This is a genomic window from Priestia sp. P5 (assembly GCF_029522155.1).
In the GTDB taxonomy this organism is placed as follows: domain Bacteria; phylum Bacillota; class Bacilli; order Bacillales; family Bacillaceae_H; genus Priestia; species Priestia megaterium_E.
In genome coordinates this window covers 807401-922743 of sequence record NZ_JAKWFJ010000001.1, presented here as the reverse complement: position 1 = coordinate 922743, position 115343 = coordinate 807401, and the positions used below count along the sequence as shown (strand labels likewise).

Genomic DNA, 115343 nt, shown 5'->3' with positions numbered 1-115343 from the left:
AAGAAAGAGGTCTTTTCGTTTATTTCACTAGCTTTTGCTCAGTCCCAGCTGAACTCTGACTTCGTTTGTGGAATCCTTTTGCATAGTACGCGATAATAAGACCGATAAACCATAATGGTCCGATGACAACTGCAATTCTTGTATCTGGATTATATGCCATAAGAACAACAACAAGCGCTAGGAACGCAAGTGACACATAAGATGTTAACGGAAATAAAGGCATTTTATATTTCAGCTTTGCCTCTTCACCTGTTTTTAACGTTTTGCGATACTTAATTTGAGAAAGCAAAATAATTCCCCATGTCCAAATCGCACCGAATGTTGCAATGCTTGTTACCCACGTAAATACTTTGGCAGGCACAATGTAGTTTAACGCTACTCCCACTAATAAAGCACCCGCTGATGCTAAAACTGCTTTTCCCGGCACGCCGCCTTTTGTAAGCTGGCCGTATCCTTTTGGCGCTTCTCCGTGCTCTGCTAAGTTAAACAGCATACGGCCTGTACTAAAAATACCGCTGTTACAAGAAGAAAGAGCTGCTGTTAACACGACAAAGTTAATAATGCCAGCAGCCGCTGGAATGCCGATTTTTTCAAATGTTAATACAAACGGACTTCCCTGTGAACCAATTTCTTGCCAAGGATAAATCGACATAATAACAAATAATGCACCGACGTAGAAAATAAGAATACGCCAAAAGACAGAATCAATCGCTCTTGCTAAAGATTTTTCCGGATTTTTCACTTCTCCTGCGGTAACGCCGATCATTTCAATTCCTAAATACGCAAACATAACCATTTGCAGCGACAGCAAAATACCTTTGAATCCGTTCGGGAACAGTCCGCCGTTGTCCCACAAGTTTTTGATACCAGTCGCAACGCCGCCGTTGCCTATTCCAAACACAATCATTAATAATCCAACGGCAATCATTAACACAATCGCTAAAATTTTAATAAGTGCAAACCAAAATTCCAGTTCACCATATGCCTTAACAGCTAAGAAGTTAACCGTTGTCATGATGACAAGCGCGGATAACGCCCAAATCCAGTTTGGTACATCCGGATACCAATACCCCATATAAATACCAACGGCTGTAATTTCAGCCATACATGTTACAACCCATAAAAACCAGTAGTTCCAACCTGTTAAATAACCAGCAAGCGGCCCTAAATAGTCGCGTGCGTACTTGCTGAATGAACCTGCAACAGGTTTTTGAATAGCCATTTCTCCAAGTGCTCTCATAATAAAAAACATAATCATTCCGCTAAATCCGTACGCCAATAATATTCCTGGTCCTGCTAATTTAATAGCAGATGCAGATCCAAGAAACAGCCCTACCCCTATGGCTGCTCCTAAGGACATCAGCGTCACATGTCTTTCTTCTAACCCGCGTTTCAATTCTTTCCCCTGAGTTTTCCCCTGCATAAACGTCTCCCCTTTTTCCAATCTGTCAAAACGAGATGAATACAGCCTTTTGTTAGCGCTTTCATATAAGTTTGTGCTAAAAGTCAGCTAGGCTATATATTTGTATTCTATCACCTTTCTCTCACTTTTCTTTTGTCGAAAAACGAAAAAATTATCTTATCATTTTGTTTAAACGCACAATTAGATGCAGACACTGCTTTTTTACTATGTATTTATTATTGCACCTAAGTAATAGTATTTTTTAAAAATAGAAAAACGCCGACTCAACTCCGTCAGCGCATCGTTCATTTTATGCTTTTTTATAAAAACTAGCATTTATCTCGCGGGTTCAAAAGTTTTACAGCCAGGTTCTTCCGTTTCAGAAACATGGTGACTACTTTCAGGACTCACAACGTAAATGGACTCTGCACTGCATTTATTTCCGGATTTCCAATACATGCACTCATTCACTTCACATAATACACCTTGGGCCACTGTTATCCCTCCTTTGCTTGTCTTATCTATTTACTACCCGAAATATAACGATTCTAACATTTTCACGCAAAAAAACCGCTTGTTTATCAAGCGGATCTTTTTATTGCGTGTGTTCAACATACTGTTTTTTAGCTAAATATAACTCACGGCTCAGCGTGATCCGCCGTTCTCTCAAGTGCCTTAATTTAGTCTGAAATTGTTCGTTAGTTGGCTCTTTTTGAATCAAGCGATACGTAAAAGAAATATCTTCATTTAACTGTTTAAAATCTTCCCATATCTCTTGAACTAGGGCGGATTGTTTTTCTTCAAATGAACGATTTTGCTGCGTTTTTAGCGCGGCTAAAGTTTCCTGCTGCCACGTTTCGTCTTTTATTTCTTTGGCTAATAAGTATAGATCTAAATAATCATCAGTGCTTAACGCTGTTTGTCTACTGTTCAATGTCCTCACCTTTTCTATACGAAATGTTTCTTCCTAAGAAGAGGATTTCATCATAGAAAAAGATTCCTCTTCTTATCTGTCAGAGCTAGGCTATGCTGGAATTAGCACCATTCAATAATTGTGGTTGCTGAGGCTTCAAAGGGCCAGTCCCTCCACCTCTCTAGATAAGAATATTTCGTTTTTAAATTATTTCTGACTATTCTAATATGTTTTATAGGTTACGTCAATAGCTTTTCAATAAAAAGAAAAAATAAGTAAAATATGGTATGATTTCATAAAGGATGGTGAGCACATGAAACGATATATGTTATCTGCTTTTTTGGGAAGCTTGCTGCTGCTTCTTACTATTGCTTTTTCATCTACTTTCCATATTGCAATTGTCAAAACAACGGGAAGCATCGGAGGAATTATTTTAGCTGCGGCAGCTTTAGTTATGAACGCGCTTGAAGATCCCCCTTCCTCAGATAATACAGGTGGAGGAGCCGTTGAAGTACTAGATAAAGGAGCCGTTTGGGCTACTTATTTACTTTTACTTTCACTGCCAAACCTCATCGCGTGTATAACATCTTATGTTTTATGGACTCGCTGATATTCACCAACGTTACGGACGTTTTACCATCTGTAAGGTCATTGATATTTGTTTATCTACAAATCCAAGGTCACGATACACATGCTGTGCAAAATTCCCAGCATGAACGCTGAGTCTGATTTCAGGATATCCTTTGATAGACAATTCATTGATTGCTTTTTGCATTAACGGCTTGGCTAGACCTTGCCCGCGGTATTCCGGTACAACATATAATTCATAGATAAAGCCAATTTCTTCTTTTGAAAAGAAGTCGGCAGACGGGCCGATAAGAACCCAGCCTGCGAGTTTATTTTCTTGTCTCGAAACTAAATAATAACAGCCTTTTTTAAGGGCACTACCAACTAGTTCATTTACGCGTTCAGCTGACGGATGAAACTGCTTCATTGTTCCTTCAAACAGCGCATCAGCAGATTTTGTCCGAATTTCCTGTATTTATTCTTCAGTAGCTTTTGCAATCATTACGATCTCTCCTTTCGTGTTCGTTTTCCACATGCGAGGATAAATTCCTGCAAAAAAAGTCTTCGCCTAAGCGAAGACTTTTATTTAAATTCAAAATGTTCTTGATGATTGCCTTGTTCGTCCGTCCAGTTAATCATAATGTCTAAACCTGCCGCTTTTCCAGGAACAGCAAAATTCGCATAGCGAAAACGCTGACCGCTTTTGCTTAAGTTAGACCTTTCAATGGGAGAAAACAAGCTGTATTTTGCCTTGTTTTTTCCTTCATGCCGAAAAGCTTGGACCTGTACGCGCTCTACATCTTTTCCAATGTTTTCAACGGTTAATCCATATGTATGATAGACGTTATTTTTCCACTTTAACTGATTATCTCCGGTCATGCTCGCTTTTGTCAGCTCAACGGCCCATTGTTCAGACGATTTCTTCATTGGAAGCTTTTCAATGGAAAGAGCACTGACGTGAATAGTTGCACAAGCAAGCCAAACAAAACAAAAAGTGCTGACTGTATAAAATAGTCTTTTCATAGATTTTAATCTCCTTAGAAATTTTAGTAGTAGCATCTCCCGTTACGCTAAAAATTATGATAAACGCTTTAACAAAAAAAGCCTCTCCATTTAGGAGAAGCTTCTTATTAATGCATAAGCAAATCTTTTTGTTTGTCTAATGAGTGTTTTGTATATAAATCTCTTTCAACCGCATATTTGGGACGCTGTTTCACTTCGTTAAAAATTTTGCCGATATATTCTCCGACAAGACCCATTCCCATTAGCTGCAAGCCGCCTACAAGCCAAATCGATAAAATAAGAGACGTCCAGCCAATTTGCGTATGATCTAAATATTTTTGAATCAGCGCATAAATACCAAACGCAATACTAAAGAGAAAAGAAGCTCCTCCAAGCAGCGTTAATAAGCGTATTGGCGCTACGCTAAAAGATGTAATCCCGTCGAATGCAAAAGCGAGCATTTTCTTTAGCGGATATTTTGATTCGCCCGCTGTCCGTTCTTTGCGGTCATATGTGACTTCCGTGGAGCGAAATCCTACTAATGGTACAAGACCTCGCAAAAAGACGTTTCCTTCTTTATATTTCATAAGTTCACCAAGAGCACGTTTGCTCATGAGACGAAAATCAGCGTGATTTTGAACGAGCTGAATTCCTAGCTTATTCATAAAACGGTAAAACCCTACTGCCGTGGTTCGTTTAAAAAATGTATCGGTTTCTCTGCTGTCTCGAACACCATATACGACTTCATACCCGAGCCAATATTTCTCTACAAAAGTACGAATGACGCTGATATCATCTTGCAAATCTGCGTCAATCGAAATGACACAGTCAGATTGCTTATGGGCTGCTTCTAGTCCTGCGAGCAAAGCATTTTGATGTCCTACATTTCGCGCTAGCTTCAACCCTTTTACAAATAAATTACTGCAGCTTTCTTTTTCAATAAGCGACCACGTGCTGTCTTTGCTTCCATCGTCTACAAATAAAATGGTACTTTCACTTGATACAAGACGTTCATTTATCAGTTCTTTTACTACAGTAGTTAATTGAAAAGATGTCTCTGTGAATACTTCTTCTTCGTTGTAACATGGAACAACAATCGTTAAAATAGGTCTGTTCATGTTATTGCCCCCTTACTTTGCTTCATATACATACACTTTCCAAGCAGACTGTTTATCGTTAAATGCTTTTAAAAAGTGCAAACCATCACTTTCAGCATTTTCGATTGGAACGGCTGAAAAGATATAGCGACCGCCCATTTTCTTAAATTGGCTGATATTAAGCTGCAAATGACGGATTTTTTTCGTTGAGTCTTTTCGGTAATCATATTTTTTCCCTAGCTCGCTAACAAACACATAGCAGCGGTTCCCCCAGTGATCATAGTAGCTTTCTAACTTTTTATTTTTATCAAGCTCTTTGGCAATGATTTTGCGAAACTCACGTTTATATGTTAACGGATAGAAGTTATTATACGTATCTAGCGTATAAAAGCCGTTATACTGAGCAATAGATGGATGAAGCCCTATGCTTGCTACGCGATAAGATGATTTAGGTTTTCCAATATACCTGCTGATTTCATCAAATTGATGAACAGCATAAAATTCTTTGACTGACGGCTCATGATTGTAGCGATAGTAAAGTTCAGGATTCGCTATAAACAACACAAGCAGCTGTAAAATCAAACACACCCACACAAACTTTTTCCACGCCTTGCCCCTTTTCCACAAAACATAGCTGCCAACGGCAAACATCATATAAATAATGAGCGGGCGTAAAAAATGAAATCTAGCAAAGTTAAACGTATTTAAAAGCTGAAACTTTTCTTTTAGCGGCTCCCATCCTTTATAAAACCAAAACGCATACCAAATCGACAGTAGTAGATTAAGAATAAATAACTGCAAAAACGTTTTTTCAAGCTTTCCCTTCTGATTCCGAGCAACAATCCAAAGTACAATAAAAGAAAGCGGTAAAATGACAAAGGTATGAAGCGTCATTACATGTGTATGCCCAAGCGTATAGTTCTTAAAAGCAAGGCGAATGGAATGTGCAAAGCCTAGAGTAGAGCTTAAAAATTCATTTCGACTCGTCGGGGCCTCAGGAAATAAAAGCGAATCAACAAGCCGGTATTCAATGAGCAGAAAGACAGCGGTCATCGCTGCAATACTGCTTAAAAAAGGAATGTTCCACGCTCGTTTTTTAACTGCATCTCTTAGCCACAGCATTCCCATCGCCGTTAAAAAGAAGAAAAATCCTAACACAAAGCTCGCATACAACGGAAGCAATAAAAGAGTAAGCCATTCCTTCCACGTTCCTTCGCGGTTTCGAATGGTTAAAAACGCCCACAGCGCCAGCGGCTGTCCTAATGTACTCAGCATCCCCGAAGGCCAAAAAGGAGTAAGTGCAAAAGCAAGTGATACAAGCACTCGAATCGCATAAGCATCCTTGCTTTTAATAAAATGCTTTTTTAATAATAAATACATTCCAATTAAAGCAAATACACGCGTAATCGTTTGGCTGAGGCTGTACGCAAGCATGGTGGGAAACAAACCATACAGCCACTGAATACCGCTAAATTCTGTTCCAAACGTATTCCTCGGCAATCCGTTAATAATTTGAGGTAATACGGCATGACTGGAGCCAAACAGCTCTCCGCTTCGATGCAGAACTTTATACCACGTAATATTTGAGTCTAAATTATCATGCACGCGTATATGCGAATTTTCCCCGAGCAAAAACATAGGGGATACATACGCAAGCAGCAAAAGGAAAGCGATAATAAGCAATGTTTTTTCTTTATTCATAGCTGTTTCTTTCTTCATCTGTTAACACCTATTTCCATTTCATAATTGCTAAAAGCTAATCGTGTACGACGACTGCTTCTTTTTTTGCATTAAATACAAAGTATTTTTGACCCGTATAATTTAAAAGCGTATACAGACCTGTTCCAATTAATATACCGACGTCTTTTTTGAACGGATGCACAGCAGCAGGAAGTTGGTGCAATAACCAGCTGGAGAACTGCAGTCCAATATAGTAAGACAAGCCGTAGCAAACGCCAATAACCAAAATAAAACGCAGTATGCTTTTGGATAAATGAACTCCGCTTTTAAACGTAAATATTCGATTTAACACGTAGCTGACGACTGCTCCTGCTGCGTTTCCGATAAACGTTGCTGCCCAGTAGTGATGAAAAATATGAAGCAGCACATACATAATGGAAAGACCTACTGCCGTATTGACCAGCCCTACTACTAAAAAACGTACAAAAGATCCTTTCATACAAACTCCTTTTAATTTTGATACTTTCATAAAAATTACATATTATGACTTTAAATACAGTTTCAGTGTAGCAACTCCACTTAAAAATCTAATGAAAATAACATTAAAAACAGATGAAAAAAAGCTAAAAGAATCAATAAAATCAAGATTCTTTTAGCTATTTAGTAGAGCCTTCTATAATTAATTTTTGATCGCTTTGGTTATCAAACGCATCCACTGCCGCTACTTCTATTTGATACGCAGTATGAGGCTGCAAACCTGATAACGGAAGACTTAAAACATCCGGAACAGGATCGCTGTAATATTGAGAAAATGCATTATATGTTTTGACCACTTCTCCAGTTTCTTTATTTTTGACGGTAATGCGATAAGAGTGAACCATCAAATTATCCACAGCCTGCGTAAACTGAATATAAAGCTGATTTGCTGAAGCTTTTTCTTGTATAACAGAAATAGTAGAGCTTGGAAGAAAAATCGGTTTTACTAAATCTCGTTCATTCGTGTAGTGAAACTTTTTTGCATCTGCAGGTATGTCAATTTCCCACGCTTCTCCCGTCCACTTATTTGCGTGAAAATCCCGCCTTTTAACGACTACTTTTCGATTATAAACCTCTACGAGAAGACCTTGACTCACATCTCGGTAGCCAGGAGGAAGTTCACCTTGTAAATATCCCGCACCAGGCCATATATACCGAACAGAAGACGTTGCAAGAGATGTAAAATCTCTCTGAAAAATAGTACGAGGATCGTCCAACGGATGGTGGGTATGGCCAGAAAATGTAATGACTTGCGGATAAGGTTTTAACGTATTGTAAAGAAGCTGTTCATTCACTTCTATCCCCCATCTGTTTTTCCCGTACAGTGTATTGTTAATAGGCTGATGAATAAAGACAAAAATCGGTCTTTTAGGATCATCTCGCTTTGCTATTTTCAGCTGTTCAGCAAGCCAGTTAATTTGTTTGATTGAATAATCACCGGCGGTCAGACGGCTTTCTGTTCCAAGCATGATAAAATGATATCCTTTTATCACTTGGTGAAAATAAAGAGCTTTCATTTTAGCTTTAGATAAAAAACGCTGCTGCGCTTGCTGATTAGTTACGCTGTCCCGGTATTCATGATTACCAATCGTAAAAAGAGATACGGCCTGCGGCTGTTTATTTTGATTATAAATAGAAAAAAAGCGGTCGTATTCTTTTAACGCGCCGGTATCAGCCAAATCTCCTACCACTACAAAGGCATCTTGTTTCGGTGCCTGTTCATTTAATTGCGTTAATGCATGTTGAAAAGTACGCAAATCAAGCGTTCCTGCTTCCTTAATATGAACATCACTGATCACAGGAAAAACTAGCTTTGGTTCGATGTATCCGCTTCGTCCGCTCTTCTCTTCAGCTCGTACGTTTAAGGTAATACCGCATATAAGAACACTTATTAATACTAAAGCGAGCCAGTCTTTTTTCAGCGTTTCCATAAAACCGCCGAGCATGATGCTTCCTCCTTTCTTCACTGCTGCGTCTCAGTCATTTTCTCTACGTGTATGAGCTTTTATTTTATGTAATTTCAAAATATCTAATCGTATAGTTTCAATATTTCTTTTCGTGTTTGCACACACTATGTTCACAATCAATTCATTACACTTTTCCTAGTCATAGTGGTATGATTTTCGTATATTACAGACTAATTGTTGAAAATGTAGGAGTGAATATTTTGAAAACGGTCGCTGTTATTGGAGGAGGAATTACGGGCTTAACCACTCTGTACTATTTGCAGAAACTAAAACGAGAACGTAATCTCCCACTTAAATTATTATTACTAGAGAAACATGCCCATTTAGGAGGGAAAATCAATACGCGTGAAGCTGGGGAATTTATTATGGAAACAGGGGCAGATTCTATCGTAGCTCGAAAAGAAAACGTGATGCCCCTGCTAGAAGAGCTGTACTTAACAAACGATTTAGTCTATAACGAAACGGGCAAATCGTTTATTTACTCTGCTAATGAGCTGCTTCCAATTCCTGAAGATACCATGTTCGGTATTCCAACAAGCGTGGAATCTCTTTTTAAAAGCGAGCTGATTTCTTCAAAAGCTAAAATTACAGCTTTAAAAGACTTAATTACTAAAAATACAACGTTTACGAAAGACAGCTCAATTGGACTCTTTTTAAAACATTTTTTAGGAGAAGAGCTAGTAGAAAAGCAAATTGCACCTATTTTATCGGGCGTCTACTCTGGCGATTTAGATAAACTTACGATTTCTTCGACTCTCCCGTATCTGCTCGACTATAAAAACACGTACGGCAGCATCATCAAGGGAATGGGAGCCAATGAAAAAAAATTTAAAACGGCAGGAAATAAAAAATTCATTTCGTTTAAACAAGGTTTATCAACGATTATTCACCGCTTAGAAGAAGAGCTTTCTGATGTAACGATTTTAAAAGATACGCCAACCACCAGCATAAAACGGAACGGTGAACGTTACCAAATCAGTACGCCGGGGCAAGCCCTTTCAGCGGATTACGTGGTGTTAGCTACACCGCATACGGCTGCTCAGCACCTGTTGAACGATCCCGAATTAAACGAAGACTTTGAGCAGTTAAAAGATTCTTCTCTGATTAGCGTGTACATCGGCTATGACGTTCCAGACGAATACCTTCCCGCTGAAGGCACCGGGTTTATTGCTTCTCAATCAAGCAACTTAATCGCCAATGCCTGCACGTGGACGAGCAAAAAATGGGCTCACACCTCTAAGCGAGGGAATTTGTTAGTTCGCTTATTTTATAAAAGCACGAGTCACCACTTTGACAGCCTACGGACGATGTCAAAAGCAGAGCTGCTAGCAGTGGCACAAAAGGACATTGAAAACAGCTTAGGAATTAAAGAGCAGCCCATTGAAAGCGACGTAACCAATTGGGATAAATTGATGCCTACCTATCACCTTAAACACGGTGAACTTGTACACAGCTTGACCCAAAAATTGCATGACAAGCACCCCGCTATTACATTAGCCGGCTGTTCTTACTATGGAGTAGGCATTGCAGCGTGTATAACAAACGGCAAACAAACGGCTGAAGCTATCTCTCAACAGTTGACTTAACAAAGGTTTGAAAACAATAAAAGGCCTGAAAATAAATATATTTATTTTCAGGCCTTTTATTACCTTTTCGTTAGCATATAAAGCTACTTTCCTTACTATTAACAACTCTTTTATCGCTTTTCTTTTTGCAAAGCAGCAGTAGCAAACAATACAAGATAGCGCTCGTCTGAAGTTAATCTAAGCCAATGTTTCACTTTATATCTCACAGGTTTCCGCTCCCTTCCTTCAAGGTTTTATATGAAAAGACTTTATATAAAGATTCAATAACGATAAGAAATGATGCTTGATATGTATTTTATTCCCACGCCCGCTTATTTACAAACTTTTTTAAACGTAAGACTCTTCGTTTATTTCCCTGAAAATAACACCCTTTTCGCCATTATCATCTTACCATTTGAGAAAAAAGTGTACATTTCTTTCCTATTTTGACGAACATTGCGATAAATAAAAGCTGCCAATTGCGGCAGCTTTTATTTTAAAGGACTAATCTAATTATATTGCCTGATGGATCTTTTGTGATGAAATCTTGGTTTTCTTTGGACACAGCTGCTCCGATTTCACGAAGCTTATTTATTACCTGTTCCCTTGCTTCTTCAGCTGGAAAAACAAGTGTAAATGACTCTAAACCAACGCTGCTTTCAAGAGGACTAGGCGCTCCAATTCCATTCCAAACGTTTAGTCCGATGTGATGATGATAGCGCCCAGTTGAAATAAACAGTGCTTGATTATGGTAATTGCTCACAACCTCAAAACCTAATCCATTTCGATAAAAGTTTTCCGTTTGCCCTAATTCAGAAACGTGAAGATGAATATGTCCCATTAAGGTAGATGAAGGTAATCCTGTCCACGGTTTACCGTTTCCTTCAGCTAATATCGCTTCTGCATCTAAAGGTTTTGTAGCCATTACTACTTCACTGTCATTCCATTCCCATGTACTTGACGGACGATCTCGATAAATCTCTATGCCGTTTCCATCTGGATCTGCCAAGTACAGCGCTTCGCTCACTAGATGATCAGACGCCCCTTGAAGCGGATAACCGCTATTTAACAAATGCTGCAGAATACTTCCCAAATCAGAACGAGTCGGCAACAATAGAGCAAAATGATATAAGCCTGTTGTACGAGGTTGTTTTGCTGTAACGTTTTCCGGCTGTTCAATCGATAACAGCGCCGTGCGTCCATCAGCTGTTAACAAGGCTTTATTCTCTGTTCTACCTAAAAGTTGAAACCCGATTATTTGCTGGTAAAAAGCAAGTGAACGCTCTACATTTTCTACTTTTAAATTTACTTTCCCAACAAATACATGAGGGGCACGGTGAAAGTTCATGATTATTTCTCCTTTTGAATATATCATTTTTTAATTAACTTACTTTATGTAACTTATTATATTTTTATAACTTAATTTCGTCAAGTTATTTATTTTACTATCATAACTTAAAGCTTATATCACTGCACAACCAATTGAATAAGCCCGCCTGCTCATAACATAGTATGAACAAGGCGGGCTTATTTATCATTATGCATAAACTATCAAAACAGTTCTCTGCTTTTGCGTTTGACGTTTCCATTAACAAAATACTGTATTCTCTCTTTTTGCTCATTTGTTGGCTTCTTATACGTTTCACATTCAAACTGAAAACATGCTTTTTCTAAATCGACTTCATTTCCTACAATTTCTCCAATCGCACTCAATTGGTTTAAATCTCGCCAAAGTTCCTCAGAAGTTTCAGGGTCAAAATGAGATGAGAGATAATAATACGCATCATATTTTTTAAGTTCTCTTTGAATCCGCTCAAAGTCTTCTTTATCATAGCTCCAGTCACCGCTATAAAGATCTGGGCATAGACAATCACCTAAAAACAGGACTTTTTCTTGGGGTATGTAGACAACGGACGAGTCCTGCGCGTGTACTCCTCCAATATGCTGAATGCAACAAGTTATTCCACCTAGGTTAACTTCCATATGATGATGAAACGTTACGTCCGGCTCCTGTAAAATTAGCGTCTCTCGACTCGGCATTTCTTTCTTTATCATGTCCCGGCAAAATTCAATTTCTTCACCTTCCCGAACACGTTTATCCAAGGCATCATCATCCCAGCGCAGTGTCTTTAAATAAGCCAGCTTTTTCTTCGTTAGATGATGGCTGATTGTATACTTGTTCATGGCATGAATGCCAAATGTATGATCCCAGTGCCAATGCGTAATAGCTACTCCTTTGATTGGAGGGACGCCCATTTTTTCAACTTCTTCTAAAAATAATGATGCATGCGCAGGAGAATTCCCGGCATCTACGATGAAACTATACTTCTCCCCGCATATAAGCCCGAGCACCGGCCGATCCGTTTCTTCAGAATGAGGAAAGTAATAAACATGGTCCGTTAGTTTTTTCAGCATATTTACACCCGCTTTATGTAGTTTAATAAAAGCCTCTTTACCAAATGGTAAATAATGATAAATAAACTGTATCATACTCGGTGCTGCTTGCCTATCCGATTAGCTGATATTGGACTTTTCTTGAAGAGACATGACTTTTTCCGGCTCTGCTGCTTTGTACTTTAAGAAGATCATCACACTAATCATCACAATCATTCCTCCCACTAGCTGAGAAACAGTTGTCATTTCTCCAAGCAAGAAATAAGCGAGAATGATGGCACCAATCGGCTCTCCTAAAATAGCCATTGAAATCGTTGTAGCATCTACGTACTTTAACAGCCAGTTAAATAAGGCATGACCAAAAATATTAGGAATAAGTGCTAAAAGTAAAAAGATCCACCAGTCTTTTGAGTCATACTGAGTGAGCGATACATGTGTCCAAACATTGTAGAAAAATAGCACCAGTCCACCGATTAAAAAAACGGCGAAGCTATAGATGACAGGAGGCATTTTCCGGCACAGATCTTGCCCTGCCAGCATATGAACAGAAACGGCCACTGTACCTAAAACAGAAAGTAAGTCTCCGTAAAGAGCCGTTTTAGATACTCCGATATCTCCCGATGCGATAATTACCGAGCCGCTAACAGCAATTAGAATGCTGATGATTCCCACTTTGCTTGTTTTTTCTTTAAATAAAAAATAAGCTCCTATCACTACGAAAACCGGCTCAAGCGCAGTCAAAATCATAGCGCTAGCAACTGTTGTATGTGAAAAAGACTCCATCCAAAACAGAAAGTGAAGCCCTAAAAACACGCCTGATACAGCTAGCATTAGCCATTCTTTTACCGTGCTGTGTTTAAAAAGAATTTTCATTTTCCTCCATGGTAAAAACGGTAAAAATAAAAGGACCGTAAACAGCAGTCTATACATTCCTAAAATAGAAGCAGGTGCGTCCGACCATTTAATTAAAATAGAAGAAAAAGAAACGGCTAATACACCGATTAAAAGAAAGACAGAAGGCGGTAAAGGAAGAGTTGATTTATTCATGCCATTACTCCTTTTAGAATCTCTTTTTTCATATTTACTACAGGAATATCCACTCCGTCTCTATGTACGATTTCTTTTTCCTCTATGTAAAAGCCGATTGATTCATACAAAGCTATATTACGAGAAACGCTCATTCTCACCTTGCATGATAAACTTTCCTTACCACACTCTTTGGCGTACGTTTCTAACCATTGAATAAGCCGTTTAGCTAGTCCTTTTCCTTGAAAAGCAGGAATAACAGACAGACGGTAAAAATATAAGCTCGTTTCTTCTAGCGTAAAACGCGCCATCGCTACTGGCTTATTTTCGACGTATAAAATGACAGCTTCTTTTTCGTGCTTTAACGATTGCATAATAGATTCTATTGTTTCATCAAGAGCACTGGATGGTGGGACAGAATCGCGATAGACGGAGAAGGCTTGCTGCATAAGATCGTGAACTGTAACAGCGTCCTCCGGCTGTGCTAAACAGTACTTCATAAATTTTTACCCTCTTTCTATAAAAATTAAGTATATCGAATTATTATACAACACCACCTATTTTTTTCCTACACCTTTTATTGATTTTTATTAAGGAGAATAACCTCTTTTTACGCTTTTACACCTTCTTAACTTTACTCCATTAATCTATTAATTCATTAGCACACACTCTTGAGAACTTTTTGTCGAAATGGTTAAAATTCTGTTGGGAGGGAATCATCATGACATTTTCTTGGCTTATACCTTACATAGCCGTGTCACTTATCATTGTCTTAATACCAGGACAAGACATGATTTTCGTAATGACACAAAGTATTGCTTCAGGCGTCAAAGCAGGCATCAAAACCGTATTAGGATCTATTACGGGAACATTTGTACATACTCTTTTAGCCGCAGTGGGGCTATCTATTATCTTTCAAAAATCAATTATTGCCTTTACGATTCTAAAGGTTGTAGGTGTTCTGTACCTGCTGTTTTTAGCATACCAATCATTTCGCGAGAAAAGCGGTCCGTTGGAACTAACAGAAAACGTTCAGCAGCACCATCACTTTAGAAAAGGATTTGTTAGCAACTTAACCAATCCAAAAGTAGCTATTTTCTTCATTACGTTCTTACCGCAGTTTGTTAATTCGTCTCTTGGACATGTAAGTTTGCAGATGATTTTGTTTGGTATCATCTTTATCGCCGAAACGCTCATCATCTTTTCACTTATTGCGCTATTTGCTTCAGGCCTTGGGAAAAAAGTCAAAAAAAGCCGTATCTTTCAGCACACATTAAAATATGTAAAAGGAACGGTTTTTGGCGTACTTGGCCTAAAACTTTTATTTTCTAGCAACAATTAAGTAAGACAAAATGAAATTTCTTTCATCCCTGCTGTTATCGCCTTTTCATACCCACTTTATTTGTCATATCACCCTATTTTTCCATGTGAGGTTAGTTGACAAAAGACCAAAATTATTATTTTATATATATATAAGGTTCTGATTTAGCAACAAGATTTGACAAGGATAATGAAGAAAAACAGCGGGGAAATAGGGAGATCTATCTAAATAGAGGGAAAATTCTATAAATTCACGTTTTTTATTATTATTCTACTATAATTTATGAAGAGGTGAAACTATGCAAGAAGTAGTTCAAGGTTTTGTTAGTTCAATCAACGAATTTCTTTGGTCCTACTTACTGATTGCGATGCTGATTGCATTTGGTTTGTTTTTTACATTCAGGTCAAAGTTTTTACAAATTCGGTTATTAAGAGAAATGATTCGTGTATTAAAAGAAGGTGCGGATAGTTCTTCTAAAGACGGAATTTCGCCATTCCAAGCGTTTTGCATCAGTATGGCAGCCCGCGTTGGTACGGGGAACATTACAGGTATTGCGATTGCGATCGCTTTAGGGGGACCTGGTGCTGTATTTTGGATGTGGGTGCTTGCCGTTATCGGTTCAGCTTCAGCATTTATCGAAAGTACATTAGCACAAATATACAAAGTAAAAGACAAAGACGGCGGCTTCCGAGGCGGACCGGCTTACTATATGGAAAAAGGTTTAAAAAAGCGCTGGATGGGCGGACTGTTTGCTGTCTTAATCACTTTATCATTCGGCTTAATTTTTAATGCTGTACAATCGAACACGATTACCCTTGCGTTTGAAAATGCGTTCGGAACAAATCGTTTAGTGTTAGGAATTATTATGACAGTGGCTTTCGCTGCCATTATTTTTGGCGGAGTTAAGCGTATTGCAAAAATGTCAGAATATATTGTGGTAGTACTGGCTGTTGCCTACATTGGCGTAGCACTCTTTATTATTATTATGAACATTCAAGAGATGCCTTCTCTTATTGCGTTAATCGTAAAAAATGCATTTGGTTTCGAGCAAATTGCCGGCGGTTCTCTTGGAGCAGCTCTTATGCAAGGAATTAAACGCGGATTATTCTCAAACGAAGCTGGTATGGGTAGTGCTCCAAATGCAGCAGCCGCTGCAACAACAAGCCACCCGGTAAAACAAGGATTAATTCAAGCATTTGGTGTATTAACAGATACTCTTATCATTTGTAGTAGTACTGCCTTTATCATTTTACTTTCAGGTGCTTACACAAATAAAAATTTAAGCGGTATTGAATTAACACAAGCTGCTTTAAGCACTCATATTGGTTCTTGGGCAGCAGGCGCTCTTGCGATTATGATTTTCCTATTTGCGTTTAGTACATTAATTGGTAACTACTACTACGGAGAAACAAATATTGAGTTCTTGAACACAAATAAAGCTTGGCTGATGACTTATCGTATTGCTGTGCTTGCAATGATCGTGTTCGGTTCTATTTCTCAAATTCAGCTTGTATGGGACTTAGCAGACCTGTTTATGGGCTTTATGGTAGTAGTCAACTTAATCGCCATTCTCTTGCTCTCGAAAGTAGCCTTTGCCGCACTCAAAGATTATCTTGCCCAAAAGAAAGCTGGAAAAGACCCTGTCTTCTATCAAGACAGCATTTCTGGACTTGATAATATTGATGCATGGGATCATTCAAAAGATAAATCTAGCTCGAAAGAAGCGATCTAATAAAAAAAGCCGTGAATATTCACGGCTTTTTTTATTGTGCAAATTTACTTCTTTTTTTCTTCTAGTGAAGCAGTCTAAGGCTAACCAAATACCTATAGTATAAATAAATTACGCTGTACGGAATCCAGTAGGAAAAAAATGTCCAGCCGAGATTCCATCCGTTTCCGTATATAACTCTTTCCATATACATATACGTTCCTTCTAAAAATGTTGTAAACAGCGCAATAAGAAAAATAAAAAAATGAGGCTTTCCGATTCGCTGGATTAAAAAAATCATATAGCTGGCCAATACAGGATAAACACCTAAATTAAAAGGCAGCGCTTCTAATGCTTCATTTTCTAAAGAAGTCCGGAGTTTCCAAAAGCCATAATAGCTCCCTAATTCATTGATAACGATTGCTAAAATGCAAAAAGCAGTTCCTACTAAAGGCAGTAAACGACGATTTTTAGGATGTAAATAGAGGGTGCCGAAAACCCAAGGTAAAACAAACGCCAGCGCTATATTGATAAGCAAGAATATCCGACCTTTTTCTTTCTAGTATGCCACACCGTACCTATTTCTAATCATCTCGTTACCTTGAACACAGCAAGCGTACAAGCCCCTTATCTCTCCTTATTAAAACAGAGTGCTTACTTTATGATTACTATGGTTCGTCCCTTACTTTTTCCATTTATTTCAATGAAGCAAATTCAGCGTCTTTTTTCTGGTAATAGTTTTGAACTAAACGCCCTGATAAAGCAGCTAATACCTGTTGAAATAACATCCCCAGCACAACCGGTACAGCAACGGGAGCAGGAAAATAAGATACGGCTAACACGGCTCCGGCGCTAATATTTCTCATGCCTCCGCAAAACGTAAGCGTCACAACTTTTGCTCGGTCCCACCTTAGCCATTTGCCAATCATCCAGCTGAAGAAATAACCAGCTGAACTCATTAAAAAGACGATCACGATAATAAACAGCAGTTTTTTATCAATATGTTTTAAATAAGGTGCAATCACTCCCCCATTTACCATAACCATCACACTTAACCCTATTTTCGAAACAGGCGCCAGCTTTGGTCCTAACGTCTGCTTAATTGTTCCTTTTGTATATTGATTTAAGCACATGCCTAACAAAGATGGAAGGACAATCATAAAACATAAATCTTTGACTAACTTTAGCGCTTCCAAATGCACGGTGTCTCCAACCACCAATAAAAGCGTATAAGGAACGATAAGCGGCGCCAAAAGAGTATCAATTAAAATAATGGATAGCGCAAGAGGAATGCTTCCTTTGTAAATCGAGACCCATATAAAACTAGTCACTCCTGTTGGAATAATCGCTGCTAGCAAAAGACCCGTGCTTGTAAATACATCATGTGGAAAAATCACTTGGCCAACGCTCCAAGCCCACGCTGGCATAAAAATATGTAAAACAAACAGGGCCATAATGATTGGAAATGGACGATGTATCGTGGCATTTAACTGGTGAAAGTTTGAATTCAAACTTCCGGCAAACGTCATTAATGCAAAAAGCCATGGAATTAAGAAGGTATACTGACTTAATGACGAACCGATAAGAACTCCTATGAGCAAGCTGACAGGCGTAATAAACGGCATCAATTTTTCTAGCATTCTATTTAATTGACTTAACAAAGCTTCTCCCTCCAACGCACGTTTTAAATAAATAATAAGATAAATTAACGTTTATAATATCACCTATTTATTATACAACTTATTTTCAGACTATTGTCTGTCTCTTTTACTAAAAAGAGATATATTCATAATTATCACTTAAATAGATTTACAGGTATTTTTGTGCTATTTTAATAGGGAAGAAGCTTTTAAAAAGCATGAATTTAGGGTAAAGAACACTCTACATAGAAATGCTTTCAATTGACGGATATAAATGGACTGTAGCACAGTTTTGGTAACTAGGAGGATTGTATGGATTTTTTGAAGTCTCTGTCATCGTTAGATGATTGGAAAAAAATCGTGATTGCGATTGGGATCTTTTTGATCTTTTTAATTCTTCGCAAGCTTTTCACGACTTATTTGTTTAAGTTTATTATTGGTTTTGTCAAAAATAAAAAAATCAATTTAATTACGAGCGTTTTAGAAGCTTTTGAAAAGCCGCTGCGCTGGATTTTTGTGATTATTGGTTTCAAGCTTGCTCTTCCCTATCTTCCCTTTGATGTTTTAACAGCTGACACAGAAAGACATTTAGTTCGTTCAGCTTCTGTTGGCCTTGCAGGATGGGGCTTGTATAATTTAGCTGCTTCTACCAATTTATTTTTTGCAACGTTTGCCAAAAATTTTGATATCCAAGTGGATCGAATCATTATTCCTTTTATTGAAAAGTTCATCCGCATCGTTGTTGTTATGCTTTCTATCTCCATCATCGCAGAAGAATGGGGTTTTAACGTAAACGGCTTTGTAGCGGGTCTTGGCTTAGGCGGTCTTGCTTTTGCCCTAGCCGCAAAAGACACCGTTAGTAATTTATTCGGCGGAATTGTAATTATTACCGAAAAGCCTTTTACCATTGGAGATTGGATTAAAACACCTAGTGTTGAAGGCGTTGTAGAAGATATTACGTTTCGAAGCACCAAAGTTCGAACGTTCGCTCAAGCAGTCGTAACGGTTCCAAATGCTACTCTTTCTAATGAACCTATTATTAACTGGGCTAAAATGGGGAAACGTCAAATTGCCTTTCATTTAAACTTGAATTATAATACACCAAAAGAAAAGTTAGAAACCGTAGTGGCAAGAATTAAAAAGATGCTGACTGAGCACGAAGAAATTCACAATGAAACGATTCTTGTAAATTTTGACGGCTTCTATGAATCTAGTTTAAATATCTATCTGTATTTCTTTACAAATACAACCGTTTTTGCTGATTATTTAGATGTAAAAGAAAATATAAACTTCGAAATTATGGATATTCTTGAAGAAGAAGGCGTAGAATTTGCTTTCCCTACGCGCACACTCATCGTTGAGCAGGATGGAAAGCTTTCTGGCAATCCAAAAGAATTTCTAGAAAGTGCTCGAAGCTAAAAAAAAGCTGACTTAGTAGTCAGCTTTTTTTCCTTTCTTTTTTAGTTTGAAATGAACATTTGAGTCCAGTAATGGCCGTAGCTTCCGCCTTTAGCGTAACCTACTCCGATTTCGGTAAATTGACTCGATAGTATGTTTTTACGGTGACCTTCGCTATTCATCCATGCGTTAACCACTTCTTTTGGAGTTGCTTGTCCAGCAGCGATATTTTCACCTGCTGTACTGTATGTAATGCCAAAGTTTTTCATCATGTCGAACGGACTTCCATATGTAGGCGATGTATGACTGAAATAATTTTTATCAATCATATCCTGCGATTTATAGCGAGCAACGCGAGCTACTTCCCAATTAGACTTTAAAGGCTTAAGTCCTACTTTAGCACGTTCTTGATTCACTAGCTGAACCACTTGCTCTTCGTATGAACTTCCTGCTTTATCGGTTGGAATAGTAATTTTCTGTCCCGGATAGATCGAATTAGGATTTTTAATAGCAGAATTCGCTTCAATCAGCTCGGAAACGCCAACCTGATATTTTACTGCTATTTTCCACATCGTATCTCCCGATTGAACGGTATGTACGGTTGCTGCTTGCGCAGTGTTATTAAGACCAAAAGCTAGAGTGACAGACAACAATGTTACTAATAAAAGTTTTGATAGAGTTTTCATACCTTTATTAAAGCAAATTGATTTTAAGATTCATAGCGGTAATATTATCCCTTAGTTCCATCATATGACTTTGTCATCTTCCCCGCACACTTTTCTATAACAAAAAGACGCACTGCTCTTTCGCAATGCGCCTTCTTATTATGAAGATAAAGCCTGTGACTGGTTCATGTCCGACACATTAACCGCTTCATCTGTGCTTTGATGCACCTGACGTTTTTTGATCACATCAATATATTGAATGTGATGGCCTTCCATTTTCGTAACGGTAAAGTCATACTGTTCAAAGCTAAGGCTTTCTCCTTGCTTGACGTCATATTTCTCCGTCAAGACCCAGCCTCCAATTGTATCAACATCCGTATCATCAATTGTTGTGCCAAGCAGCTCATTAAGCTCACTTACCAATAATTTTCCATCTACAATATAATGATCGGGTTTGACTTTCTGAATTAATGGAAGTTCATCCGCATCAAATTCATCACGAATTTCACCAACAATTTCCTCTAAAATATCCTCTACTGTTACAATCCCTGCTGTTCCACCGTATTCATCAATTAAAATAGCCATATGGATGCGTTCACGCTGCATCTTAAGCAATAAATCATGAATAGGAATCGATTCAATTACTTCAATAACAGGACGGATATACTGTTTTAAATCTATTTTTTCCTTGCTGTTGTTCATGACAATCTCGGTTAAAATCTCTTTCATATTGACCATTCCAATAATATGGTCTTTATCTCCATCAATGACCGGATAGCGGGTAAACCGCTCTTCTTGGACCATCTCAAGGATGTATTCGACCGTATCTTCTTGGTCAATCGAAACGACTTCCGTACGCGGCACCATAATCTCCTTGGCAACGCGATCATCAAAGTCAAAAATTTTACTTACATATTTAAACTCCGATTGATTGATTTCACCGCTTTTATAGCTTTCTGATAACAAGATGCGAAGCTCTTCTTCACTGTGTGCAAGCTCATTTTCTGAAGCAGGCTTTAGACCAAATAACCCTGTTATTAAACGAGAAGAACTGTTTAATAGCCAAATGAAAGGATAGGTTACTTTATAAAAGAGTATAAGCGGACGAACAAATAATAAAGTGACTTTCTCTGCTTTTTGAATTGCAAATGTTTTCGGAGCAAGCTCTCCGACCACAACATTTATAAATGTAACAACCGCAAAAGAAATCGCAACAGATAGTACTTTTGTTAAAGCTCCGCTTATCCCTAGTTGATCAAGTAATGGTGAGAGGAGATGCGACAGTGTAGGCTCTCCTAACCAACCAATTCCCAGCGCAGTAATCGTAATACCAAGCTGACACGCAGATAAGTATTCATCTAAATTTGAAATAACTTGCTTCGCAGCTTTTGCATTGCTGCTCCCTTCTGCTATAAGCTGATCCACTTTGGAACTCCTCACGCGAATAATCGCAAACTCGGTAGCAACGAAAAAAGCAGTTAATGCAATCAGTACCGCTAGTAAAATCAAGTTAAATATGTCCAATCAAGTTCCTTAGCTCGTTTAAAAACGAGTAAGGACTCACCTCCTAAAAAATAAAAAATTTGGATAAAGAACTCTATCCCTGTACTGATCACTTGGAAAAGTGTATATAAGGAGGAATTATATGATAAATGTATAAACATTTTTATATGGAGCAAAACTGCCAGTCTTTCTTCCTTATCTCACGTTTCACTCGTTAATGTAGCAGGTCATTCTTTATTCAGCTGTTCTAGATGTGAAGCAATGGCTCACATCGCTTCATTTCATGATGTTGCTTCAGCGCTGATTCTCTCTTCCATTCATTTATAAAAAATTTAGTAGTTTCCAATCTTTATAAAGTTAAAGTCTGTTAACGTCTTAAAAGAGCGATTATGTGATAAAGAGCGATATGCGTGAAGCAAATGTTGGTTTGTATAATACTGTATTGTACGCTTTGACACTGGTGCATATAATGCTACTTTGCCAACGTGGTACACTGCCCCATCCAATCACCTCTATTTCCGTATATCTAAAAAGATTAAGGAATAATTATCCTATTTCTTTTTAAACTTATTGACTTTATTTTAAATGTTAAAAACTTTGCAGTCAAACGTTTTAGTTAGTCTCCTGCCCTTGCTATTTACTGGTGCGGCGATTTTTAGCAGGTAAATAAAAGCTTGCTGCTACACAAAAAAAACCAAGGACAAAACAGATAATGGGGAGTTTCATACCTATCGCTTCAGCATAATAAGTGAGACTCCTTCCGTGAATAGGGACAAGATTCATTTCAAAAATCAAAGTCAAAACAGCTGTCACTTTGAGTGCAATACCAACAATGAAGAGACAAACTCTCAAGCCTCCACTCATATGCGAAAACATCCCTTCTATCCATTAGCGAATGGATGATGTACTACACCATATGATACATCCCTATACTTTATCACTAAATGCTAAAAAAGCGCTATGTCCATACATAGACGCTTATAAATTTGCGACCACTTGTCCAATGGAATCATAGATAACCAAATCAAACAAGTAATCGTAATGCGTAGGTTCTTTATTAATCATCACCATATTTGTACGATTGTACCGGCTCACAAGCAGCGGAATCTGATTAATCGGTGCTACTTCAAGCGATGAACCAAGCACGATAAATAAATCAGATGACAGCGCTGCTGTAACTGCTTCATCGAACTGATGAATGGCATCTCCAAAGAGAACAACATTTGGCTTTAAAAGGCGCTCACACGCTGTACATTGTGGGAGAGCTGACTGATTTAAATACGCTAAGTCATACTCTTTTTTACAGCTCGGACAATGAGCTCTCTTAATGGACCCATGAATTTCAAAAACGTTCGTGCTTCCTGCATCTTGGTGCAAGCCATCAATATTTTGCGTAATCACATGCACGGTTTTGGCTTGTTCTAGTTCAGCAATAAAGCGATGGCCCGTATTTGCTTTATACTGATGCAGCATTTTAACATGAAAAATTTCTTTAAACAGCGGCCAAAATTCATGAGGATACTGTTCATAGAAGTCAGCAGCTACTACGTCCACAAAGCTTTTGTTTTGGCGATATAAGCCATTTTGAGAGCGAAAGTCAGGTATACCCGACTCTGTGCTCATTCCTGCTCCCGTAAAAAAACAAATGTGTTTAGCATCATCAATAAGCTGTTTTAACTCTTTGTACTGTTTTAACATTGCATTTCTCTCCTATTTAACAATTAGCACAGGAATCGTTACTTGCTGTGCAATCTTAGAACTAACGCTTCCAAGCAGCATGCCTTTTACAGGGTTTAACCCCCTGCTTCCTATTACTACAAGGTCAAATGAATTTTGATTAGCAAATTGAATCACTGTTTTAGCCGCGTCTCCGTGCATAAACGTAATCTCATACTCCACGTTTCCTTGCTTTAAAATTTCATCTGTTGTATGTATCCGACTTTCCCGTTCCTCGTCGCGGCTAAGTGATTTTAATCTTGAATCACCCTCTACTGCATAAATAACTTGAATAAAACTGTTTTCCGTCAGCTGAGCCAGCTGAACGGCTTTTTCTGTTGCTTTAGCTGCATGCTCTGAGCCATCTGAGGCAAGTAAAATTCGTTTAAACATCACGCTTCCTCTCCTCTTTTGTAAAATGGTCTTCTCTCTTTACTATATCACTCGCTGTTCAAATGTAATCATTTTTTTGATTATTACTATAATTTTTTAAATTATTTGTCTACTTTTATGATAAACTGAAAGAAAACTTGTACAGAGGGGATGGAACGATGTTTGGTTTTGAATTAATTTGCACTTTTTGCAAAGGACTCGGAAAGCTAGCCGTTATTCCTGGTATCGGTTACATGAAAACATGCAAACACTGCGAAGGAACAGGGATGCAATCAAAAAAAGACGAAACTCCTTCCATATAAGAAGTTTCGCCTCAGCAACACTGTGATTAGATTGAAAGTTCTTTGGATAAACGGTACATATCAGCATTGATATGGTGAGGTTCACCTAAAATTTCCATAATATCATAATCTACAATTTCATTTTTACGGATACCGATTGCACGGCCGCCTTTACCTTCTAGCAGAAGCTCGACTGCACGACCGCCGAAACGGCTTCCTAGCACGCGATCTTGAGCAGTTGGGGAACCACCGCGCTGAATGTGTCCTAATACTGTTACACGCGTTTCAATACCTGCAGCTTCATGAAGCTGCTTCGCTACTTCATTACCATTTGCTACACCTTCAGCTACTACGATAATGCTGTGCTTTTTACCGCGCTCTTGTCCTTTTCTCAAACGATCAACCATTTCTTGGAACTCATCTTTTGCTTCTGGGATAAGGATTGTTTCCGCACCGCCAGCAAGACCTGACCAAAGAGCAATGTCTCCCGCATTACGACCCATAACTTCAATAATAAACGTACGTTCATGAGAAGTCGCCGTGTCACGGATTTTATCAATTGCATCGATAACCGTATGAAGAGCCGTATCAAATCCTAATGTAAAATCTGTTCCTGGAATGTCGTTATCAATTGTTCCTGGGATACCGATACAAGGGAAACCAAGCTCTGTTAGTTTTACAGCTCCCATATATGATCCGTCTCCACCAATAACTACTAAGCCTTCAATACCGTGCTTCTTAAGGTTTTCAATACCTTTTAAACGCCCTTCTTCTGTTTTGAATTCTGGACATCTTGCAGAATAAAGCATAGTTCCACCGCGTTGAATGATGTCACCAACATCTCCAACTTCTAGCTTTTTAATATTTCCTTCTATTAACCCTTGATATCCTTGATAGATACCGTAAACTTCCATACCTTCATGAATTGCTTTACGCACAACAGCACGAACCGCAGGATTCATACCTGGAGAATCTCCGCCGCTTGTTAATACACCTATTCTTTTCATTACTTTCACCTCATCAAAGTCACATACATGACTACTATATTATAGTTCTACATTTTACCCGAGTTCGAACTTTTTGTGTAGTAATTCACAACATATTTCTTTGTTAAATTTTAAATGTACATACTTTTTCATATCTTTTAGTTATTTACCGTCAAATATTCAAAGTTTTTCTAGCGATATTGCACATCTAAAGAACCCTTTTAGTTACAGCTTTTATAAGACTATATTCACCTTTATATTTCATTTTTTTCATATATGTAATGAAATTGTAACGTAGAACACTGTCGAAAGATGATATGATGAATTTACTCAAATCAGGAAAAATTTTCAGGGGGTACTAGTTTTATGAAAAAAGTAATAGCAGCTCTTACGCTTGCTGGCGTTATTGTTTCTACTAGCCCGATTGTCAGCCAAGCGGCTCTAGGCGACCAAACGCTTCGCCAAGGCATGAATCACCAAGATGTTAAACAACTACAACAAACGTTGAAAAATAAAGGTTATTTTAAAGGGAATACGACTACATACTTTGGAACTGTCACAACTTCTGCTGTAAAATCATTTCAGCGCAAAAATGGACTAGCAGCGGATGGTATTGTCGGAAAAGGAACGTATGCTAAACTAGGCGTTTCAGCAAAGGGCAAATCGCCTTCTAGCTCAGCGCGCTATAACCCTAACGCAGTTATTAACAAAGGAAAACAGTATATGGGCGTTCGATATCGCTGGGGCGGAACAACGCCAAGCGGCTTTGACTGCAGCGGTTTTATTGGCTATGCATTCAAATATGGCGGCGGGGTTCAGCTTCCTCGAACAGTAGCTCAAATTTATCAAAAAGGAACGCGCGTCTCAAGTCCAAAAGCTGGAGATATTGTGTTCTTCCAAACCTATACAAAAGGGCCTTCTCATGCAGGAATTTATTTAGGAAATAACCAGTTTCTTCACTGCTCTTCATCTAAAGGCGTGAGCATCTCTTCTCTGAAAGAGAGCTATTGGAGCAAACGCTATTTAGGTGCTAAAAGAATGTAGTTTTGATAAAAAGGGCAAGCTGTGCGAGTTTGATGCGGCTTGCTCTTTTTCTGCATGCAAAAGATTTGGTATAGTAGAAGCAGCGCATTGCAAAACCAAGCGTGTAGATGAATACTGTAAAGGAAGTTGAATAAATGCACACCCTTTTAATTGACATGGATTCTGTCATTTGTGATCTTATGACGGATTGGCATAACCAATATAACAAAGATTATTGCGACAGCTTATCGGTTGAAAAGTTAAAATGCTGGGAATCAGAAAAGTATGTAAAGCCGGAATGCGGCACAAAAATTTATGACTACCTCGATCAGCCAGGGCTTTTTTTACATTTACAACCTCTGCCTCATGCTGTTGAGGTTCTTCAACGACTTTATGAAAGGTTTTCCATTTTAATTGTCACAAGCAGCCGTACCTATGCTTATACAGAAAAAGAGCAGTGGGTTGAGAAACACCTTCCGTTTATCGGAAAATACAATATCGTGTTTACACACCAAAAAGATAAAATATACGGAGACTTGCTATTCGATGATGCACCGCATAATTTGAAAGCTTTTCAAGCTACAGGTCGCCATGCTGTTGCCATGAGCTACCCGTATAACGAAGAAGTAAATGTCCCTCGCGTGGAGGGTTGGCTTCAGTTTGAACAGTACGTAAATACTTATTTTAACGAATGTTAAGCTAAAAAACACGTGGACTTTGTCATCAGAGAATGAATGCAGTGCGTTTGTGAGCACAGCTATAAGCATAAAAAAACCGCCTTTTGGGCGGTTTTTGACGAATAGCTCCCTAAGGGTTATCCGCTTTTTATTTAAAAAAGATATAGTTTTTAGTACTTATCAGCTGATGAGAAAAAGTCCATAATGGCATGGATAATTTCAACGGACTGAAAAGAAAACAATGATATGGCTGTTAATGAAAAGAAACCAATCATGGCCATACGTACAAGTAACATAGACTAATCGCCTCCCTGTTTTGAACTAAATGAACGCACCCAAAACAATTCGCTATCTGTCTTTGTTTGTACGACGTTTTCGCCAAGCAAAGGCAGCTCATTCACTGCGTGTAACAATGACAATGAATCTTCATCTTTCTCTTAAAGACTAAGCGTATAGTTAGTATATCAAATGAAACTTTTTCTTCAAGGCTATACTAGCGGTAAAAAAGGAAATAGTATGAAACGATGCGTTTTATCTTTATTTCATACAATTCAGTACCCTAATATTTATTATATTAAACCTTTTAGAAAAATTGCTACTATTATATCTTTTTTATAAAAAAAGATATTAAGACATAACTAAATCAATCCAACTTAAAGACGAACAAGTGAGATAAATGATCTCGACTGCTTGTTGCATCGCTGTTGATTCCCGTGTAAGACTTCGTTTTCTGCGGCCGGCCGATGAGCCTCCTCGTCTACATACATGAAACCTACGTCCACCCTACCAATAAAAAAATCCGAACGCGTTAAATTCTCAAGCAAGAATCAAACTCATTCGGATCTTCTTTCAATTAAAATAATTTTATCTCTTCACTTTATCGACACGTACTGTAATACTCGTTGACAATGTCTAAAATAGTTGGGTATTCTTCCACCCATGTAAAATTTGTTTTTTCGTTTTCTTTTTTTACTGTTTCTTGTTCTGCACCGATCTTTTCCATTGTTCAATCTCTCCCTTTAACTGTTATATAACATTTATATTAACTAAACTTTGTTTTATAACAACTTTAAAAAGAAAGTTGGACAATGAGTATGAAAAAAAGTTATTGCAGGGATAAAATTTTCACATAATACGTACGAGTCCTTGGTCCATCAAACTCGCAAAAATAAATTCCTTGCCACGTTCCTAGCAGCAGCTGCCCATCGTGAATGATTATATGCTGAGAGGAGCCGACCGTGCTCGCTTTGAGATGCGCCGCCGTATTTCCTTCCATATGAAGATCTAACTTATGTTCCCAAGGATATACTTCATCGAAGCGTCGGATCATATCCGTTTTTACATCAGGATCCGCATTTTCATTAATTGTTATACCAGCGGTTGTATGAGGACAGTAAACAACTACAGCCCCTTCTTTTAACCCTTCTGTTCTTAGTACTGCCTGCACCTGACTCGTAACGTCAATCATTTCGTCACGCTTATTCGTTTTTAACGTAAATGAATGTAGCATACCATCACCTCTTTTCTTTACCATAACATATCTTTTCTATTCTTCCACATTTTTCGCATAACTCGTTTTTACATCGTAAACACTAAGCTCATTAACACAACAGGCGGTGAGTTTATTTATGCTCGATTCAAAATTTCAGCCCAATGCAGACTACACCGTTCAAACGTTTCTAGATTTGGTGGGTCAAAATACAGATGTTGGTTCCAAAAAATTATGGCTGTCTCCCACAAAATATATATGCATTATTTATCTCCAAGGATTAGTCGACGGAGAAAAACTTGATAATCTTACTCAGCATGTTGTTGAGACAAAAGCAAAAAGTGAAACGCAAACACTTGATGACATCGATTCGTTTATTTCTGTCATTAAAGACAAAGAAGTTTATACATACAAGCAAGCGATCTCGTGTTTTTTTAAAGGTCAGCCCTTGCTGTTTATTAGCGAAAGCACCACGGCATACTCGCTGAATATGTCTATGACCAAACAGCGCTCTTTAAGTGAACCTACAACAGAAAAAGTAGTGCGTGGCCCTAAAATTGCCCTTATCGAAAACTTAGATGAAAACCTTGGTCTTTTAAGGCAGCGTTCTACCGAAGAAGAAATGGTTATTGAAGACATTTATATTGGAAATACAAAGGAACATCGAACAAGTATCGTTTTTCATAATAAACACTGTCAAACTCACATCGTGAATCAAGTCCGAGAGAAATTATTAGACATTCCTTTAGATAACATTCAAGACTCAGGAATGATTGAAGAATTTTTAGAAGAAGCACCTTACTCACCGTTCCCTCAAGTACAAAATACAGAAAGACCGGATCGTGTTCTCGCTGCGGTGAATGAAGGGCGAGTAGCCATTTTAGTAGATGGCTCTCCTTTTGCTCTTTTAGTGCCTACAACTTTCGATATGATTATGAAATCACCCGATGATTATTACGAAAGATGGATAGCTGGTTCATTGCTAAGATTACTAAGGTACTTGTCTATTTTTATTACCCTATTCTTTTCAGCTATTTATATTTCACTCGTTTCGTTTAACCAAGGTCTGCTTCCAACGGAGCTAGCTATTACGATTGCGGCCACACGAGAAAACGTGCCTTTTTCTCCTTTTATCGAAGCAGTGGTCATGGAAGTGACGCTTGAATTATTGCGCGAAGCCGGGCTGCGTCTCCCTACTCCTGTCGGACAAACAGTTGGACTTGTAGGCGGGGTTGTGATTGGTCAAGCAGCGGTGGAAGCCCATATCGTTAGCTCCGTTATGATTATTGTTGTATCCGTATCGGCAATTGCGTCCTTTACCGTTCCTCAGTACGGAATTGGCCTTTCGTTTCGAATTTTGCGTTTCGTATCTATGATGATTGCAGCAATCTTTGGATTATACGGAGTTACCATGTTTTTTCTTGTTCTCGTCATTCATCTAACCAAGCTCGAAAGTTTTGGTATGGCTTACTTCAAACCGTTTTTTGCGTTAAATAAAAAAGCGTGGAAAGACTCTTATATTCGTCTGCCAAACAAAAGTCTAAAACAGTCTAAAAATAAAGCCAAATAAAACTGACAAAAGGAGGACCATATGGAACAATCACAGTCACAATCAAGCAAGCTTCTTTCAGACTTTTATGCCATTTCAATTATCTCTTCAACCATGCTTGGTGTCGGTTTATTAACACTGCCAAGCAGCATTACAAATCAGACAAATAATGCAGACGGATGGATTGTACTGATTATGGACGGCCTTTTGTTTATTGGAATTGTTCTTTTTTTAGTCTGGATGGTTAAATATTTTACGATTAGCTGTATGTTTGACTTCACGCAAGAAGTAACCGGCAAGCTGATTGGGAATATCTTCAACTTCGCCATAGTCGTTTATTTCACATCTGTAGCAAGTTTCGAAGTAAGAGCTATGGCAGAAATGATTCATTTTTATTTACTGGAAACGATGCCCATTGAATTAATTATCCTTTCGTTTATTTTGACAGGCGTCTATTTAATCACTGGCGGTATTAATTCTATTGGAAAAGTAATGGCCCTATGTTTTCCTGTAACGGTCATCATTCTTCTTATTTTATATCTTCTTAGTATCGGAATGGTGGATTTAAAAAACTTACAGCCCGTTTTAGCCGATGGATTCAGCCCGCTTCTTTCTGCTTTTACAACCGTCTCTGTTTCTTTTTTAGGAATTGAAACGATTGTATTTCTTCCAAAGCATATGAAAAACAAAAATCATTTACGAAAAGTTTCTATCATCGGATTTTCCATCCCTTTGTTTTTATATATTATCACTTACGTATTAGTTGTCGGCGCGTTATCCGTTCCGGAGGTAAAAACGACCGTCTGGCCTACAATTGAATTTGTTCAGACGCATGAAGTAAAAGGAATTTTCTTTGAGAGGCTTGAATTATTTTTACTTATTGTCTGGCTTCTTCAGTTTTTTTTAACCTTTGTAATGTATTTCTTTTTAGCTGTTTCAGGATTTAAAAAAATTTTCAAAAACCGATCAACTACTAATATTATCTTTCTTGTGCCCGTTCTATTTATGAGCGCTTTAGCGCCCAAAACAGCAAGCGACGTGTCAAATTTTTCAACGGTACTAGGCTGGGCATTTTTAGTGACATTTTTAGTTATCCCTCTTTTTTTCAGCATGTTAATGAAAATAAAAAAGGTTGTGTTCAAATGACGAAAAAATGTCTTCCTGTCATGATGACCATTTTTTTATTATGCGGCTGTATGAGCCATCGAAATATTGAACAACTTGCTCTTGTTATAGGAGTGGCAATGGATATCACACCTAAAATCGAACCAAAAACAGGAAAAAATCAGCTTATGCTGACTCATCAAACGTTAACCGAGACGGAATCCGGAAATATGTCTTCTTCCATTCCATACAAGAACATTACAACAGCTGGTCCTACTATTCATGAAATCACGCGAAATATTTCGCTGAAATCTGATCCTATATACAGTCAGCACCAGCGAGCACTTTTAATAGGAGAAAAAGCGAGCAAGACCATCCCTTTGGATGCGCTTATCAATCAGTTTGTCCGTGATAATGAAATACGGCGCAGCAGCCTTGCGTTTGTTACAAAAGGCGATGCTAAAAACGTTTTAACGATTCAAGGAATGTCTGTACCCCCTGTAAACTTAATTTACGAGCTTGTTTACAATAAATTCAAAACGAATAAAATTTTAAATCCCCTAACAATGGGAGAGCTATCGGCCAAGTTAAAAACCGATCAAAGCTTTTTAATACAGCGGCTTTCTAAAATTAAAAATAGCGTTGAACTAGACGGTGCGGCAATCATAAAAAATAAAAAAGCAAAATTCACCTTAACTCAGCACCAAGTGGAGGCTTTAACGTGGTTAACGGGGAATATTAAAGGCGGAATTATTTACGGCAAACACGGGCCATACCCCTTTTCCTATGAAATTGGAGATGTTCAGCAAGATGTGAAGGCCCGGATTGATTCAAATCACTCCGTTCATTTTGACATCAACGTTCAAACGAGCGGCAGGCTATCAGAAGATTGGGAGACTTCAAAACAGGCTCTTGCCGCCTCTAATGTAAAGAACACCGAAAAAAAAATAGAAAAAATCATTCGAAAAGACGCAGAAAAAACACTTCGCTTATTACAAAATAATTACAAAGCTGATGTGATTGACCTGCATGATTACGTACGGATTCATTATCCTCATTTTTGGAAAAAACATCAGCATGAATGGGATGAAATATTTAGCCAGTCGACCATCGACTATCATGTTCATGTTCAAATTAAAGATTTTGGGACACAGGGCAGGGATTAGCTCTTATTACTCAACGCCAGCTTCAGTCAGCTCTTTTTTCTTTAGTTCCATAATCGTGAACTTATCGGTATAGTTTTTGCTCACAAACAGCTGGCGTTCATTGTCGTTATTAAAATAAAATTTTTTATCATCTTGATATTGAAAATTCACTTTTTTCTTTTTCATTTGTTTAATAAACGTTAAGTAGTCATCTGAATGAATGAGATACCTTTTAGGCTTATCCGATATTTGCACAACGTCTTCGCCTGAAGACTTTAATTTTACAATACTCCATGCAATGGGAAGAGGATTACCTTCTTGAAAGATCGTTTTGTGAAAAATGAGCACAAAGAAAGCAGCTGTAATAATTGAAATAAGAACAAGCTGTTTTTTCACCTTATATCATCCTTTCTTCACGTCGTTACTACGTTAAGTAATACGACAGGCGTATGAAAAAACCTGTTCATCCGCAAAGGTTGTGTAAAGAAATAATGCAAAATCAACAAAATATAACAGTTTGGTTACCTTTTGATTAAATAACATTACTTCTTTACAAATTTAGCTAATCACGTGATAGACTAAACTCAACATATTAAGTCAGGACTAAACTAAATGAGGTGTTGCGTATGACTACAATGCGGCTTCAATCATACTTAACAACAATGTTTCCAAATGTTCAAATGAAAAGACCTCTTTTTTATAACGCGCCCGCAGGTATCCGCTTTACGCTTACCAATCAAAAAGGCGTATGGGAACGAGAATACATGAAAAATGTGTACGCACGCGCTTATGAAATTTTTGAAACACTCCATGAAAAAAATGATGAGCTGTTACTTGTTTTCAAAGCGAATGCTGCACAGGATGATTTACTTTTAAAAAAGAAAAAAGAAACAGCTATTAAAAAATTCATTCGCTCTCGCCTGAAGAAACAAGAAGTTCAATCCGTAGCATTATTAAATAACGCTGAGTATATTATTGCCTGTAAAACAAATGATGTGAAAGAAAAGCTTCTTCTGCAATCAATTGCCAACCGTGATCTTCATATTCATCCGGCTATTGAAGAAGAGTGTTACATTGTGAATTTGAATAAAGAAACCATCTTCCACCTATACGACGAGCGCGGACTGGACATTGTATCGAACAATCAGTCTTCTCTTCAACTTCTTCAGCAAAAGTTTCACGACTGGATTCTAGATATTGATGCAGCTTGTTCAAAAAAAGTACAGTAAAAAAGCAATCATTCAGCAAAGGAATGATTGCTTTTTTATTAGGCTTGATGAGCAGGCGACGCTTTTTTTAAAAACAGCCAGTTGATAAGAAAGAGTAGAAAACTTACGATAACCATTGTTCCGAATGTAAGTAACAGCGACCCGTTCGAAAAGCTTTTTATAAAATGAATAACCGGTTCTTTTGTCACTGGAATGGTAAATAGTAAAATTAAAACAGCACCGGTGATCATCCCTCCTGTTTGCCCGAATTTGTAAACGATGCTGCCGAGCAAACATGCTGCTGCTGTAATAAAAAAGATAAATACAGCGTCCGTTAAAAAGTGAATAGCGACAGTAGGGTCATGAAAGATAAAATCACTTGCATAATAAAGCTGAACATTCATTAAATTCAAACTATTAATCACCTTTATTGAAATGCTCATGATGACAACATTGATAAGGGACATTACAATTGCAAATAAAGCAAAAACACAGGTCATCGTTAAAAGATATGCTTTACGAGTAGCTCCTAACTTTAAGCAAAAGGAGAAGCTTTTTCGAATGATAATAAAACTTACAATACCTGAAAAGATGTACTGCGGCATACTTGTTACTAATAGAAGATGCTCGTTCACCTGGCTGAACACTAAAATATCTACTACAACAAAAGCTAACAGTATGGTCCAAAAGCGAATCATTAAATACTTCAGTTCAACGTAAAGCGAATAACTAATGGCGGCAAACTGTCCGTTCATTACGCTACACCTCCACGATTTGATGTAAGATAAATCATAATATCCTGGATATGAACAGCTTCTACATGAAATGAACGGTCGACAAGTTCTTCAGCATAAATATCTTCATTAAAGAGCACTATTTTTTTCTCTCCTCCGAATACTTGTTCATGGATTACTTGCTTTCCTTTTTCATATTCTTCAATTTGACTTTTAGGTCCTTTTACACTTACACAGCGCTGCTGCAAATTTTCTGCCGTATCCTGAAGAATCAGCTTTCCTTTTTGCATGATCAGAACTTCTTCAAATAAATTACTCACTTCATCAATTAAGTGCGTTGAAATAATAATGGTGCGTGGATAATCTTCATATTCATCTAATAAAAGCTCATAAAAACGCGCTCGCGTCGCAGCATCAAGTCCAATATAAGGTTCATCAAAAATTGTGATGCTCGTGCGAGAAGATAGCCCCACAATAATCCCTAGTCCTGATTCCATTCCTTTAGATAATGCCTTAACTTTCGTATTGGAATCTAAATCGAACTCTCCCATAAGCCTTTCAGCCGTTTCTTGGCTCCAATGAGGATAAAAAAGTGACGCGATTTTTAGTACGTCTTTGACTTTTAATGTTTTTTTGAAATTTCCGCTTTCGTTAATTAAGCAGATGTTTTGCAAAACAGAGCGGTTTTCAAACGGAGATTGATGTCCCACCTTTACCTCTCCTGTCGTAGCTGGAGTATGTCCGGCTACAATTTGCATAAGAGTCGTTTTCCCCGCTCCGTTTCTCCCTAGCAATCCGTATATTTTATTTTTTTCTAGCGTAAGTGAAATGTCCTTTAGCACTTGTTTAGATCCGTAGCATTTATTTAATAGCTGCGCTTCTATATTCATTTTATTTCCCCCTTGTCTAACAGTTCTTTTAACTCGTTTACCGTAATCCCCAAATGTTGTGCTTCTTTTTTCAGGGGAACGATAAAACGGTTATAAAATTCTTCTTTTCTTTGTGTAAGCAATACTTCTTTGGCGCCCGCACATACAAACATCCCTATCCCTCTCTTTTTATACAATATTCCGTGGTCAACTAGCTGATTAATTCCTTTAGCTGCCGTTGCAGGGTTAATGCGATACATTTTGGCAAATTCATTCGTAGACGGTACTCTTTCTTCTTCTGGAAAAGCATCATTCAAAATATTCTCTTCAATGGTTTCTTTGATTTGTTGAAAAATTGGTCGCTGATGATCTAATGATTGTTTCATTTTGACTACCTCACTTAAGTGGTTCATTACTCATGTAACTAACTATATAACTAACTGGTTATTTTTTCAAGCGTTATTTCCAAAAAAAGAAAAAAAGTCCGTCAGTTAGTTACTGACGGACTTTTTCATTTGACTGTTTAACCACTTGACCGTTTTTTTTACTAGCTCATCCTGCTGCTCTTTAGGGGAAATACTGGCTTTGTTATCGCCTTTTTGTTTCCCATACATTCCAAACTGTGCGTGATTAGCTCCTTTTACTTGGACCAGCTCCGTATTTTTTGAAAGTAAATGCTTGGTTTCTTTAATTTTTTCAGGCGTCGACAAACCATCTTTCTCACCGCTTAAAGACAAAATAGGATAAGTGGAAGTTGAAAAATTATTTTTATTCATCGGATACGATGCTAAAAGAACTAAGCCCTTTATTAAATTTGGATGATCATACGCATAAGAGGCTGCACTCACTCCTCCAAGGGAATGCCCTCCGATAAACCATGCGGAAATCTTCGGATAGCTCTTCACAATATCCGTCGCTTTGTTTTGACTAAAAAAACTCATATTAAACGGGGAATCTACCACAGCAACAAGATATCCTTCATTTGCAATTTGCTGGGCATAATAGCCATATGCTAACGGCTCTACTTTAGCACCTTGATAAATAATATAGCCGGCTTTTATCTCTTTGTTCGTTTGAGGCTTGAATACGTAATAATCGTCTTTCTTCACTACCTTTTTCTCATCTACTAGTGAATGAAGCTGCTTTGAAGGTTCATAATCAAAACCTGACCATATGATAAAAAAAGCCACGGTTACTGCAACAAGAACTACTACACCGACTCCTAGTATTTTTAACGTTTTTTTCATGTCACTCCCTCTTTCTGTTTTTTTACTATGTACTCTTTTTATACCTTTTAGACATTTTACATGTTTGTTTTAAAGATATACAAGAAAAAAGAAGGGTTCGATATGCCCAAAGCAGCGCGCAGCAGAAGTGACATAAACTATTCCATATACTCGAAACAAAGAGAGAAAATTAAAAAGGCTGCTGCAAGTAATAACGGGACAGCCTCATTAGCAGACAACCTTCACTAATGAATATCTCGTTTCTTAAACCTCCCTCCTCTAACTTCAGCAATAGCTGCTACAGCAAAAAAAGCAGATGGATCTATCTCATCGATAATCGCTTTTAGCTTTGCTTCTTCAAGCCTGGTAATCACACAAAAAATGACTTTTTTATCATCTCCCGTATACGCCCCTTCCCCATTTAAATACGTGACGCCTCTCCCTAAACGAGCAAGAATTGCTTCGCCAATTTGTTCATATTGTTCGCTGATAATCCAAGCTGACTTAGACTCATCTAACCCTTGAATTACAATATCAATCGTTTTAAAAGCAATGAAGTAAGCCATTAAAGAATACATAGCGCGATCCCAGCCAAATACAAAACCGGCACTTCCCAAAATAAATAAATTAAAAAACATAATCGTCTCACCTACGGAGAAAGGCGTACGCTTATTAAATAAAATAGCTAATATCTCGGTGCCGTCTAGCGAACCTCCGTACCGAATAACAATTCCTACTCCCACACCGAGAACAATTCCGCCAAACACAGTGGCTAAAAGAGGGTCACCTGTTAAGACCGGCAAGTCGTGAAAAATAGAGGTAGCAATGGATAGAATGATAACACCTAAAAGCGTAGATAGCGCAAATGTTTTTCCAATTTGCTTGTAGCCAATAAAAAAGAATGGAAGATTTAATACGAAGATATAAAAGCCGATTTGAACATCCGTTAAGTGGGATAAAATAATAGATATACCTACAATTCCACCGTCAATAACCTCATTAGGGACAAGAAAAAATTCTAGCCCGACGGCCATTAAAAGGGCTCCCACTAAAATAAACAGCATGCGCTTTACAATCATTTTAGCTGATAGCGAACGATGAACAACCTTTTTTATTTCATGATTCGTTTGCAGCACATAACTTCCCCTCCTTTTGTAATAGAGACATCAACTACTAACCAAACCCTTATTTTAATATTATCACAAAATTCAAACTATTTACCTGAACTTTTACAAAAATTTCATTCAATGAAATAAATTATGCATATATTGGATAAAATTGTAGATGATAACAAGTGAATAAATGCCCGAGTACGTTCAAAAGTGAATGAATGCCCACCACTTTTCATACGGGACTAACAGGACAAACTTAGATTAAAAGGAGAGTAAAACGTTATGAACCGTGTAAAGATTATTGCTGCTTCTTTACTCGCAGTTTTATTGCTAGCTTTTTCAGATAATTTCACTTCTGCAGCTGTGCAGGAGGCGATGATACGAGTTGTGCATGCGTCACCTGATGCGCCTGAAGTAGATATATATGTGGACAATCAAAGCATCGTAGTCGGCGCATCATTTAAAGATGTGACAGATTACCTTAAAGTACCTGCGGGGTCTCATAAAGTAGAGGTATATGCCATAGGTACAAAAGGAAAAGAAAAACCTGTCATTTCCACTAATATAACCGTCGAAGCAAACAAGGCCTATACTCTTGCTGCTATTAACCAAGTTGCACACTTAGAATTAAAAGTAGCTCAAGATGATATGAACGTAGCTAAAGGAAAGAGTAAAATTCGAATTGCTCACTTTTCTCCAGATGCTCCCGCTGTTAATGTAGGTATTAATCACGGCCCTACTTTGTTTAAAGACACTGCTTTTAAACAAATGACAAATTATTCGGAAGTAGATGCCGGAACCTATGATTTAACCATCGCAACTAGTCAAGACAATAAAAAAGTACTGGATATTCCAAACCTTAATTTAGAAGCCAACACGGTCTACACAGTGCTCGCTATTAACAAAGCCGACAGCCTTGAAACGCTGTTATTAAAAGATAATACCGCTATGCCTTCCGAAATGCCAAAAACCGGTATGGGCGGTGCTTCAGAGGATAATTATAATTCAATTGTGCCGGTTCTTACTTTATTAGGAATTGGGGCGGTCGCTATATTTGTTGTTCGTCGTCACAGAGGATACGAAAGCGAATGAAGTGGATAGGAGGGGTTTTCACCTTTTCTTTTATACTATTCATGAGCAGCTGGTTTGCCCAATCAGCAATTGCAAACGGCTCGACGGATTTTGTTGTGAAGATGGCTGAAACAAAATCGGCTCAATCCTTGAAATCTTCAGGAACTGCTTCTACACCTCTTCCATCTCAGCTTATTATTCCGAAGCTTCATATTAAGGCTTTTATAAAAGGAATGGGCCTTACTAACCAAGGTGAAATGAGCGTTCCTGATAATGGTCATGATGTAGCTTGGTTTAAGCTTGGAGCAAGACCCGGAGAGGAAGGAAATGCGGTCATTGCAGGACATGTTGATGATCAAAAAGGACCCGCTATCTTCTATCATCTCGACAAGCTCACAAAAGGAGACGAAATTTTTGTAACCGATCAGCAAGGGGATCAGCTGACCTTCGTTGTTACCAATAAAGCTTCTTATCCCCGAGATTCTGCTCCTATCAGAGAGATTTTCGGTCCAACTTTTCAACACCAGCTTAATTTAATCACCTGTACAGGAACGTTTGATCATAAACAGAAAACTCATGAGCGCAGGCTCGTTATTTATACAAGCCTCCGCCCGGAAAAAACAGCCGATGTTTCTCACTAAACATCGGCGTTTATTACTTTTAATTACATACTGGGTCGTTTTATTTAAATATTTACACAGCCTTAATATGAACACAACATCTCACTAGTAAACTAATGCACGACCCCTCAATAAAAAGGAGTTTTGATATGAGACGAAAATGGTGGTTTGTAAGCTCACTCACTCTTTGTTTATGCGGCATTTTTATGTTTATACATACGCAGGCAGCTTCTACTCAAGCAGAAAACGTAGCCATTATTGCTCATCGAGGCGCATCAGGGTACGAGCCAGAGCATACGATGCAATCTTATCTCGCGGCCGTCCAGCAAAAAGCGGATTACATTGAACTTGATCTTCACATGTCTAAAGATCAGCAGCTTGTAGCAATTCATGACTACAAAGTTGACCGAACGACAAATGGAACAGGATATGTAAAACAGTATACAGTGAAGCAGCTTCAGCGTTTAAACGCAGGAAAAGGTAATAAAAAAGCCGTCATTCCAACTTTAGAAGAAATATTCCGTACGTTTGGCAATCGAACAAACTATTATATTGAAACCAAATCTCCTCATGAATATCCCGGTATGGAAAAGGAATTATTAACGTTGATGGCTAAGTACAACATTCATACCGATCACGTCATCGTACAATCATTTAGTCCTGAAAGCTTAAAAACCGTCCATCGATACCGACCTACTATGAAACTAATTCAACTGATTCGTTCTAAGCAAACCAATATGTTAACAGATCAGCAGTTCAGACAAATCAAAAAGTACGCAAACGGCATTGGTCCTAATGCAAACACGCTGACAAAGTCATATGTACAAAAAGCTCGCTCATATGATTTAGACGTTCATCCTTATACAGTAAATGATGAAAAACAAATGAGAACGCTTATCGAGTGGGGCGTAACCGGCATGTTTACTAATTACCCGGATCGTCTTTATAACGTGCTTCATAATAAATAAACACTTGCCGCGGCAAGTGTTTATTCTTTATACATCTCTTCTATTCGCTCTCCATAAGTACAGGCTAATTAATGCTATGGCATAAAGCAAAGCCCAGCCAAACACCAAAAATTTGTTTAATCCTTCGTTAATAAATTGAATGATTGCAGATACGGGCGGCAATACATACAGCAGCATTCCCCCTCCTTGATACGGAAATGAAACGCCTGCCGCTGCAAGCGTAACGATTAAAATAAATAGAGGTCCAAACCACGATAAGCTGCCTTCTCTTACAACATCTCTTGTGAAAACAAGGCCTATGCTCATACCAAGCAAACTAAACGTCCAGTGAATAATAAACCCAAACACCATTTGCTTAGTGGATATATCCACTTCAAACATATCAAGCAGCACGGGATAAGCAATGGAAACCGCTGATAAAAACGTAAACAGCAGCATACAGCTAATAAGCTTGCTTATAAAGTACTTGTTCTTTTTCCCTACATGAAGTTTTGTAATAACTTCTTGACTAGAATCTTCCGCGTGAAACAGCGACATCGTAAACCAAGTGGTTAGAAAAAAGAGGAAAAGTGCCGTATTAAAAAAGCTATCAAGCACCGGGTTCGGTCTATATGTATAGTTCATACACAGCGAAATAATATAAAGTGCAAGCGGCGGAATATATCGATACGATTTAATGTATGTAATAAAATGATAGCGAATCAATGCACCCATCTTAAATTTCTTCCCTTTCCATATGATATAGCTTTACAACTTCACCTTGAACAGCAAGTAATTCTGCAAGAAACTCGTTTACATATTTTTTATCTATATAAAAAATCCAGTAGTTTCCGTGCTGTTCAATTTTCGTGCACTTTTCTTTTAATAAACGAAGTGGCTTATTAAGAATGACATTTGCCTCAATAACCGTTAAATGCTCAATGAGTTGAACGCGCTCATTTTTTAAAATGCGCTGTGAGCCAATGGTGATAACACGATCCGCTACAGCATGTATGAGCCTTTCTTCATGACACGTAAATACAATGGTCATCCCTCGTTCTTTTAGCTTTGTAAAAATCCGTTCTACTTCTAGCTGAGCACGAGCATCTAATCCTGATAGAGGTTCATCAAGCAATAGCAGCTTAGAAGAACTCAGCAGCGCTTGCATCATGTTGACTTTTTGCTTCATTCCTTTTGAAAAAGAAATGATTTCTTCATGTCTAAACTCTACCATTTCGAAAGTTTCGAGCAGCTCTTCAATTCTAGAGGTGCGCTTTTTCTTAGACAATCCTTGAATTCGTCCCATGTGCTGCAAATAACCGGCTAGCGTAAAACGGAGCTCCTGAGGAAATTGTTCCACCACAAATCCAGGCGTACCCGTTTCTTTATGAAGGTGAATTGTCCCTTTAGTCGGTTTCGATAATCCGCCAATTAGCTTTAAAAACGTACTTTTTCCCGCACCGTTTTTTCCAACAATCGCGACAGTCTCTCCTTTATAAAGGGTCGTATGAATGTTTTCTAATACGGTGTGTTTTTTGTATAATTTTGCAACATTTTTTAATTCAATCAGTTTTTCCATCTGCTGCCTCGCCTCTCCATAATCCTATATGTTAAATCATAGCATATTTATGGGGAATGTGCTTCCATCTCTATACGTTTCAGCTAAATTTTTCCCGTACAAAAAAGCCTTTGATCTAATCAAAGGCTTTTTATAGACAATACCATATGCTCTTCATCGATAAATTCACCATCTACTTGAAGAGCTCTTTTTTCATACGCATAAGAAGTAAAACCGAGGCTTTTGTATAGGGCTTTTGCTCCTTTATTTTCAGCAGCAACGGCCAGGTAGATTTGCAATACCTCTGTTTGGAAAAAAGCTTGTTCAACAGCGGTTTTTAACAGCTTCTTTCCAAGACCTTTCCCCCTTGCTTCAGGGGCTACGTACATCCCCCAAATATCTCCTTTATGCTGAACTTTTAAAGGCTTTTGCTGCTGAAACCCCACGATCCCCACAAGCTGTTTTTCCATAAAAGCTCCTACTACAAATTCTGATTGGCTGCTTGGAAAATAATTTCGGATATCAGCAATTTCTTTTTCATATTCTTCTTCATAACTTAAAATAAAACTTTCGGGATGATCTTTTAAAGCACGAAGACGGAGTTCAAAGTACACGTCAGCGTCTTCTTTTACCAACAATCGTATATTCATTTTTTCACCTTAGTTTCTTATGTTTTAATTAGCTATTAAGGGCTGTACACGCTAAATACTTCATTCCACCGATACAGCTCATAATAATTTCCCGGCAGGTCTAAGCTTGAAATAAGTACTTTATCATTTTTCGTATCTTTTACGCGTGTTAAAAGATTTGCTTGTTTTCGATTTGTACGAATCCACATCGTTTGATTCGTTGCTTTATGATAAAAAGGCGCGTAATCGCCTAAGCCTTTTTGCGGAAATGTGAACTGACTTTGCTTATTGGTCTTTACGTTCATGCTATACAAAAAAGGCAGTGGCCTCTTTTTTTCATCATTCGACCATCCTGCTTCGGGCACACGTGAAATGATGATGTTATCTTTTTCTGCCCAAGTAAAATCCCAATCTGCGAAGCCTTTTGGCGTAAACACATGCTCTTTAAAAACCGGCATCTCTTTTAAAGTGAACTTTTTATTTTCAGTGGCAAACCTTCCTTCTCCATTAATGAATGCCAGCACTTGCTCTTCATTACTCCACTTAAACCAATTAGGTACATTAAGCATATCTCCCACTACTTGAAAAGCTTTCCCTTCTTTCGTAATGATGCACAGCTTGTTTGCATCTGCAGACATCGAAGCCGTTGGAATAGCGATAAAACTAATCCATTGACCGTTAGGAGACCATTTAAAGCTGCTTGTTGTATACGCAAAAAACGAATCATTTTCCGCTGGGAGCGTCGTAAAAGCCTCCACTTTTTTTACATCTAACCCTGCATATTTGCTCACTGTATATAGCTTTACCGGTCCCCATCCCGTGGGCGCTAGCGCAGCAGCTGACGTAATTAAAAATCGATCTCCTTTTGGAAACCATGAAAACTGATCAACTCCTACGGCTACACGCTTCTTTTCATGCGTTTTAACGTTGTAATATACTAAGATTCCATTCGAAATATACGCAAGTTCCTCAGCAACCGGTGACCATTGATAATGAGTCACATCATGTTCAACAAGTAGCGGTTTTCCTTTTAACGGTGCAATCATTAAAGAATCATTTTCTGCATAAGCAACTATATCTCCATGTGATGACCATTGAGGCATAGAGGCATGACGTGCATAGGATAACTGCCTTTCGGTACCGTTATCATATACCCATAGGTTTCCATGCCGTATAAAACTGACCTTCACTGTATTGGCAGCATTTATTTGCATAGGGAACAACATAAGAAAAAGCAGACATAACGCTATTTTTTTCACCATGTTCACTCCTGTCTTTTTTTATAGCGTTACACAAATCTCCTCATCTCATCACATTTTTGAAAAAATAAAAAAGCGCAGCGAATAGCTGCGCTTTTTGTATATTATGATTTTGACTTAGATTTTGGTGATGGCTTTGTTTTAGCTTGTGCTGTATTATTAGCCGCATCTTTTTCTTTTAATAAACTCATACGTTTTTTCAAGTAGTAACCTTGTCCAATTCCGAATAAGTTACCGATTACCCAGTATAATGCAAGAGCAGATGGAAGTGAAATCCCTGCTACTAAAATGAAGATTGGCATAATGTTCATCATCATTTTCATTGGAGGTTGAATTTCATCCGTCATACTTACACGAATTTGTAAGAATGTCGTAATCGCTGCAACTACCGGTAAAATGAAGTAAGGATCGGGTTTTCCTAAACTTACCCATAAGAATGAATGCTGAGCAATTTCATGCGTTCGTGCAATGGCATTATAAAATGCGATAATAATAGGCATTTGAATAAAGATTGGCAAACATCCACCAACCGGATTAATTTTATGCGTTTGGTAAAGCTGCATCATTTCTTTTTGCTGCTTTTGCTGTGTTTCTGGATCTTTTTTACCAGCATATTTCTTTTGAATCTTTTCCATTTCTGGACGAAGTGCTTGCATAGCCATCGTGCTCTTTTGCTGTTTTAAAATAAGCGGCAATAGAACTAAACGAATGATAACCGTCGCAATGATAATAGAAAGACCATAGCTTCCGCCTGCCCATTCAGCAATTTTCGTTAATGCCATAGATAAAGGGTAAACAAAATAATGATCCCAGAATCCGCCGCTTGTAGCCGTAACCGGTGTTTTTGTACTGCTACAGCCGGCTAGAGCTAAAAGAAGCGCTCCCATTAAACCAAGCAATAATAATTTTTTATTTCTTTTCATATTCTTTCCTCCTAATAATGACTAAATGTATGAAGTGTTTTTCAGAAGGAAAGGATCTTCTTCATCATTATTCTTCTCTTTAACTGGTGTTTTTCTATAAACGTGTATAAATACATTTCGTCTTTTCCATATTGTTAATACTGAAGGATCAATCCCTGCATTCACATGGTCGGTGACAGGTTCCGCATGAAAAGCCGTAAACCTAGCTTCACGAAGCATATAATAACAAAGGATGTATAAAACGAAAGCAGATAAATACGGCGCATATAGAAAAAGATCGTGATAAAATTCCATGTGCCAGCTCTCTTTCTGACTATAATAGTACAATCCAATATATGTAGTGTAGCATTTACGTTCCTGTTACACAACATCAACTTATCTCTTTGACTGTTCTACGTATTACTTTTTAAAAAGTTTCATATTTACGACACAAAATTTGCTCACCATAAAATATGATGAGCAAATCTAATACCATTCTCTATTCTCATATGCTTGCCGCTAGTTCTCAGTCTTCTTTTAGTTTCATGAACCACGTAACGCCGAATGCAACACCTACAGAAATAATCATACCGATGATATAGTGAATTAAATTGCTCATACCAAGCGGTGCAGCAATGGCCATCATTGGAATGCCTGTGAGTCCGTATGCGTTGGCTACTACGTGCATAAGTACCACGTAGCCGCCTCCGGCTGCTCCGCCTATAGCCGCAGCAATAAATGGCTTGCGAAGTCTTAAGTTGACGCCGAAAATAATCGGTTCTGTAATTCCCAAAAAGGAAGAAATAGCCGCTGGAATCGCAATTTTTTTCGTTTTGGCATTTTTCGTCTTAAAGTAAACAGCCAGCCCTGCTCCTCCTTGCGCCACGTTCGCGCAGGCCCAAATAGGAAGTAAGAAGTTAACGCCAATCTTCGGATTAGCAAGCAGTCCGGCTTCAATAGCATGAAAACTATGCTGCAAGCCTGTTAATACAATGGTCGAATATAAGCCACCAAACAAAATTCCTGCAAACACTCCGGCTACATCGTATAGAGACTGAAGGCTGATCGAAATTAAATCTCCAATATAGCGACCGAAAGGACCAATAAACACAAGTGACACAAAGCCTGTGATAATAACAGTTAAAAAAGGCGTAACAAGTAAATCAACCGAATTCGGCACAATTTTCCGGAGTCCCTTTTCAATTTTGCTCATAACGTAGATAGCCAATAAAATCGGAACGACCGTACCTTGATAGCCAATCAGCGGAATACTTAAGCCAAACAAATCCATATATTCTGGCTTAGCATCTGCTAATGTCCATGGATTTAATAACATCGGATGCGTTAAGATCCCTCCGATAACCGCTCCCAGATAAGGATTTGAACCAAATTCTTTTGCAGCTGAAAACCCGATTAAAATTGGTAAAATGATAAATGCTGCGCCTGAGAACATATCCAACAACACAAACAACGCGCTATCTTCTGAGACCCAGTGGAACGCTTTCATCATCCCGAGCAGCCCCATTAGTAAACCACTGGCTACAATGGCTGGAATAATCGGAACAAAAATGTTGGAAAGCATGCGGGCAAAACGCGCAAGTGGGTTCATTTTCTTTTTCATTTCTTCTTGATGATCCGCTGGGGCAGCAGCCTCTTCAGCGCCTAGTTCTTTCATAAAAGCAGCGTGGATTTTATTAACGAGACCGGTTCCAAAAATGATTTGAAACTGTCCTGAATTTGAAAAAGCCCCTTTTACATCTTCTATTTCATCTAAACCTTTTTGATCGATTTTGCTTTCATCTCGAATAACGAGGCGCAAACGCGTAGCACAGTGCTGCGCACTAGCAATATTTTCTTTTCCTCCTAAAAGCGGAACAAGCTTTTTAGCAATTTCTTTTACATCCATCTTACTTCCTCCTTATTGTATGTCATAAAAAAAGCAAGACCTAAAATACGCTTATAAAAGACATAGTTGTCCTTCATGCGCATTCTAGGTCTTGCCTGCTTTACCAGTCACAATCCCGATCATTCAATTAATACGCTTTCATTGTACTCAAAGCAACAATATTCGTCAATGTTTTTTTCTATATTCTTTGCTCTATTCGGCAAATGTGAAGCGTAATATACCCTAACTCCGCTTCTGGAAAATTAATTTCGTACTCATCTTTGACAAATTGCTTTATTGTTTCAGCACACTGATACGATTTTTTATATTTGACTTTTAATACGTCGAGCATCTCTTCATCCATCTCATGAAAGGGTTCATTTTGCGCTAAACGATTTAACGCAAAGCGCAAGTGAGTCAGCAGACGCTGATAGGACATGCTGTTTTCATCAATCTCCGTATTCAGCTCTTTTTTTATAATCGTAACCATTTCATTAATAATCGTTGTATGCATCATTAGCTGCTGCATGCCCGGTGAATTCAGTTTCGCCGTATGAATATGAAGCGCAATATATCCCGCTTCGTCAATCGGCATCGTGATATCTAGTCTCTTTTTGATATGCTGAAGAGCCCATACTCCTATTGCATACTCAGGCTGATAGAGAGATTTAATTTCGTTAAGTAATTTATTTTGGATGGAAATACCGCGAGCTATCCTTTCAACAGCAAAAGACAAATGATCGCTCAAAGCAATATGAACATGATGACTCAGCGTAGCAGAAAGCTGCTGCTCAGCATAAGAAATGATTTCTTCCGCCACTTGAATATGCTCTTCAGGAAGGTTTTTTAATAGTTCCTGAAACTTTTCCTGCTCTTCTTTCATGACAAAGACTTTCTCCACTTTCGCAGCATTAATAAGATCATTTTTACCTTTTTGAAAAGCGATACCGGGACCCATCGCAATTTTTTCAACTCCGCCTTCTTTAAAGACAACAGCATTGTTATTTAATACTTTTAAAATCTTCAAATGCGCTCTCCTTTCTTAAAGGAAAAGGCCTTGCTTATTACTTCATCGTTACTTTTGCACAAGCCGTTTCGCCTTTTTGAACCGTCCCTTGAGCCAAAATTTCGAAACTTTCACTTGCATCACTGTTTGTAATAACGATTGGTGTGATAATGCTTTTCGCTTTTTCTTGAATAAGCGCTAAATCAAATGTGATAAGAGGTGTTCCTACACTTACTTTGTCACCTTGTGCCACGTGAGCTTCGAACCCTTCGCCTTCCATTGCCACTGTTTCAAGGCCGATATGTATTAATACTTCCGTACCGGCTTCTGTTTTTAAGCCTACTGCGTGTTTTGTATGGAAAAGCTGAACGACTTCCCCAGCAACAGGTGAAACAACTTGTCCCTCTGAAGGTTCAATTGCAAAACCGTCTCCCATCATCTTCTGTGCAAACACCGGATCTGGCACTTCGCTGATTGGCAGAATATTCCCTGAAAGCGGAGCTAGAACGGTTGTTTCTTTTGATTTTGTCTTACTACCAAATAATTTTTTAAACATCTCAATCACCCTTTTTTAGATTGTACTTGTAGCATACCCCAATGATTCTGCAGAAAAACTTCCCCTATCCCGTGTTACGTTAACATGGTCATTATTTAACCATGCTTTTTTTGTCTTGTAAATAAAAATGTATGCGCGTTTTCATAAGAAGTGCGTTCTCTATGCCGCACTTCATGTAACCCTTTATACATCTTCTGAAGGGTGGATATTGAATTTCAACCCTAAAAAAGAGGTTGAGACATAAAAAAAATGAATCCAATCTAAAGACGAACAACTAGGATACATGAGCTGAAACGCTTTTGACACCGCAGTTGATTTCCGTGCAAGACTTCGCTTTCCGCGGGCGGCCGCTGAGCCTCCTCGTCGCATACGCTCCTGTGGGGTCTCACCTATTCCGCTTTTCCCGCAGGAGTCTTCGGCTTGTCCTCCAATCAACTGCTAGAAAGACTTACAAACATGAAACCTACGTTTACCGTAACAAAAAAAAAAAAAAAACGAACCACTAATCAAACATCTTGATCAGTGGTTCGTTTTTCACTTCGTCTAAAATCTTTTTGTCCAAGCCTCTTGAAATTAGAACGTTGACGCAACTTCTTTTGCTTTTTCAGATGCTTTTGCTAGAATATTGTCTGCTTCTGCTGGTGTGTAAGCCATGCCTTCTGCAACAACCAGTTGGAAATCTTGAACACCAATGAAGCCCATCACTGTACGTAAATAGCTTTGAGTAAATTCTAGCTCTGCTGCAGGGCCTTCTGAATACACGCCTCCACGAGCTTCTAGCAATACTACTTTTTTATCTGAAGCTAATCCTACTGGACCATTTTCAGTATATTTAAACGTTTTTCCTGCAATTAAAATGTTATCAATATATGCTTTCATTAGTGGAGGAAAGCTTAAGTTCCACATTGGAGCTGAGAAAATAACTTTGTCCGCTTGTAAAAACTGCTCTACTAATTCACCCATACGCGTTACTTTTTCTAATTCAACAGCTGATAATTCTTCACCAGCTCCAGCTTTTCCCCATGCTGCTAAAACATCTCCATCAATGAACGGAACTGTTTCTTTATACAGATCAAGCGTTGTCACTGTATCAGTCGGATTTGCTGTTTTATACTCATCTAAGAAAACCTGTGCTAAACGAGTTGAAAATGATGCTTCATCAACCTGCGGATTTACTTTTACATATAATACATTTGCCATAAATGTCATCTCCTAAAAAGTGTCTATTATCATCAATTCGAGATATTACTAAACAAATTATCTTTAATTCGAGATTTATTATATAACGTCATTTTTTATGCGTCAACCTTTTCGCACAAAAAAACTCCGTAAGCGGAGTTTTATACACATTGAAATTCTCGAATTTGATTTACATCTACCCCAGCGTACACCCAGAAAGATCCTGTCCAGCGATATCCTGCAACTGAGCGTCTGCCTACAAAGATTGGGTAAAACCAGTAAGGTCGACCATTTCTCGGCCATATATAGGTATATCGGTATAAGCATCCTGAAATAGCGCCTGGATCAACAGCATAAAGTGATGGACCTCCTGAACCTAGCTTTGGTGCAGGTGTAAAAGCTGGCGGTGGACTTGAAGGCGGCTGCGCTCCTCCCTGCGGGGGAAACCCTTGGCCCCCTCCTCCAGGTGGTGGCGGTGGAAACCCTTGCCCTCCTCCTCCAGGTGGCGGTGGCGGAAATCCTTGCCCTCCTCCAGGTGGAAACGATGGAAACCCTTGCCCTCCTCCAGGTGGAAACAAATTTTGAAAACGTGGATCGTATTGATATGGATACATACGCACTCCCCCTTTATAATGCTTGCTGCGTTACAATATGCATCATAATGAAGATAGGTGAATGTCTATTTTTACCTTCTATAGACTAATGGAACGATGTCAAACTTGGTGAGCTTAAAGGAGAGGCTTATTGGAGGAAATAATAAATCCAACACGGAAACTACTTGCGTGTTGGATCTGCTTGAGGAAAATATTTTTCAATAAAATTATACAGCCAAAATACGGTAATCAAAATAGGAGCTATTAGAAAAGGATGTTGAACCCACATTTTTACCAGTACCTTTTCAAATGACGGAATCGATTTTAACACTTGAAACAGCGAGCTTCCGCTAAAAATAACGCTCGTTCCTATCAATAAAAAAGATAGCCAGTTAAATTGATCCATCCACATGCTCATAGAGATATAAAAACTAACACCTGTTCCTATGCCCCCCATTATTCCGCTAAAAATACTTTTTATCGAAAAAGGAATTCCTACAAACCATCCGGCTCCTAGTCCTGCACATCCAGCTAAAATGCTAGAAAAAAGCAGCGGCTGCTCAAGCCAGAGACATGCATTCACTCCAACCACTAAGGTGACATGTATTCCTACGTGAAGGGAAATTCTTTTGCCAACAGGCTCTGAAACATAATGATAGTAGCGCCCGCTATAAAAAATTGTCCACCATAATAATAAAAATGCTGTCACACTTGCCCCTATAATCATAAACACACCTCTCTACGTTATGATTCTATTAATCTCTATCTATTATTTTCCTAATATCCTTTGTCTCTTATCCGGTAATCCATCCATATACCTTCCATACGTTCGTTCATCAGCAAGAAAGTAGAATATAACTATATTCTTGTCTCAACTGTTTACTTGGGAGAGTGCTAAGAAGTTGAATGTCTGCATGTAGAGAAAGATAGTGTAGAACACTTTCTCTTATCTTTACTATTATTCATATGTATAGCTTGCTAGATTTAGTCCTCGCAGTTTAGAATTTTTCAGTCGTTCATATGAAACTATTTGCCTTTTCTTTCGTTATATATATACACGTTTCTTTATCTTTTCACGTGCAAAAAAAGATAAATTCCTATAATATGTTTTCATATTAACCTTTAAGGAGATAAAGAAGATGAATTGAATAAATCCCTGCAAATAGAGTTTTTAGAAAAAAGAAATTGTTATCATTTCTCCTATTTATGTTATAGAATAATTCATGTATAATAAAAGGCTGTATGGTAACGCAGCTTGCGACATATCTTTTCTTACTTTTAGCAAGTCTATATTCAAAGCAAAAACTGCAAAGTGGGGTTAGTGCGACTCTTCATTAATCGACTTTGCATTAAAAACCAGCATTTTTCTTTTATCATAAAGAAAGAATGAGATTTAATAGTGACAGGTGAATAATATGGGTGAAAATCAAAGAAATGTTAGTAGATTTGACTGGAACTTGGCTTTCCTAATCTTCCTATTGTTTTGCGTAAGCGTTGTGGCAATCCATAGTGCTGAAAAAATTGGGCAGTATGATAAGAACTTCGTAGCGCAACAAGTTGTTTTTTATATAATCGGAATGGTGATTATAGGGTTTGTCATGCGTTTTGACTCCGATCAGCTTCAAAAGCTAACGTGGGTTTTTTATGGATTTGGGAACTTTTTATTACTTCTTTTACTAGTGGCTCCGTCAAGCATTGCCAGAGAAATTAACGGGGCAAAAAGTTGGTTCACACTTCCCGGCTTTTCGTTACAGCCATCAGAGTTTATGAAAGTGTTTTTGATTATCACACTGAGTACGGTCATTGTGAAGCACAATGAAAAATATCGTATCCGAACAGTAAGAGAAGACTTTTTACTGCTTGGTAAACTGGGTGCTGTACTTGCTTTACCTTTATTATTAATCATGCAGCAGCCTGACTTAGGTACCGCACTTGTATTCTTAGCAATCACGGTTGGACTTGTATTTGTTTCAGGCGTAAGCTGGAAAATCATCGCGCCTGCATTTTTAGGTATTACAGCGGTTGGTTCTGTCATTTTGGGACTTGTTGTTTATGCACCTAGCCTATTAGAAAAGTATCTAGGGGTTAAGCAATACCAATTTGGACGTATTTATTCTTGGCTTGATCCTGAGTCATATAGTTCGGGAGAGGGCTATCATTTAAAGAAATCGTTAGATGCAATTGGATCAGGAATGGTAAACGGTAAAGGAATCGGTAATGGAGTTGTCTATTTGCCAGAGGGACAGACCGACTTTATTTTTGCGGTTATTGGAGAAGAGTTTGGCTTTATAGGCGCCAGCATTGTTATTAGTCTTTTCTTCGTACTCGTTTATTACTTGATCAAGCTAGGCCTTGAAACAAAAAATGAATTCAATTCTTACTTATGTGTAGGCGTTATTTCAATGCTTACGTTCCACGTATTTCAAAATATCGGTATGACCATTCAAGTCTTGCCTATTACCGGAATTCCACTTCCTTTTATTTCATATGGAGGTAGTTCACTGATGGGGAACATGTTTGCAATGGGTCTGATGTTTGGAATCTCATGGCACCACAAACGCTATATGTTTGGAAATGATTAAAGAGAGACGATGGTCTCTCTTTTTTTCTTTTATCTCCCTATTAAGCATGCTACAATAAAGAAAACGCTTCCAAATACTGTTTTAAAAGGAGTAGATATGCATGCTTGATTACCAATATCGGCGTAAAGCCTATGCTATTTTGTTAAAACAGACATCCGTACCTTCATCTACAGCTTCTTTTTCCACCTGGCTCATACAGCTACTAAAACGAAACAAGTAAAAAAGGTGTGCTACTGCACACCTTTTATTTGTTCGACAGCGACGTTATACCAATTTGCCTTACGATTTTTTTACTGTCTTCATTTAATCCTTTTACAATAACCTTTTTATTCAATCGCTCATACTTATCGATAATTTTTGAGATGCCGATCACGGCCGATTGATCCCATATATGAGAAGAACTAAAATCAATAATGATGGTATCCGGGTCTTTTTCATACTGAAATTCATCCATGAAGAAGCTGATGGTGGCAAAAAATAATTGCCCTGAAACCCTATATTGCTTCATATTACCTTCTGTTTGTGAAGTTGTTTTGATTTTAGCCATCTTCCAGCCAAATACAATCGTACTTAAAACAATACCTATCATTACTCCTAGTGCTAAGTTATGTGTAAACAATACGATAACCACCGTAACAACCATTACAATGGCATCCGATAGTGGATATTTCGTTAAGTCTTTAAGGGACTGCCAATCAAATGTACCGGCAGCTACCATAAACATAACGCCTACAAGAGCAGCCATTGGAATTTGTTTAACAACATCGCCAAGCACCATAATTAAGAACAACAAAAAGACTCCGGCGACTAAGGTAGATAACCTTCCACGTCCCCCTGATTTTACATTAATCATAGATTGTCCAATCATGGCACAGCCAGCCATTCCTCCGAAGAAACCTGTTACAATATTAGCGATGCCTTGACCGCGCGCTTCTTTATTTTTATTCGAAGACGTATCTGTAATTTCGTCCAGCACCGTTGCCGTTAGCATAGATTCAAGTAGGCCTACAATCGCTAAAGGAAGCGAATAAGGTAAAATGATAAGCAGTGTCTCCACTGATAAATCAACCTTTGGAAAGTGAAGAACCGGCAGCGAACGCGTAATATTCCCCATATCTCCTACCGTTTTTAAATCTAAATGAAAGACAATCGCTACAATCGTCATCAAGACAATGGCAACAAGCGGAGATGGTATTGCTTTGGTCATGAGCGGAAACAAATAGACGATGAGCAGCGTTCCGGCTACCATTGCGTACATCATCCAATTTGCTCCTTGAAAATGGGGAAGCTGTGCTGTAAAAATTAAAATACCTAGCGCATTTACAAAGCCAATCATAACTGTTTGAGGAAGAAATGATAAAAACCTCCCTACTTTCAAAACACCAAGTAAAATTTGAATAATTCCGGTTAAAACAGTAGCTGCAAATAAATACTCAATGCCGTGATCTTTGACTAAGTTAATCATCAATAAAGACATTGCTCCTGTTGCAGCTGAAATCATAGCTGGTCTTCCGCCTGTAAAAGCAATCACAATTGCCATACAAAAAGAGGCATACAGGCCAACCATGGGATCAACACCGGCGATAATGGAAAAAGCAAGGGCTTCTGGAATAAGCGCAAGAGCAACTGTCATCCCAGACAAAATATCTGCTCGAACGTTTGAAAACCACTGCTGTTTAATACTTGCCATCATGATGGTTTATCACCTCTTATGAATTTTTTATACGATTTTCGACTTTCACGAAAATCAAAGCCGTTTTTAACGTATCAAATCGTACCATACAATTTCCCGTTTGGAAACAATTAATTTCACAAATAAAAAGACGAGAAGCTTGATTGCTTCTCGTCTTTTTATTTGTTACGCCGCAGCTTTTCGCTGCCATTCAGCAAATAAACGAAATGAAATTATGTTCATTCATTAATTGCTGCTTCAAGCGCAACAACAATCATATCGTTAAACGTCGTTTGACGCTCTTCTGACGTTGTTTCTTCACCAGTGAAAATGTGATCACTTACTGTTAAAACCGATAAAGCATTACGGCCGTATTTAGCGGCTAGCGTATACAAAGCCGTTGTTTCCATTTCAACTGCCAATACGCCGTGAGCTGCCAATTTTTCTAGCTGGCCGTCTTCATTGTAAAATTGATCAGATGTAAATACACTTCCTACTTTTAACTGAAGGCCTTTTTCAACACCTGCATCGTAAGCGCGCTTTAATAAATCAAAGTTAGCGGTCGGTGCATAGTCAATAGGACCAAATTTAACGCGGTTCATTTGTGAATCACTTGACGAAGACATGGCTAAAATAACGTCACGTACTTTTACATCTTTTTGAATTGCTCCGCATGTACCAACGCGAATTAGGTTTTGAACACCATATTCATTCATTAGTTCATTTACATAAATAGCAATTGATGGTACACCCATTCCTGTTCCTTGAACAGAAACGCGCTTTCCTTTATATGTTCCTGTGAATCCAAGCATACCGCGCACTTCGTTATAGCAAGTTACATCTTCTAAAAACGTTTCTGCAATGTATTTTGCACGAAGTGGATCACCTGGAAGTAAAATCGTTTCTGCAATATCACCTTGTTTTGCCCCAATATGTACGCTCATTTCGTACCTCCTATATGTAAAAAATCTTACGCTTTCACTATACCATATTGTATCCCTTGCTTGTCTATTTACTTCTAACATTATGCGTCAAAAATAAAAAGACATACGGCCCAAAAAATGGCGTAGTATGTCTTTTTATATAAGGGTACGCTAATAGCGCAAGGGATTTACTAACGTTAGCTGAGGTGATATGTATGGGGAAAAAACATCGCAATCGAATTAATTCGCCTAAAAAGAATAATCATATTCCAAAAGAAGCAATTATAGCAGAACATGAAGCCCATGGAGATGAATATTCAGCAACAAACCGAAAAAGTGGCCCTGGCCATCATACTCGTGATTACTAAGGGTCAACATATAAATAAAAAGCGGCCAGATAGGTCGCTTTTACCTTATGTTTAACGTACGTGCAGGCGGTTCACTTTTTGCCAGCCGTCTGTCCATAGCTTGTAGTAATACTTTCCTCGAGTACCTTCATCAATTAATAAAATATCGCCTGTGCTGATAAACCTCGCATCACAATCTTTTGGCAAATTATCAGCAATATTAAACATCTGAAATACTTGTGTTGCTGCGTCTTGATGATCGAATGCTGTAATCGTTAGACGATGGACAGGCTTATATCCGCGCTTTTCGCCTTTTTCTTCTGTTTGCATAATGGTTACATCATATTCTGTGCTAATATTAAATTGTTTTTTTATTGTGGTCCACACACTCAACATTCTTCCCTCCACCCAAAAGCAAGTATTTACTCTTTTACGTCATGTATTCTTATATAATTAGTGATAAAATCCGAAAATCCTTTATCGAATCAAAACGTTTTTTGTCGAAATTACTAGTTTTTCCTTATTAAACATGTACATAAAATATTTGTTTCCCATTTTATCATTAGTTGTTTTTGAATGGATGAATCAATAGGCCTACTTAAACAAAATGAAATATTAACGAAAAAAATGTAACCATTGCTCCTATTTTTGGTTATATAGGCGTTTAGAAAGGAGATAGACTCCTAAGGACCAAGCAAGTCCTAAACAATATCCTGCTAGTATATCCGTTAAAAAGTGTACGCCTAAATACAAACGGCTAAATCCAATTAATAAAATAACAATAGCTATTACGCTTGCAGCTGCCGTTTTAACGGCTCTGCTTCTTGTATACATCCATATTAACAAAAGTACACCACTGTAAAAAGCCATTGAGTTCATGGCATGTCCGCTCGGAAAACTATAGTGAGAGGCGGGAACGACTTGACTCCAATCAGGTCTTGGTCTTGCAAAAATCTCCTTCAATCCCCAATTTAAAGCGCGAACTCCCCAAAAAACGAGCGTGATATATAAAGCGAGCAATCCTTTTCGTTTATAAAGAAGAAATACTATAATTGCAAACCATATTGGCGCAGTGACATACCAAGATCCTACGGTTGTTATAAATATGATGATGGGTGTTAACGTGTCCGTCCTCCATCCTTCAATGGTATGAAGTACATTAAAGTCAAGCTGTTTCACCCAAGGTGTATTAAACGTAAATAAAATGAGTAAAAAGAAAGCTAAAAGCGATACAATAAATAGAGAATATTTTGTAGTGCGATTTACCATTTTTTATTTCCTCCAACCTATTAAAAGAAAAAGCATGTAGCGTTCTACATGCTTTACTTATTCACACGTTTTGGCTGAATATAGTCTTCTGGCTTAGGAGCTTGATGAACGACAAATTCAGCCGAAAATTCCTCTTTTGCATTTATTTTTTTCGTTTGCTTTGATTGCGGCATATACCTCTCTCCTTTCTTTTTACTGTCTTTAATATACGAAAAATAAAGGAGAGCTATGCACGTTAGCTATAGCGTGAAATAATATTGGTTAATATATTTTTTAACTGAGGAATTTCTTTTTCAGAAACATGAACATGAACGAGCGACTCATCTGCATCCAGCATTTCAGATAGAAAGCCGCCAAACCCTCTGGCACGTCGATCTACTTCTATAAATAAATCGTAGTCATGTAAGCCGCTCGGCTGCACGATGATTTCAATTTCATCTACTTTCCCAGCGTACACTCCACCGCTTGGAACAAATTCAAATTCTTGAACAAAAGGAAGTCTTTTTCTCATCCGGCGAGGGGCTTCTTCGCACTCAACTTGGCGCAAGCGAAAGCCAAGCTGTTCCATAGCTTCAATTGCGCTTGTTACCATAAGGTTAGGAAGCACTTTTACATGATCAATATCTGACGGATCAACGGCATCTTTAATATCGAGGCTCGTCGCCACCCAAACCCTGGTTCTCCCTAATGTAACAGGCGTATCATCAGGCAGCTGAAAGGTAAAAGGAATAGATTTCGTTTCAGATGGTTGAATCGTGAACGGGTCGTTAATCTTAAACGTATTGAGCTCAATATCCTGCTTGTATTTTTTATCATCCCTTTCTTTTACATACGTTGTGAATAGACGCAGATAGATGCTGTCAATTTTCTGCTCAACATTGCCTCCGTACACTTCAACAATCCCTTCAATCTTTTCACCAGCACGAAATTCATCATTGACAAGCTTAGCGTCCACTCGCGCTGCACCAATTCCAATGCGGGCTAACGCTTTATTAAATAGCGCCATACTTTCCCCTCCCTGAGTTCTTACTATTTATATAGTCATAAATATCTTTTTGTAAACTTTTAATGCTTTCATACGATTCATCTGCCCTCAGCATTTTTTGAATGATGGTCTTAATAGGTGTCGACAAACTTAGCTCTTGTTCCCAGCTTCTTTCTTGTTTTTCCGTCGGCTCATAACCAGAGTATAATAAAAATAAAAGAAAATGACCAAGTGCATAGATATCGCTTGCAGCGGATGTTTGTCTCATAAACTGCTGTTCTTCTATAAGGGTGCTTGTTTCTTCATGGCCCCCTAAAAATCTAGCAAGACCAAAGTCAATAACATAGATGGTTCCGGTAACATCAATAATATTTGGAATACGAAGATCACGGTGAACGATTCCTTGCTCATGAATGGCAGAAACTACTTTTAGAATATCAAGTAAAATGTCAAGCGCTTGTTCTTCCGTATACACGCACTTCTCTTCAAAAATTAAATCTTCAAACGTTTTCCCTTGAATCAACTCCATCACTAAGAAACAGCCTTCATCTGTTTCGATAGCTTCATACAGTGAAGGAATTTGAGGGTGATTTAATTGAGACAGCAATTTTGCTTCATAATGATAAGACTTCAGCCCTTGGGACGTGCGCTGCTTCGTTTTACGGAGCTGCTTTACGACTACCTTTTTTTGTTGCACAATGTCGTTAGTCACATATGTTATACCATAGCTTCCCATTCCCAGTACATCTATGATTTCATAGCGCCCGCAAATGACTTTTCCTTTTTTAAAAGGACGGTCAACTAGCCAGCGATGAAGGTGTTTGAACATTCGATTTTTCACCATAAATCAACTTGAGAAAAAGCTTGAGAAGAAACTTCCGCTTTTACGTTTGCGCTTATAGTGGTGGTGTCCATATTTTGAATGACTGTGGCTGTCATAATATTTGCTTCGCTTATAATCGCTACTGCTGCTATGATGACGAGGACGTCTGTAATGATGATCACTGCTGCTGTAGTGACGAGAACGTCGATAGTGTCGATCGCTGCTGCTGTAGCGTCGATGTTTAGATCCAGTTAATGATTCAAAAATTTTTCTGAACATAAAGAAAACCTCTTTTCTTAACATTTGTTACCCTTTATACGTACGAAATGTTATAAAGGTTTCAAAAAGTCCCTTACCCTTTTTTTATATAGTTAAACGTTTCAAAGGAGGCTTAACATGACTTCTACTGACACAAATCCCCTCATTAGATTGGAGGATGTTCTTCGCCTGCAGCAGATGATGCAGCTCAAACCTCCTGCTACCCTCCCGCTGTCTTTTATCGGAGAAGACGTAAAATTGATTAAAGAGATTCGAAAAAAAGTAAAAAAAGCTAATCAAAACAATGTTACACGTACCCAAGCTTATTTAGATTATTATCAAAAACATCCCGAAATTCAATGGGCTTTTTTAGCACACTTAGTTTCACGGAACGGCGGCTATTACATGACAGATCTCTCCACTACCTTAATAAAATCCCTGCTTTCTCCAGAAAAACAGCACGCGTACTTCTTGTTTTTAGAACATTCCAATTCCGCCATTTTTCATGATGCTTACGCTCAGCTGTTACTCTATGAAAAAAGCAAAGAGCAAAACAGCAATCTGTTTCATTTGCTCTCCGCTTTTCACATATCTTTTTTTATGAAAACTGTTTGGAATGACTTTTGGCAGCATAGAAACAAAACGCTCTTGTCAATAGCCCTGATTGTGAACGAACAGTATCATATCGAAAAAAATGTTCTGTTTAAAAAAGAGTTTCAGCGGGATGTTCTTCACTCTTGGCAGTTTCACACTCAAAACTTTCTCGGTATGACTCAAATCGTCTTTCCTTATTATTCAGGTAATAACATTGATCTATGTGGAACAAAAGTGTATCATTTCGACTCTGTCTTAAAACGGATTGAAGTGGGAAAAACTTTATACGTTCTTCTTTTTTATTCAAACTTGCATGATTCTATCTATACATTTAGCCTTAAACACCCCCACACAGGGTCTCGAAGCGATTATAATTCAGATATATTTACAAATGACAGAACTCATTCCAAAAAGCTGTATAGCCCGACTTTAAATATGAGCTGGGGAGACCGCGTACACCTTTTTTTAAGAAAAGATGAGTGGTTTGAAGACGAAAGCATATTTTCTCTCCTTGAGTCTATTCCCGCTTCTTCAGTTAAAAAAATTCCCATTCAGCATCATATAAAAGTACAATCTGCTATTAAAGCTGCTAACCCTTTTTCATAGCCGCTGTCTGTCTCATAAACAAAACGACGAGTTTCCCCGTCGTTACAGATGTATCTATCTTTTTATTCTTCATCTTGCTCATCAATAATACATTTATCAATGAGATAATCAAAAGTTATATCCGCTAATTCGCCTAGCTCTTCTTCAGCGGGAACATAGCCTCGCTTGACTAGTTCATTGTAAAAGAACTCCGCAATTTCTTCCGTATCAATGACCACTTCGATTTCTTTCACAATATCACTCCTTATCCCGTTTGAACGGATTAGCGTACCTTATTTTTCTTAAAAATAGGTTCACTCCATCTTCTTCTTGAAGTTTTACCTTATACACATTTATGAACAATTCGGCAATAGTATGTCTAAAATTTCAGCAGTTTAAATAGAAAGGTAATTATACCCATTCTTTTTTCATTATCATCGCCGTATACACAATAAAAGATAGCTAAGAGAGATGTGATGATCTATCTCGGCTATCTTTTATTTATTAGGCATCTACCTGCTATTTTCCTTGTTCGGATTTTGCTATCTTTTTTAAATGTTTCAGCACTAAGTTCATGACTTCAGCGTATTCTTCATCTTCAAAAAGCTCATACAAAAATTTATAATCATTGTACACATCTAAAAGACCGTTTATAATCTCATGCTTTTCTTTAGTTAACCTCACTTCTTCTTTTTCAGAACCGTTTTGTTTTTTCATCTTTGGTAGCAACTCCGTCTTTTTAATTTCTTTACCTAAATACAACATATCAACACTTTGAGCGTAATTTTCTGTTTCCTCATGAGGAGTTACGAGAATGAGTTCTTCTTCACTAGCCTCAAGCCATTCTCCATCTGTTACACGTGACAATTCATAGACAATATCTTCCCATGAATCCTCTTTATAACGCCATATTTCTGTTCGAATACCAATGATTTTAAATAACTCTTTTCCATAATTAAAAACCTGGACGATATCGCCGAAGAAAAATTTATATTCAAGCTCTACTCTTTCCTGTACTAATATTTGACCTTCATATTCTTCTAGAAGCTCAATTGTATCTTCTAAAAAAAGACCTTCACTATGGTTGATTTCGTATACAAAAATCCCATCCATCACTTTTATATCGGTAATAGTGCCAACGGTCCCGTATATTGTTACAACGACTGTTTCACCAATTCCGTATTTAGGTTTTTTCTTCCCTGCCATCGTCGCACCTCCTTAGTAAACATACACCTACTGAAAAGTTACAATATTATATGCAGTAACTAAAAAAGGGGAAGTATAACATCTTTAGAACCAAGCCTTTATTATCTATTGCCTTCTATCATTTTTCCTCCTGCTTAGTGCATGAGCTAAAGAAAATAAAAAAGCAGGCTGATGGATATCCATCAGCCTGCTTTTTTATTTCTCACGCATTATTTTGATAAAGCTCCCATGCTTCATCAAATACGGTCATACTTGATAAATAATGTCCGTTAAGCTCTAAATAAGAACTCAGTTCGTCATAATCTGTTGAAGATTTCGGGAAGCTGTGATCATCATAAGCACTTCGCGCAAACTCTCCCATTCGATCATGTTTTTTATTTGATCGGAATTTCATTATATAGTGATAAAAGGATTTCATCGTACTCCCCCTCCAGCGGTATGTGTATCTTTTCTATCATTTTTTTAAGAAATCTACAACTTTCCTCTGTGATATGTAGATGTCGAACACTGCAATATAAGTGTTTTACCCGACAAAAAATATTAAATTCATGTTACAGTTGCAAAACAAATTTCACTATTAGCGTAACGAATAAATATTGTTATATCAATATTTTTCTTTTTCCCAAAAGACATTTGTAACAAAAACACATCGTTTTTATAACAAAAGCATTGATTCGACAGGTTTCTCAATCCTTTATGTAATTGCAAAAAAGAAGAATTCATGTTTTAATTCCGTAGTGAAAGGTTATTCTAACAATAATCGCCATTTAAATAAATCTTGTTGGTGGGAGGTTTACATCAGCATATGTTGAGGAAAAATAATACTATGAATACTCGAAATGCTTACTTTGATAATGCTAAATTCGTATTAATTTTTTTAGTTGTATTTGGACACATGATTTCTCCGTACCGAACAGATAGCAGCGGAATGCTGTCCATTTATCACTTTATCTTTATTTTCCATATGCCTGTCTTTATTTTACTAGCAGGTTATTTCTCAAAAAATTTTCATAAAAAAGGCTATTACAAAAAAATATTTACAAAGGTGGCTCTTCCTTATTTAGCTTTCCAAACTATCTATACCCTTTATTATAGTGTGCTTTATACAGATGAAACGTACACGCTTCAATATTTGGTTCCTAGATGGGCAATGTGGTTTCTACTGAGCTTAATTTTTTGGAAATTAATGCTTCCTTTCTTTGCGAAGTTCCCGATGTGGATTAGCTTAACTGTCTCTATTTCGCTTGGACTTGCAATGGGCTTCATTGATATTGACGGATTTGATAAAATTCTAAGCATTAGCCGAATGTTTGTCTTTTTCCCGTTTTTCCTTTTAGGCTACTATTTGTCACAGCGACAAGAGCCTTTTACAAATCTTTTGACAGCGCGAAATCGAATCATTGCATCCATCGTATTACTAGTTACATTAATTGGAAGCTATTCTTTCTTAGACGACACGGCTTACACAGATATGCTGTATGGAACGAATACGTACGACAATGTGGCCGAATTTTTAATGCGCGTTTCTCACTATGGAATTGCTTTTCTTGTATCTTTTGCCTTTATGGCTTTAATTCCAACGCGCGGTTTTGCTTTAACAAGCATTGGACAGCGATCGCTATACGTGTATTTATTGCACGGCTTCATTTTAAAATGGTTCTTTACAACTGACTTCTCAAAAAGTCTAGAGCCAACGTCATGGGGTATCATCGTCTTAATCGCCCTGTCCATTTTAGTAACGATGCTTCTCGGCAGCCGTATTGTCGATTGGTTCATCACCGGTACCAAGCTCATCGTTCAGTTTGTTACACCTAAAAAAGCCATTCAGAAATTTTCATTAGCATTCAAACGTACGTTTTCATAAAAGTCATACTCCTAAAGGAGTATGACTTTTTTCATTTTCTTCGAAGAAACCAAGTAAATAATTTCATTTTGCTGAATTTTATGTTAACGTTTTAATATCTAAAGGAAGGGAGTTTTTCAAGATGGAATTAGCATATTATGCTGGAGAGTTTAGAGATATTAATGAGGCTGTTATTCCAATTGATGAACGCGGTCACCAGTTCGGAGACGGTGTTTATGAATTTATTCGCGTATACAGAGGGATTCCGTTTTCAATTGAACGTCACTTAGACCGCTTAGAAAGAAGTGCAAAGGCAATCTTTATCGAACTGCCGGTTTCAAGACAAGAGCTAAAGGACATCATTCATCAAGCAATGGAAAAATCAACGTTAAAAGACGCCGATATTTATATTCAAGTTACGCGCGGGATTGCTCCTCGAAATCATTTATTTCCCGATGTACCTGCACAATTAGCACTCACAATACGCCATCCTCGCCAAACACCTGAAGAAGCCTATGAAAAAGGCATTTCCACGCTTCTTTTGGAAGACGAACGATGGGCTAATTGCTATATCAAATCATTGAACCTACTTCCTAACCTTCTGGCCAAACAAGCTGCGGCTTCTAAAGGATGTAAAGAAGCTATTTTAGTAAAAGACGGATACATAACCGAAGGGTCGAGCAGCAATGTATTTGCGATAAAAGACAACGTCTTGTTCACCACTCCTGCCACAAGAAAAATTCTATCCGGTATTACGCGCGCTAACGTACTGGAATGTGCGCAGGAACAAGCCATTCAAATCCGAGAACAAAACATGACTCCTTCCTTTTTAAAAGACGCTGATGAAGTTTTTATTACGAGCACATCTGTTGGTCTCTTGCCCGTTTCGAAAATAGACGAAGTCGAACTTCCAACTTTCCGTCCTGTTACAGTAGCTTTAAAACATGCCTATAGCCTGCGCACTGCTGGAACAAAGGCTTATCAATAAGCAAAGCCGCCCCTTACAAAATAAGGGGCGGCTTTTTAGAATTTAAAGTAGTTGCGCTTTAATAATCTTGGCACTTTTAATAGCTCATCATACCGAATGGATTCATCAAGTTTTTTTGTATCGACAAGAAGCAGCTGTGTTTCCACTTCTTCTATGATCTCTTCTTCTTGATATGACATCCCGCAACCTGAACAGCTGATACATGGCATATGAGTAATTTCAATACTTCTCGTTCCGTCTGGCAATTCCCAGTATGCGGTATTGGTTGTTTCTACCGCTTTTTCTTCTTCGCACCATGCGCATTGAACAGTCATATTACAGGACCTCCTTAAGATGATGGAGCATCGTCGCTTTTACCGTCTTTTTTCAATTGAGCTTTAAACTTTTTATCTTTTAATTCATCTCTTTTTTCACGTTTGTCTTTTAGGCTTTCGTGAGCACTGTCACTTTCATATGTTTTACGTCTTTTTACTCTCCCTAACCCTTCCGGTACAAGGTTGAATTGAGTATCATTCATAAGACCCGAGATGCCGATGGAAGAATCTTTAGCATCCGATGCTGGATAAACAGCTCGAAAATAATCATCCGCTCGCCCAGGCACATAGCTTTCTGGCTCCGGATATGTCGTAATCACTCCTTCAAAGTTTCGCAGAACAACTTTACTTGCGCTTTGACTAATAATATAGTTTGGCTGAACCGCAATCTTTCCTCCTCCTCCTGGCGCATCAATAACAAACGTTGGAACAGCATAGCCAGACGTATGACCTCGCAGCCCTTCCATGATTTCAAGCCCTTTGGAAACAGGTGCTCGGAAATGCCCAATTCCTTCTGATAAATCACATTGATAAATATAGTAAGGACGAACGCGTATTTTCACTAAATCGTGCATAAGCTTTTTCATGATAGCTACGCTGTCATTAATTCCAGCTAAAATAACCGCTTGATTGCCAACTGGAACGCCTGCATCAACAAGCATTTCACATGCTTTTTTTGTCTCTTCCGTAATTTCAATCGATGTATTAAAGTGAGTATTTAACCACACTGGATGATATTTTCTTAAAATGGCACATAAATTTTCCGTTATTCGCTGCGGAAACACAACGGGTGCTCTTGTGCCAATTCGAATAATTTCCACATGGGGAATAGCTCTTAAATTCTTCAAAATATATTCTAAAATATTGTCATTAATCAGCAAACCATCACCGCCTGAAATGAGTACATCTCTTACTTCAGGTGTTTTGGCGATATAAGCAATCGCAGCATCTAACTGCTTTTTTGGAACGCCCATTCCGATTTGTCCTGAAAACCTTCTTCGAGTACAGTATCTGCAGTACATCGAGCATTGATTGGTAACTAAGAACAAAACGCGATCAGGATAGCGATGAGTCAACCCTGGCACTGGAGAATCTTCGTCTTCATCTAGGGGATCTTCTAGATCGTATTTTGTTTTATGAAGTTCTTTGCCAACCGGGACAGACTGCATACGGACGGGGCAGCGAGGATCATCTGGATTCATTAAAGATGCATAGTAAGGCGTAATATTGAGCGGAATTGTTTTGGTTGAAATGCGCACTCCTTCTTCTTCTTCAGGAGTCAAGTTAATGACCTTTTTTAAATCATCTAACGTTCGAATTGTGTTTGTTAATTGCCAAATCCAGTCATTCCATTTTTCTTCAGGAACATCTTTCCATAACTCAATGTCTTTCCAACGTCGGGACGGCTTATATAAATCATATAACATACAATCGCTCCTTTATGAAGATTTACTATTGTTATATGTTACAGCCCATAAATTGGTTAATTATTTCTCACCCTTTACTTTTTGATAAATCCTTCACCCATACGTTCATATCTTCTAACGATTTATAAATGTAACAATTATTCGTTAATCGTCCCGTATAGATATACCCAAGCTGATGAAAAGCTGCATTCATTCCAAATGAAAGCGCTCTCGCTATTGTGTATGCACAAAAAATATGTCGCTGTTTTAGCTCCTCCTCTAGTGCGCTTAATAAATGCTTCATGAATCCATACTTTCGGTAAGCAGGGAGAGTCGCACAATCCGTTAGTTCAGCATTGTGATAGACATAGTCAATTTCAGCAGAAGCAGCGCTAACGATATCGTTCTTGTCAACTATGATATAAAACAAACTATCTTCTTGAAGCAAACTAGAGAGATACTCTTCTTCGTAGAGGGGAGTAGGATACACTGTGAAGATTTGACGGTAGAGCTGAGAAAGTTGTTTAGCGTCAGATGAAATGGCTCGGCGCATGATCAGTTGATTCGATAAAGGAGAATAATCAGATGTCGGCAACTTCAAAACATCTTGAAGCAGCTCTGTTTCTTTTAACGTCTCCCCGCTGTCTCGGCGGGATTGAGACGTATAATAGCATAAAAGATACGCGTCGCTTCCGTTAAAATAGTAGGGAACAGTTGCTTCTAAAGAAAATCCCAAGCTCATCCAGTCCAACAGATGTTCAGCACGTGCTTTTATAATCCACTTCTCGTACATTGCCTTATCAATTTCTTTATATATATAGCTGTAAATATCGTTCACATTTCCCCGGTAATCATCTATTCTCAGACGCTTGTTGCATTCATCTAAAAAAAGAGTCATAGCAAAGGTTGGTTGACAAATTTTTTCTTGTTTCGCCATTTGTTTGTATCCTCTCCCTTTTTAGCTTAGTCCGCAATACTGCACCAGTCTGCTACCGTGAGAGCAATAATTTCGGCTGCGTCAAGCATCGTTTGAATACAAATATACTCATTCGGAAAGTGGGCCACTTCTGTTACTCCCGGTCCAAACACAACTGTTGGAATATCCCCTACTTGTGACAGTATCCCTCCGTCGGTTCCCCAAGGAGATGCTTCAATGATCGGCTGATTCTGTTTCACTTGATAAAAAGAGGACGAAAGAGAGGTCATAAGCGGATGCTCTAATTCAATTTCACCGGGAAGCCAGTGGGCCCCAAACCATTCCAAGTCGACAGGATGCTCAGCAAACCACTCATCAGACTGAGGCAGAAGTTCAAGCCAGGATTTCATTTCTGCTCTGACATTTTTCATTTTTTCATGCGGAGCAACTCCTATCCTGCCTTCTAATATTACTTGATCAGCGACTGAAGAAGGCCACGTTCCTCCTTGTATATTTCCGATATTAATCGGCACGGGAATGGGAATTTTATTATAGAGCGGATCGGTAATTCGGCTGTTTCTCTCTTTTTCAAGACCCTCAATATGTTTAAGCACAACAGCGGCTTTTTCAATCGCACTCACACCTTCATACCGAGTCCCTCCATGTGCTGCTACTCCATGCACGGTCACTCGAAACCACATGGAGCCTTGCTGTTTAGGGAAGATCTTCATGTTGGTTGGTTCTGGAATAATGGCACCATCTGCTTTGTACCCTCTAAGTACGCAGGAAAGTGTTCCTGCACCTCCGCTTTCCTCTTCTACTACGCTTTGAAAAATAACATCTCCTTTTAGTGAAATATCTAGCTCTTTCAACGCTTGAATAGCTAAAAGTAACGACACATTCCCTCCTTTCATATCCGTTGCTCCGCGCCCATATAAGTTTCCATCTTTTACAACAGCCGTATAAGGGTCTTCCGTCCACTGTGAAAGATCTCCGGGTGGCACTACATCAATGTGCCCATTCAAAATGATGGATTTGCCTCCGCCTTTCCCTTTTAACACGCCTACCACATTCGGACTGTCTCGAAAAGTAGAACGGTTGGAGGCAAAAGCTTCATGGCTACGAAGTATTTTTTCGTCCGGTTCCCATATATCAATATCTAACTGCAGCTGTCGAAGGCGTTCAATGACAATTGCCTGCGCATGCTTTTCAGAACCTTGTACGCTTGCTTCTTCTACGAAACGCTTGAGTAAACGCACTGCACTTTGACGATGCTCTGTCATCCAGTTATGAATAGATTGCTGTAGGTTCATGTAATGGTCCTCCTTATGGTATCGTAATCAATTGATCACTCAGGCGAACTGTCGCTTCTGTTGAACTCAAAATATCCTCTACGGTATAAGGAGACATTAACTCTGTTAGAAGAAGCGCATCTTTTTCTACTTTAAAAACCGCCCGATCTGTAATAACTAATCCCACGCAGCCCGAGGCAGTCAAAGGTAAAGAGCACGTCTTAACCAGCTTCGGTTCTCCTGTCTTGCTCGTATGATTCATTAGCACAATGACTTTTTTCGCTTTTTGAGCTAATTCCATCGCTCCTCCCATACCAGGAACTCGCTTACCTGGCACAATCCAATTAGCTAAATCCCCTTTTTCACTCACTTCTAACGCACCAAGAATGGTCATATCGACGTATCCTTTTCGAATCATCGCGAAGGCTGTAGCACTATCACAGTATGAAGCCCCTTGAACGGTAGTTGTTGGATAGCCTGCTGCATTGCAGACATTCTCATCTTCTTCACCTAAAGGAGGCGAAGATCCTAAACCTAAAATTCCGTTTTCAGCATGAAACATCACATGAACAGCGCTTGGTACATAATTAGGAATAAGAGAAGGAATGCCAATCCCTAAATTAACAATCATGCCGTTTTTGATTTCAGCCGCAGCACGTTTTGCAATACGATGACGAATATCTATTCCCAAACCCATTTCCAATTCACTCCTTTTGAAGGGACAATATAATCCACAAATACACCTGACGTCATCACGTTCTCTGGGTCAATGTCGCCAAGAGGAACGATTTCATCCACTTCAACAATAGTGATACGACCTGCCATAGCCATTAATGGATTAGTGTTTCGAGCGCTTTTATCATAAAGCAAGTTGCCGAATGGATCTGCTTTTTTTGCATATACAAAAGCCACATCGGCTGTGAGTGGTTTTTCAACTAAAAATGTCTTGCCGTCTACTTCCACTTTTTCTTTTCCAAATTGAATAATGTCATTTTCAATTCCTACATCAATCAGTACTCCTCCGAGTCCAACTCCTCCCGCTCGAATCCGTTCAGCAAGCGTTCCTTGAGGAGAAAACTCAACTTTCAGCTTCTCTTCTGTCATCAGCGTTCCAGCTACTGGGTTCGATCCAATGTGAGAAGCGATCAGTTTTTGAATTCTTCCTTGGCTTACCAATTTTCCCGCACCAATATGGGGAAAGCCTGAATCATTACAAATCAATGTAAAATTTGATTTTCCGCTTTCGATAAGGCCGTCAATAAGAGAAGGCGGACTGCCTACTCCTCCAAACCCTCCTATCATCAGCGTAGCAGCATGATCCACGTATTCAATCGCTTGTTCCACAGTTGTAATCTTTTGAAATGAGTTTTCGACCTTTGTCACTTATTTCACCTCATTTCCCTGTTTTTCATTTTGCACTTCATGTAATGTTTTCGAAAGCAGATCGACCGCTTCATCAAGTTGACGATGAGTAATCGTAAACGGTGGCGCAATAATAATACCGTCTCCTTCGACTCCGTCTGTTCCTGCTTGCGAAGGATAAAGGAGAAGACCATTTTTTTGGGCTTTACTTATTACGCGTGCCGTCATATTTTCCGATGATGAAAAAGGCTCCTTCGTTTTTGGATTTTGCACAAGCTCAAGACCAACTAATAAGCCTTTGCCACGTATATCACCAATGATAGGGTAAAGAAGTTGAAGCTTCTTCAATTTCCCTACTAAGTAGTCTCCTTTCACCGCTGCTTCTTGAACAAGATCATGCTTTTCAATATAGGTTAAAACAGCTATCCCTACAGCTGATGACAACGGATTAGCGCTTAGCGTATGTCCGCTCATAATTAATTTGGATCCGTTCATAATAGGTTCAATCGTTTTGCTGCTAGCCAACGTAACGGCTATTGGTGTATATCCTGCTCCCACTCCTTTTCCAAGCGTCATGATGTCTGGTTTAACTCCCCAGTGCTCATACGCAAACATCACGCCTGTACGCCCAACTCCCGTCATGACTTCATCCGCAATCCATAAAACATCATATTTATCGCAAATTTCTCTTATCACTTCATAATAGCCGGGAGGAGGTGTAAGGGCTGCTCCGGCTGCTCCTACAATGGGCTCTGTAATAAAAGCAGCAATATGTTCAGGGCCGGTTCGTTTGATAACTGTTTCCAATTCGTGTGCACAAGCAAGATTACAGGATGGATAGGTTTGCTGAAACGGACATCGATAGCAATAAGGAGGTGAAACCGAAGGATAATCTTCAAGCAAAGACGAGAAGCGTTTTCGTCTTCCAACGTGCCCTGACATAGACAGAGCTCCTATGGTAATACCGTGATAGCTCATCCAGCGTGACAAAACCTTCGTTTTGGTTGGCTTTCCTTGCTCTTGAAAATGCTGAATTGCCGTTTTCATAGCCGTTTCAGTCGCTTCTGTCCCGCTGTTAACAAAAAAACTCCACTGGAAATGATTGCTGCTTAATTCACATAGTTTCTTAGCTAAGGCTTCTGTTGGATCACTTGTAAACTGCGACCGATATACAAACGCAACTTTCTGTGCCTGATCGGTCATCGCATCAATAATTTCTTTTACGCCGTGTCCGATACTTGCTGTAACTGCCCCTGACGAAGCATCTATGTACCTTTTTCCATCTTGGTCGTACAAATAAATTCCTTTTCCATATGAAATAACTGGGTAGTCATCGTCGAGCAGCGGCTTTATCACATGGGTCTTATTCATTTCCGCACTCTCCTTTCAAACACATACTCTTATTAAACTGTATGCTGAAAAGAAGAGTTTCTTGCCAATAAAAAAAGCCCTAGCATATAGCTAGAGCTTTTGCGCTTATTAAGCCGATTGCGTTACAGATTTATCCATACGCTTTGCTTCTGACTCAGCCACAATAACGGCACACGCAGCGTCTCCCGTAATATTTACAGATGTACGAAGCATATCAAGCAAGCGATCAATTCCGATAATCAATCCGATACCTGCTACAGGCAGGCCAACCGAACTCAGTACCATTGCTAGCATAATGAGACCAACTCCCGGCACACCTGCTGTACCAATACTAGCAAGCACCGCTGTCAATACAACCGTCACAAGAGCCCCCAGCGATAGGTCAACGCCGTATACTTGTGCAATAAAAATAGTCGCTACACCTTGCATAATTGCCGTTCCATCCATGTTAATGGTAGCACCTAACGGCTGAACAAAACTGCTGATGGACTCCGGGACACGAAGATTTTTCTGTGCCACATTCATTGAAATCGGAAGCGTTGCATTACTGCTTGATGTACTGAAGCCAACTGTCATCGCAGGAGCAAAACCTTTAAAAAATTCAATTGGGTTGCGTCTGGCCATAAGAGCGACAGTTCCACCATACGTTACGATTGAATGGATGAACAGCGCGAGCACGACTACAATCATGTATAGACCCATCGCTTTAATTGCCTCCCAGCCTTGACTTCCAACCGCTGTTGCAAGAAGACCAAATGTTCCGTAAGGAGCAAACTTCATCACTAGATTTACAAGGTACATCATTAATTCATTGCCTTGCTCTAGTAAATTGTAAAGCCCTTTTGTTTTACTTCCAAGCATCGTAATACCAAAACCGATAAAGATAGAGAAAACGATAAGTTGAAGCATATTCCCTTCAGCCATCGCTTGAATTGGATTGACTGGAATCATATTTAAGAATGTCTCTCCAACCGGCGGTGCTTTTTCGGCTTCAAAAGAAGCGTTTTTTGTATCAAAAGATCCAAACGTACCCGGTTTAATTGCATAAGCTAAAATTAAACCGATAATAATCGCAACGGTTGTTGTAACTAGGAAGTAGGAAACTGTTTTAGCCCCGATTCTTCCTAGTTTTTTAGGATCTCCTAAACCTGCTACACCTAAAGTGATCGAGAAAAACACAATTGGTACAACAAGCATTTTAATTAAGCTTAAGAAAATTTGGCCAAGCGGTGTAAACAAGTACTTGTCCAGCGGAGCAAAAGCACTTGGAGCAAAAGCATTAATCAACACTCCTACAACAGCACCAGCAATTAGCGCGATAATAATTTTTGTCGATAGCTTCATAGATTTACCTCCCGTAAATAAATTATATTAGAATGATTCTAACTACCATACTTATTTTACCATGCATTGAGAACGATAACACTCAAAATATACAATATATTAAAAATTTTCAGATTAATAGTTTAGGAATATTTTAGCTATACAAAAAACCATGAGAATATCATGGTTTCATAGACCTGTTATTCCCTCACTGAATGCTTACGGAGTTAGCTGTCGGATTCGGGTACGTGAGTTACCCCACTTGATTCATTCAAGATTCACCCCAAGTACATTACGCACAAATATGGGTCCCCCGTTCTCTTATAAAACAAAAGAGATTAAGCAAATAATTTTTTTAAATGTTTTTTCATGATAATAATTGTTACTTTAATTAAAATTCATTTTATATGATCCTGTCAACTTTTTATTCAAAAATAATGCAGTATTTTATCATAAAAAGTTGAGAATTGTTGTATTTTAAAATATTCACATCATATTCTAATAAAACACAAACACTTATTTAACAAGACTTACAATCTAATAGATAAAAAATTAACTCAAAAAATAGTTTGTGAAGTGAACTTTCTTCTCATTAAATTCCATTCATAAATTTGCATAATTATTCTAACGTACGCGTACTTTGCTGCTTCCATAAATATTTTACTCATCAAAAAAACAACTCTTTCCAACTGTTGATTTTATCCTTATTGTACTGCTTGATATAAACTCCCTAAAATTTCACTGACTTTATTGATAGAAAGAAATGGACATTATCAATTCGCCTTATTCTATTTAATTCTGCTCACGATAGACGTACGGATTCCGTAATTTTTTTAAAAAAAGAGCGGGTAATTATCATATAAAACTATCGGAGTTTGAGCGGTACAAGTTCTTTGCTTTTTACTTATTCGCTCTCATTATTTAACACATATAAAAAAAGAGGCCGTGACGGCCTCTTTTTCTTATACAGTAACAGGTTCAGAACTTGCTTTGCGATTCTTTAATTTTTCAACAATGTCACGCGCTACCCACACACCGCACGCACTTGCCTGCGCGAGTCCTCGCGTAATACCAGCTCCGTCTCCTCCCACGTATAAACCAGAGATTTCAGTTTCAAACTTATCGTTTAGCTTTGGACGAGCTGAATAAAATTTCGCTTCTACACCGTAAAACAGCGTATGTTCAGAAGCTAAACCAGGCGTTACATGATCCAGTGCTTCTGTCATTTCAATTAAGCTTTTCATCGTATTGTAAGGAAGCACTAAGCCCAAGTCACCCGGTACAGCTTCTTTTAACGTTGGTTCTAAAAAGCCTTCTTTAATTCGATTCGCTGTTGAACGACGGCCCTTTAGAATATCTCCATACTTTTGAACAACTAAGCCCCCGTTTGACAGCATATTAGCTAACCTTGATACTTCGTGCGCATATTCGTTTGGTTGATCAAATGGATCCGAAAATTTATGAGAAACAAGCAGCGCAAAGTTCGTATTTTGACTTCCAAGCTTCGGATCTTTGTATGCGTGTCCATTTGCTAACATAATACCTGAATGATTCTCTACTACCACATGTCCTGAAGGATTGCTGCAGAACGTTCTGACTCTTGTACCTACAGACGTATTGTAAATGAATTTCCCTTCGTACAAGTGCTTGTTGATTTCTTCCATAACAACGTTGGATGTTTCTACTCGAACGCCGATGTCCACTTGATTGTTAATCATTTTTAAACGGCGTTTTTTTAGTAAGTCGCTCATCCACTTCGAGCCGTCTCGACCTGGTGAAACAACCACTTTATCAGCCGTAATTCTTTCACCGTTTTTCAATTCAATACCGCGCACGATATGCTGACCGTCTTCTTTTTCTGTTATTAAATCGGCTACTTCCGTTTTATACTGCATATCAATTTTTTCTTTTAAGTATTCATAAATGCTTTTTAAAATTTCTAAATTTTGCTCTGTTCCTAAATGACGCACCTGGGCACGCAATAGCTTTAAACCTGCTGCGTATCCGCGTTTTTCAATTTCACGAACTTTATCAGTTAACGGATCCGTAATCGTATCGGTTGCTCCGTGTTTTAAATTAATTTCATCCACATATTTAATTAAATCTACCACCTGTGATTCAGACAGATAATCCGTCATCCAGCCTCCAAATTCACTTGTGATATTAAATTTCCCGTCTGAATATGCGCCGGCTCCACCAAAACCATTTGTGATAGAACAAGCAGGCAAACAGCCAGCAAACTCTTTTTTGCCAACCGCAGGCGGACATTTTTCAATTTTTTTCTGAAGAATCGGACAATTACGTCGATAGATATCGTGTCCTTTATCGATTAATAAAATAGTTGCTTCCGGTAATTTTAACGTTAACTCATAGCAAGTAAAAATCCCAGCGGGTCCTGCCCCTACCACAATAACATCATAATTTGAGTTCATTGTACATTCTCCCATCATCTTTTTTCTTTGGGTAAAAGATAAAAGTCATTGACCGAATTTTCTTTTTTTATTATCATTCGGTTATTTTCTAGCCATTTGATAATATATCAAAAACAAATCCTTTAGTCAACAATATATACGAACATTAAAATAAAAATATAAAAAAACATTCGTTTTTATTCCAGTCAAATAAAAACCAGTGAACGAATAGCAAGCGCTATGAAATGTTCACTGGTTCTTTAATATACGGAAGAGCAATTTCTACTTTTGTTCCTACTCCTACTTTACTCGCAAATGAAATATGCCCTTGATGCTGTTCGATTATTCGGTAGCTAATCATTAAGCCTAGCCCCGTTCCTGTTTGTTTAGTAGAATAAAACGGTTCACCTAGCCGGGCTAAAGATTGCTCATCAATTCCACAGCCTTCATCCTCGATAATGACCATGCCGTATTCATTTCTTTTCTCAACGGTGACTTTAACTGTACCTTTGCTCATTGACTCAAGCGCATTTTGAATTAAATTAATAAAAACTTGTTTAAGCGCATTTTCTTCACAAAAGATTGTAATCTCATCACTAATTTCATTAATAATACGACAGTTTTTATAATTGGCGTGTGTATCTAATAATAATGTCACGTGACGGATGATTTGATTGAGACTTTTTGGGTGGTATGAATTTTCAATTTTAGGCTTGGCCAGCGTTAAAAATTCTTGAATAATGGATTCGACGCGATTCAATTCTTCAAGCATAATATCATTGTATTCTTCGTTATACTGTTTTGATGCTTTTAACAGCTGAATAAACCCTTTAATCGCCGTCATTGGATTACGAATTTCATGTGCTACTCCTGCCGCTAACTTGCTCACCATTGTAAGCTTTTCAGATTTGCTTGCCATTTCATCATATTTTTTCCGATCCGTTACGTCGCGAATAATATACTGAATGGCATCCTGTCCTTCAAACTTAATTTTGGTTGCCGAAGATTCAATAATGACGACTCCTTTTTTAGTCAATAGTTTCACATCAACACGTGGCCTCACGGACATTCCATTCATCAGCTGAACCATTCGTTCTTTTACGATTTCTAAATGTTCGGGATGAATAAAATGAAGCCAAGGACGCCCGATATACTCTTCTTTTTTCTCGCCGCCAAGAAGTTTAACACCAGCGGGATTCAAATATTGAATTCTGCCTTCTCTTGTTACAATAAATGCATCTTGGCTTTGCTGGACAAACTGCTTATATTGCTTCATTTTCCGAATGACTTCCTCTTGCTTTTGAATACTTGAGGAAAACTCTTTCCACTGAACAACTAAGAGCGGAATATCCCCTTCCGTGCGCTGAATATGGATGTGCATCGGAAACTGCTGATCTACTTTTTTCTTAAGTAAAACAACTTCTTCCTCTTGCTTTCTTAACGCTTCCACTTCATGCTTTTCAATAAAAAAGCGATTTGGCTCTTCAAATACATTACAGGAAAGAAGTCGTTCCTCCGTCGTTTTAAAAAGGTGGCAGCACGCTTCATTTAAAATTTGGATATCTCCATCCATATTCATTACGAGCATTGGTGTAAATGACATTGAAAATAGCTGTTGAAATACTTTTTCCTTTTCCATATATTCACCTTCGCTTATTGAGTTACTAGCTATAGTATAATATGGTAAATGTTGATTTGGCAAAATTTTTTTATTATTTAAACAATTTATATGTAAGTTTGTCCTTTTCCATCTGTTATAAAAAGCTCGCACATGCGAGCAAATGAGGGCTAATCAGCAAAAACAAGTACAGCCAATGATGATTAATAAAATAAATAGCACAACAATTAATGCAAATGACTGGCCCGTTCCACAATGATGATAACCGCCAATTGGATAGCTAATTGGATAGTGGCAAGTATCATATAGGTGGTGATAGCCTCCGTGATGGCATGGGTCGTAACAATCGTAGTTATACATAGCAATCTCTCCTCTTGTTTTTTTCATTTCGTACACTGTACTTTATATGCGTTAGTTGATTGTCCTGTATGTGCATTCGCCCATTTTTTACTTTCTCTTACGCCATATTCGCCTTTTGGGCTGCAACGTATACGAAAACAATAAAAGTAAAATACTTCCCATCACCAGTAACGTAGTAAAATCTTTCATAAACTCAATAATGAACCCTATATACGGGAGATGGTATGCGTAGCTTCCAATTACTTTAGAAGAAGCAGGCAAAGAATCTCTTTGAGCTGTAACTAGTACATCAAGCTCTTGATTATGGGCCAGTACAAGTTCATTCTTTGAAGAAGATGATTCGTCTCCAAAGACAACTATATCTCCGCGATGCAGGTGGTGATAATCCGTTTCTTGAACGGTCACAGTGAAACCAAATAGGCTTGGAACTGTACTAACAAATAAAAATGTAAAGCAAATTGCATAAAGAACAAGTACATATCGAAACGCAGAAAACATACATTTATTGATCATAGGTAATCAGCTCAATTCGCTCGGTTACTTTATTTAGCGCGGGGGTAATGTGAATAAATGAAGTAGAGCGCTCTGTAAATTGAATTAAAAGTAGCAGCAGTAAAAAACTTAACATAATTAACCGTAGCATCCGAGCATAAAAATCGCGCATGCTCTCACTCCTTTTTTCTATACTAAATTCGGTCGTACAATAAGCCTTCAGTCAATAATTTAATTCAGTATATGCACATAGAGGGCATTTGGCTCATTGTTTCTCCTTGGAGGTCTCGGGAGTGATCAGTGATCGGCATAAATTATGAGTTTTAGCATATGTTTGGTTACGTATGGAAATGTTTTTATACTCCGACAATAAGGGAGCTGAACATATGGCTAATTATTCCTTTGATCAATATATTAAAAAAGCAATAAAATACGATTTTCTAGCTAACTACTATAAGTATAGTGATCCATCTAAGCATATTCATTATTATCAAAAGCATTTGTACTATATCCAGCAGGCCATCTTAACTTCTTCTGAAAATACGAATTTACGCGTAAATCCGCCGCAAATTCGTATACTTCATGCTTCTCCAGATTCTCCATCTGTAGATATTTATATTAACAACAAACGAGTGATTCGCAACTTAACTTATAAACAAGAAACAGATTATATTGAACTACAAGAACCTGGAAGATATACAATTTCTATTTATCCCGCTGGAGAAACGGGAAGACCTGTTTTAACGGAATCATTTACATTTGAAGGAAACCAAAATTACACGGTAGCGGCGGTAGATGAGCTAAACAAGCTTGATTTATTATTTATCTATGACAATACGGATGTACCAAGTGGAGAAACAAAACTTCGGTTTGTGCACCTTTCTCCTGATGCTCCTGCTGTGGATATTGCCGCTAGAGGCGGAGACGTCATTTTTTCTGGAGTGCAGTTTAAAGAAGTCACAAAATATTTGCCTTTGTCCCCCATGCATGTTCAACTTAGCGTACGCATAGCAGGAACCAAAAATGTAGTACTCGAAATCCCGGCACTGAACCTTCGTCCGAATCGAACATATACGGTATATGCCGTCGGATTTGCTAAGAACCGTCCTGCATTAGAAGCGCTGATTTCCCAAGATCGTTAACAAAAAAACCTTCCAAATTGGAAGGTTTTTTTATTCACTGCGCGAAATTAAACGTACGCGAATATCATCATTTTTCAAATCAAACTTTTGTACTTTTACAGCAAAATCACTCTCTAACTTCATCTGCTGTAACGCTACGTATACTGATTCATTCTTTGGATCGATCGTTACCCATTCTGGTAGCGCAAAGTTATTATTTACGTATCGAAGCACTGTGCGGACAGGAAGCTGCAGCTTTCCAACAGAAAGCGACTGCTGTTCAAGCACAATATCTCCATTTTTTTGTACGATTGGATCAAATGTCATTCGAATATTAATATCATCGCCGAATACTTGAATCGTACCGTCTACTCTTACTACATCGGTAAGAGTAATTTTGTAGTTAAGCGGCTGATTCTTAAATTCTTTTTTTAAATATTTATCAATCAGTACATTTAAGTCCGCTTTTTTAGCCAAAATAGTTAATTCTGCGTCTCCTTCTACTTTTTCAGAGGGAGTTGGATTGGCCTTGTCAACCGGTTGAAAAATAAACGCAATAATAAGGATAGCCCCTAGAACATTAATCCCTAATAACGCGATAAATAGGGTTTTCCACTTCTTCATATAACAATCTCCTTACTCGTTCCCACTCTCTTTCGTGTTTTTCTCTTTTTCATCAGATGTAACTTTTTCTGCTGTTTCCTTTTTCTGGTCTCCAACGAGAGGATCTTCTTCCTCCATTGATTTACTAATGCGCTCAGCCATTAGTTTGTACCCTTTTTTATTAGGGTGAAACTCGTCTTTCCCTAATAAATTTACGTCAGAATCATAAAAAATATCATCAATTTTTACATAACTTACATTATCATATTGAGAAGCAATTTTCTCGCTTGCCGCATTCCATTCATTAATAACAACATTAATTTCTTTCACATCACTTAACGATTTAAAGAATGGATTATAAAAACCAATTAAATAAATATGAGCATTAGGATTAAGCTTACGTATACGTGAAAACACGTCATTTAGACGTTTTTCATATTTTGACTGCTGTGATTCAAACGTCTTAATTGAGATATTGTAAAAGTAATCTCTTACCACTTTCATCACGTCATTGCCGCCAATCGTCAAGAAAACGATGTCTGCTCTTGATACTTCAGCTGCTACTCCCGGCTGATTTAACCTCGCTAATAGCTGATCCGTCCGGTTTCCTCTTTTACCTAAATTCTCTGTTCGTACATTTTGCACTTCATTTTGTTTAGAAAGGTATTTAGTTAAGTATGGTACATAACCGCCTTTTTTAGACTCATCTCCTACTCCTTCTGTTAATGAGTCGCCAATGGCTACAATATCTAAATCTACAGGAAAAAAGCCTTTCGGAATATGCTTTTTAGGTGTTAAATCCACTTCTTTCTGAACGGCTTCTTCTTTATTGTCCGTTGGCAAAAAAGTCGTCGTCGAACAGCTCGCTAACACCACCGCACTCATACTGCTTATCACTATACTTTTCCATTTTCTCATCATAACACCTACTAACTATGCTGTATTCTCGCTGTCACAAGCAATACTGCTTACCGCTCTGAATAACTATATCTTTATATCTTATCATACTATGTCAAGTTGATATTTTACTACGTTTCTTATATATAGTATATGTAAAAAAAAGGATAAGCATGTTTCTTTCATAAAAATATCCGCTAACACATCCCTGTAAAGATAGCTGTGTTTGGCGGATAGATTTGACGGATTTATAGCTCTTACTGAAGGGTTTTGATATCTTTTAACATATCTTCATAAGGAGGATCAGTCACTCCCTGATAAGATTTTTGAACGACTCCATCTTTGTCAATTAGAAAAAAATCCGTACCGTGAATAACCTGCGGATTTTCTTGCGGCTTTTTCACAATCGTTTTAAATTGGTCTAGCGCAAACTTTTCAATTTCCGCTTGTTTATAACCCGTTAAGAAATCCCAATTCGAAAAATCAGCGCCAAATTTAGTCGCATAGCCCTTCATTTTCTGCGGAGTATCCACTTCAGGGTCTACGCTAAATGACACAAAGCGAACGTCCAGCCCTTCATCCTTGGCCATTTTTTGTAATTTAGCCATATGAGCCGTCATTGGGGGACATACGGTTTCGCAGCTTGTGAAGATAAAGTTAGCTACCCAAACGTTCCCTTTCAGCTGACTTAGCCCTACTTTCTTTTGATCTTGGTTAACATAAGAAAAAGAGTCCATCTTCCAATTAAGCGGATTTTCTATTTTGGAACCACAGGCTGTTAACATCATACAACTAATGAGCAGTAAAAAAAACAATTTATAAGACCAGCTTTTCATATGTTCCTCCTGCACGGTTAAAGTTTAGTCATAGCTAGGGAAAATCAAGGTAAACGTTGAACCTTTTCCTGGTATGCTTTCCACTTCAATTCTTCCATTCATTTGTTCGACCAGTTGATAAGACACCATCAGACCAATCCCTGTTCCTTTTTCTTTTAAAGAATAAAACGCTGTTCCCAGCCGGTTCACTTGTTCACTGGTCATGCCTATACCAGTATCTTCAATTTGAATATGTACATGCCCTTCTCGCTTGTAAAGCCCTACTCGAAGCGTTCCACCATTTCTCATGGCTTCAATTCCATTTTTCATAATATTAAGCAGAACTTGATTCAATTCGTTTCGGCTGCCGCGAACATACATCTCTTCTTTTGCGTCTAATTCTATGAGTATATTGTTTGTTAACAAAGCATAAGAAGATAATAAGTCTACCAAGCTTGTAATACACTCCAAGCAGTTAATAAAACGATGCTGATGAACATCCGGCTTGGCTAAAGATAAATAATCATGAATAATCGCTTCCGCTCTGTCCATTTCGTTAATCATAAGATGAATGTAACTTAATTCAGTGTTTGAAAGCTTTGTATTATCTTGAAACAGCTGCAAAAACCCTTTTACCACCGTCATAGGATTTCGAATTTCATGCGCTACAGAAGCAGCTAATTGACCAATTGCATTCATTTTCTCTGCTCGCTGCAATTCCTTTTGCATCCTCGTTTTTTCCATAATAACTTCTAATTCATCAATCGCTTTAGCAATTCCATCTTTTGAATGACTGAAATTCGTTTCTACGTTCAGCTGTTCTTTTGTTGCTGACACTTGTTGAAAAAGCTGCTGAAGCCGCTCGGTCATTTCATTAAATCTTGTGTGTACATTCCCTAACTCAGAATCATCTTCGTGTGTCAGCTTCACATCAAATTTCCCTTGACTCACCGCTTGAATTCCTTCTATTAATTCCCCAAGGGGCGACATTAATCGCCTTAGTCCCCAATCTTGAATCACAATAATGAAGGTAAACAGAAGCGTAAACGCAACGACCAAAGACACAATTAAACGTTTTTGATAGATATAGATAGCGCTTGCATCTATATCTACACCAAGAATAGCCACAACTTTTCCAGAGCTGTTTGTAATAGGCGATAAAACGGTGATCCACGTCCCGAATTCGTCTTTGTATGTAGATGTTACGATATTCTTCTTTTCTTGTTCTGCTTCCTTAAATGATTTGTAAAATTCTTCTCCCCCATAATAAATCATGGACGGCTCTAGCGATTGCTTAATTTTCTTATTCGCTGTTACGATAATCTTATTTCCATGCGACTTGAATTTTTCGGTCGTCATAATATATCCCTGCAAGTACGACGGATGCAATTCATAAATCTTTCTGAACTGCTTTTCTAGATCGTCTTTTTCAGGAATCGGCCCGTTCCTTGAATCCACTGCTGCTATTACGTCTTGTTTAGATAAAGACTCCCTCCATAAATCGGCCATAATTAACACATGCTGCGTTAACGTCTCTTTTGCCATTTTTTTTTGAACTTGATAGCTAATGGCTAAAGAAATGACTCCAAGGGCAACTACAATTAAAGTAGAAAATAAAACCGTTTTGTTAAACACACTCAAATTTCGAATATATTTTTTCATCGGTATACTCCGGATTCAAAAGAATAGTAACCAGCACAGCATTCGCTGGTAGAAAGTTGATTCTATTATATCACACGTTCGTCCACTTCTCTTTCTCCTTTTTCCAAAAAAGAGAAAGCCAAAAAAGTGACTTGCAAAAAGCAACTCACTTTATTCAGCAAAATACATAAAACCAATTGCACCAATACCCGTATGCGTCGAGATAATAGGCGTCGTATCTTCAATCGAAAATTGCGTATAGCCTCTTGCCTTCACGATTGATTCTTTTAACTTAGAAGCGAGCCCAAGTCCATCTGCATGTACAAGCCCTACTCCTTTAATACTTTTTCCTTCTGTATGCTCTTCGAACTGCTTCGTTAAAAACTTAACAATTTGAGAATGGCTGCGCACTTTAGCAACAGGAGTATATACTCCGTCAGCTAGGGAAGCAATCGGCTTAATATTTAAAAGAGAACCGATTAACCCTTTTCCACGTCCAATACGTCCACCTTTAACCAAATTTTCAAGCGTATCGACCACAACAAAAAGGTTTGTATTTTGTCGCACCTCTTCCAAACGCGCTACAATTTCTTCTACAGTATGCCCCTTTTCAATCATTTTCACCGCTTCAAAGACTTGAAACGAAAGAGCTTTTGTAATATACATAGAATCTACAACGGTAATGTTCCCTTCTACCATTTGAGCCGCGCTTTCAGCTGCTCGAACAGTTCCGCTCATTCCCCCAGTCATATGAATCGAAATGACGTCATACCCTTCACTAACTAATCGTTCATATACTTCAACAAAAGAACCAATAGCCGGCTGAGAGCTTTTTGGTAATTCTTTTGAATTTTTCATTTTTTCAATAAAATCTGTCGGCGTTAATTCCACGCGATCTAAATACGTTTCATTATCAATGTTAATACATAAAGGTATCATCTCAATACCGTACTTTTCAGCTTCTTCCAACGTTAAATCAATTGTTGAATCCGTTACCACTTTAATTTTCGCCATGTGTTCACCCCTATAAGATGCATTGCAGACTAGTATAACATGAACACTTACAACAATATAGTTATAATAGAATGCAAGTTTTGCTAATTCGTAAAACGCATGTTCAACCTTTTATATAAACAAAAAAAGTTGACTCTGCTGAAATATTCAGAAAAGTCAACTTTTACGTTTATGCATTATGTTTTAATACATGAGACTTAAAGAGCTGTTCGTAATCTTTCCATTTCAACACGCGTTTTAAATATTCTTTAAACGAGTAGGTTTGCTTCGGAACTGATTCGTTCGTGATTTGTTTAATAAATAAATCAAGTTTTGCAGATAACATGAACCGAAACGTGCTATTTTCCTCTAAAACTGGAATTTCAGTAATTTTTACTTTTTGACCACTGACATGTTTAAATTCAAGGCTTTTTAATAGCAAGGCGATCAACCCTCTTTTTACCCGTTTATTTTATTATAATGCTTGAGGCACTTTCTGTCTTGATAAAATAAAAAGAAAACACAAATTTTTTAAAAAATAAAAATGCTTCATCAACTTATTCGACAGTTGATGAAGCATTCCTTTTTAAAATGACCTTCTATTTAAATAAATAAGTGAAACAAGTTGCTTTCTTTATTAATTTCTGTGTAAGGGAATCCTTTTTTATCCATACGATTAATCAGTGGATAGTAATCTTCTTTATGCTTAAGCTCGATTCCCACAAGTGCTGGTCCGCTGTCTTTGTTATTCTTTTTCGTATACTCAAAGCGCGAAATATCGTCCGTCGGTCCAAGCACTTCGTCTAGAAATTCACGAAGAGCTCCTGCGCGCTGAGGAAAATTAACGATAAAATAATGCTGTAATCCTTCATAAATCATCGAACGTTCTTTGATTTCTTGCATACGTCCAATGTCATTGTTTCCTCCGCTGATGACGCAAACAACCGTTTTCCCTTTAATTTGCTCACGGTATGAGTCAAGAGCAGCAATCGAAAGAGCTCCTGCTGGTTCTGCTACAATCGCATTTTCATTGTATAAAGATAAAATGGTTGTACAAACCTTGCCTTCAGGAACAACTACAATATCGTCCACAAGCTCTTTACTGATGTCATACGGAAGCGTTCCAACTGTTTTAACAGCTGCTCCGTCTACAAATGGATCGATTGCCGGTAGCGTCACTACATTTCCATTTGCTAAAGATGTCTGCATGCCAGGCGCGCCTGCTGGTTCTACCCCAATCACAGCTGTTTGAGGCGAGATGCTTTTTACGTATGTGCCGACACCGGAAATTAATCCGCCCCCGCCGATACCCGCAAATACGTAGTCAATTTCATCTTCACAGTCATTGAACATTTCAACGGCTACTGTACCCTGTCCTGCAATAACGTCTACATCATTAAATGGGTGAATAAATGTTCGATGTTCCTCTTCACTGCATGCAATAGCTTGTTCATAAGAATCATCAAACGTATCTCCGATTAGTACGACCTTTACGTTATCTTTGCCTAAAAATTTCACTTGATTAATTTTTTGGCGCGGTGTTGTGCTCGGCATAAAGATTTTACCATCGATATTTAAATGACGGCACGCATATGCTACACCTTGTGCGTGGTTTCCTGCACTTGCACAGGCAATTCCATTTTCTAATTCTTCTGGGGATAATTTTTTGATTCGATTGTACGCACCGCGAATTTTAAATGAGCGCACCACCTGTAAATCCTCCCGTTTTAAATAGATATTACATTCATATCGTTCAGACAAAACGTCATTACGCTGTAGTGGTGTATGCACAACAACATCTTTAATCAATTGATTTGCAATCATGATGTCCTCTAAATGTACGTGTTTTGTTCGATTATCTACTTGTTGTTTCATAACCAACTTCCTTCCTCTTCTACCATTATTAATTTGTACATTATATCACAAAAAATTTAGAAAAATCATTATTTTTCATTAATAATAACTAAAAAAACTTTTCCAACTATTTTACTGTCCACATACTTTACATATGTTTAGCAAACGCTAAATAGACTTACAAAATTGCCCATACTTTCTGCATGCAGCTGATGCGATAACAGGTATAAACTAAGAAAGGTTGTGGAGTAAATGGAGTTTTCGCTTCAAAGTCACGAAAGTGCCGTTCCATGCGAAATAGTTGCAGATGAAGAAAACGGTAGATACATGCTTCGCAAAGCAGATACGAGCGGAGAAGTTTTTAATACACCAAGCGAGCTGATTGAATGGATTGAAGCTAACTGGAGCCCTGAACAGTTTGTGAGCCCAGCGGCTTTTCACGAAATGATGAAGCAATTAAAATTAATATAAAACACCCTGCCTTTTTGTAGGGCAGGGTGCGTTTTTTATTAACAAGAAAAATTAGCTTCGTTCGTATACGGTAAAATAATACGTGTAGGGATTTTTTTCATCTTTAATTCCTTGCTGCTTCGAAATAACTTTCCATTCGCTCAAATCAATTGCAGGAAAATGTGTATCTCCTTCAAACGATTCTTCAATATGCGTAATATAAAGTCGGTTTGCAACGTCTAATGTTTGCTCATACAGAGTAGCTCCGCCAATCACGAAGAGCTCGTCTTCTTTTTCAGCATCTAATGCTTCTAGTTCCTCAACTGAATGAATAACGGTTGCTCCTTCTTGTTGATAATCTTTTTGACGTGTAAGAACCACATTTTCGCGATTAGGAAGCGGTCGTCCAATTGATTCAAATGTTTTTCTTCCCATTACAATCGTATGACTCGTTGTGATGCGCTTGAAATACTTTAAATCTTCCGGAAGGCGCCATGGCAAATCATTCTCTTTACCGATCAGCCTGTTTTGATCCATTGCGACAATGAGGGAAATCATACGCTCACAGCTCCTTTGATGTGAGGATGCGCATTATAGTCTACTAACTCAAAGTCTTCAAATTTAAAGTCAAAAATTGATTTTACGTCTGGATTGATTTTCATTTTTGGCAAAGCATGAGGCTCACGCGTTAACTGCAGGTTTACTTGTTCAATGTGATTGCTGTAAATATGCGCATCGCCAAACGTATGAACAAAATCACCTGGCTCTAAATCACACACTTGTGCCACCATCATTGTAAGCAGCGCATATGAAGCAATATTAAACGGTACGCCTAGGAAAATATCAGCTGAGCGCTGATACAATTGACAAGACAATTTGCCGTCCGCTACATAAAACTGAAATAAGCAGTGACACGGAGGTAAAGCCATATTGTCTACATCAGACACATTCCAGGCGCTTACCATTAAGCGGCGAGAATCAGGGTTGTTTTTAATTTGATTGATAACATTGGTAATTTGATCAATTTTTTCTCCGTCCGGCGTTGGCCATGAACGCCACTGATGCCCATACACAGGGCCAAGCTCGCCGTTTTCATCCGCCCATTCATTCCAAATGCGCACGCCGTTATCTTGTAAATACTTAACGTTTGTATCTCCTTGTAAAAACCAAAGCAGTTCATGAATAATTGATTTTAAATGAAGTTTTTTTGTCGTTAATACCGGGAAACCTTCTTGTAAATTAAAACGCATTTGATAGCCAAATGTGCTAATTGTACCTGTTCCTGTCCGATCTTCTTTTTTTGTTCCATTTGCTAACACATGCTCGCAAAGTTCAAGATATTGTTTCACTTCCGACACTTCCTTTATTAAAAAGTCCTTTTCTATTGTATAAGTGTTCACGAGCTAAGTAAACAACTAAATCTCAGCTCATGTAGAAAAGTTTTTTATCATTTAGATACGCGATTCCCCCGGAAAAAACGAGAATGAGACCTAACAAAATCAATTAAATAATCGAGTATGAATCGCTTATGACACCGCGGTTGACCTCCGTGCAAGGCTTGGCAGATGAGCCTCCTCGTCGCTTACACTTGAGGGGTCTCATCTGTTCCGCTTTTCCCGCAGGAGTCTTCGCCTTTCCCTCCAATCAACCGCTAGAAGCAACTAAACAGATGAAATCTACGCTTACTATCACCATTAAAAAAATCCGAACGAATTTCATTCTCTCTCAAGAATCTCGATTCATCGTTCGGATCTTCCTTCGGCTAAACTACTTTTTAATAGCTTAGTCTTTGTTAATTAAATACAATTGTGCGGTTTTCATGCACTAAAATGCGGTCTTCTAAATGCCATTTTACAGCACGTGCGAGCACCGTACGTTCAATTAAGCGGCCTTTTTTCTTTAAGTCATCCGCATCATCACGGTGGTTCACGCGTTCAATATCTTGTTCAATAATTGGTCCTTCATCCAAGTCGTCCGTTACATAGTGAGACGTAGCACCAATTAACTTTACACCTCGTTGATATGCGCGTTCATATGGACGTGCTCCAATGAATGCCGGTAAGAATGAATGGTGAATATTAATGATACGATACGGATTTTCAGCCACAAAAGTCGGCGTTAAAATTTGCATATAACGCGCCAAGATAATCACGTCAATATTATAATCTTTTAATACCTGCAGCTGTTTGGCTTCTGCTTCTTGGCGAATGTCTTTTGTCGCCGGTATATGCTTAAACGGTATACCGAATGATTCAACCACTTCGCGCGCATCTTCGTGATTGCTCACAACGATAGCGATGTCTGTCATCAAATCTCCGCTTTCCCATGCCCACAGCAGCTCTAGTAGACAATGAGGCTCTTTTGACACAAAAATAGCTGTTTTTTTCAAATTATGAGCATATGTAAACTGCCAGTTCATTGAAAATGTATTGGCAATTTTTTTGAAGCTTTCTTCTAGTTTTGCTTCTTTAGCTAATAAATCCTCACATTCAAATTCGAAACGGATAAAAAACATACCCCCTTCGTGGTTCGTTGAATGTTGACTTGATTCTACAATATTTGCACCGTGCTCATGTAAAAACGTAGACACAGCGGCTACAATACCCGGTTTGTCCGGACAGCTAATTAGCAGCCGACCGCGATTTTTATATTTCTCTTTATATGAAGTTAAATGTTTTTGAATATGCGATTTCATGTAATTCCCTCTCTTTTTTTAAATATACAGACAATTGTACCATTATCCTTGTAGCGATGCGACATTGAAATAGTGCTTTCATAAAAGAAAACCGAGACGTTTGCTTAGGCTTGTTTATTTGTTGTTCTAGCATATCTATTACATCAAATCGTTCATTCACTCACCTTTACATTCTACACATACATAAAATGAGTGTTTCCTAAAGTGCTGCAGCTCATCCCCTTCGCTTCCTGCTTTTGAATTAACCATAAAAAAGCCGCTAGCACAACACCAGCGGCTTTTCCTTATTATTGCACAGCTTTTTCACTCACTTCATGCAAAGCATTTCGTACCTTGCCATATTCGCTTGCGTGAGGACGATCTCCGTCATCTTCGTATCCGTAATCAAACATTCGATTTCGATTTAACGTTAATTTCGTAATGGTTGGACGTAATAAATCAAACAGTTCAAATCGTTTTTTCAAATGTGGAAATGATGCTTGATAATGTAAAATTTCTGCTCGTACACTTTTCCAAAAGTCCGCTTCTTCTACGCCTTCATGCTCTTCTAAAATAGTTGCTAAATAGCGGAAGTGACAAACAAATAACCCTGTTAAAATAAACTGCGTCAGTCCTTCCGGCTCTTCGCTGCGCAGCACTTCTTTTAATTCAAAAGATAGCTGCTGCAGTTCTTCAAACGGCTGATCGCTAATATTCACGTCGTCTACAAAATCCTTCATAATAATTCGAACAGGCTTGTTATGTTTGAGCACTAATACCGTATTTTGACCGTGCGGGGAAAATACAGTACCGTATTGATATAAGTAATGAAGAAGCGGCGGCAACACAGCGCTGGTTAACGCATCAATCCACTGGTTAGGAGTTAAACCTGACTTTTCTATATACGACGAAACTAAAGCTTTCCCTTTACTGTCAACATGTAAAAGCGCAGCCAGCGTAATCGCATGCTCTCCTTCTTCTAACTCTTGATAAATGCTTTCACGCCAAACGACTCCCAGCATTTCTAAATACTGATAAGGCGCGTTTTGAATAGAAGCAAACGTCGGCTGAGTTACGTTTAACGTAGCCACTTCACCTAAAAGTCCTACTTTGCACGTATCTTTTAAAAACGCATCGCGATCTCGTATGCCTTTTATGTGCTGAGTTACTTGAGGAGCAATTACCGTCCGCTCACTTGGAAGGCCTCTGTACACAAGCGTATTTAATATACTCATGGGAAGCTTTACATGATATTTATCTCGATTTGTTGTATTCACAAATGTACGAACCGACTGCTGAGGCAAGTATTGATCTTCACCTTCTCCTAACGGAACAATTAAATCATTTGCAATGTATTCAGCGAATAAAGGAACAATCACGTTCATCCACTGCCATTCGTGAACGGGAATATAATAATAGTCCGCTGCTAAAAGGTCTTGGCTTGTTAATTCTTTTTCAAATTCAGCTAGCCTCTCACCGTTTAGCTCCTGTTTCATAACATCATCAAAGCCGAGGGTATCTAATGAATGAAAAGAAGCAATTTGCTTCGCTACAGCAATCCATGAAAGCTGAATTTTTTGTTTTTGCTCAGGTGCAAACCGCAGATAATCATCATAGCCAAATCCGATGCGGCCTTTGTTGTATGTAATCCAAGGATGTCCCGTCATTTCACCTTCTAGCTCCGCATAATCCATATCTGCTAATTCATCAGCTGATTTTCGATTTTGCAAATGCACGTCTGCTATTAACGTATGAAAATATTCTTTTGCTAAGTGACCTGCGGTTGAGCTAGACATTCCTTTGTCTTCAGATAGGCTAATTAACAGCTGCAAGGCCTCAGAAAATGTAGGGATTGACGTTTTAGATGTCAGCTTAATACTTTCTGGCAGTACAGAAAAACTATCAAACATTCGCTGTTTCGCTTGATATGTATACGTAACGCCCCGGTGGTCTTCCCACTGGTAGGTGGAAATCTCACCCTGCTTTTGCAGTTCCTTCGGTGTAATAATATGTTCATACATAAATTCCTGCAGCATTTTAGCTAAAAGCTGTCGATTTGCTTTTTCCCATGATTGCTTATTAAATACGGAAAGATTCGTTTCTTTGATTTTCATCCTTCATTCTCCTTTACTTGTCTTAGGATAGGGATTGTTTTATTACGCAACGGCATTACAGCGCTAGCAGCTAGCAAAGCAGCGGCACCAGCTGCTAAAGGAAGCGCTAAATTTACTTTGCTGATTTCTAGTGCTAAAAGCGGTGCAATCAGCAGGGCAAGATTTTGAACAGCAATAAGCCAGCTGTAATAGTAAGCAGCTCCTTTTTTGCTTTTTTGAAATAAATAGATATCAAGTATAACCATGCTGAGATAAAACCCAGCTCCATATAAAATTCGACTTATAATAAACATGCTGAGATGATCGGCATATGCTTGCAAACATAGCAGTAAAGCACTAGCACCCGTTACGCCATAAAAAAGCGGTATAACTTTGCCATTAAATAGCTTTGTAGGTACCGTAAGCTTTAAGATGATCGCCATAATGCTCGGCATCACATATAACAAAGCGCTGCCTTGACTGCTCATGCCATATGTGTCACTTGTAAACAATGTAAAATAAGGGCGAATGACATTGTGTCCAAGGTGAAAAAAGAAAATAACCAGCAAATAGAAAAAAATAGGCTCGTTTATACTTTGAATGTATGATGGTGTTTTTTCTTTTTTTAAAGATGAAGCTTTTCTTGTTATGAGCCATACGGCCAGTACCATATCAGCTAAAGCAAAGTACTGATATACTTTAAGCGGCATTTCCCATGCAATAATCGTACTTCCGAACAAGCTAGCGACAATAATAGCCGTATGAACAATAAATACATAGGTTGTTGCAGCACTTGCCTTTTTCTGTCCATTTTTCATGCCGCCTACTAAATATGGGTACAAAAGATATAAACTACTTTGAAACACAAGTAATACTAACGAAGTGACTAAAAATCCATAAAAAGTAGAAACTTCGCTCAGAATGACTTTAATTAAGGCTGTCATTAGAAGGGACGCTGCGATTATATGTTGTACTTTCCACTTCTTAAGCAGCATTCCCCATAAAGGAGTCATAACAATGACCACAATCCGGCAGCAAATAATAAAAAAAGACGTCATTGCGACTCCATCTACATGGAAAGCATTTGTAAAATACTGTGGATAAAATGGTGATAACAATACCTCTGACGTCATGGTCATAAACAAACAGATAAAAACAAAGCGCGGAGAAATCATTTCTTAAAATCCAAACTTTTGGAAGACAGTATTTTCATATATTTTGTACACGTTTTTACCTGCAATTTGATTAATCAAAACAGCATTTCGATAAGCGCCTAAACCTAAGTCTGGGGCTCCAACCCCGTGTGTATGAAGCTCTCCGTTTTGAACAAATAGCGGAGCGCCTTTTTTCTTCATCTCAACTTGATAAAGTTCGCTAATTTTCAGCTGTCCTTTTTCATCAAACAGCAAATGTTCTTTTAAACCTTCCATAAAAGCAGGCTCTTTTGCATGATAGCCCGTAGCCATAATGACAATTTCACTTTCTTCTTTTTCAAACGAGTCCTCCTCGTATTGGTGAAGAGTAAGAAGATGTGTATCGTTTGTCTTTTCAACGCCTGCAAGTTCCGTAAGCGCCCGCATCGTTAGCGGCACTTCTTTTCCGCCAATCGTTCGCTCATAAGTTAAATCATAAATATCACCGATCGTTTCAAAGCTTATTCCTTTGTATAAAAGAGCTTGATTTCGTAAAACGCTCTCTTTTTTCTCTTGGGGCAATCTGTAAAAATAGCGGGTATAATCCGGTGAAAAATGTTCAAGACCAAGCTTTGAATACTCCATCGGATAAAACCCTTTTGAGCGCGTATACCAATTCAGCTTATAGTCAAATTCAGGCTGCTGTTGAAGTAAATCATAGACAATTTCAGCTGCGCTTTGACCAGAGCCAATTACGGTTATACTTTTAGCCTTCAGCGTTTGCTCACGATTCATTTTATAATGAGCGGAGTGATAAAATGTATCGCTTGCCACTGTTTGAAAGTCTCTTGGCATCACGGGCTGCGTACCTACTCCGGTTACAAGATGATAGCTGTAATAGGTATGAAGCTTTCCTTCTTTTTCAACCGTTACTTCATAAAAAGGTTTAGCGTCTTCATGCATTTTCACTTCTATTACTCTGCTGTTAAATTCAAGCCCGCTCAGCTGGCTTGCTACCCAGCGGCAATAATGATTGTATTCGTTTCTTGGGATATGAAACTTCTCAAAGAAATAAAACTGATACAAGCGCTCATGCTCATGCAAATAATTTAAGAACGTGTATGGACTTTTCGGATCCACCATCGTGACCACATCTGCCATAAACGGAACTTGAAGAGTGGTCCCTTCTAAAAGCATTCCTGGATGCCAATTAAACTCATTTTTTTGTTCAAAACATTTATATGTACAATCTGTTTTATTAATTAAAGCTGCTAATCCTAAGTTAAATGGACCAACTCCTACTCCAATTACGTCTAAAATGTCCCGTTGTTCCATTCGCTCCACCTTCTTTCAAATACTTTTCTTTCACATTTCAACAATACACCTGTTTTATCAGGCAGCGACACTTCTTTCATAAATTGAAAGCCGCATTTTTTAAATACTGCAATCATCTTTTCATTTCGTATATCTGGTTCCGCTATTACTTTGGCAGTATCTGCTACCTCGAACTTGTGCTTTAGTAAACTAAGAAGGAGCGGATAAATATAGCCTTTTCCTAAAAAATCAGGTGCTCCAATTAATAAATGAATCCCTTGATCTCCTTTTTCATAAGGGTAATAGTTACTGATAATATCGCCGTCAACCGTATAAGATTCCCAATAGCTCATAGGTACACCGTCAATTTCTCCAATTAGCAGTTTTTGATGGGAATCAGCGAGAAATGTTTTTAAATGCTGCTCATATGCCTGTTTTGAAATATTTAAATTCCAATACGGAATAACATGCGGTTCATGCATCCACTTGTACAGCCGTTCATAATCTTTTGCAAAAGAAACAGAGCGAAAGGTGATGCTCTGCTCCTTTTGCTGAATCATAAATGGATACTGCGTTTGTAATGCCGACTTCATACCCGTACACCTGCCAATTCGTACAGAGGATTTTCAACATTTACATAAACAGACTGCGTTTCAAGAGAGCCTACCAGCTCATCCATATCATGAACGCGCGTTAAGAAATTGGCTTTGCAAGGAAGCACTTTCTCTTCTAACATCGATGAAACAAGCCCCGTATGATCTTTTTCTGTGTACATCTCTATTTCTTGTCGTAGAATCAATAGCAGATCTGACTCTTGAACGAGGCCAGCTGCACCAAAAGCATTAACTAATCCTAAAATATGATTAAAAAATACGTAATAACGAAATCTTTCTTCTGCTACAGCGTCATCACATACCGTATCGCTTTCTCCATTTAAGGAAGGAAGCAGCTTGCGAAGCTCTTGTTCCTTTGATTTCATAAAGTAATAGCCTTGGTTGTCACGGTAGTAAAACACCGATGGATATCCGTTTTCATCAAGTTTAATAACGGAATTTTGCTGATGAGCTTCCAGCGCAATTCCTTTTTGAGTGTAAAGCCACATCATAGGATGAAAAGAAACATCTAAATAGCGTTTAAACCAGCGCTTGCTTATGTCTTCATTCGTGCTATTTTCACTTGCAGCAATATAACTAATAATATTTTCAATTTGAGAAGCTTTCCCAAACACATGATCTTGACACAAACTTGCTAGGAGTGTTGTACGATCTCCTTGGTTACCTTGAAAAGGGTTGCTTCGAATCATGACTTCAAACCCAAGCTCCTTCTTTCCAAGCGTGATGTAAGCAGGGTCTTCGATTACTTGAAAAGCCGGATGATTTTCTTGAAGCTCCGCCTGTAATCCCTTTTGCAATAAACGACTCACTTCTACACCTCTGTTTAATTCTTTACGTTTATTCACTCTCAGTGAATTAGTAATCTTCACCGGAATAGAAAATTTGTACATTACATCTGCATCTTCACTGTATACAGTTCTAACAGACGAAGTCGGATAAAACGGCTGACCGTGTGGCCCTAGATAAGCAAGCCTGCCTTTTTGAATCCATTCACACACTTCTTCTTTTCCTAAAAGATAACGAGCTTGCAGCGGATGCATAGGTATAAGTGAATAGTCGTCCGCTTGGCAATACGACTGTATGAATTCTTCAGAAACCTTCTTATCTTTTTTCAACTGCTCTTTAATAAGCTGTGAAGCGGTTTGACTCCCGGCGGACTGTTCTTCAACAAGCGATTTATGTGCTTTAAAATAATGAAGCTGAAATTTGCCGTTCACTTCAGGCCCAAATACCTCTTCTTCTTCAGGTAATATCCCTTGACGGCTTTTAGGTGTTGGATGAAGCTGGTGGCCAATAAGCAATGACTGCTCAGATTCTAAGAAGGTTTTGTCCCATTTGTAACACGTTTCTAACTCTTTCTGTCTTTTTTCAATGAACAATTTCATATTTTCATAGCTTAGTAGCACACGTACAATTAACTCATTCACCTGCAGTAAATGATCTGTTACTTCTTTTAAAAGAAAGGCTAAAAGAGTGACGACATCTAACTCCTTGAGCTCATCTTTCTGAATGCGATAATAAAAGACCGGAAAGAACAAGTGACGTCCGGTAGCTGAGCGGTACTTTACTGGAAAGTAAAGAGTTACCGGCTGTTTTTCTAGCCTAAGAACGAGCGTTTCCTCGCTTTTCATTTCTGAAACGGACTGCCATACTCCCTTACCTGTTTCTCGAATATAGCAATTAATAATATTTTGCATTGTAATAAAATTAGCCGATAACTGAGCGTTCACGTAATCGCTCCTCCTTTTTCTCCAACTCTTTTCCTAAAGCCACGACTTCCTCTAACTGAGTGGCAACAGAAGCAACTGTAATCATAGGATTTAACATCGTTAGCTTTAAATATGCCTGCTCTTTATGCTTTGTTTTTGCCATGATAAACGTGCCTTTTTCGTATAAGTGCCGCTGAATACGCTGATTCAACTCATTTTCATAATGCTGCTGTTTTTGACAATCACCATATAAAGTATCTGGCACATAGCGAAATACAACCGCGTTCAGATAAGGATCATTTAACACCGCAATATTCCTTTGCTTTCGTAAATGTTCAGCTGTTTGCTTAGCCGTTTCAATCGTATGATCAACCATTTTTCCATACTCATTTGTACCTACTGCACGGAAAGTCAGCCATAGCTTCAAGGCGTCAAATCGTTTGGTCGTTTGAATACTGCGATCTACCAAATGTACATGCTCATCTTCTTCAGGATTTAGATAATCTGCATGAAGCTGAATGTGTTTGAACATAGCTGAATTCTTCAGTAAAAATGCCCCGCAGCTTACCGGCTGATAAAACCACTTATGAAAATCCATCGTAATAGAATCTGCTCGTTCAAGAGCTTTTAAGCGTTCACGATATTTATGTGAAAACAGCAGCGCTCCTCCATAAGCGGCGTCAGCATGAAGCCAAAGCCCTTCTTTTTTAGCCAGCTCACTTATTTCAAAAAGAGGATCCACGCTTCCAAAATCCGTCGTGCCTGCCGTTGCTACAACAGCAAAAGGAAGGTTTCCCTGGGCTTTGACTTCCCGTATTGCTTCTTCTAAATTTTCTATATCCATCTCGTGCCTTTCATTGCACTTTACACTCACCACAGCATTCATGCCCAGTCCAAGCTGAGCTGCAGATTGCTGTACCGTAAAGTGGGCTTTTTCAGAGCAGAAAATTCGCAGTTTTTTAGCTTCAAACGGTAAGCCTTCTTCACTAACATCAATGGAAAATGCAGCATGACAATACTCATTACGAGCAAGCAGAAGTCCCATATAATTCGACTGAGTCCCTCCGCTTGTAAAAACGCCGGAAGAAGAGCTTGGATAACCAATTTGTTGTGTTAACTCATCAATCACTTGATCTTCTATATACGTAGCTGCCGGACTTTGATCCCACGAGTCCATAGATTGATTTAAAGCAGAAATCATCACTTCTGCAGCAAGGGCCGGTATAATCGGAGGACAATGCAAGTGCGCCATTGCCCCGGGATGCGAAATATGAAGCGAATGATCCATCACTACGGCTTGTACGTCATCAAACAGATCTTCTAGCGGCTGTTCATGCTCGTTAAAATAGACCGAGCGATTGACTAAGTTCGATAGTTCGTGAATGTCTATGTGAGTATAAGGGGCTTTTAGTGTATGGTAGTGACGTTTAATCATCTCAGTCATTCCGCCTATCATCGCTTCATAATTCTCGAGGCTTTCTTTGGATGATGATAAAAACCACTTTTCAAACGGCGCCATTTTATTTATTCACCCACTTCTCTTCTGCTGCTTTTATCGCTTCTTCAAATCTTGTTAACACTTCATCGGTTTGTTGTTTCGTTAAAATTAATGGAGGAAGCAGACGAATAACAGCACCATGTCTTCCACCCACTTCTAAAATGACGCCTCTGTCGAAACATTCTTTTTGAATCAGCTTAGCTAACTCACCGTTTGCAGGATGACTGCCGATTTTATTAGCCGGCTTTGTTGCGTCTATGATTTCAACGCCCAGCATCAAACCTCTTCCGCGTACATCGCCAATCGACAATACTTGCTTTTGGATATGTTTTAGCTGGTTTTGAATATAGGTTCCCAACTCGTGAGCATGTGCAGGTAAGTTTTCTTGTTTTATAAATTGCAGAGTAGCTCGTCCTGTAGACATCGCAAGCTGATTTCCTCTAAATGTGCCGATATGTGCACCTGCTTCCCATTGATCAAGCTTTTTATCATATAGAACAACGGATAAAGGCAGGCTTCCTCCAATTGCTTTAGATAATACTAATACATCCGGTTCGATATCAGCGTGCTCGAATGCATAAAGCTTCCCTGTTCGCCCGATTCCAGTCTGAACTTCATCGACAATAAGCGGAATGTTTCGTTCTTTTGTGATTCTGCGAAGCTCTTTTAACCATGGAATCGGCGCGGGAACAGAGCCTCCTTCTCCTTGTACAATTTCTACTACAACACCCGCCGGAGTAACAATTCCGCTTTCAGGATCATCCAGCATATTTTCAATGTATGTACTAATGTAAGTGTGACCTTCAGCACCTACGCCAAACGGGCAGCGGTATTCATATGGATAAGGTAGAAAATGTGTATCGGGCACTAGCGCATGAATGTGCTTTTTGGGACTCGTTGTACCGCTGATGCTTAACGTTCCATGAGTGGAGCCGTGATATCCCCCTTGAAAAGATAAAATCGTTCGGTTACCGGTTGCTGTTTTTACAAGCTTCAAAGCCGCTTCAATCGCGTCTCCTCCAGTTGGACCACAAAATTGGATTTTCGCTTTATTTGCAAAGTTTTCTGGTAAACTAGCGAATACTTCATCAACAAAAGCTTCTTTCACAGGCGTTGTTAAATCTAATGTATGTAAAGGAATAGATTTTGCTAAAACGTCTTGAATTGCTTCATGAACTACGGGATGGTTATGACCTAGAGCAAGCGTGCCGGCTCCGGCTAAACAATCAATATACTCTTTTCCATCCATATCCGTGATCACGGCGCCCTTTGCTTGCTTAATCGCAATAGGAAGGCGTCTCGGATAAGACCTTGCATTGGATTCTCGTTCATTTTGCATAGCAAGCAGCATTTCATTTGATGTAAGTTGTTTCGTTGACGTTGACATATCATATCCTCCTGTTTATTCAATTGATAATGATTTTCATTAACAATTACAACAATAAATGATAATGATTATCACTGTCAATGATTATTCTGAAAATATGAAATTATTCCTATTCCACTCTAGGCGCTTAAAAATATAGCATTCTCATACGTATCAAGGGTTTGATAGGGTTTGTGATGTTTTCCAATTAGGGAAAACTATGTCATAAGTCCTTTTTTATTTGCAAATAAAAAAGTGCTACAATTTCTTGTAGCACTTCTGTTACTTTTGTTTATTCATCGTCTCTTTTGCAGCTTTTACACTCCTTGGGTCAAGCGGTTTCGTATATTGACAATTCACTCGAACTCCTGAACCAATACGAATTTCTTTCACGGGAGTAACGGATAAGAACGCTTGAAGATTTTCAGGTTTCAGCCCTTTTGTCCCGATTAAAATAATATCTTTATCTTTCATTCTTCTTAACAGTTTTTTAATATGAGGAATACCGTTTAGTGCACTTTTATCCGCTCCTGAAGTCATGACACGCTGAATTTGCTTATAGCTTAAAAGCGTTTCAAGCGCCTTTTCTTGATCACTGATTTCATCAAATGCTAAGTGGAACGTTACATTCATTTCTCCTGCCGCATCCAGCAGTCGCTTTAAAGCTTGCTCATCAATAATTTTGTCTTCTGTTAAACAGCCGATTTCAATTCCATCAATGCCAATTTCTCTTGCATAGTGAATATCTTCAATCATTGTTTGCAAATCATCTTCATCATATTGAAAAGATTGATTATGTGGACGAATCATCACAAATATTGGGATATGTATCGTTTCTTTCACTTTTTTCATCAAACCGTAGCTTGGGGTTAAGCCGCCTTCACCGATTCCAGTTACAAGGCTTATACGATCGGCACCATGTTCCTGGGCAACTTTAGCATCATGTAAGGTTGCAGCTGTGACTTCTAATATCATTCTAAAAACACCCTTTCCCCTTTAATATAGAGCTTTTGCCTTCTTTTCCCTGTATTTATACTTAAAAAACTCTACCAAACTCTCTTATGTAAGAAAACACCCAAAAGATGTGATTAATATTTTCAAAAAATTGAATGTCATGGAAAAAGAGTAAGAACTATTCTTTTTCTCATGACGTTTCAATTAATAAAATTCTATATTTATACTAAAGATTCAAAAATACATCCCTTTTATCTAGGGTAAAGGGTTTATTAAAAAGAACGTGGATGTGTTTGTTGCATGAACATCCAATCATTTAAAGAATGAGGCTGCTGATGACCAACTGGTGCTGAGAAATCGCGGCATCCGCAATCATGCATCGGCATTTGACCCATTCCTCCTTGCATTGGCGGCATTCCTCCTTGCATCGGCATCTGACCCATTCCTCCGTACATTGGCGGTGTTCCTCCTTGCATCGGCATCTGACCCATTCCCCCGTGCATTGGCGGCATTCCTCCTTGCATCGGCATCTGACCCATTCCTCCGTACATTGGCGGCATTCCTCCTTGCATCGGCATCTGACCCATTCCTCCGTACATTGGCGGCATTCCTCCTTGCATCGGCATCTGACCCATTCCTCCGTACATTGGCGGCATTCCTCCTTGCATCGGCATTTGGCCCATTCCTCCGTGCATTGGCGGCATTCCTCCTTGCATCGGCATCTGGTCCATTCCTCCGTGCATTTGAGGTAGCTCTCCGTACATTGGCATTTGCTGCATGTCTTTTTGCATAGTTGGCATTTGACTCATTCCCCCATGCATCGATGGCATTCCATCTTTCATAGGGGGCATTTCTCCGTACATTGGCATTTGATTTGCGCCTTCTTGCACCGGCATTGCCTGCATTTCTTTTGCAGAAGGCATAGGTGGCATTTTAGCAGGTTTGGGTGCTGCTTGCATATATGGATTGGATATCGGTTGTCCGGTTTGTTTCATTCCATACGAATTTCTCATTTTTAAGGGCTCCTTCCCATTCTCTTACTCTGTTTACGTTATTCTTTTTACCATCAATCTGAAATTCGTCCATAAGAAAATAGGCCTTCTACACATTCAAAATTGTAGAACGTATAAGAAAAAAGCTATAATCGAGGCAAATTGCAGATAGAAAGGTGGCACATGATGAATAAAACCATTATCGTATGGATTCGAAAAGATTTTCGGCTGGTTGATAACCCAGCTCTATTTCACGCAGCCAAAGAAGGAATGGTTGTACCTGTTTATATCCATGACGACTACGAAGAAAGCTCAATGGGAAGTGCAAGTAAATGGTGGCTTCACCATGCGCTGAATGACTTTAAAACCTCGATCGAAAAAATAGAAGGAACGCTGATTATACGAAAAGGAAACCCTAAAGATGTGTTGCAAAAATTACTCCATGAAACGAATGCACAAGATATTTATTGGAATAGACGCTATGAACCACATGCGCTAAAAAGAGATAAAGAGCTTCAAGCTTTTTTTTCAGAGCAACAAATAAATATTCGCACATTTGAGGGATTTCTCCTTCATGAACCTTGGAAAATCACAAAAGAAAATGGAGACCCTTATAAAGTATTTACAGCTTATTATAAAGCTTCTCAAAAACATTCCGTATCTTCTGCTGTAAAAAAAGTTACTTCCATACAGGCTTCCTCTAAACCGGTTGAATCTCTTTTAGTCTCCGATCTCGATTTGCTTCCAAGCATACCGTGGGATGAAACGATTAGGTCAACGTGGGAAGCTACGGAAAAAGGCGCTATTGATGTCTTCAAAACGTTTTTAAAGAATAAGCTGCTTCATTATGAAAAAGGACGGGATTTTCCTGCTGAAGCATTAAATTCGTTTCTATCTCCTTATTTTGCTACAGGACAGCTCTCAGCTCGAGTCCTTTATCATTATTTAAGAACTAAAGCTGAAAAAGTACGTTCTGATGCTTTTGAACAGCAAGCTGGAATGTTTATTCGTCAACTTATATGGAGAGATTTTGCTTATCAGCTGCTTTATCATTTCCCGCACACTACAAGTGAACCGCTTAATGAAAAATTCAAGCAATTTCAGTGGGCTGAAGGCAATGAAGAGCTTGAAGCTTGGAAAAATGGAAAAACCGGCTATCCCCTTGTCGATGCCGGAATGCGGGAGCTGTGGGAAACAGGGTTTATGCACAATCGAGTCCGAATGGTAGCTGCTTCCTTTTTAGTAAAGCACCTTTTAATTCATTGGAAACACGGAGCAAATTGGTTTTTTGATACCTTAGTAGACGCAGATTTAGCTAATAACACAATGGGCTGGCAGTGGGTTGCAGGCTCGGGAGCAGACGCCGCGCCATATTTTCGTATTTTTAATCCAATTACTCAATCAGAAAAATTTGATAAGGAAGGAGAATATATTAAAAAGTGGCTTCCAGAGCTTAAGGATATTCCTTCTTCTTATATTCATAAACCTTGGGAGGCCCCAGCAGACGTATTAGAAAAAGCAAGCGTTACACTTAATAAAACATACCCGACTCCAATTGTCGATCATAAAGCAGCTAGAGAGCGAGCGCTAGAACATTATCAGCATATCAAATAAGAGGTAAATCACGCCTCTTATTTGATATGCTGAATTTTTTTAATGTGTAAAAAATTCCCTTTCTCATCTATTTGCAACTAAAAACATGTATTTGAAATCTTTTTATAGGGTTTTCAAGCCCTATTCCCCTCCCTATAGCACATTTGATTTTTCATATTTTTTCCTATAATTTGAATATATAATAATGATTATATATGCTTGAGAACTCTCTCATTGCATAGATCTGATTGGAGTGATTCGATGCCCGTTTGTCCTTCTTGTAACTATAAGGAAGATTATAATTTTTGCAGAATGTGCGGCACTCAAGTTCGGCACACCTTCACGAACCAAGAAGATCAGCTTTTTTATCCATTAAAAGATCGAATCATTACGGATGAAAATGAACCAAAGCATCAAGCTATTTTATCTCATACCCATGATTTAGTATGTGCTATTACTGAAGATGGCATTTATGAATACGCTTCTCCTTCTTACGCTAAAACGTTAGGCGTTTATCCTGATGAGCTTATTGGACAACATGTGCTTATCAATGCGTATCCCGAAGATAAACACATAATCTCGACTATTTTAGCTAACATGAGCAAAACAAAAGATGCTTCCACATTTGAATATCGAAAGTTTCACGTGAACGGCACCATCGTTTTATTAGAATGTAAAGGCGCTCCAATTATTACATCCACCGGAGAAATCGAAGGGTTTGTATTTGTCTCACGAGACGTAACAGAAAAAAGACAAGCAGAGAAAAAGATCCAGAATTCAGAAAAACTTTCTGTCATTGGTCACCTTGCTGCAAGTATCGCACACGAGGTTAGAAATCCTTTAACAACCATTAAAGGGTTTATACAACTGTTCAGTGAGACACAGCAGCCGAAAAAAACAATGATTTATCGAGATCTCATTCAGCATGAACTTTCACAAATTGAACATATCATCACAGAGTTTATGAGTTTAGCTAAACAAGAGTACGTATATACAGACAACCTTGTTATTACCGACTTGTTAGATGAGGTATTAAAGCAATTTGAACCGGCTACTGGAATCAAAGACATCCACATCATTCGCCATTATCCACAAGAATATCCCCTGCTCGTTAGTGGACAAAAAACACAGCTAACCCAAGTATTTATTCATGTTATACAAAATGCCATTGATTCGATGGAAAGCGGCGGTAAGCTGGCAATATCGATTGAAAAATCAGCTAGAGAAACGCTGTGCATTGTGATAAAAGACAATGGATGTGGAATTGATTCAAAGCGTATCCCTCATATAGGAGAGCCTTTTTATACAACAAAAGAACGAGGAATAGGCCTAGGACTAACAATTTGCAACAAAATTATTAACGAACATAATGGTTTTTTTCATGTAGCCAGTGAAAAAAATGACGGCACAAGTATTACTATTACCCTTCCTATGAAAACGACTGAACTTTACGTAGTGGAAGCCTAAAAGAGAGATTGAGACATAACTAAATCACTTCCATTTAAAGACGAACAAATGAGATCGCACGAATCGCTCGCTTATGACACTGCTGTTGATATCCGTACAAGGCTTCGCTTTCCGCGGGCGGCCGATGAGCCTTCTCGTCGCTAGGCTCCTGCGGGGTCGCATCTAGTCTGCTTTTCCCGCAGGAGTCTTCGCCTTGCCCTCCAGTCAACCGCTAGAAGCAACTAAACAGATAACACCTACGTTCACCATTCCAATAAAAAACGAACCACCGATCAAATATTTTGATCAATGGTTCGTCATTCACCTCAGCTAACATACTGTTGTCCCAGCCTCTTCTTCCTTTAAAACAGCTGGGTGTACAGCTGATACTTATAAAGCATATAGAAACTTCCTATTACTGCCAAGTAAAAGATGAGCGTCTCTGCTCCGCTACCTGTTTCATATGTTAAAGGAGGCTTAAACTTCTTCTTGCTAAGAGGTGAGAAAAAAGGTACCCCCCGTTTAGAAAAGAAATCTCCAAGAATATGAAAAGCGTATCCATAGGCTATTCCTAATGTAAAGTCGTTGTCATACATCGTATGTAAATAAAAAATAAGTCCGCTTGCAAGAATAGAATGCGTAATACCTCGGTGTCCAAAAATAGATTTAATTATTTTTGCGAGACCAAGAGATCTTCTACCAATATATGAATTTGGTTCATCAATATCTGGAAGCAGTGCTCCAATCGCGATGCCTACAACATAAGGAAATGTAAACGAAGCGTCTCCTGTTATAGCCACGCCGGCACCGGCAGCAATCGATGTTGCAATATGTGTGTGATATCTCAAATATGCCACCTTCTTTCTTTTTCAACTTAAGGCAAGCACTGTGAACAAAATCACACATACGTTCGCCCAACGTTAACTATAAGTGAAGGTAGTAAAAATGTCAAAATAATCTATGATTACGTAAGCTGCAGACCGACTAACCCGATAAGCATCACAAGAAAACTAATAAGAGTACCCTTTCCATTTTTCTTGACTCTTCCATCTTTTTTGACAATAGAATAAATCCACGTACTCGAATACACAGCGAATCCAAGAAAACCAAATAACGTGATATATGTAAACATACCGAAACTCCTTTGCTTGTCATTACTATTAACTATACGAGATTTTATAAAAAAAACAAAGTAGTATGACGACTTGTTTAATATCTCTTTCTTTTTCTTATACTAAGAAGAGGAGGGATGGCTATGCACCAAAAGCAGTTGGAAGATATATTCGACTTTTATGGACTGAGCGAGGTTTATCGAGGCAAATTTGAGGATGTTGAACACCACTGGTTATTTAAAGACGCCGAGCCAACTATACTTGAAGATTTTTTTAACTCTCACGATTGCGAAGATCTTGAATGCTGTACTCCAGAGGAGTTTTGTTTTTTATTCATGAATTTTCAATCAATCCATGCACAAATTCCCCACGTGTACTATTACTAAAAAAGTGATTTCGCAGGAAAGCGAAATCACTTTTTATTAAAAGCCTAAAGAAATATATTTTACTTCTAAATATTCTTCAATTCCGTAATGTCCGCCTTCACGTCCAAGTCCACTTTCTTTAAAGCCGCCAAACGGCGCTTGTGGTGTAGAAGGTAGTCCATCATTTAGTCCTACAATACCATATTCTAAAGCTTCAGCAATACGAATAGCTTCTGAAATATTTTCAGTGAACACATAGGCTGCTAATCCGTAAGGCGAGTTATTTGCACGGCGAATAACTTCTTCTTCTGTTTGATACGTCGCAATTGGAGCAATTGGTCCGAATGTTTCCTCGTACATACAAAGCATATCGTCCGTTGCACCATCTACAACCGTAGGTTCAACAAACAGTCCGCTTCCCTCTTCGCATACAGCCCCTCCAGTTAAGACGTTTCCGCCTTTTGCTACAACATCATCTAAGTGGCGCTTTACTTTTTCTAACGCTTTTTCATCGATCAGAGGTCCGATATCCGTACCTTCTTCTAAGCCGTTTCCGACTTTCAGCTGACTAACAGCCGCTGCAAACTGCTCTGCGAACGGTTTAGCAATAGACTCGTGCACGTAGATGCGGTTTGTACATACGCATGTTTGACCAGCGTTACGGAATTTAGAAGCAATTGCATTTGTTACTGCTTTATCTAAATCAGCATTTGCTGTTACGATAAACGGAGCGTGTCCGCCTAATTCTAAAGACACTTTTTTAACCGTATCAGCTGCTCCGCGCATTAGCAGCTTACCTACTTCTGTAGAGCCCGTAAACGATAGTTTACGTACGCGTCCATCTTGAAGCCACGCTTCTCCAATTGCTTTTGCATCTCCCGTAACTACATTAATTACGCCTTTTGGAATACCCGCTTCCTGTGCCAGCTCTGCTAGTCGAAGAGCCGTTAGCGGCGTTTGTTCTGCCGGTTTAATAACCGCTGTACATCCAGCTGCTAAAGCTGGCGCTACTTTACGTGTAATCATAGCTGCCGGGAAGTTCCAAGGTGTAATAGCTGCCATGACTCCCACAGGCTGCTTATGAGCAAATAATCGTTTATTAGGAGAAGAAGCTGGAATTGTTTCTCCGTAAATGCGTTTTCCTTCTTCTGCGTACCATGAAACGAATCCGTTGGCATAGCCAATTTCACCTTTTGCTTCTTTAAGAGGCTTGCCTTGTTCGACTGTCATTATTTCAGCAAGTTCATCGGTATGTTCTTCAATCAGCTGATGCCATTTAAATAATAATTTACCGCGCTCTTCTGCTGTTTTTTTAGACCATGTTTGAAACGCCTCATAAGCAGCGTCTGCTGCTAGCTTCGCTTCTTTTTCTCCACCTTTTGCAACAGTAGCCACTACTTCATTTGTTGCTGGATTTACCACTTCGTATGTATCATTTGCTGAAACAAATTCTCCGTTAATATATAAGTTTGCTTGCTTCATATTTCTTCACTCCCTGCTTAAATTTATCTACTCAATGTTCTGTGCTGTCCGAAACGTACTTTCGAATTTTACGACTCGCTTGTGATTGGCTAATACCAAGCTGTTCTGCTACTTTATAAGACGACCTATGCTGTTCAAACGCCTTTATGACCATCTCTTTTTCCACATGTTCAATCATTTCAGGAAGCGTATGGACAGGTGGATCGATAGCAAACTCTTTTGCAAAAGGCAAATCTTTAAGCGTAATCATTTCTTCCCCTGTAACAACCAGACGCTCAATGATATTTTCTACTTCACGAACGTTTCCTTTCCATTCTTGTCCTAAAAACGCATCTAACGCCTTTGGTGATAAACGTACATTACGTTCGTATACTGTATTAAAATGGTGAAGAAACTGATAGACAAGCGGCAGAATATCTTCTTTTCGTTCTCGTAAAGGAGGAATGGTAATCGGCACTACGTTTAGCCGATAGTACAAATCACGTCTAAACTTTCCTTCTTCCACCATTTGTTCTAGATTTTGATTCGTAGCAGCAATAATTCGTACGTCTATTGATACTGCTCTTGTTGAGCCCACTGGACGAATGGTACGGTCTTGCAGTACGTGGAGCAACTTACTTTGTGCTGAAAGAGAAAGTTCACCAATCTCATCTAGAAAAAGCGTGCCTTCGTTCGAAAGCTCAATGATCCCTTTTTTCCCTTCTCGAAATGCTCCAGTGAACGTACCGCCTTCATAGCCAAATAGCTCTGATTCAATAAGCTGTTCAGGTAGCGCTGCACAGTTAAGTTCATGATACGGCTGCTGTTTTCTTGTACTAAGCTGGTGAAGCAGTTTTGCTACTCTGCTTTTTCCTACTCCTGTTTCTCCAAGTAAAAGAACGGTTGTATTTACAGAAGCAACTCGTTGAATGGTTGAAAAAACTTTTTTCATCGCTTCGCTTTTTGTCACGATGCCTTCTAAATCGACGGCTTCGTTTAACTCTTTTTTATAGTTTTCAAGCTGTTCTTCCATCTCTTCTACTTTTCGTTTTAATTCCATCAAGTCTGTTAGATCTCGTGAATAGCTAATAACGCTTTTTAAATGACCGTCGTTTGTAAATACCGGCCTTGTCCGCACATGAAGATACCGGCCTGAGTTTGTTTTTTGAACCAATTCAATCGCTTGATTGGATTCAATCACTTTTAACGTGGCGGAAGGATAAAAAATACCCATTTCCTGCAGTTCTTTTACGTGCTTTCCAATAAAATCTTCCACTTTCAAAGCATAGTTTTTTTCACACTCTGAATTTACAACTAACACATATCCATTCGCATCAGTTACAAAGATTTCATCAAATGATGACTCAAATATATCGTAAAGTTCGTCGTTAATTTGCTGAATATGCTTTTTATGAATGGTCATTTGAATCACCTTTTCGTCAAAAAATAATTATTATTTTATTTTATCAGAAAATGAAAAATCTATAAATAGAGTGTCCAAACATACCCATTCTTTGTGATTCATGAAGAATGAGTGAAGAGTTCTCTCTTCACTCATGCCTCAATCTCTCTTATACTTCAACCGTTTGCTGCACGCTTGCTTCTAGTGCTGCTTCAAAAATAGCTAAGCCTTCTTCTAGCTGCTCATCCGTAATAACAATTGGCATTAAGATACGAAGAACGTTTCCAAATACTCCTGCGCTAAGCAATAATAATCCACGTTTGTTTGCTTCTTTTACGATACGCTGTGTAAGCTCCTTGTCCGCTTCTTTTGTTTCACGATCTTTTACAAGCTCGATAGCAGACATAGCACCTAATCCGCGAATATCACCGATACAGTCATATTTCTCTGCTAGTTTTTCAAATCGTGATGTTACCACTTTTCCAAGGTACTCACCGCGTTCGTTTAGCTTTTCTTCTTCAATGATATCAAGTACAGCTAAAGCTGCTTCACATCCAAGAGGACTTCCACAGTACGTTCCGCCAAGCTCACCAGGATTAGATTCATCCATAATTTCAGCACGGCCAATGACACCGCTGATCGGTACGCCAGCTCCTAGTGATTTTGATACCGTAATTAAATCAGGCTCAACGTCAAAATGTTCAATACCGAAGTAGCGGCCCGTACGTGCAAATCCTGCTTGAATTTCATCTGATACAAATAAAATTCCATGCTCTTTACATAATTGATACACTTCTTGCACAAAACGTTTACCTGGTACGATGAAGCCACCTTCACCTTGAATCGGCTCCATTACAACAGCTGCAATCGTTTCTGGTGCTACTTCTGTATTTAAGAAGTTTTTGAATTCTGTAATCATGAAATCTTCGTATGCTTCAACTGATAAACCTTGTGGACGGCGATACTCGTAAGGATATGGAGCTTTGTATACTTCAGGAGCAAACGGTCCAAATTCATATTTATATGGTTTTACTTTACTTGTCATTGTCATTGTCATTAATGTACGGCCGTGGAAACCGCGGTTAAAGGAAATAATTCCTTGACGCTTTGTATATTTACGAGCAATTTTCACTGCGTTTTCTACAGCTTCTGCTCCGCTATTTAAAAGTAATACTTTCTTGTCAAATTCACCAGGTGCAATTGCTGCCAATCTTTCTGCAAGCTCTACATATGACTCATACATCATTACGTTAAATCCTGTGTGAATAAAACGGTCTACTTGTTTGTGAAGCGCTTCTTTTACTTTTGGATGACTGTGTCCTACATTGATTGTGCCAATTGCGCCTACGAAATCAATAAACGTATTGCCATCGACATCTTTAACGATCGCCCCTTCAGCCGTATCAGCAAATGTCGGAATGCCATAACTTACACCTTTCGGAATGGCACGGTGTCTTCTATCTAATAATTGCTTTGCATTTTCTCCCGGTAAATTTGTTGCTACTTTGCTAAAAGTTTGACTCATTTTTTATCTTCCTCTCATATTAAATAATTCTTCAATTAATTTATATGCAAAAAACGTGCCAACTTTTAGAAAGCTGAAAAATAAGCATTTTTAGATAATTCTAACGATAATTCACTTATCAATGAGTCTATATAAACTTACTTGCGAGTCAAAAAGGACTCACCCCTCGCACAAAGTACAGGAATTTTATATTGCCATAAAAGGAACAAGGCTTTTATAATAAATGTATAAATATAGTAATGTTATGATTGACCTCTTTATAAAGGAGTGAAAAATATGCTAGAGGGCTGGTTTTTATGGGTTATTTTATTTTGGGTGGTCTTTTTAATGAGCATGTTTGCTATCGGCGGATTTTTTATGTTCAGGAAATTTTTAAAGCGCTTACCAAAAGAAGACGGCATGTCTGAGCTTGATTGGCAAGATCACTATCTTTCCAAAACCGTCCACCTTTGGTCAGCGGATCAAAAGCAGCTATTAAACGTTCTTGTTGAACCAGTACCTGAACTATTTCGCGATGTAGCCAAACAAAAAATCGCGGGAAAAATTGGGGAACTTGCAATTGAGGAACAAGCAGCCTCTATAACGGAAGACTTAATCGTACGTGGATACATTTTAGCTACGCCTAAACGTGATCATAAATTTTTATTAAAAACTTTAAAAAAGCAAAAAATAGATGCCGTCCCCTATCAGCATTTATTTTAAATCAAAAAAGGTGGCTGCGTAGCCACCTTTTTTAGTTTAATATCGTTGTATTAGCAAGACGATCATTATGCAGCTTTCGTTCGAGCTTTTTGTACGATGTGTACATCGCAATGCGCCAAGGTACAATCATACCAAATGCTAAAATCCAGAACATACCGCCAAGCTGGCCAACATCAATTGAAGAACTTAAATATATTTTCATTGCAATTCGAATAATAAGTAAACCAATAATAATGAATGCAAAAGCTTTTGAACGCTTCAAGTAAATATGATCGTCACGAATTTCAAATTTAGACGTTTTAATTAACAGGATTGAGAAAATCATGCCTGCTATTAACGCCTCAAGCAGTTCTGCACCCGTTACTCGAAACATTGGAAAAATAAACATTAACGCTCCCGTACTCATAAAAAAAGGCGGAAGTATAATTTTTTTTGCATTCGTTGGTTTATCAGCAGCTTTCATTCGAACAACTAATATGAAAGAAGCCATAAAAATTGCGACAAGTGTTGAAGCAATAACCAATGAAATCCTTCCTTTACTATAGTTTAGTGTTTACTTATATTATAATCCAAAAAACATCAGAAGTAAAAGTGCAACAAAAAAACAGAAGAGGATCTCTTCTGTTTTTATTTAGTAGAGGTGATATCTGCTTTTGCTTTTTGCTTTTGTTTTTGCTTTTTCATTGCTTTTAGTAAGAACCCGCCTTTAAATTTACGCGGCTCGTATGAAATAATGAAAGCACGAGGCTCATATTCTTCAATGAATGCTAATAGCTCTTCTTCTCTACTTCTTTTTGTTAAAATGTCTAATCTATAGCGTGCACTGTCTCTTCCTTCTCCTTGGTAAACAGTAACACCAAAACCTTCCTGTCGAAGGCGGTTAATCAACTCTTCATTTTTGGTCATAAGGTTAACTAAGAATGTTGTATATCCGATAGCAAGCCTAGATTCGATATAACTTCCAAGGATAATTCCCACTCCAAACCCAACTGCATATACAACCATAGCAAGCGTGCTTTGATCTCCTGAAAATACAAGGGATAAGCCGAATACATAAATTAACGCTTCAACAAATCCAAAAACCGAGGCATACATACTCATACCTTTGACTAAAAAAATTGTGCGCAGCGTCAAGATCGGTACATAGATCAGTTGCAAAAGCAAGATTAACAAAATATCTTTCAATTTATACACCTCTTTTTAACAATTAAAAATATGACGATTTCATTGTATCACTCCGTATTTATAGAAGATATAGTAAAATAAATTTTTTCTATATATTTTTTCACACCATATTCTTGTATGTTTCCTAAGAGCGAAAGTAACTATTTTGTCTTTTGAAAAATAAAAAGAATCTGCCAATTCTCAGATTCTTTTTTGTATCATCTTCCCTTTTTAAAAGCCCGTAAACCCTCCAAATACGCTCGTTGTATAAATAATAATTTTTGTCATCCAGTCAAAATACAAAATAAATCCCATGCCAATCATTGCATATCCGCCAACTTTCATCATGGAATTCATATGTTTTTTTAACCAGTTCATTTTCCCAATAAAAAACGTCATAATAAAAAATGGAATAGAAAATCCAAGTGAATAAGCTATCATATACAAAAGGCCAGAGCCTGGGTTTGTCGCTGCAAGCGCCATAACCGACACTAAAATAGGGCCCGTGCAAGGAGTCCAGCCCGCAGCAAAAGCCATGCCTATGAAAGAAGAACCTAAGAGACCAGCAGGCTTATTTGCGAATCTAAGCTTATGCTCTTGCATAAGAATTCGAGGCTTAAAAATCCCTAGTACAACTAGACCAAAGAAAATAATAAGAATAGCGCCAATCTGCCGAATTAAATCCTTATAGTTAAAAAACCACTGACCAATAAAGGACGTCGCAAAACCAATCATAATAAAAATGACAGAAAACCCAAGCAAAAAGAAAGCTGTGTGAATAAAAGCTTTTCGCTGATGTGACTTAGCGCCTTCCTTTAGCTCGCTAACTGATACTCCCGTTATGTACGATAAAAAAGCTGGGTACAAGGGCAAACAGCAAGGTGAAATAAACGATAAAAAACCTGCACCAAATGCCAAAAACAAATTTAAATCTCCCACATTTCCCACTTCCCTTTTTTGTTCTTTTTGTTCTTTTTCGTTACCATTTTGTAACCAAATTGTCTTATCTCACTTCTTTCAAATAGTACCATTATCTTGTATAATTAGGTAAACGACTTGTTAGAAGGGATACATAGCATTGGCCAAAAAAGATATTCTATTAGCGATTGAAAAGAAACGAGAAGAACTCATCCGCATAGTCCGAGTAAGTGGATTAAATTCTCCACCTGCTATTAAACATAGTCAAGAATTAGATCATTTATTAAACGTTTACAATGAATTCCCTGCTCAAACGACAGAAACAACCTCTCCATGAAGGTTGTTTCTTTTTTTGCCTTCACTCTATCAATTCTGTATAAGTCTCTTTTACTCCTGTTTCTTTGCTGAAATTCTCCTCTTTTTCACTGTGCTGAAGCTGATACATATTATAGTACAAACCGCCTTTGTTTAGCAGTTCAGTATGTGTGCCTTTTTCGACGATTTTTCCTTTATGCAGTACTAAAATACAGTCGGCGTGTTGAATAGTGGATAAACGATGGGCAATCGCAATTGTTGTACGGCCTTTTCCCATATCTCTTAACACTTCTTGAATCGCTTCTTCTGTTTCTGTATCAATATGTGCTGTTGCTTCATCAAGAATAAGGATTTTAGGATTCCGGATGACCGTTCTTGCAAATGCTAAGAGCTGACGCTGGCCGCTTGATAAAGTGGAACCTCTTTCGACTAGCACTTCATTATACTTATTAGGAAGAGCTTCGATAAATGCGTGAGCTTGAACAAATTCCGCAGCTGCTTTTACTTGTTCATCAGAAAAATGGTCTTCGTGCAGCGTAATATTTCGTTTTACGGTATCTGCAAATAAAAAGGCATCTTGAAGCACCAGCCCTACCTCATCTCGAAGCTGTTTATTTGAAAAAGACGATAGCGGTTTATTATCGATCAAAATGTCTCCTTTTTGCTGCTCATAAAAACGCATTAATAAATTAATGATGGAGCTTTTCCCGCTTCCCGTATGGCCTACTAAAGCCACTGTTTCTCCTTCGTTTACCGTAAACGATATATCAGAAAGTACATCTCGAACACCATCATAGGAAAACGTTACATTTCTGAATTCTACCGTTCCTTTTTGTACCCCCTGCTTTTGTTCTCCTGTCATGACTGGATTTTTTTCTTTTTCATCCATCAAGTCAAATACCCGAGAGGCTGATACCATCGCTTGCTGATACATAGAAAGACGCTGCATCATTTCATTAACAGGTTCAAAAAAACGATCCAAATAGTTGATAAACGCGTAAAGAACACCAATTTTAACAGGACTGTCAGCTACGGAAATACCAAAATAACTGAGCACAAGAATAACGGCTAAAATGTAAAGAATTTCGACTGCCGGTCTTAGTAGCAAACCATCCAACTTAATATTGCGCATCCCCGCTTTGTAATGTTCATCATTGATTTCTTCAAATTCCGAGCGCAGCCGCTTTTCTTGACGAAATAACTGAATAATAGACATGCCTTGCAAAGACTCATGAAGCTTGGCATTTAACTGGCTTAGCTTTTCTCGAAGCTGCCCGTAGTAAATAGCGCTGTAATGCTGATAAAGCTTCATAAGTCCCCAAATGAACGGGAGAAGAACTAAACAATAAAAAGCCAGCTTCACATCTAGCATAAACATGGCTATAAAAATACCGACCAAAAATACCCCATTTTGAATAAAAACCGCGATGACTTCCACAAACATTTCTTTCATGGCTTCCGTGTCATTTGTAATTCGAGATACCAGGCTTCCTGTTGGCGTGTTGTCAAAAAAGCGAAGAGCCAGGCGATGAACATGAGAAAAAACGTCAATTCGAATCTGCTGAATAATTTGAAGCGCAATTTTTTGGAACTGCAGAAGCTGAAAGTATTGAACGACAATTTTTAAAAGCTGTAAAAGCAAATAACTGCTTGCAAGCCACACCAGAGGCTGAAGAGGCAAATACTTAGGAGTTAAATAATCGTCAATGAAAATTTTAATCAAAATGGGTCCTAATAAATCAGCAGCCGTAGCAATTAATAATAGTGTGAACGCTAAAAAAAATGATTTTTTATGCGGAATTGTATAGCGAAACAGACGTTTATGTACCGAAGAATGCTCAATTTTCATTTTTCGTCTCTCCTTCTTCTACCGCACGTTCAAGCTGCTGTCTATCGTACATATCCTGATACCAGCCGCTCACGCTAAGCAGTTCCTCATGAGTTCCTCGCTGAATAATTTTCCCTTTATCAAGGACAAGAATCAGGTCTGCATGAGTAACCGAGCTCAGCCGATGCGCTGTAATAATCGTTGTTCGATTTTGACGTTTTTGCTTCAACGCTTGTAAAATACCCGCTTCCGTTTTTCCATCTACCGCTGATAGCGAGTCGTCTAAAATTAAAAGCTCAGGATCTAATAGAAGAGCTCTTGCAATCGAGATACGCTGTTTTTGTCCACCAGATAAAGAAACGCCTTTTTCACCTACTATTGTTTGATAGCCATCTGTAAAATCAAGGATGTCTCTATGTACATTTGCCACTTTAGCTGCTTCTTGGATTTCTTGATTGCTTGCGTCTTCTTTTCCGAACGCGATATTAGCAGCGACTGTTGTTGAAAACAAAAAGTGATCTTGAGGAACATATCCAATGCTTTTGTACAGTGAATCAAAAGCATAGTCTTTAATGTCTTTTCCTCCCCATAAAACAGCTCCGTCTCTTACATCAAATTCACGAAGCAGCAGCTTTAAAAGCGTGGTTTTCCCAGCACCCGTCTTTCCGACAATCCCTAACGTTTGACCGCGAGAAAGTGTAAAGTAAATTTCGTTTAACGTATATTCATCTGCTTTACCATACGAAAACCTATGAATAACAGCTTCAATATTTCCTGTTGGCATTTTAACACTAGGGTGCGCTGCTTCTTCAATCGAATTTTCTTCTTTTAATAAAGAAAATACCCTGTCATATGATGCTCTTCCTCGTTCTACAATGTTAAATAACCAGCCAAACGCGAGCATCGGCCAAATAAGAAGGCCCAAATAAGTTGTAAAGGTAACAAGCTGTCCCAGTGTTAACTCTTCATTAATCACCATCTTGCTGCCAAAAATAAGAGCAAGTAAAAAAGAAAGTGCTACAATAATCGAAATGGTCGGATCAAACAATGCATCTACTCGTGCTACTTTCATGTTCTTTTGAACAACATCTGCAGACTTAATACGAAATTCTTCGACATCAGCTGCTTCTTCCCCAAACGTCTTAATGACTTTAATTCCGCTAATGCTTTCTTGAACCTTATCATTTAAAGTAGAAAATGCTGCTTGTGCGTGATGAAACCGCGCATGAAGCAATGTACCATAGTAACTTGTTAAAACGGCCATAAGCGGCATAGGAATAAGGCAAATAAGCGTTAATTTCCAGCTGATTGTGAGGGCCATTGTGCATAGAACAAGCCCTCCTGTGACAATCGAATCCACGAGCGTCAAAACGCCCGAACCTGCAGTTTGTTGAATAGCTTGAATATCATTCGTTGCATGGGCCATCAAATCCCCAATTCGCCGCCGCTGATAAAAGGCCTGATTCATCTTGGTAAAATGAGTGTAGAGGGTATTTCTCAGCTGCTTGGCTAGTTTAACAGATGAACCAAATATCATAATACGCCATATGTATCTTGTGAAATAGGCCACAACAGCAGCTCCTAGCAAAATGCCAACCATCTGCATTAAGCGCTTTCCATTCAGCGTCCCTTCTTTAATGCCATCTACCGTTAAACCAATAATTTTAGGCGGGAGAAGTTCTAATGCTGCCACAACAATGAGCAGCGCTACCCCCGTTATGTAAGACTTTTTTTCCTGTTTGAAAAACCACCATAACTCTCGAAAAATTTTCATCGTATCCCCCTAGCCCCACAACCATTTTCTTATCTCTATCATAAAACAAAAGACACCCTTCTGAATAGAGAGTGTCTGTCCAATTAACCATTATTTAATTTGGCCGTTCATTGCTTTCATCATTTGATTAATTTTTTTCTGCGATGGTTTCATGCCCATTTGCATCATCATCATTTTTAACATTTGTTCATTAATTGGTGGATTTTTCTTCAGATAGCTCATCATATACTTACGAGCAATGAAAAATCCTAGCGCTATCCCAACAATTAATGCTAGAACACCAACTAGAATATACATTCCCATGGTATTACTTCCTCCTTCGTGTTGTCTAACTTACAGTGTACTAGACCATACGCTATTATACAATATTTCCGTTCCAATTTCCTTAAATAATTACACAAATTTTCTTGTTTTCACAGGCCTCAGCCAGCCGTATTCATCCGTTCCATAATTCACTGCTAAAAAACAAGGATCTA

The 115343-nt window shown here is 38.4% G+C and carries 124 protein-coding genes and 2 riboswitches (1 of these 126 cut by a window edge); of the genes, 27 read left to right on the top strand and 97 right to left on the bottom strand.

Annotated elements, in window-relative coordinates; all coding sequences use genetic code 11:
* Positions 1 to 19 precede the first annotated feature (19 nt).
* The 3 genes from alaP to MMB69_RS04720 form a co-directional block, all read right to left on the bottom strand.
* Positions 20 to 1423: an alanine permease AlaP gene (gene alaP, locus MMB69_RS04730; protein ID WP_221783563.1), complete on the bottom strand. Its 1404-nt coding sequence runs from the start codon at positions 1421 to 1423 to the stop codon at positions 20 to 22.
* 315 nt (positions 1424 to 1738) lie between these two features.
* Positions 1739 to 1897 (bottom strand): DUF1540 domain-containing protein, encoded by a 159-nt coding sequence (locus MMB69_RS04725; RefSeq protein WP_016765258.1) that lies wholly within the window; start codon positions 1895 to 1897, stop codon positions 1739 to 1741.
* A 100-nt stretch (positions 1898 to 1997) separates the two neighbouring features.
* Positions 1998 to 2345, bottom strand: a complete 348-nt coding sequence (locus tag MMB69_RS04720; protein ID WP_223268975.1) for a hypothetical protein — start codon at positions 2343 to 2345, stop codon at positions 1998 to 2000.
* A gap of 60 nt (positions 2346 to 2405) precedes the next feature.
* Positions 2406 to 2507, bottom strand: a riboswitch (SAM riboswitch).
* Positions 2508 to 2628: 121 nt separating this feature from the next.
* Here MMB69_RS04720 and MMB69_RS04715 point away from each other — a divergent pair.
* A complete protein-coding gene (locus MMB69_RS04715; protein ID WP_013058654.1) occupies positions 2629 to 2925 on the top strand; it encodes a hypothetical protein in 297 nt (98 codons plus the stop codon).
* Positions 2926 to 2937: 12 nt separating this feature from the next.
* Here MMB69_RS04715 and MMB69_RS04710 read toward each other — a convergent pair whose 3' ends face one another.
* The 6 genes from MMB69_RS04710 to MMB69_RS04685 all read right to left on the bottom strand — a co-directional run bounded on the left by MMB69_RS04710 (position 2938) and on the right by MMB69_RS04685 (position 8643).
* Entirely contained in the window at positions 2938 to 3357 is a 420-nt protein-coding gene (locus MMB69_RS04710; RefSeq protein WP_277448043.1) for a GNAT family N-acetyltransferase, read from the bottom strand.
* 107 nt (positions 3358 to 3464) lie between these two features.
* Positions 3465 to 3905 (bottom strand): hypothetical protein, encoded by a 441-nt coding sequence (locus MMB69_RS04705; protein WP_221783554.1) that lies wholly within the window; start codon positions 3903 to 3905, stop codon positions 3465 to 3467.
* 107 nt (positions 3906 to 4012) lie between these two features.
* On the bottom strand, positions 4013 to 5002 hold the full coding sequence (locus MMB69_RS04700) for a glycosyltransferase family 2 protein (protein ID WP_264408503.1): 990 nt from the start codon (positions 5000 to 5002) through the stop codon (positions 4013 to 4015).
* A 12-nt stretch (positions 5003 to 5014) separates the two neighbouring features.
* Positions 5015 to 6700, bottom strand: a complete 1686-nt coding sequence (locus MMB69_RS04695; RefSeq protein WP_277447263.1) for a DUF6044 family protein — start codon at positions 6698 to 6700, stop codon at positions 5015 to 5017.
* Positions 6701 to 6737: 37 nt separating this feature from the next.
* A complete protein-coding gene (locus tag MMB69_RS04690; RefSeq protein WP_230933439.1) occupies positions 6738 to 7160 on the bottom strand; it encodes a GtrA family protein in 423 nt (140 codons plus the stop codon).
* Positions 7161 to 7317: 157 nt separating this feature from the next.
* Entirely contained in the window at positions 7318 to 8643 is a 1326-nt protein-coding gene (locus MMB69_RS04685) for a metallophosphoesterase (protein WP_277447262.1), read from the bottom strand.
* 221 nt (positions 8644 to 8864) lie between these two features.
* On the opposite strand from MMB69_RS04685, the gene MMB69_RS04680 reads away from it, so the two are divergent.
* Positions 8865 to 10250, top strand: coding sequence for a protoporphyrinogen oxidase (locus MMB69_RS04680; protein ID WP_277447261.1), 1386 nt, complete (start codon positions 8865 to 8867; stop codon positions 10248 to 10250).
* Between the two features lie 475 nt (positions 10251 to 10725).
* Here the strand turns inward: MMB69_RS04680 and MMB69_RS04675 are convergent, their stop codons facing one another.
* The 4 genes from MMB69_RS04675 to MMB69_RS04660 all read right to left on the bottom strand — a co-directional run bounded on the left by MMB69_RS04675 (position 10726) and on the right by MMB69_RS04660 (position 14149).
* Positions 10726 to 11577 carry a VOC family protein gene (locus MMB69_RS04675; protein WP_269870303.1) on the bottom strand — a complete coding sequence of 284 codons (852 nt, stop codon included), beginning with the start codon at positions 11575 to 11577 and terminating at the stop codon, positions 10726 to 10728.
* A gap of 203 nt (positions 11578 to 11780) precedes the next feature.
* Complete coding sequence (locus MMB69_RS04670; RefSeq protein WP_269870304.1) at positions 11781 to 12719, bottom strand: MBL fold metallo-hydrolase; 939 nt, start codon at positions 12717 to 12719, stop codon at positions 11781 to 11783.
* 24 nt (positions 12720 to 12743) lie between these two features.
* Positions 12744 to 13670: a DMT family transporter gene (locus MMB69_RS04665; protein WP_277447260.1), complete on the bottom strand. Its 927-nt coding sequence runs from the start codon at positions 13668 to 13670 to the stop codon at positions 12744 to 12746.
* A complete protein-coding gene (locus tag MMB69_RS04660) occupies positions 13667 to 14149 on the bottom strand; it encodes a GNAT family N-acetyltransferase (protein WP_269870305.1) in 483 nt (160 codons plus the stop codon). Before MMB69_RS04660 ends, MMB69_RS04665 begins: the two co-directional genes overlap by 4 nt.
* A 221-nt stretch (positions 14150 to 14370) precedes the next feature.
* On the opposite strand from MMB69_RS04660, the gene MMB69_RS04655 reads away from it, so the two are divergent.
* Complete coding sequence (locus tag MMB69_RS04655; protein ID WP_013058667.1) at positions 14371 to 14991, top strand: LysE family translocator; 621 nt, start codon at positions 14371 to 14373, stop codon at positions 14989 to 14991.
* Positions 14992 to 15268: 277 nt separating this feature from the next.
* On the top strand, positions 15269 to 16702 hold the full coding sequence (locus MMB69_RS04650; RefSeq protein WP_221783535.1) for an alanine/glycine:cation symporter family protein: 1434 nt from the start codon (positions 15269 to 15271) through the stop codon (positions 16700 to 16702).
* 61 nt (positions 16703 to 16763) lie between these two features.
* Here MMB69_RS04650 and MMB69_RS04645 read toward each other — a convergent pair whose 3' ends face one another.
* Both MMB69_RS04645 and MMB69_RS04640 read right to left on the bottom strand, forming a co-directional pair.
* Positions 16764 to 17216 carry a CBO0543 family protein gene (locus tag MMB69_RS04645; RefSeq protein ID WP_221783533.1) on the bottom strand — a complete coding sequence of 151 codons (453 nt, stop codon included), beginning with the start codon at positions 17214 to 17216 and terminating at the stop codon, positions 16764 to 16766.
* A gap of 157 nt (positions 17217 to 17373) precedes the next feature.
* Positions 17374 to 18339 (bottom strand): bile acid:sodium symporter family protein, encoded by a 966-nt coding sequence (locus MMB69_RS04640; protein WP_048019912.1) that lies wholly within the window; start codon positions 18337 to 18339, stop codon positions 17374 to 17376.
* Positions 18340 to 18630: 291 nt separating this feature from the next.
* On the opposite strand from MMB69_RS04640, the gene MMB69_RS04635 reads away from it, so the two are divergent.
* Complete coding sequence (locus tag MMB69_RS04635) at positions 18631 to 19737, top strand: mechanosensitive ion channel family protein (protein ID WP_025750169.1); 1107 nt, start codon at positions 18631 to 18633, stop codon at positions 19735 to 19737.
* A gap of 41 nt (positions 19738 to 19778) precedes the next feature.
* On the opposite strand, the gene safA is transcribed toward MMB69_RS04635, so the two are convergent.
* The 5 genes from safA to MMB69_RS04610 form a co-directional block, all read right to left on the bottom strand.
* Complete coding sequence (gene safA, locus MMB69_RS04630; RefSeq protein WP_078082276.1) at positions 19779 to 20402, bottom strand: SafA/ExsA family spore coat assembly protein; 624 nt, start codon at positions 20400 to 20402, stop codon at positions 19779 to 19781.
* A gap of 138 nt (positions 20403 to 20540) precedes the next feature.
* Positions 20541 to 21905 carry a hemolysin family protein gene (locus MMB69_RS04625; RefSeq protein ID WP_221783531.1) on the bottom strand — a complete coding sequence of 455 codons (1365 nt, stop codon included), beginning with the start codon at positions 21903 to 21905 and terminating at the stop codon, positions 20541 to 20543.
* Between the two features lie 612 nt (positions 21906 to 22517).
* Positions 22518 to 22748: a YuzI family membrane protein gene (locus tag MMB69_RS04620; protein WP_016765278.1), complete on the bottom strand. Its 231-nt coding sequence runs from the start codon at positions 22746 to 22748 to the stop codon at positions 22518 to 22520.
* A 114-nt stretch (positions 22749 to 22862) separates the two neighbouring features.
* Positions 22863 to 23582 carry an NAD-dependent protein deacylase gene (locus MMB69_RS04615; RefSeq protein WP_269870308.1) on the bottom strand — a complete coding sequence of 240 codons (720 nt, stop codon included), beginning with the start codon at positions 23580 to 23582 and terminating at the stop codon, positions 22863 to 22865.
* Between the two features lie 12 nt (positions 23583 to 23594).
* Positions 23595 to 23993, bottom strand: a complete 399-nt coding sequence (locus MMB69_RS04610; protein ID WP_013058676.1) for a universal stress protein — start codon at positions 23991 to 23993, stop codon at positions 23595 to 23597.
* A gap of 158 nt (positions 23994 to 24151) precedes the next feature.
* On the opposite strand from MMB69_RS04610, the gene MMB69_RS04605 reads away from it, so the two are divergent.
* Positions 24152 to 24295: a hypothetical protein gene (locus MMB69_RS04605; protein ID WP_013058677.1), complete on the top strand. Its 144-nt coding sequence runs from the start codon at positions 24152 to 24154 to the stop codon at positions 24293 to 24295.
* Positions 24296 to 24321: 26 nt separating this feature from the next.
* Here MMB69_RS04605 and pfkA read toward each other — a convergent pair whose 3' ends face one another.
* On the bottom strand, positions 24322 to 25281 hold the full coding sequence (gene pfkA / locus MMB69_RS04600) for a 6-phosphofructokinase (RefSeq protein WP_013058678.1): 960 nt from the start codon (positions 25279 to 25281) through the stop codon (positions 24322 to 24324).
* 345 nt (positions 25282 to 25626) lie between these two features.
* Here pfkA and MMB69_RS04595 point away from each other — a divergent pair, with 345 nt between their 5' ends.
* Positions 25627 to 26304, top strand: coding sequence for a C40 family peptidase (locus MMB69_RS04595; RefSeq protein WP_221783528.1), 678 nt, complete (start codon positions 25627 to 25629; stop codon positions 26302 to 26304).
* A gap of 134 nt (positions 26305 to 26438) precedes the next feature.
* Positions 26439 to 26981, top strand: coding sequence for a 5' nucleotidase, NT5C type (locus MMB69_RS04590; protein WP_221783526.1), 543 nt, complete (start codon positions 26439 to 26441; stop codon positions 26979 to 26981).
* Between the two features lie 149 nt (positions 26982 to 27130).
* Here MMB69_RS04590 and MMB69_RS04585 read toward each other — a convergent pair whose 3' ends face one another.
* The 3 genes from MMB69_RS04585 to MMB69_RS04575 form a co-directional block, all read right to left on the bottom strand.
* Positions 27131 to 27256 carry a hypothetical protein gene (locus MMB69_RS04585; protein ID WP_013058681.1) on the bottom strand — a complete coding sequence of 42 codons (126 nt, stop codon included), beginning with the start codon at positions 27254 to 27256 and terminating at the stop codon, positions 27131 to 27133.
* A gap of 581 nt (positions 27257 to 27837) precedes the next feature.
* Positions 27838 to 27963, bottom strand: a complete 126-nt coding sequence (locus tag MMB69_RS04580) for a hypothetical protein (RefSeq protein WP_016765283.1) — start codon at positions 27961 to 27963, stop codon at positions 27838 to 27840.
* 102 nt (positions 27964 to 28065) lie between these two features.
* A complete protein-coding gene (locus MMB69_RS04575; RefSeq protein ID WP_269870309.1) occupies positions 28066 to 28470 on the bottom strand; it encodes a secondary thiamine-phosphate synthase enzyme YjbQ in 405 nt (134 codons plus the stop codon).
* A 118-nt stretch (positions 28471 to 28588) separates the two neighbouring features.
* Between MMB69_RS04575 and MMB69_RS04570 the strand changes: the two genes are divergently transcribed.
* Genes MMB69_RS04570 through MMB69_RS04560 form a run of 3 tightly spaced genes read left to right on the top strand, consistent with a single transcriptional unit; the run spans position 28589 to position 32268 of the window.
* Positions 28589 to 30019 carry a spore germination protein gene (locus MMB69_RS04570; protein WP_016765285.1) on the top strand — a complete coding sequence of 477 codons (1431 nt, stop codon included), beginning with the start codon at positions 28589 to 28591 and terminating at the stop codon, positions 30017 to 30019.
* Positions 30020 to 30040: 21 nt separating this feature from the next.
* Positions 30041 to 31144 carry a GerAB/ArcD/ProY family transporter gene (locus MMB69_RS04565; protein ID WP_221783500.1) on the top strand — a complete coding sequence of 368 codons (1104 nt, stop codon included), beginning with the start codon at positions 30041 to 30043 and terminating at the stop codon, positions 31142 to 31144.
* Positions 31141 to 32268, top strand: coding sequence for a Ger(x)C family spore germination protein (locus MMB69_RS04560; RefSeq protein WP_221783498.1), 1128 nt, complete (start codon positions 31141 to 31143; stop codon positions 32266 to 32268). Before MMB69_RS04565 ends, MMB69_RS04560 begins: the two co-directional genes overlap by 4 nt.
* A 6-nt stretch (positions 32269 to 32274) precedes the next feature.
* Here the strand turns inward: MMB69_RS04560 and MMB69_RS04555 are convergent, their stop codons facing one another.
* Entirely contained in the window at positions 32275 to 32643 is a 369-nt protein-coding gene (locus tag MMB69_RS04555; protein WP_013084654.1) for a hypothetical protein, read from the bottom strand.
* Between the two features lie 230 nt (positions 32644 to 32873).
* Between MMB69_RS04555 and MMB69_RS04550 the strand changes: the two genes are divergently transcribed.
* Positions 32874 to 33476, top strand: coding sequence for a DUF3885 domain-containing protein (locus MMB69_RS04550; protein WP_013058688.1), 603 nt, complete (start codon positions 32874 to 32876; stop codon positions 33474 to 33476).
* A 38-nt stretch (positions 33477 to 33514) separates the two neighbouring features.
* Here the strand turns inward: MMB69_RS04550 and MMB69_RS04545 are convergent, their stop codons facing one another.
* From MMB69_RS04545 to MMB69_RS04525, 5 genes are all read right to left on the bottom strand, one after another.
* Positions 33515 to 34210, bottom strand: a complete 696-nt coding sequence (locus tag MMB69_RS04545) for a hypothetical protein (RefSeq protein WP_277447254.1) — start codon at positions 34208 to 34210, stop codon at positions 33515 to 33517.
* Positions 34210 to 35079 carry an ABC transporter ATP-binding protein gene (locus tag MMB69_RS04540; RefSeq protein WP_277447252.1) on the bottom strand — a complete coding sequence of 290 codons (870 nt, stop codon included), beginning with the start codon at positions 35077 to 35079 and terminating at the stop codon, positions 34210 to 34212. Before MMB69_RS04540 ends, MMB69_RS04545 begins: the two co-directional genes overlap by 1 nt.
* Positions 35076 to 35444 carry a GntR family transcriptional regulator gene (locus MMB69_RS04535; protein WP_013058691.1) on the bottom strand — a complete coding sequence of 123 codons (369 nt, stop codon included), beginning with the start codon at positions 35442 to 35444 and terminating at the stop codon, positions 35076 to 35078. Before MMB69_RS04535 ends, MMB69_RS04540 begins: the two co-directional genes overlap by 4 nt.
* Before the next feature lie 105 nt (positions 35445 to 35549).
* Positions 35550 to 36305 carry an alpha/beta fold hydrolase gene (locus tag MMB69_RS04530; RefSeq protein ID WP_277447251.1) on the bottom strand — a complete coding sequence of 252 codons (756 nt, stop codon included), beginning with the start codon at positions 36303 to 36305 and terminating at the stop codon, positions 35550 to 35552.
* A gap of 224 nt (positions 36306 to 36529) precedes the next feature.
* Complete coding sequence (locus MMB69_RS04525) at positions 36530 to 37420, bottom strand: YitT family protein (RefSeq protein WP_013058693.1); 891 nt, start codon at positions 37418 to 37420, stop codon at positions 36530 to 36532.
* 258 nt (positions 37421 to 37678) lie between these two features.
* Here MMB69_RS04525 and MMB69_RS04520 point away from each other — a divergent pair, with 258 nt between their 5' ends.
* The 3 genes from MMB69_RS04520 (at position 37679) to MMB69_RS04510 (ending at position 40055) form a co-directional block, all read left to right on the top strand.
* Positions 37679 to 38488 carry a DUF4397 domain-containing protein gene (locus MMB69_RS04520; RefSeq protein WP_277447250.1) on the top strand — a complete coding sequence of 270 codons (810 nt, stop codon included), beginning with the start codon at positions 37679 to 37681 and terminating at the stop codon, positions 38486 to 38488.
* Entirely contained in the window at positions 38485 to 39108 is a 624-nt protein-coding gene (locus tag MMB69_RS04515; protein WP_277447249.1) for a class F sortase, read from the top strand. Before MMB69_RS04520 ends, MMB69_RS04515 begins: the two co-directional genes overlap by 4 nt.
* A 128-nt stretch (positions 39109 to 39236) precedes the next feature.
* Positions 39237 to 40055: a glycerophosphodiester phosphodiesterase family protein gene (locus MMB69_RS04510; protein ID WP_277447248.1), complete on the top strand. Its 819-nt coding sequence runs from the start codon at positions 39237 to 39239 to the stop codon at positions 40053 to 40055.
* A gap of 27 nt (positions 40056 to 40082) precedes the next feature.
* Here MMB69_RS04510 and MMB69_RS04505 read toward each other — a convergent pair whose 3' ends face one another.
* From MMB69_RS04505 to MMB69_RS04450, 12 genes are all read right to left on the bottom strand, one after another.
* Positions 40083 to 40769: an ABC transporter permease gene (locus MMB69_RS04505; RefSeq protein ID WP_277447247.1), complete on the bottom strand. Its 687-nt coding sequence runs from the start codon at positions 40767 to 40769 to the stop codon at positions 40083 to 40085.
* 1 nt (position 40770) lies between these two features.
* The gene (locus tag MMB69_RS04500; protein WP_277447246.1) at positions 40771 to 41613 is read right to left on the bottom strand and encodes an ATP-binding cassette domain-containing protein; all 843 of its coding nucleotides are present in this window, start codon (positions 41611 to 41613) and stop codon (positions 40771 to 40773) included.
* A 119-nt stretch (positions 41614 to 41732) separates the two neighbouring features.
* Positions 41733 to 42242, bottom strand: a complete 510-nt coding sequence (locus MMB69_RS04495; RefSeq protein WP_269870315.1) for a GNAT family N-acetyltransferase — start codon at positions 42240 to 42242, stop codon at positions 41733 to 41735.
* A 35-nt stretch (positions 42243 to 42277) separates the two neighbouring features.
* Positions 42278 to 43483, bottom strand: coding sequence for a TolB family protein (locus tag MMB69_RS04490; protein WP_277447245.1), 1206 nt, complete (start codon positions 43481 to 43483; stop codon positions 42278 to 42280).
* A 101-nt stretch (positions 43484 to 43584) separates the two neighbouring features.
* Positions 43585 to 44403, bottom strand: coding sequence for a membrane protein insertase YidC (gene yidC, locus MMB69_RS04485; RefSeq protein ID WP_013058701.1), 819 nt, complete (start codon positions 44401 to 44403; stop codon positions 43585 to 43587).
* A 505-nt stretch (positions 44404 to 44908) separates the two neighbouring features.
* The gene (locus MMB69_RS04480) at positions 44909 to 46288 is read right to left on the bottom strand and encodes a sucrose-specific PTS transporter subunit IIBC (RefSeq protein ID WP_269870317.1); all 1380 of its coding nucleotides are present in this window, start codon (positions 46286 to 46288) and stop codon (positions 44909 to 44911) included.
* 178 nt (positions 46289 to 46466) lie between these two features.
* Entirely contained in the window at positions 46467 to 47294 is an 828-nt protein-coding gene (locus MMB69_RS04475) for a PRD domain-containing protein (protein WP_221783477.1), read from the bottom strand.
* 37 nt (positions 47295 to 47331) lie between these two features.
* Positions 47332 to 47829 carry a PTS sugar transporter subunit IIA gene (locus tag MMB69_RS04470; protein WP_277447243.1) on the bottom strand — a complete coding sequence of 166 codons (498 nt, stop codon included), beginning with the start codon at positions 47827 to 47829 and terminating at the stop codon, positions 47332 to 47334.
* A 183-nt stretch (positions 47830 to 48012) separates the two neighbouring features.
* Positions 48013 to 48264: a hypothetical protein gene (locus MMB69_RS04465; protein WP_221780933.1), complete on the bottom strand. Its 252-nt coding sequence runs from the start codon at positions 48262 to 48264 to the stop codon at positions 48013 to 48015.
* Positions 48265 to 48402: 138 nt separating this feature from the next.
* Positions 48403 to 49029 (bottom strand): FMN-dependent NADH-azoreductase, encoded by a 627-nt coding sequence (locus MMB69_RS04460; protein WP_014458563.1) that lies wholly within the window; start codon positions 49027 to 49029, stop codon positions 48403 to 48405.
* Positions 49030 to 49169: 140 nt separating this feature from the next.
* On the bottom strand, positions 49170 to 49622 hold the full coding sequence (locus tag MMB69_RS04455; protein WP_269870318.1) for a transporter: 453 nt from the start codon (positions 49620 to 49622) through the stop codon (positions 49170 to 49172).
* A gap of 160 nt (positions 49623 to 49782) precedes the next feature.
* Entirely contained in the window at positions 49783 to 50328 is a 546-nt protein-coding gene (locus tag MMB69_RS04450) for a hypothetical protein (RefSeq protein ID WP_277447242.1), read from the bottom strand.
* A 688-nt stretch (positions 50329 to 51016) separates the two neighbouring features.
* On the opposite strand from MMB69_RS04450, the gene MMB69_RS04445 reads away from it, so the two are divergent.
* Positions 51017 to 52183 (top strand): FtsW/RodA/SpoVE family cell cycle protein, encoded by a 1167-nt coding sequence (locus tag MMB69_RS04445; RefSeq protein ID WP_013084672.1) that lies wholly within the window; start codon positions 51017 to 51019, stop codon positions 52181 to 52183.
* 244 nt (positions 52184 to 52427) lie between these two features.
* Here the strand turns inward: MMB69_RS04445 and MMB69_RS04440 are convergent, their stop codons facing one another.
* Positions 52428 to 53876, bottom strand: coding sequence for a SulP family inorganic anion transporter (locus tag MMB69_RS04440; RefSeq protein ID WP_221783471.1), 1449 nt, complete (start codon positions 53874 to 53876; stop codon positions 52428 to 52430).
* Positions 53877 to 54094: 218 nt separating this feature from the next.
* Positions 54095 to 54799 carry a purine-nucleoside phosphorylase gene (gene deoD, locus MMB69_RS04435; RefSeq protein WP_013058711.1) on the bottom strand — a complete coding sequence of 235 codons (705 nt, stop codon included), beginning with the start codon at positions 54797 to 54799 and terminating at the stop codon, positions 54095 to 54097.
* Positions 54800 to 54993: 194 nt separating this feature from the next.
* Between deoD and MMB69_RS04430 the strand changes: the two genes are divergently transcribed.
* Positions 54994 to 55146, top strand: coding sequence for a hypothetical protein (locus tag MMB69_RS04430; protein ID WP_221783468.1), 153 nt, complete (start codon positions 54994 to 54996; stop codon positions 55144 to 55146).
* 51 nt (positions 55147 to 55197) lie between these two features.
* Here the strand turns inward: MMB69_RS04430 and MMB69_RS04425 are convergent, their stop codons facing one another.
* The 5 genes from MMB69_RS04425 to MMB69_RS04405 form a co-directional block, all read right to left on the bottom strand.
* On the bottom strand, positions 55198 to 55521 hold the full coding sequence (locus MMB69_RS04425; protein WP_013058713.1) for a hypothetical protein: 324 nt from the start codon (positions 55519 to 55521) through the stop codon (positions 55198 to 55200).
* 246 nt (positions 55522 to 55767) lie between these two features.
* The gene (locus MMB69_RS04420) at positions 55768 to 56394 is read right to left on the bottom strand and encodes a phosphatase PAP2 family protein (protein ID WP_221783466.1); all 627 of its coding nucleotides are present in this window, start codon (positions 56392 to 56394) and stop codon (positions 55768 to 55770) included.
* A gap of 235 nt (positions 56395 to 56629) precedes the next feature.
* A complete protein-coding gene (locus tag MMB69_RS04415; protein WP_028410906.1) occupies positions 56630 to 57400 on the bottom strand; it encodes a sporulation protein in 771 nt (256 codons plus the stop codon).
* Positions 57387 to 58223, bottom strand: coding sequence for a serine/threonine protein kinase (locus MMB69_RS04410; RefSeq protein ID WP_221783464.1), 837 nt, complete (start codon positions 58221 to 58223; stop codon positions 57387 to 57389). The genes MMB69_RS04415 and MMB69_RS04410 overlap by 14 nt, the downstream gene beginning before the upstream one ends.
* 3 nt (positions 58224 to 58226) lie before the next feature.
* The gene (locus MMB69_RS04405) at positions 58227 to 58481 is read right to left on the bottom strand and encodes a hypothetical protein (RefSeq protein WP_277447241.1); all 255 of its coding nucleotides are present in this window, start codon (positions 58479 to 58481) and stop codon (positions 58227 to 58229) included.
* Between the two features lie 117 nt (positions 58482 to 58598).
* Between MMB69_RS04405 and MMB69_RS04400 the strand changes: the two genes are divergently transcribed.
* Complete coding sequence (locus MMB69_RS04400) at positions 58599 to 59660, top strand: DUF2515 family protein (protein ID WP_269870319.1); 1062 nt, start codon at positions 58599 to 58601, stop codon at positions 59658 to 59660.
* Positions 59661 to 59722: 62 nt separating this feature from the next.
* Here the strand turns inward: MMB69_RS04400 and MMB69_RS04395 are convergent, their stop codons facing one another.
* The 3 genes from MMB69_RS04395 to MMB69_RS04385 form a co-directional block, all read right to left on the bottom strand.
* A complete protein-coding gene (locus MMB69_RS04395) occupies positions 59723 to 59893 on the bottom strand; it encodes a YozD family protein (RefSeq protein ID WP_013058720.1) in 171 nt (56 codons plus the stop codon).
* Between the two features lie 265 nt (positions 59894 to 60158).
* Positions 60159 to 60845, bottom strand: coding sequence for a hypothetical protein (locus MMB69_RS04390; RefSeq protein ID WP_013058721.1), 687 nt, complete (start codon positions 60843 to 60845; stop codon positions 60159 to 60161).
* Positions 60846 to 61047: 202 nt separating this feature from the next.
* Positions 61048 to 61263, bottom strand: a complete 216-nt coding sequence (locus MMB69_RS04385; protein WP_013058722.1) for a YozE family protein — start codon at positions 61261 to 61263, stop codon at positions 61048 to 61050.
* Positions 61264 to 61671: 408 nt separating this feature from the next.
* Here MMB69_RS04385 and MMB69_RS04380 point away from each other — a divergent pair, with 408 nt between their 5' ends.
* Both MMB69_RS04380 and dat read left to right on the top strand, forming a co-directional pair.
* Entirely contained in the window at positions 61672 to 62709 is a 1038-nt protein-coding gene (locus MMB69_RS04380) for an acyltransferase family protein (RefSeq protein ID WP_013058723.1), read from the top strand.
* A gap of 121 nt (positions 62710 to 62830) precedes the next feature.
* On the top strand, positions 62831 to 63676 hold the full coding sequence (dat, locus tag MMB69_RS04375) for a D-amino-acid transaminase (protein WP_277447240.1): 846 nt from the start codon (positions 62831 to 62833) through the stop codon (positions 63674 to 63676).
* A 35-nt stretch (positions 63677 to 63711) separates the two neighbouring features.
* On the opposite strand, the gene MMB69_RS04370 is transcribed toward dat, so the two are convergent.
* The 13 genes from MMB69_RS04370 to MMB69_RS04310 all read right to left on the bottom strand — a co-directional run bounded on the left by MMB69_RS04370 (position 63712) and on the right by MMB69_RS04310 (position 76713).
* Positions 63712 to 63990: a YokU family protein gene (locus MMB69_RS04370; protein ID WP_013058725.1), complete on the bottom strand. Its 279-nt coding sequence runs from the start codon at positions 63988 to 63990 to the stop codon at positions 63712 to 63714.
* 14 nt (positions 63991 to 64004) lie between these two features.
* Positions 64005 to 65417: a lysine 2,3-aminomutase gene (gene kamA, locus MMB69_RS04365; RefSeq protein WP_221812566.1), complete on the bottom strand. Its 1413-nt coding sequence runs from the start codon at positions 65415 to 65417 to the stop codon at positions 64005 to 64007.
* 67 nt (positions 65418 to 65484) lie between these two features.
* Entirely contained in the window at positions 65485 to 66333 is an 849-nt protein-coding gene (gene ablB / locus MMB69_RS04360) for a putative beta-lysine N-acetyltransferase (protein WP_277447239.1), read from the bottom strand.
* A gap of 26 nt (positions 66334 to 66359) precedes the next feature.
* Positions 66360 to 67625, bottom strand: a complete 1266-nt coding sequence (locus tag MMB69_RS04355) for a peptidase (protein WP_221783457.1) — start codon at positions 67623 to 67625, stop codon at positions 66360 to 66362.
* A gap of 13 nt (positions 67626 to 67638) precedes the next feature.
* Positions 67639 to 68301, bottom strand: a complete 663-nt coding sequence (locus MMB69_RS04350; RefSeq protein WP_016765314.1) for a 3-oxoacid CoA-transferase subunit B — start codon at positions 68299 to 68301, stop codon at positions 67639 to 67641.
* Positions 68286 to 68987, bottom strand: coding sequence for a CoA transferase subunit A (locus MMB69_RS04345; RefSeq protein ID WP_277447238.1), 702 nt, complete (start codon positions 68985 to 68987; stop codon positions 68286 to 68288). Before MMB69_RS04345 ends, MMB69_RS04350 begins: the two co-directional genes overlap by 16 nt.
* Complete coding sequence (locus tag MMB69_RS04340) at positions 68988 to 70337, bottom strand: aspartate aminotransferase family protein (protein ID WP_221783454.1); 1350 nt, start codon at positions 70335 to 70337, stop codon at positions 68988 to 68990.
* Between the two features lie 108 nt (positions 70338 to 70445).
* The gene (locus MMB69_RS04335; protein ID WP_277447237.1) at positions 70446 to 71681 is read right to left on the bottom strand and encodes a dicarboxylate/amino acid:cation symporter; all 1236 of its coding nucleotides are present in this window, start codon (positions 71679 to 71681) and stop codon (positions 70446 to 70448) included.
* A gap of 179 nt (positions 71682 to 71860) precedes the next feature.
* Positions 71861 to 72015, bottom strand: a riboswitch (cyclic di-AMP (ydaO/yuaA leader).
* 607 nt (positions 72016 to 72622) lie between these two features.
* On the bottom strand, positions 72623 to 74092 hold the full coding sequence (locus tag MMB69_RS04330; RefSeq protein ID WP_221783451.1) for an NAD(P)/FAD-dependent oxidoreductase: 1470 nt from the start codon (positions 74090 to 74092) through the stop codon (positions 72623 to 72625).
* A gap of 217 nt (positions 74093 to 74309) precedes the next feature.
* Complete coding sequence (locus MMB69_RS04325) at positions 74310 to 75710, bottom strand: ATP-binding protein (protein WP_221783450.1); 1401 nt, start codon at positions 75708 to 75710, stop codon at positions 74310 to 74312.
* 153 nt (positions 75711 to 75863) lie between these two features.
* A complete protein-coding gene (locus MMB69_RS04320; protein ID WP_075419415.1) occupies positions 75864 to 76049 on the bottom strand; it encodes a YjcZ family sporulation protein in 186 nt (61 codons plus the stop codon).
* Between the two features lie 87 nt (positions 76050 to 76136).
* Positions 76137 to 76562, bottom strand: a complete 426-nt coding sequence (locus MMB69_RS04315; RefSeq protein ID WP_260506650.1) for a hypothetical protein — start codon at positions 76560 to 76562, stop codon at positions 76137 to 76139.
* Positions 76552 to 76713, bottom strand: a complete 162-nt coding sequence (locus MMB69_RS04310) for a hypothetical protein (RefSeq protein WP_164796341.1) — start codon at positions 76711 to 76713, stop codon at positions 76552 to 76554. Before MMB69_RS04310 ends, MMB69_RS04315 begins: the two co-directional genes overlap by 11 nt.
* A 214-nt stretch (positions 76714 to 76927) precedes the next feature.
* Between MMB69_RS04310 and MMB69_RS04305 the strand changes: the two genes are divergently transcribed.
* On the top strand, positions 76928 to 77683 hold the full coding sequence (locus MMB69_RS04305) for a DUF4397 domain-containing protein (RefSeq protein WP_140457029.1): 756 nt from the start codon (positions 76928 to 76930) through the stop codon (positions 77681 to 77683).
* Positions 77684 to 77713: 30 nt separating this feature from the next.
* On the opposite strand, the gene MMB69_RS04300 is transcribed toward MMB69_RS04305, so the two are convergent.
* The 7 genes from MMB69_RS04300 to ilvA all read right to left on the bottom strand — a co-directional run bounded on the left by MMB69_RS04300 (position 77714) and on the right by ilvA (position 84486).
* Positions 77714 to 78286 carry a YpmS family protein gene (locus MMB69_RS04300; protein ID WP_013058738.1) on the bottom strand — a complete coding sequence of 191 codons (573 nt, stop codon included), beginning with the start codon at positions 78284 to 78286 and terminating at the stop codon, positions 77714 to 77716.
* Positions 78287 to 78298: 12 nt separating this feature from the next.
* Positions 78299 to 79183, bottom strand: coding sequence for an SGNH/GDSL hydrolase family protein (locus MMB69_RS04295; protein WP_221783828.1), 885 nt, complete (start codon positions 79181 to 79183; stop codon positions 78299 to 78301).
* 236 nt (positions 79184 to 79419) lie between these two features.
* Positions 79420 to 79998 carry an SCO family protein gene (locus tag MMB69_RS04290; protein WP_269870323.1) on the bottom strand — a complete coding sequence of 193 codons (579 nt, stop codon included), beginning with the start codon at positions 79996 to 79998 and terminating at the stop codon, positions 79420 to 79422.
* 24 nt (positions 79999 to 80022) lie between these two features.
* Positions 80023 to 81639, bottom strand: a complete 1617-nt coding sequence (locus MMB69_RS04285; RefSeq protein WP_221783449.1) for an ATP-binding protein — start codon at positions 81637 to 81639, stop codon at positions 80023 to 80025.
* A gap of 150 nt (positions 81640 to 81789) precedes the next feature.
* Complete coding sequence (locus tag MMB69_RS04280) at positions 81790 to 82632, bottom strand: DegV family protein (RefSeq protein ID WP_153253184.1); 843 nt, start codon at positions 82630 to 82632, stop codon at positions 81790 to 81792.
* 169 nt (positions 82633 to 82801) lie between these two features.
* Positions 82802 to 83053, bottom strand: a complete 252-nt coding sequence (locus tag MMB69_RS04275) for a DUF2535 family protein (protein WP_221783448.1) — start codon at positions 83051 to 83053, stop codon at positions 82802 to 82804.
* 161 nt (positions 83054 to 83214) lie between these two features.
* Positions 83215 to 84486 carry a threonine ammonia-lyase IlvA gene (gene ilvA / locus MMB69_RS04270; RefSeq protein ID WP_013084697.1) on the bottom strand — a complete coding sequence of 424 codons (1272 nt, stop codon included), beginning with the start codon at positions 84484 to 84486 and terminating at the stop codon, positions 83215 to 83217.
* A gap of 231 nt (positions 84487 to 84717) precedes the next feature.
* On the opposite strand from ilvA, the gene MMB69_RS04265 reads away from it, so the two are divergent.
* On the top strand, positions 84718 to 84936 hold the full coding sequence (locus tag MMB69_RS04265; protein ID WP_221812569.1) for a hypothetical protein: 219 nt from the start codon (positions 84718 to 84720) through the stop codon (positions 84934 to 84936).
* 51 nt (positions 84937 to 84987) lie between these two features.
* Here the strand turns inward: MMB69_RS04265 and MMB69_RS04260 are convergent, their stop codons facing one another.
* The 12 genes from MMB69_RS04260 to MMB69_RS04205 form a co-directional block, all read right to left on the bottom strand.
* Positions 84988 to 85473, bottom strand: coding sequence for a dihydrofolate reductase (locus MMB69_RS04260; protein WP_016765324.1), 486 nt, complete (start codon positions 85471 to 85473; stop codon positions 84988 to 84990).
* Positions 85470 to 86264, bottom strand: a complete 795-nt coding sequence (locus MMB69_RS04255; protein ID WP_013058746.1) for a thymidylate synthase — start codon at positions 86262 to 86264, stop codon at positions 85470 to 85472. Before MMB69_RS04255 ends, MMB69_RS04260 begins: the two co-directional genes overlap by 4 nt.
* 443 nt (positions 86265 to 86707) lie before the next feature.
* The gene (purU, locus tag MMB69_RS04250) at positions 86708 to 87610 is read right to left on the bottom strand and encodes a formyltetrahydrofolate deformylase (RefSeq protein ID WP_221783447.1); all 903 of its coding nucleotides are present in this window, start codon (positions 87608 to 87610) and stop codon (positions 86708 to 86710) included.
* Between the two features lie 287 nt (positions 87611 to 87897).
* Positions 87898 to 89703, bottom strand: coding sequence for an IucA/IucC family protein (locus tag MMB69_RS04245; protein WP_221812570.1), 1806 nt, complete (start codon positions 89701 to 89703; stop codon positions 87898 to 87900).
* Positions 89700 to 90857, bottom strand: a complete 1158-nt coding sequence (locus MMB69_RS04240) for an MFS transporter (RefSeq protein WP_221812571.1) — start codon at positions 90855 to 90857, stop codon at positions 89700 to 89702. The genes MMB69_RS04245 and MMB69_RS04240 overlap by 4 nt, the downstream gene beginning before the upstream one ends.
* A gap of 3 nt (positions 90858 to 90860) precedes the next feature.
* Positions 90861 to 92150, bottom strand: a complete 1290-nt coding sequence (locus MMB69_RS04235; protein ID WP_221812572.1) for a lysine N(6)-hydroxylase/L-ornithine N(5)-oxygenase family protein — start codon at positions 92148 to 92150, stop codon at positions 90861 to 90863.
* Positions 92129 to 92722: a GNAT family N-acetyltransferase gene (locus MMB69_RS04230; RefSeq protein WP_221812573.1), complete on the bottom strand. Its 594-nt coding sequence runs from the start codon at positions 92720 to 92722 to the stop codon at positions 92129 to 92131. Before MMB69_RS04230 ends, MMB69_RS04235 begins: the two co-directional genes overlap by 22 nt.
* Positions 92719 to 94473: an IucA/IucC family protein gene (locus MMB69_RS04225; RefSeq protein WP_277447236.1), complete on the bottom strand. Its 1755-nt coding sequence runs from the start codon at positions 94471 to 94473 to the stop codon at positions 92719 to 92721. The genes MMB69_RS04230 and MMB69_RS04225 overlap by 4 nt, the downstream gene beginning before the upstream one ends.
* Positions 94451 to 95971 carry a pyridoxal phosphate-dependent decarboxylase family protein gene (locus tag MMB69_RS04220; RefSeq protein ID WP_277447235.1) on the bottom strand — a complete coding sequence of 507 codons (1521 nt, stop codon included), beginning with the start codon at positions 95969 to 95971 and terminating at the stop codon, positions 94451 to 94453. Before MMB69_RS04220 ends, MMB69_RS04225 begins: the two co-directional genes overlap by 23 nt.
* A 1-nt stretch (position 95972) precedes the next feature.
* Complete coding sequence (locus MMB69_RS04215) at positions 95973 to 97337, bottom strand: aspartate aminotransferase family protein (protein WP_277447234.1); 1365 nt, start codon at positions 97335 to 97337, stop codon at positions 95973 to 95975.
* Between the two features lie 261 nt (positions 97338 to 97598).
* On the bottom strand, positions 97599 to 98291 hold the full coding sequence (locus tag MMB69_RS04210; RefSeq protein ID WP_014458532.1) for a copper homeostasis protein CutC: 693 nt from the start codon (positions 98289 to 98291) through the stop codon (positions 97599 to 97601).
* 251 nt (positions 98292 to 98542) lie between these two features.
* Positions 98543 to 99283, bottom strand: a complete 741-nt coding sequence (locus MMB69_RS04205; RefSeq protein ID WP_277447233.1) for a polyadenylate binding domain-containing protein — start codon at positions 99281 to 99283, stop codon at positions 98543 to 98545.
* Positions 99284 to 99448: 165 nt separating this feature from the next.
* Between MMB69_RS04205 and MMB69_RS04200 the strand changes: the two genes are divergently transcribed.
* Together MMB69_RS04200 and MMB69_RS04195 are read left to right on the top strand one after the other, a co-directional pair.
* Positions 99449 to 100876: a cryptochrome/photolyase family protein gene (locus MMB69_RS04200; RefSeq protein ID WP_372453328.1), complete on the top strand. Its 1428-nt coding sequence runs from the start codon at positions 99449 to 99451 to the stop codon at positions 100874 to 100876.
* A gap of 240 nt (positions 100877 to 101116) precedes the next feature.
* On the top strand, positions 101117 to 102322 hold the full coding sequence (locus tag MMB69_RS04195; protein ID WP_221812607.1) for an ATP-binding protein: 1206 nt from the start codon (positions 101117 to 101119) through the stop codon (positions 102320 to 102322).
* Between the two features lie 34 nt (positions 102323 to 102356).
* On the opposite strand, the gene MMB69_RS04190 is transcribed toward MMB69_RS04195, so the two are convergent.
* From MMB69_RS04190 to MMB69_RS04180, 3 genes are all read right to left on the bottom strand, one after another.
* On the bottom strand, positions 102357 to 102530 hold the full coding sequence (locus MMB69_RS04190) for a hypothetical protein (RefSeq protein ID WP_221812673.1): 174 nt from the start codon (positions 102528 to 102530) through the stop codon (positions 102357 to 102359).
* Between the two features lie 133 nt (positions 102531 to 102663).
* On the bottom strand, positions 102664 to 103158 hold the full coding sequence (locus MMB69_RS04185) for a metal-dependent hydrolase (RefSeq protein ID WP_229754531.1): 495 nt from the start codon (positions 103156 to 103158) through the stop codon (positions 102664 to 102666).
* A gap of 107 nt (positions 103159 to 103265) precedes the next feature.
* A complete protein-coding gene (locus tag MMB69_RS04180) occupies positions 103266 to 103433 on the bottom strand; it encodes a hypothetical protein (protein WP_274154788.1) in 168 nt (55 codons plus the stop codon).
* A 123-nt stretch (positions 103434 to 103556) separates the two neighbouring features.
* On the opposite strand from MMB69_RS04180, the gene MMB69_RS04175 reads away from it, so the two are divergent.
* Positions 103557 to 103799, top strand: a complete 243-nt coding sequence (locus tag MMB69_RS04175) for a hypothetical protein (protein WP_277447231.1) — start codon at positions 103557 to 103559, stop codon at positions 103797 to 103799.
* 36 nt (positions 103800 to 103835) lie between these two features.
* Here the strand turns inward: MMB69_RS04175 and MMB69_RS04170 are convergent, their stop codons facing one another.
* The 3 genes from MMB69_RS04170 to gabT form a co-directional block, all read right to left on the bottom strand.
* Positions 103836 to 105260, bottom strand: a complete 1425-nt coding sequence (locus tag MMB69_RS04170; protein ID WP_277447230.1) for an NAD-dependent succinate-semialdehyde dehydrogenase — start codon at positions 105258 to 105260, stop codon at positions 103836 to 103838.
* Positions 105261 to 105291: 31 nt separating this feature from the next.
* Positions 105292 to 106662, bottom strand: coding sequence for a sigma-54 interaction domain-containing protein (locus tag MMB69_RS04165; RefSeq protein ID WP_060746012.1), 1371 nt, complete (start codon positions 106660 to 106662; stop codon positions 105292 to 105294).
* Positions 106663 to 106810: 148 nt separating this feature from the next.
* A complete protein-coding gene (gene gabT / locus MMB69_RS04160; RefSeq protein WP_014458523.1) occupies positions 106811 to 108166 on the bottom strand; it encodes a 4-aminobutyrate--2-oxoglutarate transaminase in 1356 nt (451 codons plus the stop codon).
* Positions 108167 to 108442: 276 nt separating this feature from the next.
* Between gabT and MMB69_RS04155 the strand changes: the two genes are divergently transcribed.
* Positions 108443 to 108868 carry a DUF2621 domain-containing protein gene (locus MMB69_RS04155; RefSeq protein ID WP_013058765.1) on the top strand — a complete coding sequence of 142 codons (426 nt, stop codon included), beginning with the start codon at positions 108443 to 108445 and terminating at the stop codon, positions 108866 to 108868.
* 31 nt (positions 108869 to 108899) lie between these two features.
* On the opposite strand, the gene MMB69_RS04150 is transcribed toward MMB69_RS04155, so the two are convergent.
* From MMB69_RS04150 to MMB69_RS04140, 3 genes are all read right to left on the bottom strand, one after another.
* On the bottom strand, positions 108900 to 109391 hold the full coding sequence (locus MMB69_RS04150) for a CcdC family protein (RefSeq protein WP_013058766.1): 492 nt from the start codon (positions 109389 to 109391) through the stop codon (positions 108900 to 108902).
* Between the two features lie 104 nt (positions 109392 to 109495).
* Positions 109496 to 110053: a DUF2179 domain-containing protein gene (locus MMB69_RS04145; protein ID WP_013058767.1), complete on the bottom strand. Its 558-nt coding sequence runs from the start codon at positions 110051 to 110053 to the stop codon at positions 109496 to 109498.
* A gap of 210 nt (positions 110054 to 110263) precedes the next feature.
* Complete coding sequence (locus tag MMB69_RS04140; RefSeq protein ID WP_028410875.1) at positions 110264 to 110971, bottom strand: cytochrome c biogenesis CcdA family protein; 708 nt, start codon at positions 110969 to 110971, stop codon at positions 110264 to 110266.
* Positions 110972 to 111110: 139 nt separating this feature from the next.
* On the opposite strand from MMB69_RS04140, the gene MMB69_RS04135 reads away from it, so the two are divergent.
* Positions 111111 to 111287, top strand: a complete 177-nt coding sequence (locus tag MMB69_RS04135; RefSeq protein ID WP_014458520.1) for an aspartyl-phosphate phosphatase Spo0E family protein — start codon at positions 111111 to 111113, stop codon at positions 111285 to 111287.
* Positions 111288 to 111308: 21 nt separating this feature from the next.
* Here the strand turns inward: MMB69_RS04135 and MMB69_RS04130 are convergent, their stop codons facing one another.
* The 4 genes from MMB69_RS04130 to sirA all read right to left on the bottom strand — a co-directional run.
* Positions 111309 to 113114: an ABC transporter ATP-binding protein gene (locus MMB69_RS04130; protein ID WP_136789594.1), complete on the bottom strand. Its 1806-nt coding sequence runs from the start codon at positions 113112 to 113114 to the stop codon at positions 111309 to 111311.
* The gene (locus MMB69_RS04125; protein ID WP_277447229.1) at positions 113104 to 114867 is read right to left on the bottom strand and encodes an ABC transporter transmembrane domain-containing protein; all 1764 of its coding nucleotides are present in this window, start codon (positions 114865 to 114867) and stop codon (positions 113104 to 113106) included. Before MMB69_RS04125 ends, MMB69_RS04130 begins: the two co-directional genes overlap by 11 nt.
* Positions 114868 to 114957: 90 nt before the next feature.
* Positions 114958 to 115170, bottom strand: coding sequence for a YneF family protein (locus tag MMB69_RS04120; RefSeq protein WP_013058772.1), 213 nt, complete (start codon positions 115168 to 115170; stop codon positions 114958 to 114960).
* Between the two features lie 90 nt (positions 115171 to 115260).
* On the bottom strand, positions 115261 to 115343 hold the final stretch of the coding sequence (sirA, locus tag MMB69_RS04115; RefSeq protein WP_221784412.1) for a sporulation inhibitor of replication protein SirA. The gene runs 358 nt beyond the window's last position; only the last 83 of its 441 coding nucleotides appear in the window; its start codon lies off the right edge, out of view; its stop codon occupies positions 115261 to 115263.

Excerpts from the sequence above, each read along its gene's own strand:
- MMB69_RS04560 (WP_221783498.1), top strand. The coding sequence starts at position 31,141 with ATGACGAAAAAATGTCTTCCTGTCATGATGACCATTTTTTTATTATGC.
- yidC (WP_013058701.1), bottom strand. The coding sequence starts at position 44,403 with ATGAAAAGAAATAAAAAATTATTATTGCTTGGTTTAATGGGAGCGCTT.
- MMB69_RS04650 (WP_221783535.1), top strand. The coding sequence starts at position 15,269 with ATGCAAGAAGTAGTTCAAGGTTTTGTTAGTTCAATCAACGAATTTCTT.
- MMB69_RS04425 (WP_013058713.1), bottom strand. The coding sequence starts at position 55,521 with ATGTTGAGTGTGTGGACCACAATAAAAAAACAATTTAATATTAGCACA.
- kamA (WP_221812566.1), bottom strand. The coding sequence starts at position 65,417 with ATGTTATATGATTTATATAAGCCGTCCCGACGTTGGAAAGACATTGAG.
- gabT (WP_014458523.1), bottom strand. The coding sequence starts at position 108,166 with ATGAGTCAAACTTTTAGCAAAGTAGCAACAAATTTACCGGGAGAAAAT.
- MMB69_RS04575 (WP_269870309.1), bottom strand. The coding sequence starts at position 28,470 with ATGCTACATTCATTTACGTTAAAAACGAATAAGCGTGACGAAATGATT.
- MMB69_RS04355 (WP_221783457.1), bottom strand. The coding sequence starts at position 67,625 with ATGAACCTACAGCAATCTATTCATAACTGGATGACAGAGCATCGTCAA.
- MMB69_RS04235 (WP_221812572.1), bottom strand. The coding sequence starts at position 92,150 with ATGGAACAACGGGACATTTTAGACGTAATTGGAGTAGGAGTTGGTCCA.
- MMB69_RS04265 (WP_221812569.1), top strand. The coding sequence starts at position 84,718 with ATGGAGTTTTCGCTTCAAAGTCACGAAAGTGCCGTTCCATGCGAAATA.
- MMB69_RS04545 (WP_277447254.1), bottom strand. The coding sequence starts at position 34,210 with ATGAACGGACAGTTTGCCGCCATTAGTTATTCGCTTTACGTTGAACTG.
- MMB69_RS04195 (WP_221812607.1), top strand. The coding sequence starts at position 101,117 with ATGCCCGTTTGTCCTTCTTGTAACTATAAGGAAGATTATAATTTTTGC.
- MMB69_RS04520 (WP_277447250.1), top strand. The coding sequence starts at position 37,679 with ATGAACCGTGTAAAGATTATTGCTGCTTCTTTACTCGCAGTTTTATTG.
- MMB69_RS04165 (WP_060746012.1), bottom strand. The coding sequence starts at position 106,662 with ATGACCATTCATAAAAAGCATATTCAGCAAATTAACGACGAACTTTAC.
- MMB69_RS04310 (WP_164796341.1), bottom strand. The coding sequence starts at position 76,713 with ATGCGCGATTTTTATGCTCGGATGCTACGGTTAATTATGTTAAGTTTT.
- MMB69_RS04120 (WP_013058772.1), bottom strand. The coding sequence starts at position 115,170 with ATGGGAATGTATATTCTAGTTGGTGTTCTAGCATTAATTGTTGGGATA.
- MMB69_RS04315 (WP_260506650.1), bottom strand. The coding sequence starts at position 76,562 with ATGATCAATAAATGTATGTTTTCTGCGTTTCGATATGTACTTGTTCTT.
- MMB69_RS04585 (WP_013058681.1), bottom strand. The coding sequence starts at position 27,256 with ATGTTACTTGTACGTATGGCCATGATTGGTTTCTTTTCATTAACAGCC.
- MMB69_RS04615 (WP_269870308.1), bottom strand. The coding sequence starts at position 23,582 with ATGTTAAAACAGTACAAAGAGTTAAAACAGCTTATTGATGATGCTAAA.
- MMB69_RS04480 (WP_269870317.1), bottom strand. The coding sequence starts at position 46,288 with ATGGATGTAAAAGAAATTGCTAAAAAGCTTGTTCCGCTTTTAGGAGGA.
- MMB69_RS04305 (WP_140457029.1), top strand. The coding sequence starts at position 76,928 with ATGGCTAATTATTCCTTTGATCAATATATTAAAAAAGCAATAAAATAC.
- MMB69_RS04450 (WP_277447242.1), bottom strand. The coding sequence starts at position 50,328 with ATGATTATAGGGGCAAGTGTGACAGCATTTTTATTATTATGGTGGACA.
- MMB69_RS04415 (WP_028410906.1), bottom strand. The coding sequence starts at position 57,400 with ATGGCGCTATTTAATAAAGCGTTAGCCCGCATTGGAATTGGTGCAGCG.
- MMB69_RS04155 (WP_013058765.1), top strand. The coding sequence starts at position 108,443 with ATGCTAGAGGGCTGGTTTTTATGGGTTATTTTATTTTGGGTGGTCTTT.
- MMB69_RS04175 (WP_277447231.1), top strand. The coding sequence starts at position 103,557 with ATGCACCAAAAGCAGTTGGAAGATATATTCGACTTTTATGGACTGAGC.
- MMB69_RS04580 (WP_016765283.1), bottom strand. The coding sequence starts at position 27,963 with ATGGAAAAGATCGGTGCAGAACAAGAAACAGTAAAAAAAGAAAACGAA.
- MMB69_RS04350 (WP_016765314.1), bottom strand. The coding sequence starts at position 68,301 with ATGGGTTTGGGAATAGATATTCGTCATCGTATTGCAAAACGTGCTGCG.
- MMB69_RS04170 (WP_277447230.1), bottom strand. The coding sequence starts at position 105,260 with ATGAAGCAAGCAAACTTATATATTAACGGAGAATTTGTTTCAGCAAAT.
- MMB69_RS04340 (WP_221783454.1), bottom strand. The coding sequence starts at position 70,337 with ATGAATAAGACCCATGTGATAAAGCCGCTGCTCGACGATGACTACCCA.
- MMB69_RS04500 (WP_277447246.1), bottom strand. The coding sequence starts at position 41,613 with ATGGAAAAACTGATTGAATTAAAAAATGTTGCAAAATTATACAAAAAA.
- MMB69_RS04410 (WP_221783464.1), bottom strand. The coding sequence starts at position 58,223 with ATGGTGAAAAATCGAATGTTCAAACACCTTCATCGCTGGCTAGTTGAC.
- MMB69_RS04430 (WP_221783468.1), top strand. The coding sequence starts at position 54,994 with ATGGGGAAAAAACATCGCAATCGAATTAATTCGCCTAAAAAGAATAAT.
- MMB69_RS04510 (WP_277447248.1), top strand. The coding sequence starts at position 39,237 with ATGAGACGAAAATGGTGGTTTGTAAGCTCACTCACTCTTTGTTTATGC.
- MMB69_RS04125 (WP_277447229.1), bottom strand. The coding sequence starts at position 114,867 with ATGAAAATTTTTCGAGAGTTATGGTGGTTTTTCAAACAGGAAAAAAAG.
- MMB69_RS04605 (WP_013058677.1), top strand. The coding sequence starts at position 24,152 with ATGTTTGGTTTTGAATTAATTTGCACTTTTTGCAAAGGACTCGGAAAG.
- MMB69_RS04370 (WP_013058725.1), bottom strand. The coding sequence starts at position 63,990 with ATGACTGTTCAATGCGCATGGTGCGAAGAAGAAAAAGCGGTAGAAACA.
- MMB69_RS04240 (WP_221812571.1), bottom strand. The coding sequence starts at position 90,857 with ATGATTTCTCCGCGCTTTGTTTTTATCTGTTTGTTTATGACCATGACG.
- MMB69_RS04335 (WP_277447237.1), bottom strand. The coding sequence starts at position 71,681 with ATGAAGCTATCGACAAAAATTATTATCGCGCTAATTGCTGGTGCTGTT.
- MMB69_RS04685 (WP_277447262.1), bottom strand. The coding sequence starts at position 8,643 with ATGCTCGGCGGTTTTATGGAAACGCTGAAAAAAGACTGGCTCGCTTTA.
- deoD (WP_013058711.1), bottom strand. The coding sequence starts at position 54,799 with ATGAGCGTACATATTGGGGCAAAACAAGGTGATATTGCAGAAACGATT.
- MMB69_RS04490 (WP_277447245.1), bottom strand. The coding sequence starts at position 43,483 with ATGGTGAAAAAAATAGCGTTATGTCTGCTTTTTCTTATGTTGTTCCCT.
- MMB69_RS04660 (WP_269870305.1), bottom strand. The coding sequence starts at position 14,149 with ATGAAGTACTGTTTAGCACAGCCGGAGGACGCTGTTACAGTTCACGAT.
- ilvA (WP_013084697.1), bottom strand. The coding sequence starts at position 84,486 with ATGAAACAACAAGTAGATAATCGAACAAAACACGTACATTTAGAGGAC.
- MMB69_RS04330 (WP_221783451.1), bottom strand. The coding sequence starts at position 74,092 with ATGAACTCAAATTATGATGTTATTGTGGTAGGGGCAGGACCCGCTGGG.
- MMB69_RS04320 (WP_075419415.1), bottom strand. The coding sequence starts at position 76,049 with ATGTATAACTACGATTGTTACGACCCATGCCATCACGGAGGCTATCAC.
- MMB69_RS04285 (WP_221783449.1), bottom strand. The coding sequence starts at position 81,639 with ATGAAAAAATATATTCGAAATTTGAGTGTGTTTAACAAAACGGTTTTA.
- MMB69_RS04460 (WP_014458563.1), bottom strand. The coding sequence starts at position 49,029 with ATGGCAAATGTATTATATGTAAAAGTAAATCCGCAGGTTGATGAAGCA.
- MMB69_RS04215 (WP_277447234.1), bottom strand. The coding sequence starts at position 97,337 with ATGTCAACGTCAACGAAACAACTTACATCAAATGAAATGCTGCTTGCT.
- MMB69_RS04700 (WP_264408503.1), bottom strand. The coding sequence starts at position 5,002 with ATGAACAGACCTATTTTAACGATTGTTGTTCCATGTTACAACGAAGAA.
- MMB69_RS04635 (WP_025750169.1), top strand. The coding sequence starts at position 18,631 with ATGGATTTTTTGAAGTCTCTGTCATCGTTAGATGATTGGAAAAAAATC.
- ablB (WP_277447239.1), bottom strand. The coding sequence starts at position 66,333 with ATGGCGAAACAAGAAAAAATTTGTCAACCAACCTTTGCTATGACTCTT.
- MMB69_RS04230 (WP_221812573.1), bottom strand. The coding sequence starts at position 92,722 with ATGAAGTCGGCATTACAAACGCAGTATCCATTTATGATTCAGCAAAAG.
- MMB69_RS04675 (WP_269870303.1), bottom strand. The coding sequence starts at position 11,577 with ATGAACTTTCACCGTGCCCCTCATGTATTTGTTGGGAAAGTAAATTTA.
- MMB69_RS04205 (WP_277447233.1), bottom strand. The coding sequence starts at position 99,283 with ATGAGAAATTCGTATGGAATGAAACAAACCGGACAACCGATATCCAAT.
- MMB69_RS04540 (WP_277447252.1), bottom strand. The coding sequence starts at position 35,079 with ATGAATATAGAAGCGCAGCTATTAAATAAATGCTACGGATCTAAACAA.
- MMB69_RS04390 (WP_013058721.1), bottom strand. The coding sequence starts at position 60,845 with ATGGCAGGGAAGAAAAAACCTAAATACGGAATTGGTGAAACAGTCGTT.
- MMB69_RS04595 (WP_221783528.1), top strand. The coding sequence starts at position 25,627 with ATGAAAAAAGTAATAGCAGCTCTTACGCTTGCTGGCGTTATTGTTTCT.
- MMB69_RS04495 (WP_269870315.1), bottom strand. The coding sequence starts at position 42,242 with ATGAATATACGATTGTTGGTAAAAGAAGACGCTGACGTGTACTTTGAA.
- MMB69_RS04400 (WP_269870319.1), top strand. The coding sequence starts at position 58,599 with ATGACTTCTACTGACACAAATCCCCTCATTAGATTGGAGGATGTTCTT.
- MMB69_RS04290 (WP_269870323.1), bottom strand. The coding sequence starts at position 79,998 with ATGAAAAGCTGGTCTTATAAATTGTTTTTTTTACTGCTCATTAGTTGT.
- MMB69_RS04470 (WP_277447243.1), bottom strand. The coding sequence starts at position 47,829 with ATGTTTAAAAAATTATTTGGTAGTAAGACAAAATCAAAAGAAACAACC.
- MMB69_RS04180 (WP_274154788.1), bottom strand. The coding sequence starts at position 103,433 with ATGTTTACATATATCACGTTATTTGGTTTTCTTGGATTCGCTGTGTAT.
- MMB69_RS04515 (WP_277447249.1), top strand. The coding sequence starts at position 38,485 with ATGAAGTGGATAGGAGGGGTTTTCACCTTTTCTTTTATACTATTCATG.
- MMB69_RS04590 (WP_221783526.1), top strand. The coding sequence starts at position 26,439 with ATGCACACCCTTTTAATTGACATGGATTCTGTCATTTGTGATCTTATG.
- MMB69_RS04715 (WP_013058654.1), top strand. The coding sequence starts at position 2,629 with ATGAAACGATATATGTTATCTGCTTTTTTGGGAAGCTTGCTGCTGCTT.
- MMB69_RS04570 (WP_016765285.1), top strand. The coding sequence starts at position 28,589 with ATGCTCGATTCAAAATTTCAGCCCAATGCAGACTACACCGTTCAAACG.
- MMB69_RS04245 (WP_221812570.1), bottom strand. The coding sequence starts at position 89,703 with ATGAAAATCAAAGAAACGAATCTTTCCGTATTTAATAAGCAATCATGG.
- MMB69_RS04210 (WP_014458532.1), bottom strand. The coding sequence starts at position 98,291 with ATGATATTAGAAGTCACAGCTGCAACCTTACATGATGCTAAAGTTGCC.
- safA (WP_078082276.1), bottom strand. The coding sequence starts at position 20,402 with ATGAAAACTCTATCAAAACTTTTATTAGTAACATTGTTGTCTGTCACT.
- MMB69_RS04530 (WP_277447251.1), bottom strand. The coding sequence starts at position 36,305 with ATGAAAAAAACGTTAAAAATACTAGGAGTCGGTGTAGTAGTTCTTGTT.
- MMB69_RS04280 (WP_153253184.1), bottom strand. The coding sequence starts at position 82,632 with ATGGCGAAAATTAAAGTGGTAACGGATTCAACAATTGATTTAACGTTG.
- MMB69_RS04385 (WP_013058722.1), bottom strand. The coding sequence starts at position 61,263 with ATGAAATCCTTTTATCACTATATAATGAAATTCCGATCAAATAAAAAA.
- MMB69_RS04380 (WP_013058723.1), top strand. The coding sequence starts at position 61,672 with ATGAATACTCGAAATGCTTACTTTGATAATGCTAAATTCGTATTAATT.
- MMB69_RS04455 (WP_269870318.1), bottom strand. The coding sequence starts at position 49,622 with ATGTATCCATATCAATACGATCCACGTTTTCAAAATTTGTTTCCACCT.
- MMB69_RS04655 (WP_013058667.1), top strand. The coding sequence starts at position 14,371 with ATGACATTTTCTTGGCTTATACCTTACATAGCCGTGTCACTTATCATT.
- MMB69_RS04200 (WP_372453328.1), top strand. The coding sequence starts at position 99,449 with ATGAATAAAACCATTATCGTATGGATTCGAAAAGATTTTCGGCTGGTT.
- MMB69_RS04705 (WP_221783554.1), bottom strand. The coding sequence starts at position 3,905 with ATGAAAAGACTATTTTATACAGTCAGCACTTTTTGTTTTGTTTGGCTT.
- MMB69_RS04420 (WP_221783466.1), bottom strand. The coding sequence starts at position 56,394 with ATGGTAAATCGCACTACAAAATATTCTCTATTTATTGTATCGCTTTTA.
- MMB69_RS04405 (WP_277447241.1), bottom strand. The coding sequence starts at position 58,481 with ATGTTCAGAAAAATTTTTGAATCATTAACTGGATCTAAACATCGACGC.
- MMB69_RS04440 (WP_221783471.1), bottom strand. The coding sequence starts at position 53,876 with ATGATGGCAAGTATTAAACAGCAGTGGTTTTCAAACGTTCGAGCAGAT.
- MMB69_RS04535 (WP_013058691.1), bottom strand. The coding sequence starts at position 35,444 with ATGAAACAATCATTAGATCATCAGCGACCAATTTTTCAACAAATCAAA.
- MMB69_RS04550 (WP_013058688.1), top strand. The coding sequence starts at position 32,874 with ATGACTACAATGCGGCTTCAATCATACTTAACAACAATGTTTCCAAAT.
- MMB69_RS04325 (WP_221783450.1), bottom strand. The coding sequence starts at position 75,710 with ATGGAAAAGGAAAAAGTATTTCAACAGCTATTTTCAATGTCATTTACA.
- MMB69_RS04130 (WP_136789594.1), bottom strand. The coding sequence starts at position 113,114 with ATGAAAATTGAGCATTCTTCGGTACATAAACGTCTGTTTCGCTATACA.
- MMB69_RS04620 (WP_016765278.1), bottom strand. The coding sequence starts at position 22,748 with ATGAGTGGAGGCTTGAGAGTTTGTCTCTTCATTGTTGGTATTGCACTC.
- MMB69_RS04445 (WP_013084672.1), top strand. The coding sequence starts at position 51,017 with ATGGGTGAAAATCAAAGAAATGTTAGTAGATTTGACTGGAACTTGGCT.
- pfkA (WP_013058678.1), bottom strand. The coding sequence starts at position 25,281 with ATGAAAAGAATAGGTGTATTAACAAGCGGCGGAGATTCTCCAGGTATG.
- MMB69_RS04690 (WP_230933439.1), bottom strand. The coding sequence starts at position 7,160 with ATGAAAGGATCTTTTGTACGTTTTTTAGTAGTAGGGCTGGTCAATACG.
- MMB69_RS04670 (WP_269870304.1), bottom strand. The coding sequence starts at position 12,719 with ATGATACAGTTTATTTATCATTATTTACCATTTGGTAAAGAGGCTTTT.
- MMB69_RS04565 (WP_221783500.1), top strand. The coding sequence starts at position 30,041 with ATGGAACAATCACAGTCACAATCAAGCAAGCTTCTTTCAGACTTTTAT.
- MMB69_RS04220 (WP_277447235.1), bottom strand. The coding sequence starts at position 95,971 with ATGGCGCCGTTTGAAAAGTGGTTTTTATCATCATCCAAAGAAAGCCTC.
- MMB69_RS04695 (WP_277447263.1), bottom strand. The coding sequence starts at position 6,700 with ATGAAGAAAGAAACAGCTATGAATAAAGAAAAAACATTGCTTATTATC.
- MMB69_RS04300 (WP_013058738.1), bottom strand. The coding sequence starts at position 78,286 with ATGAAGAAGTGGAAAACCCTATTTATCGCGTTATTAGGGATTAATGTT.
- alaP (WP_221783563.1), bottom strand. The coding sequence starts at position 1,423 with ATGCAGGGGAAAACTCAGGGGAAAGAATTGAAACGCGGGTTAGAAGAA.
- MMB69_RS04260 (WP_016765324.1), bottom strand. The coding sequence starts at position 85,473 with ATGATTTCCCTCATTGTCGCAATGGATCAAAACAGGCTGATCGGTAAA.
- MMB69_RS04665 (WP_277447260.1), bottom strand. The coding sequence starts at position 13,670 with ATGAATAAATCAACTCTTCCTTTACCGCCTTCTGTCTTTCTTTTAATC.
- MMB69_RS04295 (WP_221783828.1), bottom strand. The coding sequence starts at position 79,183 with ATGAGAAAATGGAAAAGTATAGTGATAAGCAGTATGAGTGCGGTGGTG.
- MMB69_RS04505 (WP_277447247.1), bottom strand. The coding sequence starts at position 40,769 with ATGGGTGCATTGATTCGCTATCATTTTATTACATACATTAAATCGTAT.
- MMB69_RS04610 (WP_013058676.1), bottom strand. The coding sequence starts at position 23,993 with ATGTTTAAACGAATTTTACTTGCCTCAGATGGCTCAGAGCATGCAGCT.
- purU (WP_221783447.1), bottom strand. The coding sequence starts at position 87,610 with ATGAAATCGCATATTCAAAAACATTTAACTTCATATAAAGAGAAATAT.
- dat (WP_277447240.1), top strand. The coding sequence starts at position 62,831 with ATGGAATTAGCATATTATGCTGGAGAGTTTAGAGATATTAATGAGGCT.